The 115,343-nt window shown below is 68.9% G+C and carries 79 protein-coding genes and 9 pseudogenes (2 of these 88 cut by a window edge); 25 read left to right on the forward strand and 63 right to left on the reverse strand.

Annotated elements, in window-relative coordinates:
- Positions 1-4,148: the 5' portion of a ricin-type beta-trefoil lectin domain protein gene (locus G3I71_RS19435; RefSeq protein WP_164316079.1), read on the reverse strand. Its footprint begins 3,922 nt before the window's first position; the window shows 4,148 of its 8,070 coding nt (coding positions 1-4,148); the start codon lies at positions 4,146-4,148; the stop codon falls past the left edge of the window.
- A 634-nt stretch (positions 4,149-4,782) separates the two neighbouring features.
- Between G3I71_RS19435 and G3I71_RS19440 the strand changes: the two genes are divergently transcribed.
- The 3 genes and pseudogenes from G3I71_RS19440 to G3I71_RS51175 all read left to right on the forward strand — a co-directional run bounded on the left by G3I71_RS19440 (position 4,783) and on the right by G3I71_RS51175 (position 10,508).
- Entirely contained in the window at positions 4,783-8,301 is a 3,519-nt protein-coding gene (locus G3I71_RS19440) for an FG-GAP-like repeat-containing protein (protein ID WP_164316080.1), read from the forward strand.
- 434 nt (positions 8,302-8,735) lie between these two features.
- Positions 8,736-10,088: pseudogene (locus tag G3I71_RS19445) on the forward strand (endonuclease/exonuclease/phosphatase family protein); the annotation flags it as partial.
- Between the two features lie 12 nt (positions 10,089-10,100).
- Positions 10,101-10,508 carry an RICIN domain-containing protein gene (locus tag G3I71_RS51175; protein WP_239149233.1) on the forward strand — a complete coding sequence of 136 codons (408 nt, stop codon included), beginning with the start codon at positions 10,101-10,103 and terminating at the stop codon, positions 10,506-10,508.
- 385 nt (positions 10,509-10,893) lie between these two features.
- Here G3I71_RS51175 and G3I71_RS19450 read toward each other — a convergent pair whose 3' ends face one another.
- The 13 genes and pseudogenes from G3I71_RS19450 to G3I71_RS19505 all read right to left on the reverse strand — a co-directional run bounded on the left by G3I71_RS19450 (position 10,894) and on the right by G3I71_RS19505 (position 21,455).
- Positions 10,894-12,402 carry a peptide MFS transporter gene (locus G3I71_RS19450; protein WP_164316082.1) on the reverse strand — a complete coding sequence of 503 codons (1,509 nt, stop codon included), beginning with the start codon at positions 12,400-12,402 and terminating at the stop codon, positions 10,894-10,896.
- A 100-nt stretch (positions 12,403-12,502) separates the two neighbouring features.
- On the reverse strand, positions 12,503-12,811 hold the full coding sequence (locus tag G3I71_RS19455; RefSeq protein WP_164316083.1) for an antibiotic biosynthesis monooxygenase: 309 nt from the start codon (positions 12,809-12,811) through the stop codon (positions 12,503-12,505).
- Positions 12,808-13,131, reverse strand: coding sequence for an antibiotic biosynthesis monooxygenase family protein (locus tag G3I71_RS19460; protein ID WP_343243000.1), 324 nt, complete (start codon positions 13,129-13,131; stop codon positions 12,808-12,810). Before G3I71_RS19460 ends, G3I71_RS19455 begins: the two co-directional genes overlap by 4 nt.
- A 2-nt stretch (positions 13,132-13,133) precedes the next feature.
- Positions 13,134-13,883 carry an SDR family NAD(P)-dependent oxidoreductase gene (locus tag G3I71_RS19465; protein ID WP_164316084.1) on the reverse strand — a complete coding sequence of 250 codons (750 nt, stop codon included), beginning with the start codon at positions 13,881-13,883 and terminating at the stop codon, positions 13,134-13,136.
- Between the two features lie 32 nt (positions 13,884-13,915).
- Positions 13,916-14,653, reverse strand: a complete 738-nt coding sequence (locus G3I71_RS19470) for an SDR family NAD(P)-dependent oxidoreductase (protein WP_239149235.1) — start codon at positions 14,651-14,653, stop codon at positions 13,916-13,918.
- Positions 14,654-14,665: 12 nt separating this feature from the next.
- Positions 14,666-15,124, reverse strand: a pseudogene (locus tag G3I71_RS51180) (SRPBCC family protein); the annotation flags it as partial.
- A gap of 61 nt (positions 15,125-15,185) precedes the next feature.
- Positions 15,186-16,448 carry a ketosynthase chain-length factor gene (locus tag G3I71_RS19475; protein ID WP_164316086.1) on the reverse strand — a complete coding sequence of 421 codons (1,263 nt, stop codon included), beginning with the start codon at positions 16,446-16,448 and terminating at the stop codon, positions 15,186-15,188.
- Positions 16,445-17,725, reverse strand: coding sequence for a beta-ketoacyl synthase (locus G3I71_RS19480; RefSeq protein WP_164316087.1), 1,281 nt, complete (start codon positions 17,723-17,725; stop codon positions 16,445-16,447). Before G3I71_RS19480 ends, G3I71_RS19475 begins: the two co-directional genes overlap by 4 nt.
- The gene (locus G3I71_RS19485) at positions 17,722-18,156 is read right to left on the reverse strand and encodes a cupin domain-containing protein (RefSeq protein ID WP_164316088.1); all 435 of its coding nucleotides are present in this window, start codon (positions 18,154-18,156) and stop codon (positions 17,722-17,724) included. Before G3I71_RS19485 ends, G3I71_RS19480 begins: the two co-directional genes overlap by 4 nt.
- Positions 18,153-18,524, reverse strand: coding sequence for a TcmI family type II polyketide cyclase (locus tag G3I71_RS19490; protein WP_164316089.1), 372 nt, complete (start codon positions 18,522-18,524; stop codon positions 18,153-18,155). The genes G3I71_RS19485 and G3I71_RS19490 overlap by 4 nt, the downstream gene beginning before the upstream one ends.
- A gap of 92 nt (positions 18,525-18,616) precedes the next feature.
- Complete coding sequence (asnB, locus tag G3I71_RS19495; protein WP_164316090.1) at positions 18,617-20,494, reverse strand: asparagine synthase (glutamine-hydrolyzing); 1,878 nt, start codon at positions 20,492-20,494, stop codon at positions 18,617-18,619.
- Complete coding sequence (locus G3I71_RS19500; RefSeq protein WP_164316091.1) at positions 20,491-21,006, reverse strand: hypothetical protein; 516 nt, start codon at positions 21,004-21,006, stop codon at positions 20,491-20,493. The genes asnB and G3I71_RS19500 overlap by 4 nt, the downstream gene beginning before the upstream one ends.
- Positions 21,003-21,455: a DUF1772 domain-containing protein gene (locus G3I71_RS19505; protein ID WP_164316092.1), complete on the reverse strand. Its 453-nt coding sequence runs from the start codon at positions 21,453-21,455 to the stop codon at positions 21,003-21,005. The genes G3I71_RS19500 and G3I71_RS19505 overlap by 4 nt, the downstream gene beginning before the upstream one ends.
- A 232-nt stretch (positions 21,456-21,687) precedes the next feature.
- On the opposite strand from G3I71_RS19505, the gene G3I71_RS19510 reads away from it, so the two are divergent.
- Positions 21,688-23,277 carry an FAD-dependent monooxygenase gene (locus G3I71_RS19510; RefSeq protein ID WP_164316093.1) on the forward strand — a complete coding sequence of 530 codons (1,590 nt, stop codon included), beginning with the start codon at positions 21,688-21,690 and terminating at the stop codon, positions 23,275-23,277.
- Between the two features lie 150 nt (positions 23,278-23,427).
- Here the strand turns inward: G3I71_RS19510 and G3I71_RS19515 are convergent, their stop codons facing one another.
- The 5 genes from G3I71_RS19515 to G3I71_RS19535 form a co-directional block, all read right to left on the reverse strand.
- Positions 23,428-25,032 (reverse strand): FAD-dependent oxidoreductase, encoded by a 1,605-nt coding sequence (locus G3I71_RS19515; RefSeq protein WP_164316094.1) that lies wholly within the window; start codon positions 25,030-25,032, stop codon positions 23,428-23,430.
- Between the two features lie 44 nt (positions 25,033-25,076).
- A complete protein-coding gene (locus tag G3I71_RS19520) occupies positions 25,077-26,108 on the reverse strand; it encodes a methyltransferase (RefSeq protein ID WP_164316095.1) in 1,032 nt (343 codons plus the stop codon).
- Between the two features lie 200 nt (positions 26,109-26,308).
- Positions 26,309-27,895 (reverse strand): MDR family MFS transporter, encoded by a 1,587-nt coding sequence (locus tag G3I71_RS19525; protein ID WP_275409231.1) that lies wholly within the window; start codon positions 27,893-27,895, stop codon positions 26,309-26,311.
- 178 nt (positions 27,896-28,073) lie between these two features.
- The gene (locus G3I71_RS19530; protein WP_164316096.1) at positions 28,074-29,051 is read right to left on the reverse strand and encodes a zinc-binding dehydrogenase; all 978 of its coding nucleotides are present in this window, start codon (positions 29,049-29,051) and stop codon (positions 28,074-28,076) included.
- 159 nt (positions 29,052-29,210) lie between these two features.
- Positions 29,211-30,746: an FAD-dependent monooxygenase gene (locus G3I71_RS19535; RefSeq protein WP_164316097.1), complete on the reverse strand. Its 1,536-nt coding sequence runs from the start codon at positions 30,744-30,746 to the stop codon at positions 29,211-29,213.
- Positions 30,747-30,869: 123 nt separating this feature from the next.
- Between G3I71_RS19535 and G3I71_RS19540 the strand changes: the two genes are divergently transcribed.
- Positions 30,870-31,391, forward strand: a complete 522-nt coding sequence (locus G3I71_RS19540) for a MarR family winged helix-turn-helix transcriptional regulator (protein WP_164316098.1) — start codon at positions 30,870-30,872, stop codon at positions 31,389-31,391.
- Between the two features lie 18 nt (positions 31,392-31,409).
- On the opposite strand, the gene G3I71_RS19545 is transcribed toward G3I71_RS19540, so the two are convergent.
- The 16 genes from G3I71_RS19545 to G3I71_RS19620 form a co-directional block, all read right to left on the reverse strand.
- On the reverse strand, positions 31,410-33,023 hold the full coding sequence (locus G3I71_RS19545; RefSeq protein ID WP_164316099.1) for an FAD-dependent monooxygenase: 1,614 nt from the start codon (positions 33,021-33,023) through the stop codon (positions 31,410-31,412).
- Between the two features lie 82 nt (positions 33,024-33,105).
- Positions 33,106-34,068: a GNAT family N-acetyltransferase gene (locus G3I71_RS19550; protein WP_164316100.1), complete on the reverse strand. Its 963-nt coding sequence runs from the start codon at positions 34,066-34,068 to the stop codon at positions 33,106-33,108.
- Positions 34,069-34,159: 91 nt separating this feature from the next.
- Complete coding sequence (locus G3I71_RS19555; protein ID WP_164316101.1) at positions 34,160-34,363, reverse strand: ferredoxin; 204 nt, start codon at positions 34,361-34,363, stop codon at positions 34,160-34,162.
- A 6-nt stretch (positions 34,364-34,369) separates the two neighbouring features.
- The gene (locus G3I71_RS19560) at positions 34,370-35,620 is read right to left on the reverse strand and encodes a cytochrome P450 (protein WP_164316102.1); all 1,251 of its coding nucleotides are present in this window, start codon (positions 35,618-35,620) and stop codon (positions 34,370-34,372) included.
- A gap of 63 nt (positions 35,621-35,683) precedes the next feature.
- Positions 35,684-36,457, reverse strand: coding sequence for an SDR family NAD(P)-dependent oxidoreductase (locus G3I71_RS19565; RefSeq protein ID WP_164316103.1), 774 nt, complete (start codon positions 36,455-36,457; stop codon positions 35,684-35,686).
- Complete coding sequence (locus tag G3I71_RS19570; protein ID WP_164316104.1) at positions 36,454-37,896, reverse strand: FAD-binding oxidoreductase; 1,443 nt, start codon at positions 37,894-37,896, stop codon at positions 36,454-36,456. The genes G3I71_RS19565 and G3I71_RS19570 overlap by 4 nt, the downstream gene beginning before the upstream one ends.
- A 60-nt stretch (positions 37,897-37,956) precedes the next feature.
- Positions 37,957-38,325 carry a hypothetical protein gene (locus tag G3I71_RS19575; RefSeq protein ID WP_164316105.1) on the reverse strand — a complete coding sequence of 123 codons (369 nt, stop codon included), beginning with the start codon at positions 38,323-38,325 and terminating at the stop codon, positions 37,957-37,959.
- A 117-nt stretch (positions 38,326-38,442) separates the two neighbouring features.
- Positions 38,443-38,640 carry a hypothetical protein gene (locus G3I71_RS19580; protein WP_164316106.1) on the reverse strand — a complete coding sequence of 66 codons (198 nt, stop codon included), beginning with the start codon at positions 38,638-38,640 and terminating at the stop codon, positions 38,443-38,445.
- Between the two features lie 17 nt (positions 38,641-38,657).
- Positions 38,658-40,226: an acyl-CoA carboxylase subunit beta gene (locus G3I71_RS19585; protein WP_203730857.1), complete on the reverse strand. Its 1,569-nt coding sequence runs from the start codon at positions 40,224-40,226 to the stop codon at positions 38,658-38,660.
- Positions 40,223-40,450 (reverse strand): DUF6059 family protein, encoded by a 228-nt coding sequence (locus tag G3I71_RS19590; protein ID WP_343243001.1) that lies wholly within the window; start codon positions 40,448-40,450, stop codon positions 40,223-40,225. The genes G3I71_RS19585 and G3I71_RS19590 overlap by 4 nt, the downstream gene beginning before the upstream one ends.
- A 243-nt stretch (positions 40,451-40,693) precedes the next feature.
- Entirely contained in the window at positions 40,694-40,957 is a 264-nt protein-coding gene (locus G3I71_RS19595) for an acyl carrier protein (RefSeq protein WP_164316108.1), read from the reverse strand.
- 99 nt (positions 40,958-41,056) lie between these two features.
- Positions 41,057-41,839: a thioesterase II family protein gene (locus G3I71_RS19600; protein ID WP_164316109.1), complete on the reverse strand. Its 783-nt coding sequence runs from the start codon at positions 41,837-41,839 to the stop codon at positions 41,057-41,059.
- A 92-nt stretch (positions 41,840-41,931) separates the two neighbouring features.
- A complete protein-coding gene (locus G3I71_RS19605; RefSeq protein ID WP_164316110.1) occupies positions 41,932-42,753 on the reverse strand; it encodes an AfsR/SARP family transcriptional regulator in 822 nt (273 codons plus the stop codon).
- Between the two features lie 229 nt (positions 42,754-42,982).
- Positions 42,983-43,810 carry an AfsR/SARP family transcriptional regulator gene (locus G3I71_RS19610; RefSeq protein ID WP_164316111.1) on the reverse strand — a complete coding sequence of 276 codons (828 nt, stop codon included), beginning with the start codon at positions 43,808-43,810 and terminating at the stop codon, positions 42,983-42,985.
- Positions 43,811-44,875: 1,065 nt separating this feature from the next.
- Positions 44,876-46,141: an IS701 family transposase gene (locus G3I71_RS19615; RefSeq protein WP_203730811.1), complete on the reverse strand. Its 1,266-nt coding sequence runs from the start codon at positions 46,139-46,141 to the stop codon at positions 44,876-44,878.
- A 248-nt stretch (positions 46,142-46,389) separates the two neighbouring features.
- Positions 46,390-46,845: a hypothetical protein gene (locus G3I71_RS19620; protein WP_164316112.1), complete on the reverse strand. Its 456-nt coding sequence runs from the start codon at positions 46,843-46,845 to the stop codon at positions 46,390-46,392.
- A 317-nt stretch (positions 46,846-47,162) separates the two neighbouring features.
- On the opposite strand from G3I71_RS19620, the pseudogene G3I71_RS19625 reads away from it, so the two are divergent.
- The 4 genes and pseudogenes from G3I71_RS19625 to G3I71_RS19640 all read left to right on the forward strand — a co-directional run.
- Positions 47,163-47,369, forward strand: a pseudogene (locus G3I71_RS19625) (IS5/IS1182 family transposase); the annotation flags it as partial.
- Positions 47,370-47,373: 4 nt separating this feature from the next.
- A pseudogene (locus G3I71_RS51185) lies at positions 47,374-47,583 on the forward strand (Scr1 family TA system antitoxin-like transcriptional regulator); the annotation flags it as partial.
- 4 nt (positions 47,584-47,587) lie between these two features.
- Entirely contained in the window at positions 47,588-47,797 is a 210-nt protein-coding gene (locus tag G3I71_RS19635) for a DUF397 domain-containing protein (protein WP_164316113.1), read from the forward strand.
- Between the two features lie 37 nt (positions 47,798-47,834).
- The gene (locus tag G3I71_RS19640; RefSeq protein ID WP_164316114.1) at positions 47,835-48,380 is read left to right on the forward strand and encodes a hypothetical protein; all 546 of its coding nucleotides are present in this window, start codon (positions 47,835-47,837) and stop codon (positions 48,378-48,380) included.
- Positions 48,381-48,602: 222 nt separating this feature from the next.
- On the opposite strand, the gene G3I71_RS19645 is transcribed toward G3I71_RS19640, so the two are convergent.
- The 6 genes from G3I71_RS19645 to G3I71_RS19670 all read right to left on the reverse strand — a co-directional run bounded on the left by G3I71_RS19645 (position 48,603) and on the right by G3I71_RS19670 (position 62,758).
- A complete protein-coding gene (locus G3I71_RS19645; protein ID WP_164316115.1) occupies positions 48,603-49,565 on the reverse strand; it encodes a hypothetical protein in 963 nt (320 codons plus the stop codon).
- Positions 49,550-56,380 carry a polymorphic toxin-type HINT domain-containing protein gene (locus G3I71_RS19650; protein ID WP_164316116.1) on the reverse strand — a complete coding sequence of 2,277 codons (6,831 nt, stop codon included), beginning with the start codon at positions 56,378-56,380 and terminating at the stop codon, positions 49,550-49,552. The genes G3I71_RS19645 and G3I71_RS19650 overlap by 16 nt, the downstream gene beginning before the upstream one ends.
- Before the next feature lie 128 nt (positions 56,381-56,508).
- The gene (locus G3I71_RS19655; protein ID WP_343243002.1) at positions 56,509-60,753 is read right to left on the reverse strand and encodes a LamG-like jellyroll fold domain-containing protein; all 4,245 of its coding nucleotides are present in this window, start codon (positions 60,751-60,753) and stop codon (positions 56,509-56,511) included.
- A gap of 578 nt (positions 60,754-61,331) precedes the next feature.
- Positions 61,332-61,820, reverse strand: a complete 489-nt coding sequence (locus G3I71_RS19660) for a hypothetical protein (protein WP_164316118.1) — start codon at positions 61,818-61,820, stop codon at positions 61,332-61,334.
- A gap of 72 nt (positions 61,821-61,892) precedes the next feature.
- Positions 61,893-62,330 (reverse strand): hypothetical protein, encoded by a 438-nt coding sequence (locus G3I71_RS19665; protein ID WP_164316119.1) that lies wholly within the window; start codon positions 62,328-62,330, stop codon positions 61,893-61,895.
- Complete coding sequence (locus tag G3I71_RS19670; protein WP_164316120.1) at positions 62,327-62,758, reverse strand: HK97 gp10 family phage protein; 432 nt, start codon at positions 62,756-62,758, stop codon at positions 62,327-62,329. Before G3I71_RS19670 ends, G3I71_RS19665 begins: the two co-directional genes overlap by 4 nt.
- A 153-nt stretch (positions 62,759-62,911) precedes the next feature.
- On the opposite strand from G3I71_RS19670, the gene G3I71_RS19675 reads away from it, so the two are divergent.
- Positions 62,912-63,490 carry a hypothetical protein gene (locus G3I71_RS19675; protein WP_164316121.1) on the forward strand — a complete coding sequence of 193 codons (579 nt, stop codon included), beginning with the start codon at positions 62,912-62,914 and terminating at the stop codon, positions 63,488-63,490.
- 516 nt (positions 63,491-64,006) lie between these two features.
- Here the strand turns inward: G3I71_RS19675 and G3I71_RS19680 are convergent.
- The 3 genes from G3I71_RS19680 to G3I71_RS52715 all read right to left on the reverse strand — a co-directional run bounded on the left by G3I71_RS19680 (position 64,007) and on the right by G3I71_RS52715 (position 72,604).
- Positions 64,007-64,144, reverse strand: coding sequence for a hypothetical protein (locus G3I71_RS19680; RefSeq protein WP_164316122.1), 138 nt, complete (start codon positions 64,142-64,144; stop codon positions 64,007-64,009).
- Between the two features lie 106 nt (positions 64,145-64,250).
- Positions 64,251-64,739, reverse strand: coding sequence for a hypothetical protein (locus tag G3I71_RS19685; RefSeq protein WP_164316123.1), 489 nt, complete (start codon positions 64,737-64,739; stop codon positions 64,251-64,253).
- Positions 64,740-64,759: 20 nt separating this feature from the next.
- On the reverse strand, positions 64,760-72,604 hold the full coding sequence (locus tag G3I71_RS52715; RefSeq protein ID WP_164316124.1) for a ricin-type beta-trefoil lectin domain protein: 7,845 nt from the start codon (positions 72,602-72,604) through the stop codon (positions 64,760-64,762).
- 305 nt (positions 72,605-72,909) lie between these two features.
- Between G3I71_RS52715 and G3I71_RS19695 the strand changes: the two genes are divergently transcribed.
- The 4 genes and pseudogenes from G3I71_RS19695 (at position 72,910) to G3I71_RS19710 (ending at position 80,831) form a co-directional block, all read left to right on the forward strand.
- Positions 72,910-77,337 (forward strand): LamG domain-containing protein, encoded by a 4,428-nt coding sequence (locus tag G3I71_RS19695; RefSeq protein ID WP_164316125.1) that lies wholly within the window; start codon positions 72,910-72,912, stop codon positions 77,335-77,337.
- Between the two features lie 197 nt (positions 77,338-77,534).
- Positions 77,535-77,633, forward strand: a pseudogene (locus G3I71_RS19700) (transcriptional regulator); the annotation flags it as partial.
- A 20-nt stretch (positions 77,634-77,653) separates the two neighbouring features.
- A pseudogene (locus tag G3I71_RS51200) lies at positions 77,654-78,052 on the forward strand (DedA family protein); the annotation flags it as partial.
- 1,633 nt (positions 78,053-79,685) lie between these two features.
- Positions 79,686-80,831 carry a PD40 domain-containing protein gene (locus G3I71_RS19710; RefSeq protein ID WP_164316126.1) on the forward strand — a complete coding sequence of 382 codons (1,146 nt, stop codon included), beginning with the start codon at positions 79,686-79,688 and terminating at the stop codon, positions 80,829-80,831.
- Between the two features lie 22 nt (positions 80,832-80,853).
- On the opposite strand, the gene G3I71_RS19715 is transcribed toward G3I71_RS19710, so the two are convergent.
- The 3 genes from G3I71_RS19715 to G3I71_RS19725 form a co-directional block, all read right to left on the reverse strand.
- Positions 80,854-83,724: an AAA family ATPase gene (locus G3I71_RS19715; protein WP_164316127.1), complete on the reverse strand. Its 2,871-nt coding sequence runs from the start codon at positions 83,722-83,724 to the stop codon at positions 80,854-80,856.
- An 898-nt stretch (positions 83,725-84,622) separates the two neighbouring features.
- Positions 84,623-85,273 carry a hypothetical protein gene (locus G3I71_RS19720; RefSeq protein ID WP_164316128.1) on the reverse strand — a complete coding sequence of 217 codons (651 nt, stop codon included), beginning with the start codon at positions 85,271-85,273 and terminating at the stop codon, positions 84,623-84,625.
- Positions 85,270-85,491: a hypothetical protein gene (locus tag G3I71_RS19725; protein ID WP_164316129.1), complete on the reverse strand. Its 222-nt coding sequence runs from the start codon at positions 85,489-85,491 to the stop codon at positions 85,270-85,272. Before G3I71_RS19725 ends, G3I71_RS19720 begins: the two co-directional genes overlap by 4 nt.
- A gap of 318 nt (positions 85,492-85,809) precedes the next feature.
- Between G3I71_RS19725 and G3I71_RS19730 the strand changes: the two genes are divergently transcribed.
- The 3 genes from G3I71_RS19730 (at position 85,810) to G3I71_RS19740 (ending at position 93,225) form a co-directional block, all read left to right on the forward strand.
- On the forward strand, positions 85,810-86,325 hold the full coding sequence (locus G3I71_RS19730) for a hypothetical protein (protein WP_164316130.1): 516 nt from the start codon (positions 85,810-85,812) through the stop codon (positions 86,323-86,325).
- A 151-nt stretch (positions 86,326-86,476) separates the two neighbouring features.
- On the forward strand, positions 86,477-92,695 hold the full coding sequence (locus G3I71_RS19735; RefSeq protein ID WP_164316131.1) for a DNRLRE domain-containing protein: 6,219 nt from the start codon (positions 86,477-86,479) through the stop codon (positions 92,693-92,695).
- Positions 92,692-93,225: a hypothetical protein gene (locus G3I71_RS19740; RefSeq protein ID WP_164316132.1), complete on the forward strand. Its 534-nt coding sequence runs from the start codon at positions 92,692-92,694 to the stop codon at positions 93,223-93,225. The genes G3I71_RS19735 and G3I71_RS19740 overlap by 4 nt, the downstream gene beginning before the upstream one ends.
- 273 nt (positions 93,226-93,498) lie before the next feature.
- On the opposite strand, the pseudogene G3I71_RS19745 reads toward G3I71_RS19740, so the two are convergent.
- The 6 genes and pseudogenes from G3I71_RS19745 to G3I71_RS19770 all read right to left on the reverse strand — a co-directional run.
- A pseudogene (locus tag G3I71_RS19745) lies at positions 93,499-93,909 on the reverse strand (cytochrome P450); the annotation flags it as partial.
- A 22-nt stretch (positions 93,910-93,931) separates the two neighbouring features.
- Positions 93,932-95,101, reverse strand: coding sequence for a hypothetical protein (locus G3I71_RS19750; RefSeq protein ID WP_343243004.1), 1,170 nt, complete (start codon positions 95,099-95,101; stop codon positions 93,932-93,934).
- Between the two features lie 131 nt (positions 95,102-95,232).
- Positions 95,233-95,597: pseudogene (locus tag G3I71_RS19755) on the reverse strand (pyridine nucleotide-disulfide oxidoreductase); the annotation flags it as partial.
- Positions 95,598-95,974: 377 nt separating this feature from the next.
- Positions 95,975-96,760, reverse strand: coding sequence for a sulfite exporter TauE/SafE family protein (locus G3I71_RS19760; protein ID WP_164316133.1), 786 nt, complete (start codon positions 96,758-96,760; stop codon positions 95,975-95,977).
- Positions 96,761-96,836: 76 nt separating this feature from the next.
- A complete protein-coding gene (locus G3I71_RS19765; RefSeq protein ID WP_343243011.1) occupies positions 96,837-97,493 on the reverse strand; it encodes a cation transporter in 657 nt (218 codons plus the stop codon).
- A 56-nt stretch (positions 97,494-97,549) separates the two neighbouring features.
- Positions 97,550-97,885 carry a metalloregulator ArsR/SmtB family transcription factor gene (locus G3I71_RS19770; protein ID WP_164316134.1) on the reverse strand — a complete coding sequence of 112 codons (336 nt, stop codon included), beginning with the start codon at positions 97,883-97,885 and terminating at the stop codon, positions 97,550-97,552.
- A gap of 56 nt (positions 97,886-97,941) precedes the next feature.
- Here G3I71_RS19770 and G3I71_RS19775 point away from each other — a divergent pair, with 56 nt between their 5' ends.
- Positions 97,942-98,607 (forward strand): class I SAM-dependent methyltransferase, encoded by a 666-nt coding sequence (locus tag G3I71_RS19775; RefSeq protein ID WP_164316135.1) that lies wholly within the window; start codon positions 97,942-97,944, stop codon positions 98,605-98,607.
- 11 nt (positions 98,608-98,618) lie between these two features.
- Here G3I71_RS19775 and G3I71_RS19780 read toward each other — a convergent pair.
- From G3I71_RS19780 to G3I71_RS19790, 3 genes and pseudogenes are all read right to left on the reverse strand, one after another.
- A pseudogene (locus G3I71_RS19780) lies at positions 98,619-99,048 on the reverse strand (GNAT family N-acetyltransferase).
- Between the two features lie 54 nt (positions 99,049-99,102).
- On the reverse strand, positions 99,103-99,630 hold the full coding sequence (locus G3I71_RS19785) for an aspartate carbamoyltransferase (RefSeq protein WP_164316136.1): 528 nt from the start codon (positions 99,628-99,630) through the stop codon (positions 99,103-99,105).
- Positions 99,631-99,742: 112 nt separating this feature from the next.
- Positions 99,743-101,140, reverse strand: a complete 1,398-nt coding sequence (locus G3I71_RS19790; protein WP_164316137.1) for an MFS transporter — start codon at positions 101,138-101,140, stop codon at positions 99,743-99,745.
- A gap of 104 nt (positions 101,141-101,244) precedes the next feature.
- On the opposite strand from G3I71_RS19790, the gene G3I71_RS19795 reads away from it, so the two are divergent.
- Complete coding sequence (locus G3I71_RS19795) at positions 101,245-101,859, forward strand: TetR/AcrR family transcriptional regulator (RefSeq protein ID WP_164316138.1); 615 nt, start codon at positions 101,245-101,247, stop codon at positions 101,857-101,859.
- A gap of 190 nt (positions 101,860-102,049) precedes the next feature.
- Entirely contained in the window at positions 102,050-102,244 is a 195-nt protein-coding gene (locus G3I71_RS19800) for a DUF6153 family protein (protein ID WP_164316036.1), read from the forward strand.
- Between the two features lie 43 nt (positions 102,245-102,287).
- On the opposite strand, the gene G3I71_RS19805 is transcribed toward G3I71_RS19800, so the two are convergent.
- Positions 102,288-103,577 (reverse strand): DUF418 domain-containing protein, encoded by a 1,290-nt coding sequence (locus tag G3I71_RS19805; protein WP_164316139.1) that lies wholly within the window; start codon positions 103,575-103,577, stop codon positions 102,288-102,290.
- A gap of 216 nt (positions 103,578-103,793) precedes the next feature.
- Here G3I71_RS19805 and G3I71_RS19810 point away from each other — a divergent pair, with 216 nt between their 5' ends.
- The 3 genes from G3I71_RS19810 (at position 103,794) to G3I71_RS19820 (ending at position 106,308) form a co-directional block, all read left to right on the forward strand.
- On the forward strand, positions 103,794-104,471 hold the full coding sequence (locus tag G3I71_RS19810) for a response regulator transcription factor (RefSeq protein WP_164316140.1): 678 nt from the start codon (positions 103,794-103,796) through the stop codon (positions 104,469-104,471).
- The gene (locus tag G3I71_RS19815; protein WP_164316141.1) at positions 104,468-105,580 is read left to right on the forward strand and encodes a sensor histidine kinase; all 1,113 of its coding nucleotides are present in this window, start codon (positions 104,468-104,470) and stop codon (positions 105,578-105,580) included. The genes G3I71_RS19810 and G3I71_RS19815 overlap by 4 nt, the downstream gene beginning before the upstream one ends.
- Positions 105,581-105,717: 137 nt before the next feature.
- Positions 105,718-106,308 carry a hypothetical protein gene (locus tag G3I71_RS19820; protein WP_164316142.1) on the forward strand — a complete coding sequence of 197 codons (591 nt, stop codon included), beginning with the start codon at positions 105,718-105,720 and terminating at the stop codon, positions 106,306-106,308.
- Here G3I71_RS19820 and G3I71_RS19825 read toward each other — a convergent pair.
- From G3I71_RS19825 to G3I71_RS19835, 3 genes are all read right to left on the reverse strand, one after another.
- Positions 106,305-107,525: an NAD(P)-binding domain-containing protein gene (locus G3I71_RS19825; protein ID WP_164316143.1), complete on the reverse strand. Its 1,221-nt coding sequence runs from the start codon at positions 107,523-107,525 to the stop codon at positions 106,305-106,307. The two genes, G3I71_RS19820 and G3I71_RS19825, sit on opposite strands and share 4 nt — an antisense overlap.
- Positions 107,526-107,648: 123 nt before the next feature.
- Positions 107,649-108,266 carry a hypothetical protein gene (locus G3I71_RS19830; protein WP_164316144.1) on the reverse strand — a complete coding sequence of 206 codons (618 nt, stop codon included), beginning with the start codon at positions 108,264-108,266 and terminating at the stop codon, positions 107,649-107,651.
- 94 nt (positions 108,267-108,360) lie between these two features.
- Positions 108,361-109,026, reverse strand: a complete 666-nt coding sequence (locus tag G3I71_RS19835; protein ID WP_203730813.1) for a methyltransferase domain-containing protein — start codon at positions 109,024-109,026, stop codon at positions 108,361-108,363.
- A gap of 91 nt (positions 109,027-109,117) precedes the next feature.
- Here G3I71_RS19835 and G3I71_RS19840 point away from each other — a divergent pair, with 91 nt between their 5' ends.
- Both G3I71_RS19840 and G3I71_RS19845 read left to right on the forward strand, forming a co-directional pair.
- Entirely contained in the window at positions 109,118-109,723 is a 606-nt protein-coding gene (locus G3I71_RS19840) for a TetR/AcrR family transcriptional regulator (protein WP_203730815.1), read from the forward strand.
- Positions 109,724-111,193: 1,470 nt separating this feature from the next.
- Complete coding sequence (locus G3I71_RS19845) at positions 111,194-113,164, forward strand: potassium transporter Kup (RefSeq protein WP_164316145.1); 1,971 nt, start codon at positions 111,194-111,196, stop codon at positions 113,162-113,164.
- Positions 113,165-113,264: 100 nt separating this feature from the next.
- On the opposite strand, the gene G3I71_RS19850 is transcribed toward G3I71_RS19845, so the two are convergent.
- The 3 genes from G3I71_RS19850 to G3I71_RS19860 form a co-directional block, all read right to left on the reverse strand.
- The gene (locus tag G3I71_RS19850) at positions 113,265-113,978 is read right to left on the reverse strand and encodes a cation transporter (RefSeq protein WP_164316146.1); all 714 of its coding nucleotides are present in this window, start codon (positions 113,976-113,978) and stop codon (positions 113,265-113,267) included.
- Complete coding sequence (locus tag G3I71_RS19855) at positions 113,978-114,313, reverse strand: metalloregulator ArsR/SmtB family transcription factor (RefSeq protein ID WP_164316147.1); 336 nt, start codon at positions 114,311-114,313, stop codon at positions 113,978-113,980. The genes G3I71_RS19850 and G3I71_RS19855 overlap by 1 nt, the downstream gene beginning before the upstream one ends.
- A gap of 67 nt (positions 114,314-114,380) precedes the next feature.
- On the reverse strand, positions 114,381-115,343 hold the 3' portion of the coding sequence (locus G3I71_RS19860) for a magnesium and cobalt transport protein CorA (protein WP_164316148.1). 141 nt of this gene lie beyond the right edge of the window; 963 of the gene's 1,104 nt are visible here — the last part of the coding sequence; its start codon lies off the right edge, out of view; the stop codon is at positions 114,381-114,383.

The following is a 115,343-nucleotide window of genomic DNA, read 5'->3' on the forward strand; positions in this document are numbered from 1 at the left end:
TACGAGTTGTAGACCGGGGTGATGGTGGTGGTGCGGCCCAGTCCGTCGTACGAGTACTGGGTGGCGTTGGGGACGGTCGAGGTGGATTTGGGGGCGAAGACCGAGGTGTCGGGGACGCCGTCGGTGTAGTAGGCGTTGTTGGTGGAGCGGATCTGGCCGTTGGCGTTGTAGAGGGTGTCGGTGATCAGACGGCCCTTGCCGCCCACCGCGCCGGTCTGCTCCTGCCGTACCCGGCCGAGGCCGTCGTAGATGACGGTGGTGTCGGTGTAGGTGCCGTCGTCCTTCAGGCCTGAAGTGACCACCGAGACGGGCTTCTTGGGGTCGGTGTTGTAGACGAAGGTCGCGTTCGGCCTGCCGGTGGACTGTTCGTCCCAGGTCCTCGCGGTCTCGCCGTCGTCGCCGACGGGCAGGTCCTCCTCGCACACCGGCCCGTAGGTGGTGTTCGGGGTGGTGCCGGCCTCCCAGCCTGCGCACACCCGGCCCAGCGGGTCGTAGGCGACGTAGGAGATGTTGTCGTTGGCGTCCTTCTCGGTCAGACCGACCCCGCGGCCCGGGTCCAGGGTGGAGGTCGAGGACTGGGTCTTGGCGTTGGTCGAGGTGACCGAGTACACCTGCCCCTTGGGCGGGGTGAAGGTGATGGTGTCCGGGTTCTCCTGGTAGTCCTTGGAGGACGTCACCCGCCCGTAGTCGTCATAGACCGTGGTGGAGGCCGGGACGCTGTTCCAGGCGGTGCCGGTCGCGGTGGGGTCCCAGACCTTGGTGACCTGGCCCTTGGTCAGGGTCTGGCCGGTCGAGGCCGCGCTCGCCCCGTCATAGGCCATCTTCGAGGCCGAGAGCAAGGTCGACGCGGTCGACGAGGACAGGCTGGTCGCGCAGCTCGTCCCGGTCACCGAGATCGTCGAGGAGACCAGGCCGATCAGGTTCAGCGTGGTGTCGTTGACGTAGGTCGTGTAGGTGCAGGACTCGTCGCCCGTCACCGCGAGATCGCCGTGGGAGACGACCTTGGTGGGCAGACCGTAGGTGGAGTCGTATGCGGTCTGGGTGGAGACCGTCCGCAGTTCGGAGGAGTCGTCGCCCTTGCCCGAGGACCTGGTGACCGTCTTGGTGGTGCCGAGGGTGACCCGCCAGGCGTACAGGTCGGGATCGTCGGTGATCACCCGGCTGGTGTCGGTGTCGGCGACGCCTCGGACACGGGTGGCGAGGACCGTCGGGTCGTCGGGGATGTTGACCGTCCGCGACACCCAGCCCGCGGCGGAGGACCCGTCCGCGTACACGATCGCCTCGGCGACCATGCCCGCGTACGGCTCCTTGTCCGCCTTGATGGTCCCGTCGGCGTCGTACATGGTGATGTCGCGCGTCTTCCACACCGCGCTCGTCCCGCTGCCGGAGACGTACAGGTCGTCGCTCATCCCGCGGAAGTAGCGAGTGGCGGTCTTGGTGGCCTTCGAACCAGTGATGTCCGAGCCGACCGTGACGGTGACCCGGGGGTAGCCGCGCCACTGGTCCCAGGTGCGGGTCTTCTTGCGGCTGCCCTCGGCCCGGTTGTAGGACCACAGCGCCCCGTCGACCGCGTCATCGAAGGTGGTGTAGGCGTAGCTGGTGGTCTTGTCCTCGACGCCGGTCATGTTCGGCATCTCGACGACCATGTCGACCACGTACTTCTGGAACCAGGAGATCTTCTGGTCGGCCAGTTCGGGGTCGGCGTGCCAGTACACCGGATAGCAGAGCAGGTGGTTCTCGTCGGGGTCCGGGAAGCCGGTGCCCGAGTCGCATGCCCCCTCCGGGGTGGAGTAGGTGACCTGGGTCTCGCCGCCGTACTCCGAGATCACCGTGTCGATCCGCAGCCGGGCGAAGGTGGAGCTTTTGTCGGTGGAGCTGGTGGGTATCCGGTTGGGCAGCAATTTGCTGTGGAAGGACACCGGGTTCAGGGTCTCGGTGGACCCGTCGACCCCGTAGCCCGTCCTGGTGACCGACTCCAGCCAGAGGGCCGTGTAGTGCCCGGTCTTGTCCCAGGGGAAGGACTGCTTCAACGCCCACCGGTCCACCTTGGCCAGGGGGGTGCTGGTCTGCCCCGACAGGGCGCAGGCGTGCCGGTCGCCGGTCCCCGCCTTCGAGTCGTACGGGGTCAGAGAGGCCCCCTGAACCCGCTGGGTGCAGGAGGTCACCTGGGTGATCAGCTTGCGGGACCAGAAGGTCGGCGAAGGATTCGTGCAGTCGCCCGAGTCACCGCAGTACAGGTCGGCGGGGGTGTCGTACCAGACGTAGTTCTCCGACCAGTTGCCGGAGGTGAAGTGGTCCGAGGTGCACTTGGCCTCGGACTCCAGGCACCGCTCGTCCGCGGTGAAGGTCATCCGGGCCAGCGGCTCGGCGGTGTAGAGGGTGTCGGAGCGCTGTCCGTAGTCGATGCGCTTGAGGAATCCGCCGCGCTCGTAGGCTACGGGGTTGTCGAAGTCGAAGGCCTTGGCGTAGTGGTTGGTCTCCGACTCCCACCACAGGGACATGGCGTTGCCGTTGACGTCGACGACGTAGTCCAGGTTCCACTTCCAGGCCTGGTCCTGGAAGGAGTTCTTGAACGTGGCGTTGTAGCCGGGCTCTCCGTCGTGGTTGGAGGCGACCGGCACGGTGAACACCGAGTCGGTGGTGCCCTTCCCGGACGCCCAGCCGGGAAGGTGGTTCAGCCCGTAGTAGTACTGGGTGCCCGCGGTGTCGGTGATGCGCCAGTACTCGCCGTCGTCGTCCCCGTTGGCCAGCGCGGTGTTCGTCAGCAGCTCGATCTTGGTGTTGTCACCGTTCGCGGTCCGCCACGCTCCGGACTGGTAGACCAGTTCGGTGGTCGTCCCGTTGAGGGTGAGCGTCGCGTTCTTGGTGCCGTAGCACAGGTCGGCGGACGTCTTGCCCTTGTTGTTGGCTCCCGTGGTCGCGTCCAGCATGCACGAGGTGTACGTCCGGCTGATGCTGCCCGGGTCCCAGGACCAGCCCTCGCCGATCCCGGACGCCTGGTTGTTGGTCGAGGAGGTCTTGCCGTCCACCGACTGGGAGTTGTACGAGAAGGCCACGTTCGGCGTCGGCCCGTTCGGCACCGTCGGACCGGCCAGCGGATACGAGTAGGTGAACGCGCCCGAGGAGGACCCCGCCGACCACGAACCGGACGCGGGCAACGGGGTCGCGGCGAAGTCACCGCCCGCGCCGGCCCCGTCGGAGCTGCCCATCAGCACACCCGAACCAGACGAGCCGCTCGCGATGGTGCGGATGCCGGAGTCGGCGCCGTCGTCCGCGGGGGTGGTGTACACGGCGTTGGACACCGAGCCCGTACCGGTCGCGGCGGCCGTCGTCGCCGTGGACGTGGTGGCGGTCGGGTCGGCCACCAGCGCCTCGACGTCCACCGTGACGTGGACCGTCGGCGCGAGGTCGGTGCCCGCCTTCTCGGTGGTGGTGCTCTCCCCGCTGTCCTCGTCGACGGTCGTGTCGGTGACGGTGGTGGCGACCTCGTCGTACACCACCTCGGTGGGCACGGCGGTCGGCTCCGAACAGCCCTCCACGTCGGGGGTGGTCAGGAAGCAGGACGGGTACATCCAGAAGTCCAGGCGGTCCATCCACTCCGCGCCGTAGTTCTGCGAGAAGTCCGCGGCGTCCAGCGCGATGACGGCCTCGCCCGTCGCGGTGGCCGGCGGCGCGACCTCCAGGACCACACCCTCCACACCGGCGGCGTCCGCCTCAGCGTCCGAGGCCATCGACACCGCCCAGTTGCCCTCAAGGGCTGTCGCCTCCGCGGAGGTCGCGTCCGCCGGCGCGCCGATCTCGACCGGGACCGTGCCGTCCGTGGCGGTGACCTTCACCAGCTCCCCGGCCTCCAGACCGGTCAGGCTGGCCGCGGCCGAACCACCCTCGATGGGTTCGGTGTACAGGGCCTGGAAGTCGTCGACCTCGGTGGAGGTCACCGCCTCCAGAGACTCGAGTGAAGCCGTCTTGGTGCCGTCCTCGGCCAGCGCGTCGGCCTCGGGCAGCTCCACCAGGTCCACGCCGGTACGGGCGTCGTCCTTGGGCGGCAGGGCGTAGGCCACCGGCGAGGCTCCCAGCATCAGCGCCAGGAACAGACCGGTCACCACCGCCAGCCGGGCCCGCGCACGACGCGCCCGCGTCTTTCTCAACGCCCCGCGCCCACACCAGGAAGCACTGCGCACCGCCGACCCCGCCCTCTCGACCCACGCAATCCCGGAATCCCGAAACACCATCGACAGCACGGTGATTGGGCAGGCGGCGTCACAACATGATTGATATGAGCGCGATTTCTACATGCCGCGAGGATCTCCGGTCAATACCGACCGGCATTTATAACGAATAGACAACGGTGCAATTGGTTCGGCGAAGGAAAAAGAACTCAACCATGCACAGCATGGGGTTATTCTCTCGCAAGATCACAACCCAAGAGAAACTATTCATTTGGCATACGAGAGGTAAAACAGGGGTAACTTGACCTGAACATTGACCCGCCTCGTCACGTTACGTCCGATCCTCTCTGCAGCGCGGCATACACCGGTCGGCCACGCAAGGCGTTTATCTCTTCCGATTCCGGAGGCACAGAATCCGCACAGTGTTTGACGCATCCCGGAAAGCCATTCCCGGGAGGGGTGATACTTCCCCAGCGATCCTCTTGCCCGTGGTGTGTCCGAAAACGGCTGGAGAGGAATTCGGGGCGGAGTCAGAGATATGCGCGAGGGGACGGGAAACACCGTGGACGAGGAACCGACCAAGAGAGCCGGCCACCGGCGAACGAAGCCACTCGTGGCACTCGTCGCCGCGGTCGCGGCGACCGCTCTGGGCCTGGCCCTGCTGGAATCCGGCTTCGGCTTCGGCACTCCCGGGTCGGGACCGGAAAAGCCCGCCGCCAAGGTGAGGCCGGTGGACGAGGACACCGCGCAGGACAAGGCCCGTGCCACCGGTACGAAGGTCGAGGTGACCGCGCTGCGCGACGAGTCGTCCACCACCTACGCCAACCCCGACGGAACCTTCACCCTCACCACCCACGCCCAGCCCATACGCGCCAGGAACGCCGACGGGCAGTGGCAGGACATCGACACCAGCCTGGTCGCCACCGAGCAGGGCTGGACCACCACCGCCTCCCCCACCCCTGTCACCTTCTCCTCGGGTGGTCCCGGCAACTCCGGCGACACCGGTGGCGCGGTCAAGTCGGGTCTGCGCCAGGCCGGTTACGCGAGTGCACGGCAGGCGACCTACTCCGGTCCGCAGCAGGCCGCGTACACCGCCGCCGGCGACGACAACGAGTCGGGCACCGGGTCCACCGAGGAGGACCCGGCGACCCCCACCATCCCGAGCACGTGGTCGGACCTGGTCACCCTCACGACCGGCGGACACGACCTGACCGTGTCCTGGCCCGGCGCCCTGCCCGAGCCCGTCATCACCGACGCCCAGGCCCTCTACCGGGACGTCCTTCCCGACGTGGACCTCCTGCTGACCGCCCGCGACACCGGCTTCTCCCACGTACTGATCGTCCACACCCCCGAGGCAGCGGCCGCCGAGGCGCTGACCGAGCTCACCTACCGGCTCACCTCCCCCGACCTCACCTTCCAGATCGACCCGGCCACCGACACCGTCACCGCCCACACCTCCGACGGCACCGAGGTCGCGGTCTCCCCCACCCCCCTGATGTGGGACTCCGCCGGGACCCCCGACGTCACGATCGGCGACGACCCCGAGCCCACGGACGAGAACACCGGGAGCCCCGAGGCCGACCCCAGCGCGTCGGCCTCGGAGGAGTCGGACGAGGAGACCATCACCGAGAGCGAGAACGACGAGGCCGTCACCCCGGAGGAGACCAACCCGGACAACGGATCGACGTCCGCCACCGCTTCCCCCGACACCAGCACGGGCGACGACACCGAGACCGGCAGCGAGACCGCCAGTGCCGAGCCCGCGAGCTTCACCCGCGCGGCCCCGGCCGGTTTGTCCACAACCGACACCCTGGCCCTGCAAGGTCTGGCCGGTCCCGTCCCCGGCACCCACGCCGCCACCGCCCAGGCCCTGTTGACCGACGGCGCCTACCTCACCGTCCGGGCGGACACCAAACTCCTCACCGCCGCCGGCACCACGTACCCGGTCTTCATCGACCCGTCCGTCTCCGGCGTCACCGACGCCTGGACCACCGCCTACAAGAGGTACCCCTCCTCCAGCTTCTTCGACGGCGCGAACTACAACACGGGCACCACCGAGGCCCGCGTCGGCTACGAGTCCGACACGTGGGGCACCGCCCGCTCGTTCTTCCGGCTCAAACTCAACAAGAAGATCAAGGGAGCCACCGTCAGGTCCGCCACCGTCAAGGTCCGGGAGACCCACTCCTGGTCGTGCTCGGCCCGCCAGGTCGAGTTGTGGCACACCGGCGGCATCTCCTCGTCCACCACCTGGAACAACCAGCCCAGTTGGAAGGACCTCATCACCGAGAAGTCCTTCGCACACGGCTGGAAGTCCAGCAGTTGCCCCGACGCCGACGTCGACTTCAACATCAAGTCCCTCGCCCAGTCCGCCGCCGACGGCGGCTGGACCTCCTTCACCATCGGGCTGCGCGCCAACTCCGCCTCCGGCTCCGGTGCCGAGACCGACCCCTACACCTGGAAGAAGTTCAGCGCCGAGGGTGATCACGCCCCCGACCTGTCCATCACCTACCTCCGCGCCCCGAACACCCCCACCAACCTGGCCATCACCGCCGGTACCTGCGACACCTCGGCCAGCCCCTACATCAACATCGGCAAGCAGACCACCATCACCCTGTCCGCCAAGGCCACCGACCCCGACGGCGACCTCGCGTCCCTCTACTTCGAGTACTGGCGGACCGGTTACAGCAGCACCACCAAGGTCACCGCGACGAAGCCCGCCGCCACCGCCACCGGTGCCGCGTCCTGGGCGATCGCCGGCACCAAGTTCACCAACGGCTACGACTACTCCTGGCGTGTACGGGCCGAGGACGACGACGGCACCGACTCCGGCTGGGCCCCCACCACAGGCGACGACGTCTGCCGCTTCACCTACAACACCTCCATCCCCACCACTCCCGGGGCCGTCTCCACCGTCTTCCCCGAGGACCTCAAGCCCGACGGCAGCAGCGGCAACGGCAGCGTCTGGTCGACGGAGACCTTCGGCACCACCGGCGCCTTCACCTTCACCACCACCGACACCGACGTCGTGAAGTACGCGTACTCCTTCAACGCCACCACCTACGCCAACTACGTCTGCGCCTCCTCCTCCGGCACCACCGGCGGCCCCACCGCCTCCTGCTCCACGGTCATCACCTCCAAGACCGTCACCGGCAAGCCCACCCTGGCCGGACCCAACGTCCTGTACATCAAGGCGTACGACGCCGCCGGCAACGCCTCCAACGCCAAGAAGTACGTCTTCTACGTCACCCCCAAGGCCGTACCGGACGGCGCCGCCGACTACACCGGCGACCAGATCCCCGACTTCGCCGCCATCCGCTCCACCGGCAAGCTCTACATCGAGAGCATCAGCAACACCGGTACCTACGTCGCCTCCACCCCGACCACGCACGACGAGGGCACCCTCCTCACCGACGCCACCTCCATCGGCCACTGGTGGAACGGCACCAGCACCTACGCCCTGATCACCCACAACGGCGACTTCGCCCCCGGCGACGGCATCACCGACTTCGTCGTCCGCACCCCGGACGGCGGCCTCTACCTCTACCCCGGCGACGGATACGGCGGCACCGACGTCTCCCAGCGCCAGGAGATCCAGCTCCCCTCGAACGCCCCGGACCCCGCCACGCTCACCGACATCAAGTCGATGGGCGACGCCAACGGCGACGAACAGCCCGAACTCCTCGCCATCTCCGGCGACGCCCTGTGGATCTTCAGTGGTTACAGCGGCGGCAGCTTCGCCACCGCCACCCAGCTCTCCGCGAGCAGCTGGTCGGGCCGCGACCTCGTCACCCTCGCCGACTTCAACTCCGACGACACCATCGACCTGCTCTACCGCACCGCCGCAGGCAACCTCTGGCTCCGCCACTCCGCCGCCTCGACGACCGGCACCGACTGGACCACCCTGGCCAGCTCCGCCGCAAGCCTCGACGGTGACAGTGCCTACGCCACCGGCGGCTTCCTCACCACCACCTACCCCTACCTCTACGGCAGTCCCGGCATGACCAGCACCGACCTCCCCGACATCTGGGCCATCACCCCGGCCGGTCTCCTCTACCGCCTCGACGGCACCGCCACCGGCATCAGTGCCACCACGTACACGGGGAAGACCCTCACCGTCGGAGCCATCGGCTAGAGGATCACCGGGCCTCCTCCAAGTCAGCGGTACCGGCCGCGAGTCGGACGCTCCCGCGCGACGAAGCAGCTCCTGGCGGACATGGGTTCTCGACCGAGACCACCCGTGTCCGCCAGGAGCTGCACCTGTCTGCCCGGCCCCATCCGCCCCTGATCGCGGCCCCGGCGGGGAGCCCGCCCTTGATGCGTTCCGCCGCCGCGAAGGCACGTTCCTGTGAGTCCGAAGACGACCTCCGAAACCGCTTACATCAGAGGGCCGTCGACGCGTACAGTCGCACCGCGCCTGCACTCCCCGACAGGACAGGCGCCCCCCTTACCTCACCAGTTCCCCTGTGGCGCCCCGGCCGCGACCGATGCATGCCCGAAGTGTTCAAATTGGCATGCACTGGACACATATCCGCCCGGCGTCCACCCCGCATCACCAAGGAGACACCGATGCGAAGACTTCTCTCCTGTCTGGCCACAGGCGCCCTCGCGCTCACCGGTCTGGGCGTGACCGTCGCGACGGCGCCGCCCGCCGCGGCGGCCACGGCGGCGGCATCCGGCACCTTCAACGTGCTGTCCTACAACGTCGCCGGGCTCCCGGAGATCCTCTCCAGCGCGTCGACCGACCGCGAGACCTCCACGACGGCGATCGGTCAGCGGATCGCTTCGTACGACGTCGTGCACGTCGAGGAGGACTTCAACTACCACGCCTACCTCTACGCCGGCGACACCAGCCACGCCTACCGCACCCCCACCAGCGGCGGCGCCGGAATCGGCAGCGGCCTCAACACCCTCTCGAAGATCTCCTACGACGAGGACGACTTCGAACGGGTCGGCTGGAACTCCTGCCAGTGGGACTCCGGCGACTGCCTGACGCCCAAGGGCTTCACCTTCATGCGTGAGCGTCTCGCCGAAGGCGTCTACGTCGACTTCTACAACCTGCACACCAACGCCGGCACCAACGACGGCGACCTGGCCTCACGCGCCGACAACCTCAACCAGCTGACAGCGTTCATCCAGTCCCACTCCGCCGGCAACGCGGTCGTGGTGATGGGTGACACCAACACCCGCTACACCCGCTCCGGCGACACCATCGCCGAGTTCGCCGCCACCAACGGCCTCACCGACGCCTGGGTGAAGAACATCCGCGGCGGCGTGGCTCCCGTGAAGGGCAGCGACGCGCTCGTCTGCGACCAGACCGGCGCCACCGTGCCCAACACCTGCGAGGTCGTCGACAAGATCCTCTACCGCGGCAACGGCTTCGTCACCCTCGACTCGACGAGCTACAACAACGAGCACGCCAAGTTCCTCGAGTCCGGCACCGGCCTGATGCTCTCCGACCACGACCCGATCACCGCGTCCTTCACCTGGAAGACCAACCCCGCATTCCAGTTCAGCGACCAGTTCGGCGGCCCGCACGGCGACTACTTCACCGACGCCGCCGGCGTGCCGTGGGGCGCCCAGGCCACCAGGATCTCGCTGCGCGCCGGCGACCGGGTCGACCAGGTCGCGGTGACCCTGAGCAACGGCACGACGCTCACCCACGGCGGCACCGGGGGCACGGCCTCGTCCCTGACCCTGGGCAGCACCGAGTACGTGACCAGCGCGTACCTGTGCCAGGGCAAGTACAACAACACCACGCGGATCTTCTACGCGAAGTTCACCACCAGCCTCGGCCGCACCCTCGTCGGCGGCTCCACCACCTCGGACTGTGTCACCCGCAACGCACCCGCGGGCTGGCAGATCGCCGGGTTCCACGGCCGTACCGGCGACGAGCTCGACAAGGTCGGCCTCATCTACACGCCGAACGACTTCATGCTGGTCAACCGGGCGACCGGCAAGTGCCTCGACGTGAACAACTGGTCGGCCGACGACGGGGCGAACGTCCAGCTCTGGACCTGCGCGGGCGGCGCCAACCAGCGCTGGCGCATCGAACCGCTGGGCGACGGCACCAGCCGGATCGTCAGCACGGTCAGCGACAAGGTGCTCGACGTCAACGACTGCGGCACCTCCGACGGCACCAACATCCAGCAGTGGACGTGGTGGGACAACGCCTGCCAGCGGTGGACGCTCACCGACACCGACAGCGGGTGGCTGCGCCTGACGAACCCCAACAGCGGCAAGGTCGCGGACGTGGCGGACTGTGCCGGCGCCGACGGCACCGACGTCCGCCTCTGGACATGGCTGAACAACTCCTGCCAGCAGTGGCAGGCAGTGGCGTAGCCCCCGCACGCATGACCGATGCGTGAGCGGACGGCGTGGCGGGCGCGGGTACTTCTGTCGCCTTGCCGAGCGCCAGAAGCCCCGCCGCTTCCTTCCGGCGGGGCTTCTCGCTTTCCGTCCCGTGCCCGTCAAGGCCTACGGCGCCGTGAACGGACGGCCCGTTTCACGACGGCATGGAGGGATCTCCGTCGATGGCGACGACCACCGATCCCGGCCCCTCGGCCAGATAGTCGTGTTCCGGACTCCACCGCTGCCGGATCGCACCACCGTCGCGTTGTCGCCGACGTGGGCCACGGTACGGGTCACGGCCCCGTCCATCGAGATGACGCTGCGGTTGTGGACCAGGACCGGCTCGGCGCTCCGCACCCGTACGGCGGGGAGGACGTCAGGCCGGCAGGTTCGGACGCAGACGGCGGGCCATAGCTGCCACAGTGGCACCGATCGTGAGCACAGCAGTGCCCATCAGCAGGAAGTAGGCCGGCAGCGGGAGCACCGCGGTCAGCCGGTAGAGCTGGCCGCCCAGCACCACACCGACTGCGGCGAACATGCCGTTGAGGGCGAGGAAGCGGCTGGTGAAACCGGGAGGGGCGACTGCTGCGGTGAGTGCGAGGCCGGCCGGGGCCAGGACGATCTCGCCGAGGGAGTAGAGCAGATAGACGCCGACCAGCCAGGCCATGGAGACCGGGCGCTCCTGGGCCAGCAGGGCGGCCCCGGCCATGACGACGAAGCTCAGACCGGCCACGCCCAGCGCGCCCGCGACCTTCGTGGTCACCGCACCGCGCAGCCGCGTCACGAAGGGGGCCAGCAGCAGCACGAACAGGGGGTGCACCGACTGCATCCAGCTCGCCGGCACCTCGACGCCGAGGACAACGCGGTCGGTGTGGCGCTCCGCGAAGAGGGAGAGTACGGAACCGCTCTGGGCAAAGATCATCCAGAAGGCCGCCGACGCACCCATTACAGCGGTGAACGCGGAAAGCCGCTTGCCGTCGATGGATGTACGGCGGCTCAGCGTCCGCAGATAAAGGAACGGCAGAGCCACGGTTGCCAGCCCCAACAGCGCCAGCACCGCGGTGAGCGGCAGCGCGCCGAGCGAGAGCGCGGTGCCGGCGGCTGTGGCGACCGCGAGGATGATGCCTGCTCGCCGGGCCGCCGTACGGGCCTCTTCACCCGAGATCGGACGCGTCGGGCCTCGGCCGACCCGTTCCAAGGCGCGAATCCCGATGCTGAACTGGGCCAGGCCGGCTGTCATGCCGAAGGCGGCTGCGGCGAAGCCGAGGTGCCAGGAGACCTTCTCTGCCAGCAGTCCGGTGACGACGGGGGCAAGGAGCGCGGAGACCTGGATGCACATGTAGAAGCGGGAGAACGCCTCTTCCCGCTTCTCGGTATCACTGACGGCGGCGACCATCGCGGCCAGTGAAGGCTTGGACAGACCGGTGCCGGCGACGATGAGTGAGAGTCCGGCATACAGCGCGGGAGCGGAGGTGAGGGAGAGGACGGCGTGTCCGGTGGCGATGAGTCCACCGCCGAGAAGCACGGCCCGGCGCGCGCCGAGTACCCGGTCGGCGAGCCAGCCACCGGGTAGTCCGGCCATGAAGTTCAACGACATGTATGTGGCGAACACAGCGGTGGCGGTCTGCGAGGCCATGCCCATGCCGCCGTCGGCGGGGGCCGCGGTGAGGTAGAGGACCAGGATCGCGGCCATCCCGAAGAAGCTGAACCGTTCCCAGAGATCCACGCCGAGCAGCGTGATGAACGCGCGTCGGGCCTCGGGAACAGGGACAGCGCCGCTGTGGACCGGGGACTCGTGCCCGCCTGTGCCGGACGGCCGGCTCTCCTCACCCGGGGGCAGAGGTGCGCCCGCGCTGTGGTCGTGCGTCCGGCTCGGGCTCTCCACGCTCTCTCCTTCGTGCGACGCCGGAGCTCCGGACCGCGGTGTCGAGGACTCCGCGGGAGACGTTCGGCGTCTCCCGCAGAGTCCTCGACACGGGTCGGTCTCAGTAGTTGGCGAGGACCTTGTAGATCTCGAAGGGACGGGCCCGCTCGGTGTCGCGGAACTCCCGCAGCGGTGCCGTCTGGCCCTTGTGCTCCGGGCCGCTCTCCCACTTCTCGAAGGACTCCCATGCGTCCCAGTGGCTGACCACGACATAGCTGTCGGGGCGGCCCAGCTCGTTCATCAGCTGGTTGCCCAACAGACCAGGAGTGCCGGCCATGCGACGGCTGGTCTCGTGGTAGGCCGCCAGAACGTCCTCTCCTCTGGGGGACAGGTGGTACAGCACCACTTCGACGGCAGGAGCGACCGTCATGCGGCCGTCCTCGAAAGCATGGCGACGATGTTCATCGTCGCCATGGAGCCACCGCTGCGGTACGGGTGCAGCCTGGTGCGGTGCTGCAGGTGGGTGTCGCTGGTCTCGAACTGGCGGAACTGCGGTTCGTCGACCCAGTCGCTGATGATGTAGTAGATGTCGTCCTCGTCGACGGTCGTGCTTCTGGACAGCCACTGGCCGCGGTTGGCCGGGTGGCTGGTGACCGAGCCCCCGACCTCCTTCCACATCCGCTCGAAGTCGGCTTCCATGCCGGGCTTGATCTGCATGCGGAGCATGACCCGGAAAGTTGCGTCGGACACGGTCAGATTCCTCCGTCGACGTTCAGGGTTTCACCCGTGACATATGACGACAGATCGCTGAGCAGGAACAGGACCGGGGCGGCGAGCTCGTCGACCCGGCCCAGCCGCGCCAGGGCCGTCTTCTGCGCGTACGTCGCGCGCATACCCTCGGCACGCTCGGCGGGCATGGCGTCGAAAGCCTCGGTCTCGATGACACCGGGGGCGACCACGTTGACCCGGATCCCTCTGCCGCCCAGCTCCTTGGCGAGCGAGCGGGTGAGGCCGATCATCGCCGCCTTGGCCGCGGTGTAGTGGGCACGCAGCGGAATGCCCGCGGCGGCACCGCGTGAACCGATGTTGATGACCGACGCGCCGGCTCCCAGTAGCGGCAGCGACTGCTGAATCACGCGGTAGGCAGCCGTCAGGTTGGTGTCCAGGACACGCGACCACTCGTCCGAGGGAAGCTCGGCAAAGGGTATGTGGCTGATGACACCGGCATTGTTGACGATGCCATCGAGCTTTCCGTACTTCTCCTTGGACCTCGCCACCAGGGCATCGACCTGTTCCAGGTCCCCGACGTCCGCGCGTACGACCTCATGGTTGCCGCCGGTCCCCTTCAGCTCCCGGCGCAGACTCTCGACGTACTCGCTGTCATTCACGTAGCAGGTCAGTACATTGGCGCCGGCGCGGGCCGCGGCCAGCACGATGCCGCGCCCGATGCCCCTGGAGCCGCCGGTGACCAGAAGGTTCTTGCCCCGAAGTCCGAGTTCCACGTGATCTGTCCTTTCAGTGGTGCGACGGTGACTTACACACAGCCGTCGACGTGGATGTTCTGTCCGGTGATGTAGGAGGCCTGGTCGCTGATCAGGAACAGCACGACATCGGCTGTCTCCTGCGGGGTGCCGAGGCGGCCGAGGGCGGCGAACTTCGAGAAGGCCGCACGCTGCTGGGCGGCCACCTGGGGCGGCAGCTCGTCGAGCGCCTCGGTGGCGATCCGGCCGGGTGAGACCGTGTTGACCCGGATGCCCTGCGGGCCGAGTTCACGGGCCAGGGAACGGGTCAGGCCGACCAGGGCTTGCTTGACCGCGGTGTAGTGGACGCCGCCGGCCATGCCGATACGAGCCACCGTGGAGCCGAGGTTGACGATCGAGGCGCCCTTGCCGAGCAGCGGTAGCACGGCCTGTGTCACCTGGTGGGTGCCGGTGAGGTTCGACTGCAGCGCCGTGGCCCACGCCGCGTCGGTCAGCTCCGCGTAAGGCGCCGGCGCGAAGTCGCCGGCGTTGTTCACGACCGCGTCGAGGCCGCCGAGCAGCTTGCCGGCCTGCTCCGCCAGCAGTCGGGCGCCGGACGCCTCGCTCGCGTCCGCCCGCAGTACGTGCTGGGTGCCGGGGAGCGGAGCGAGCTCCTTGGTCAGCGACGTGACGTGGTCGTTCTCCCGGCGGTAGCAGGTGACCACGTCGGCACCGGCGCGAGCGGCGGCGAGCACGATGCCACGCCCGATGCCACGGGAGCCGCCGGTGACCAGAATCCGCTTACCCGCCAGGTCCGCGAACGGTGTGCGCCGCGCACGGGCGGCGGCCTCGATCCCGGACTTGATGACCTCCATCTGGACCAGGCTGTTGCGGTTGATCCGGTCGGTCATGCCCTCGTCGTCGAGCGGGGCCCCGTCCTTCATGTGGAAGTCCTGGGTCCACTGCATCCGAACGCCCTCGTCGGTCTGGGTGTACTCCCAGTGGATGTTCATGTACTCGAAGGGGCCGGTCTCGACACGGTGGGCACGGACGGTGCGGGTCGCCGCGTCGGTGGTGCGCTGAGAGACCCAGCTCCACACCTTGCCGTTCTCGTCCGGGTGCAGAGCGAGCCGGAAGGTGACGGTGGGGCCGTCCTGCTCCAGGATCTCGGCGACGGAGTACTCGCTGAACAGCTCGGTCCAGGACGCCACGTCGTTCGTGCGCTCCCAGACGAGGTCCATCGGGGCGTCGATGACGACGGAGTTGCGGGTGTGGCCTGCCATCAGAGTCGGGCCTCCTCGGTACGTTCGCTCATGACTTCCTGCCTTCTCGTGTTCGGGCGGGTCACTTGGTGTGGTCGGTGCGGTTGCCCGCGTCCACGACCAGGGCGGAGGTGAATCCGCCGTGGCCGCGGGCGAGAACCACGGCGGTGCGGGCAGCGGTCTGCCGCGGGCTGCCGACGACCAGGTCGAGCCCCAGGCCGGGGGCGGGGCGGTCGATGCCGGGGGTGTGCGGGATCACGCCGGCGCTCAGACTGAGCAGGGCAGTCGCCACGTCCAGGGGTGCCCCGCCCGCGTACAGCCGGCCTGTGAGGGTTTTGGGCGCGGTCACGGGCACCTGTCCGGCGCCGAACACCTCGTTGATCGCGGCGGCTTCGGCGTGGTCCAGGTCCGGTGTGCCCGCGGCGTCGGCGAAGACGGCGTCGACGGAGTCCGCGGTGATCCCGGCGTCTTCGACGGCCCGGCGGATGACGGAGGCCAGGACGGGCGGGCGTCCGGTGCCGGGCAGCGGGTCGAACCCGGCGGCGTAGCCGAGGATCCGGCCGTAGTGCGGGACACCTCGCTCACGGGCGCCCTGCTCCGTCTCGACGAGCAGCATGGCTCCGCCCTCGCCGGGTGCGTAGCCGCCGGCGGCCTCGTCGAACGGCAGGTAGGCGCGCGCCGGGTCGTCCGAGGTGGACAGGGCGCCGGTGGACAGCTGGGCCGTAAGACCGTAGGGGCACAGTGAGGCGTCAGTGCCGCCGCTCAGGACCAGCCGGGAGCCGGTGTCCAGCAGCCGCCGGGACTGGCCCAGCGCGTCCAGGCCGCCGGCTTGTTCGGCGCAGACGACTCCGCAGGGTCCGCGCATGCCGTGACGGATGGAGACCTGGCCGGTGGTGGCGGCGTAGAACCAGGCTATGGACTGGTAGGCGCCGACCCAGGCCGGGCCCTGCTGGTAGAGCTGCTCCATCTCGTGCTGGCCGAACTCTGTGCCGCCGGAGGAGCTCGCGGTGACCACGGCCATTTCGTACTCGGGCAGCTGCTGCGGGTCGGCGTCCGCGTCGGCGAGGGCCGCCTCGGCCGCGGCCAGGGCGAAGTGGGTGAACCGGTCGGTCCGGTCGATCAGGCCCCTGGGTACCTGCTCGTCGACCGCGAAGCCGGGCACTTCCCCGGCCACCTTGACCGGATAGTCGGCCGGGTCGAAGCGGGTGATGCGGCCGAGGCCGCTCTTGCCGGCCAGCACGGACTCCCAGTGCCGGCGGACCCCGATTCCGGTGGGGGCGACCACTCCGAGTCCGGTGACGACCGCCGGGCGCCGACGGCCTTCGGGTATGCCGAGCGCGCTCATGCCGCTGCCTGCTTCCGGCTTTCCGGGCGGCTGAGGATCATGGCGCTCTGGAAGCCGCCGAATCCGCTGCCGACGCTCAGTACGTGGTCCATGCGGTGCTCCCGTGCGGCGACCGGCACGTAGTCGAGATCGCACTGGGGGTCGGGGACCGTGAGGTTCGCCGTCGGGGGCACCACTTGGTGACGCAGGGCCAGTGCGCAGGCGGCCACCTCCAGGGCGCCGATCGCCCCCAGCGAGTGCCCGATCATCGACTTGATGGAGCTGACCGGGATCTCATGAGCGCGTTGTCCCAGGCTCCGTTTGAAGGCGGCCGTCTCGTGCCGGTCGTTCTGCTTGGTGCCGGAACCGTGCGCGTTGATGTGGTCGATGTCCTGCGGATCGAGCTTGGCGCGGCGCAGGGCGATCCTGATGGCTTCGGCCATCTCACGGCCGTCGGGCTTGAGTCCGGTCATGTGGAAGGCGTTGGAGCGGTTGGCGAAGCCGACCACCTCGGCGTAGACGGTGGCGCCGCGCCGACGGGCCGACTCGGCGTCCTCGATCACCATGACGGCGGAGCCCTCGCCCAGGACGAAGCCGTCGCGGCGGCCGTCGAAGGGGCGGGACGCGGTGGCGGGGTCGTGGTCGGTGTTCGGTGTCGTGGCCTTGATCGCGTCGAAGCAGGCGGAGGTGATGGGTGACAGCGGGGCATCGGTGGCGCCCGCGATGACGATGTCCGCGGCGCCTTCCTCAATGAGCTGGACGCCGTGGGCGATTGCGTCGAGGCCGGAGGTGCAGCCGGTCGAGATCAGTGCGACGGGGCCTTCCGCCCGGGCCCGCCAGGCGACTTCGGCCGCCAGTGTGCTGGGGACCATGTAGCCGTACAGGTGCGGGACGCCGTAGGTGTGGTCGACGAGCCAGTTCCTGCCGCCGTCCGACAGGACCGCGTATTCGTCTTCCAGACCGGTGGTGCAGCCGACGGCACTGCCGATGCTGACAGCGGTCCGGCTGGGGTCGCCGGCCGCGATGTCGATGCCGCTGTCCTCGATCGCCTCCTGGGCCGCGACGACGGCGAACTGGGCGGCTCTGTCCATCCGGCGTATTTCCTGGGGGCTCAGGCCTGCGGCCACCGGGTCGAAGTCGCACTCGGCGGCGACCTGGGAGCGGAACCTCGACGCGTCGAACAGGGTGATCTGCCGGGTGGCTGTGCGACCGTGCGTGAGCAGCTCCCAGTAGGCGTCCCGGCCGATGCCGCCGGGAGCGACGGCGCCGACCCCGGTGATGACGGCGCGACGGCTCATCGAGGTCCTCCGACGTCCGGGTCGGTGCCGTTCTCGACGAGCGGGGCTTCGGTGTCGACGTGGCCGAGTTCCGGGCGGGGCGCGAGCGGTGACAGGTGGAAGACCACCTGGGCCGGCTCCGGACCGGCGTTGACCAGACGGTGGCGCATGTTGATCGGGACCAGCAGCGAGTCGCCGGGGCCGATGACGACGGGCTCACCGTTGAGGGTGATCTCCAGCTCGCCGGTGACGACGTGCAGGAACTCCTCCGAATACGGGTGGAGGTGCTCGGTGACGTACTCGCCCGGGGCCAGCCGCAGCGTGCCACCGAAGCCGGAGGTGCAGCCGACCGTGCGCGGGCTGAGGGTGATCCGGATGTCGCCGCCGCGCTTGCGGTTGGGGACGACCTCTTCCAGGTTGACCTTGGCGGGAGTGGTCGCTGCGGTCGTCATCGGCCACCGCCCAGGTTCGGGGTGGACGGCTGGGTGACGAGGGGGCCGCTGTCGGGCGTCCACGAGTAGAACGGAACGGCCATCGCGTCGCGCGGCTCGCGCCAGTTCGGGTCGTAGGGGGAGATGAATTCCTGCAGCCGGGTGTTGACGTCGTTGTAGAGCGGGTGGCTGCGCGCCTTGTAGAGGTTCGGGCCGATGTCCTGCTCCGCCTCGACGAGGTGGAAGTACAGGTCGTGGAAGGCGAACAGGGTTCGCCTGGAGACGCCCACGATGTGCGGCAGGTCGGTGCTGTCCGAGTCTGCGAAGACCTGGCCGACACCTTCGGCGTCGGCCAGGTTCATCCTGGCCACGATCAGTGTGCGGTGCACGTTGCCCTCCTGGCTTCTTCGATCGTTGCTCCACCCTCGTGGGTGGTTCTCAAAGCTGTCTTGAAGCGGCCTGGACCGGCGGCCCGGCGACGTCAGAGCCGCAGGTCGATCCGGTACTCGGTCAGCCAGGTCTCGAGCTGCAGCACCATTTCCATGCCGGCCCGCTCGACCCAGGCGAAAGCGCCCTGCGGGGAGCCGCCCGCGGTCAGCGCCGCGGCGGAGGTGGTGGCGTCGAGCAGCCCGGCGACGGCTGCGGCGGGGTTGTTGGCCAGGTCGGTGAAACGGCGGCGCACGAAGTCTCCGTAGGCGGCTTCCTGGGTGGTGGGGTAGGCGCTCTTCCTGCGGTGCAGAACGGCGTCGGGCAGCAGGTCGGCAACCGCGGAGCGCAGCAGGCTCTTCTCGACGCCGCCGACCCGCTTCATGGCAGCCGGCACGTTGTAGACGTACTCGACGAGCGCCCGGTCACAGAAGGGCGGTCGTAGCTGCACGCCGTGAGCCATGCTCATGCGGTCGGCGCGGTCGAGGTGGGTGGGCGCCCATCGGGTCAGGGCGAGGTAGGTGACCTCGCGGGCCCGGCGTTCGGCGGGGGTGTCCCCGTCGATGTGCGGGACCTCGGTGAGGGCGTCGCGGTAGTGCTGGTCCGCGTAACCGAGGAAGTCCAGTTCCTTGCGCAGCTGTCGGTCGATCATGGCGGTGCCCAGTCCGCCGGCTGCGGCGTCGTGACCTCGTTCGAAGGAGACCCAGGGGAAGGTCTGCGAGTTGCTGTGCTTGGGGTCGTACGCCCAGAAGTAGCCGTTGAAGACCTCGTCCGCGGTCTCGCCGGAGAGTACGGCGGTGAATCCTGCCTTGCGGAGCCGGGCGAAGAACTGGATGAGGGAGACGTCCATGTCACCGAGCGGCGAGGGGGCGTCCTGGCTGCGCAGGGCGGCGGCGTGCACCTCGGGGTCGGTGAGGGCGGCCGTGTCGAGCAGGATCTCGGAATGTCGGGAGCCGATGTGCTGCGAGGCGAGTGCCGCGAACGGCGCGTCGGGCGTGGAGCGCATCGTCGGGTGAGGCTCGAAGTTCTCGGTGTAGCCGGTGAAGTTGACCGAGAAGCTGCGCAGCGGGCCGGCGCCGCCGGCGGCGAGGCCCCGGTGGGCCAGGGCGGTCAGGGCGCTGGAGTCGATGCCGCCGGAGAGCATGGCGCCCACGGGGACGTCGGCGCGCAGGTGGGAGGCGACAGCGTCGGCGAGCAGACGGCGGACGGTGGTGATGGTGTCCTCGAGGCTGTCGGTGTGCTGCCGGGCGGGCAGCGACCAGTACCGCTGCTCCTGGCTGCCGGGGCGGCGGACGACGAGCGCCTGGCCGGGGACGATCTCGCGCATGCCGCGGAAGACGGCGGTGCCGGGCTTACGGCTGTGTGCGAACAGCTCGCGCAGACCGTCGGCGTCGACGACCGGACTGACGTCGGGGTGGGTGAGGATCGCCTTGGGTTCGGAACCGAACAGGACTCCGTCAGGAGTCGGGTAGTAGCTGAGCGGCTTGACACCGAGGCGGTCGCGGGCCAGCAGCAGTTCCTGTTTGCGTACGTCCCACACGGCGATCGCGAAGTGGCCCTCGAGCCTGGTGAGGAAACCGGCTCCCCACTCCAGGTAGGCGTGCAGGGCGGTCTCGCCATCGCCGCTGCCGGTGAACCGGTGGCCCTTCGTGGCCAGTTCGCGTCGCAGCTCGATGTGGTTGGTGAGGGCTCCGTCGAGGGTGAGGACGGCGACCACGGCGCCGCCTTCGGTGGTGTGGACGGCCGGCTGCGCGCCGGTCTTCGTCACGTCGAGCAGAGCCAGTCGCCGGTGGGCGAGCGCGGCGTGGCCCTCGGCCCAGATGCCGCGGCCGTCGGGGCCGCGGTGGGCGAGGGCAGCCGCCATGGTCTCGACGGTCTCGGCCTCCTCGGACAGGTCCCGCTCGAAGTCGACCCAGCCGGCGATCGCGCTCATCGGGAGGTCCTCTCGTTCATGACGGATTCGGTGGTGGTGGTCACGGCCACCAGGGCGAGCGGGATGCCGGTGACAGCGGCCCGGAAGTCGGCCAGGGTGGGCGCGGCGGCGTCGGCGACGATGCCCAGGCGCCGCTGGGCGGCCTCGGCGCCGTAGCGTTCGTACAGGTCGTGGTAGCCGCGGGCGGTCTGCTCGAGGTCGGTGACCAGTGCGAAGTGGGCAGGGGTACGGCGGCCACGCCAGGTGATCTCTCCGGATGCCCCGTCGGTGAAGTTGTGGCGCCAGGCGCTGCCGGTGGCGATGAACAGGGCGCCACCGATGCGGTGCACACCCGCGGGCACGGTGTGCGCCTGACCACTGCGCCGGCCCGTGAAGTGCAGCAGGGCGAGGTGTTCGGCGACCGGGCCCGGGTCGGGCCCGGTGAGGACCGCGATCATGCGGGCGTTCGCGGCGGCCCTTTCCTCGGCGCCGGGCAGGACCCGGGAGATGCCCGCTTCGGTACCGGCGTTCATGAGAGCACCACCGCGGCGGCGGTCAGGGAGCAGCCGGTGATGGCGAAGCAGGTGCGCAGCAGGTGCCAGTCACGCCACTGGATACGTGGGTCCTCCCAGTCGGGTCCGAGGTCTTCGGGCCGCGTCTTCTTGACCCGGTTGTTGATGGGTACGTTGCGGGTCTGTGAGACGACGGCGACGCCGGCCATGGCCAGGGCGCCGGCGATGAACAGCACGCGCGGCCCGGTCTCGGCGGCGCCGACGGCGAAGGCCGCGTCGATGACGACGGAGCCGCTCACGATGAACGGCATGATGCGGTCGTACCGCCTGCCGAGCAGCTTGTGGGTGTCGACGTAGCGGTCGGGCGGCATCGCTATCAGGGCGGGCATGACGCTGACCGCCACGGCGAACAGCACTCCCGCCACCAAGCCGGTGCCCAGTAGCACCAGCACACTCAGGGTTTCCACCACGTCCCTGGTCCTCCCGTCCAGCAGGGTTCAGCAGCGCCATGAAGGTTTCATCCGTGCCTCGCGTGCCGCTCGAAGCGGTCTGGACGGACCGGGCTGTTCGAAGGCCGCGGAAAGGGCGCCGGACGGGCGCGTTCACAGCCCGAGTGGTCCTCTAGCCGAGCGGTGTTCGCTGGCCGGGAGTGTCCAAAACCGCATCGAGACGGAACGGCATCGAGACAAGGGAGCACATCCGGTGGCGGAGCGAACCGACGTACTGATCGTGGGCGGCAGCATGGTGGGCCTGGCCCAGGCTCTGTTCCTCGCCCAGCAGGGCATCCGGTCGATCCTGGTGGAACGCCATGCGCACATCTCGGCGCATCCGCGGGCGCAGGCGGCCAGCCCTCGCACAATGGAGCTGATGCGTGCGCTGGGCTTGGAGCAGAAGGTGCGCGCGCAGGAGAACCCGTATGCCCAGTACGGCGACATCCTGCAGGTGGAGTCGCTCACGGGCAGCGAGCTGGGCCGTTTCGACGGGCCGTTCCGGCACGACCCGAACGAGGTCAGCACGACCGGCTGGACCTTGATAGGCCAGGACCGGTTCGAGCCCCTGTTGCGCGCCAAGGCCGAGGAGCTGGGGGCGGACATCCGCTTCGCCACGGAGATGGTGCGCTTCGAGCAGGACGCCGACGGGGTCACCGCGGTGCTGCGGGATGTGCGGAGTGACGAGGAGACCGCTGTCCGCGCCGAGTACATGGTCGCGGCGGACGGCTTTCGCAGCCCCGTCCGCGAGGAGTTGGGGATCGGCACGCACGGTCAGGGTGTCTTCGGTCGCCAGATGAACGTCATCTTCCACGCCGCGCTCGACGAGTACGTGGCGGACCGCCGGTTCTTCCTCTGCTTCGTCAGCAACGACCACGTCAAGGGCGTGCTCGGCCGGCTCGACAACGCGGACCGCTGGGTGCTGGCGCCGAGCCTGCCTCCGCAGGAGACGCACGCCGAGTACTCCGAGGAGGACTGCGTCGAGATGGTGCGCGCCGCGGTCGGCGTGCCGGATCTGGAGGTGTCGGTGGAGTCGAGCACCAGTTGGGAGGTCGCCGCACTCATCGCCGACCGGTTCCGCTCCGGGCGGGTGTTCCTGGCTGGTGACTCGGCCCACATGATGCCGCCCACCGGTGGGTTCGGCGGCAACATGGGGGTGCAGGACGCGCACAATCTGGCGTGGAAGCTGGCGTCGGTGCTGCGTGGACAGGCCGGTCCCGAACTGTTGGACACCTACGCGCAGGAGCGTGTCCCGGTCGCGGAGTTCACCGTGGAGCAGGGCGTGATTCGCTACCTGCAGCGCAGTGGTCTGGACGCGGAGGTCGCGGCCCGGCACCGGCCGGAGACCACTGTGCTGTTCGGTCATGTCTACCGTTCGGGCGCGGTGCTGCCGGAGTCCGGCGCGGACGGCGTCCCCCTGGTGGAGGACCCGACCCAGCCGTCGGGCCGTCCCGGCACCCGGGCACCGCACTTCGAGCTGCGCATCGGCGGCGCCGACGCCCCGCTGCACGACCTGTTCAAGGGCGGCTGGTGGCTGCTGGCCGGTCCTGATGCCGGGTTGTGGGAGCGGGCTGCGGGCCAGGTGTCCCGGCTCACCGGCCTCGCCGTCGACTTCCATGGGGTGGGCGGTGAGGAGCCGGTCGAGGTGGCTGAGAACTTCCTGAAGAAGTACGGGATCACGACCGGCGGCGCCGTGCTCGTCCGCCCGGACGGGTTCGTGGCCTGGCGTGCGGTGGAACAGCCCGCGGACCCGGCGGTCGAGCTGTCGGCGGTCGTCCACCGGTTGCTCGCGCGCTCCGCCTGAGTTCCCGGCCGTGACGGGGTACCGGCCGGCTCGCTCTTCGCGGGCCGGCCGCGGCGGCCCCGGGGTCCGTCGTCCGGCAGGACGACCGAAGACCGGCGCGCCTCCCGGAGTCCGGGGGGCGCGCCGGTCCTGCGTGGTGGCTGCCGACGGTCAGGAGAGCGAGAGTATCTGCCGCAGCAGGCTGGTCACGGTCCGGGAGACGTCGCCCTGGGGACTGCTTTCGGCGCGCCAGGCGACAATTCCGTCGGGGCGGACCAGGACCGCGCCGCCGTCGCCGAGGCCGTAGCGCTCCTTGAAGGTGCCCTCGGTGTCGGAGTAGTCGCCGTTCGGACCGATGCCGCGGACGGTGAGGACCAGACCGAGTTCGTGGCCGGCGGCGGCCGCCGCGGCCCATGGGGAGGCTGGACCCGCGGTGAGCAGGGTGAAGCCGACCGGGAAGAGATCGACTGTGGAGAACGGGCCGTGGGCGCCCTCGATGACCACGTGCGGGGCGCGGGCGCCGGGCCGGCCGCTGGGCTTGTCCGGGTTCTCGGTGATGCTCCGGCCCTCGGCGTCGTCGCCGGCGAACGCGCCGGCCGGGTAGACATATCCGAAGGTCATCGTGGTCTCGTCGACCAGGTCCTTGGCGACGTCCTGGAACTGCTTGCCCTCGCGGACGGCGAAGCGCAGCATCGCCTGACGGACCGTCTCCTGGGCGACCGGACGGCGTTCGGCGTCGTACGAGGCGAGCAGCCCCGGCCCGGCTTTGCCCGAGAGTACGAGGGCCAGCTTCCAGGCCAGGTTGTAGGCGTCCTGGATGCCGGTGCTGGCGCCGAAGGCGCCGGTGGGCGGCATGACGTGCGCGGCGTCGCCCGCGATGAGGTGGCGGCCTCGGGTGAAGGTGTCCGCGACACGCGCCGAGATGTCCCACGCGGGCATGTCGACCGACTCGATGGTCAGCGGCAGGTCCGGGATGCCGACGGCGGCGCGGACCAGTTCGACGCAACGCTCCTGTGTGAAGTCCTCGGCGCTCTGGCCCTTGTCGGGGAAGAACGAGACGTTGATGACCCACTTGCGGTCGTTGTCGATCGGGATGATCGTGCCGCGTACCTCGGGGTTGTTGACGTAGGCGGCGATGATTTTCCGGCCGCGCAGCGGCTCCTCGAGGTCGGCGTCGAAGAAGAAGCTGACCAGATTGGTGAGGGTGCCGCGGCCGTGGGAACCGATGCCGAGGAGTTCGCGGACCGGGCTGCGGCTGCCGTCCGCGGCGATCACGTACTCGGTGCGCAGTTCGGTGCTTTCGCCGGTGCCGACGTCGGTGAGGGTCGCGGTCACGCCGTCGGCGCCCTCGGTGACGGCGTCCAGACGGGTGTGGAAGCGCAGGTCGACGCCGACCTCCTCGGCCCGCTTGCGCAGGATGGGCTCGAGCTGGTTCTGGTCGATCAGGGTCCACCGGGCGGGGCTGATGCGGCTGATGTCCTCGATGGAGGCGTTGGGCATGCGGACCCGCTCGTTGCCGGCGAGGGTCTCGACGTGCACCAGGTCGGTGTTGCCGGAGATCGGCGAACGGCCGTCCTGCACGCGCTCCTCCATGCCCACCGCGCGGTAGAGCTCCATGGTGCGCGGGTTGATGGCCCGGGCCTTGGGGTGGGTGGAGGTGCCGGGGTGACGTTCGACAAGCGTGGACCTCACCCCGTGGTGGGCGAGGAACACGGCGGCGGACAGGCCTGTGAGGCCACCGCCGACGATGAGGACGGGAACCTTTTCCTGGCTCATGCTGCTTCCTTGGGTGGTCGGGGCGGGCTGCCGGGTCCGAGCGGTCATCGGGTGGCGGTGACCAGCGTGTGCGTGCCCAGCAGTGGCTCCGCGGTGCTGCTGGTGAAGCCGGCCTCGGTGAGCCAGGTGCGGACGTCGTCGATGCGGTACTCGGAGCCGTCCTGGCTGACCAGGCGCATGTGCAGGCTGGAGAGCAGGCGTTCGGCGTCGCGGCGCTGGTCGTCGATCATCCGGTCGTAGATGAGGACCTGGCCGCCGGGGTTGGTCGCGGAGAAGACGCGGCGCAGCAGCTCCTGGCGCCGGTCGGTGTCGAAGCCGTGCAGGATGTGGCCGAGCACGATGACGTCGGCCTTCGGAACGTCGTCCGTGAAGAAGTCGCCGCCGCTGAACTCGATGCGGTCGTTCAGGCCCAGGCGGGTGGTGTGCTCGGTGAAGAGCGGGCGGGTGCGCTCCAGGTCGAAAACCCCGGCCCTGAGGTGCGGGTGTTCCTTGATGAGGACGGAGGCGAGGTTTCCGCGCGCGCCGCCGAGATCGACGAAGGAGGTGTGGCGGCTCCAGTCGATCGCGCCGGCGATCTCGATGCCCATGCGGTCGCTGTAGGCGTCGAGGCCCGCGAAGAAGCGCTTCATCTTCCCCGGGTCCTGGTGCTTGTCTCCGACGAAGCCGCCCTTGTCGGGGTCGAGGTGCTGCGGGGCTCCGGTGGTGAGCGCCTCGGTGAGCCGTCCCCAGGTGCCGTACAGGGTCTCGTTGGTCAGCTCGACGAAGCCGCCGAGGTAGGTGGCGGTGCCCGGGACGAGGTACGCCTGGGCCAGCGGGCCGTTGCCGTACCGGTCCCCGGTGCGCTCCAGCAGGCCCAGGCCGACCAGCGCGTCGAGGAAGTCGGCGGCCATGCGGTTGTGCAGGCCGGTTGCGGCGACGACGTGGTCCGCACCGGCGGGGCCTTCGGCGAGGGCACCGAACACGCCGAGTGTCACCGCGCTGTGCAGCACCTTGGCTCCGCAGTCCGCGATGGTCAGCTTGATCAGCGGACCGGGGTCGACCGCCGCGGCCGTCGTACGGTCATCGGTCGTTGTCACGCGAGCCTCCTAGCGAGCCATGAGGGACCGCTTCGGTCCTTCTCCCGACGATGGCCGATTCGCGTGGAGTCCCGCTCGAAGCGCTCTGAAGCCTGTGCGTGGGGTGCCTGCCCCGGGCATGGTGAAGTGCCGCCCTCCCGCCGCGGGTCGCGGAAGGGGGCGGCACTTCGGCCATGAGTCACATACGGGGGTTGATGTGATCAGGCCGTTTCGGGGGTGCTGTCGGCGGAGGCCAGGTCCGGGCCCTCGGCCTGCGGATCGCCGCCGTGGTGGCGGGAGCGGAGCGTGAGGTTCTTCATGAGCAGGGTGAGGACGAGGCCCAGCGCGAGGATCGGCACCGCAGCGGTGAAGACCGGGGTGAGCGAGGCGGCGTACGACTGCTCGATGGCGCTGCGCACCGGGGTGGCGAGCGTGTCGAGGACCGTGTCCGAGGAGAGCGAGTTGCGGTCGATGCCGTCGAGGGCACCGGCAGGCAGGCGGGTGTCGAGCTCGTCGGTGAGGCGGCCGTAGAAGATGGCGGCGAAGAGCGAGATGCCGATCGAGGTGCCGAAGGAGCGGCCGAAGGTCACGGTGCCGGAGACGGCTCCCATGTCCTGCGGGGGCGCGGTGTTCTGGGCGGCCTGTGTGAAGACCTGGGCGGAGAGACCCGAGGCGAAGCCGAAGACGGCCATGTAGAGGATGGCGAGGGCGCGCGGGGTCTCGCTGTCCATGGTGGACAGCAGGAGAGCGCCGACGATGCCGAGGGCCATGCTCAGGATGGGGAAGATCCTGTACTTGCCGGTCTTGCCGATGATCTTGCTGGAGCCGATGGAAGCGAGCACGACGCCCATCATCATCGGCAGCAGGACGAAGCCTGAGGCGGTGGGGCTGGCACCGGTGACGACCTGTACGTACAGGGCGAGGAACTGGACGACGCCGACGAAGACGATGCCGCAGACGATGGTGCCGAGCAGCGAGATGGTGAAGGTGGAGTCCTTGAAGAGGCGCAGCGGGACGACCGGCTCCGCGGCAGTGGACTCGGCCTTGATGAACAGGCCGAGGAACAGCAGGGTGCCGATGCCGAGGCCGATGATCTGCGGGGAGGTCCAGGCGTACTCGACACCGCCCCATGAGGTGAACAGGGTGAGGGCGACGATGGCACCGGAGAGGGTGACGATGCCGGCGTAGTCGAGCTTGGACTCACGGACCGTACGGGGCAGGTGCAGGTACTTGACCAGCAGGATGACGATCACGGCGCCGACGGGCAGGTTGACCAGGAAGACCCAGTGCCAGCTGAGCGCGTCGGTGAGCACGCCGCCGACGGCGGGGCCGGCGAGGGAGGCGCCGGCGAAGACCATGCCGAACATGCCGTAGTACTTGGCGCCTTCACGCGGGGTGAACAGTTCGCCGATGATGGCGAGGACGGAGACGAACAGGCCTCCGGCACCCAGACCCTGCACGACGCGGAAGACGATGAGCTGCTCCATGGAGCCGGCCGCGCCCGCGAGGGCGGAGCCCAGCAGAAACAGGCCCATCGCCGAGAGGTAGGTGACCTTGCGGCCGAAGAGGTCGCCGAGCTTGCCGTAGATCGGCGTGGTGACGCTGGATGCGATGACGTAGGCGATGGTCACCCACGCGAAGAGGTCGATACCGCCGAGGTCGCCCGCGATGCGGGGCAGGGCGGTGGCGACGATCTGCAGGTCGAGGATGGCCACGAAGGCGGAGAGCATGCAGGCGACCATGACCGGGGTGGTCCTGGTGCCGGAGGGGTGGAGCCCTCCGGGTGCCTGGGGGATGGGAGCGGACAAGGTGGTGCCGCCTTTCGGATCGGTGTGTGCTCCCCGTCGCACCGGCCGCTCGAAGCGGTCGGCGTCACCTGGCTCTCGGCCCCGAACAGGGCTTGGGGAAGGTCTCGGTGTCTGCTGTGAGATGAGGGGGCGGCCGGCCCGTCGCAGGTGACTGGCAGGCCGCCTGTTCAGCGGCGTCTCAGGGAACGAGAACGATCTTGCCGAGCTGTGCGCGTGCCTCCATGAGCTCGTGGGCCTTGACAGCCTCGTCGAGCGGAAGACGATCGTGCACGACCGGCTTGACCTGGCCGGAAGCGATGAGTTCGAACAGGTGGCGCTGGCCTTCGGCCACGGCGTCCTGCTTGTTGTAGAGCATGGCGTAGAGGCTGAAGCCTGCGACGTTCTTCATACGGGACAGGGCCAGGGTCGGCAGGTCCGGGATGTCGCCGGAGGCCGAGCCGTAGAAGACGAGGGTGCCGAACTGGGCGGTGATGCCCAGGGATTTCAGCAGGACGTCGCCGCCGACGGTCTCGAGGACGATGTCGGCGCCGCGGCCGTCGGTGGCGGCGAGGACCTGGTCGGTCCAGTCCTTGTCGCTGTAGTTGATGGTGACGTCGGCGCCGAGCTCGCGCGCGAAGTCGAGCTTGGCCTGGGTACTGGCGGTGGCGATGACCTTGCCGGCACCGAGGGCCTTGGCGATCTGGACGGCCAGGTGGCCGACGCCGCCGGCGGCAGCGTCGATCACGATGGTCTGGCCGGGCTGGAGGCGGCCGGACTCCCTGATCGCGTGATACGCGGTCTGGGCCGGGCTGGGCAGGAGGGTCGCCTCGGCGGCGTCGAGGTCCTGCGGGATCTTGATGAGCCAGTCGGTGCCGGAGACGACGTAGTCGGCGTAGGCGTTCTGGTCGATGTCACCGACGACGCGGTCGCCGACGGCGAAGCCGGTGACGCCGTCACCGACGGCCTCGATCGTGCCGGCGACGTCGCCGCCGGGGGCGCCGGGGAGACCGGCGTGGCCGCCGATCGGAATGCCCTGACGGCGCTGGACCTCGGCGAAGGTGACGCCGATGGCCTCGGCGCGGATCAGGACCTGACCCGTACCGGGCTGCGGCTTCTCCACCTCTTCGAGACGCAGTACGGACGGCGCGCCATGCTCGTAGTGGCGGATGATTCGCATGATTTCTCCAAATGGGTTTTTCGTCGGGCCGTCGCGGATCGCCGCGGCTCGACCCGGGGTGCGATACATATGCATGTTGTCACGCATTTGATTGCCAGTCCACATGTGCCGAGTGATGCGGACATTCTTTGCCAGTCCCTTACGGAGCCGGCGGGCGGGTCAGCTGAAGACCGCGCGGGTGGGGTCGGTGACTCCGGCCCAGGTCTCGATGGCCGTACGCAGACCCCCGGCGATCTCGGCAGGCGAGGCGCTGCGGTCCGCGGCCCAGACGACGTAACCGTCGGGGCGGATGAGCACACCGGCCAGCTCCGGCTCGTCCTCGCATTCGGCGACGACATGGCGGACGCGGCCGGCCCAGTCGAGCGGCGCGGCCCACTTCTCGTACTCCTCGGCGATCTCCGGCCGGCCGGCCAGGTCGAGCAGGACGAAGTTGGCGCGGCGCAGAAACTTCGGGAGGGTCTCGGTTCCGTCCTCGGTCCTGAGCGTCAGGTCGCGGGCGAAGTCGCCGAGCAGGCGGTGCTCGGGGCCCGGCAGGTCGTAGCGGACCCGTACACCGCTGAGCATCTCGGCGATATGGCGGTTGACCTGGTCCTTCTGCATGAGGTCCTGGAAGAGCCCGCGCAGTTGGGTGACGTAGGGGTCGGGGTTCATCAGCGCGATCTGGGCGCGGGTGTTGGCCAGCACCTGGCGGGCCGGCTCCTGGCGCTCCTCGTCGTACGTGTCGAGCAGCCCTTTGCTGCCCCAGCCGTTGATGTCGGCGCACAGCTTCCAGCCGAGGTTGAGCGCGTCCTGGAGGCCCAGGTTGACGCCCTGGCCGCCGACCGGGAAGTGGGTGTGGGCGGCATCGCCGGCGAGCAGGACGCGACCCCTGCGGTAGCTCTCGGCCTGGCAGGCGGAGTCGGTGAACCAGGAGAGCCAGCGCGGCTCGGAGGCGCCCAGGTCGTCGCCCCAGATCTCGCGGACGCTGTCCTTGAACTCCTCGAAGGTGAGCTCGGAGTCCGGTTCCTTGCCCTTCTCGAAGTCGAAGGTGGCGACGCGGTGGTACTTCTCGTCGAGCGGGACACAGAAGAGCAGACCGCGCTCGGTGCGCTCCATGCCCATCGGGGCGTTCTCGCGGTCGGCGAGGACGACGTCGGCCAGGCGCGCGGTGACGCGGCCGCCGGTGCCGGGGAAGTCGATCCCCGCGGACCTGCGCACCAGGCTGCGACCGCCGTCCGTTCCGACGACGTACCGCGCGCGCAGGGTGTACGGGCCCTCGGGGCCGATGACGTCGGCCTCGGCGCCGTCATCGTCCTGGCGGACAGCCGTCACCTCGTGGCCGCGGCGGATCTTGCAGCCGAACTCCTCGGCCCGCTCCTCCAGCAGGCGCTCGGTCCGGGTCTGCTCGGAAAGCAGGGCGTAGTTGTGAGCGCTGTCCAGGAGCGAGAAGTCGACCCAGACGTCGAGGCCCGCGAAGTGGCCGTTGTTCCATGAGTGGGCACCCTCGCGGAAGCGGTCGGCGAGCCCGCGGCGGTCGAGCGACTCCAGCGAGCGCGCGTGCAGCCCGAAGGCCTTGGAGTGGGGGGTGCGCTCGGCGAGTTTCTCCAGTACGACGGCCTTGGCGCGGCCGATACGGAGCTCGGAGGCGAGCAGCATGCCTACCGGGCCGCCGCCGACGATGATCACGTCGAAATCGAAGTCCCTGCTGTCCGGCATTGCGATCCTTTCAGGTGATGGAGGTGGTTCTGCAAGGGGAAATTTATATGTCTAACTTCATGCAATAGCATGTGAGCATACACATGCTCACTGTCCTCGATCGCCGCGCCTAGGATGTTTGCCATGGAGACTCCAGCCACCAGGCAGAAGACCACTCAGCTCCCGTCCACCCAGGGCCCACTGGCCGCGGTGGACCCGCTCGACGCGGTCGGCCCGGCCTTCTCACGGCTGCGCCGTGCTTCTGCGCTGAACGTGGAGAGCCCGGTGGCCCGGAAGGACATGACGCGGACGCTGGTGCTCAACATCGTGGAAGAGGGATCCGAGTACGACGGGCAGGAGATCACCGTGGGCGTCGTCGCCGAGCGGCTGGTCGTGGACCCCTCCGTGGCCAGCCGCATGGTCACCGACTGCATCTCCGCCGGATACCTGATCCGCGCTGCCTCACAGCAGGACGGACGCCGAACGATCCTGCAGATGACGGACGAGGGACTGACGATGCTGGCGGCCTTCCGCCGGCATCAGCGGGCGGCCTTCGAGTTCATCACCCAGAGCTGGCCCGATGACGAACGCCTGCAGTTCGCCCGGCTGCTGATCAAGTACGTCGACTCGGTCGCGCAGGCACGGGGCGCCTCCACCAACGGCTGACCGCCGGTCCCCCACCGCTCATCGCGCCAGAACGGTGCGCAGCACCGCCTCGAGCGCCGTGCCCTGCTCAGCGACGGGGACGCCCTCGCTCGTGCGCCAGGCGACGATCCCGTCGGGGCGGACCAGTACGGCGCCCGCCGCGCCCACTCCGTACGCCTCGGCCCAACGGCTCCGCACGTCGGTCAGCGCACCGCCCTCGGCGGCCGGGGCGACGCGGTGGAAGGTGAGGTCCACGCCGAGCGCCGCTGCGGCCGTCCCGGCCGCCTCCGCCCAGGATGCGCCCTCGGCCCCGGCCAGCAGCACGAAGCCGTCGCCGAAAAGGTCGAGCGTGGTCACCGGCGCGTCGTCGCGCTCCAGCACCACGTAGGGGGCGCGGGTGCCCGGCTCGCCGCGCAGGGCGCGCGGATCGGAGGTCAGCGGGAGCTGCTCCGCACCCTCCTCGGCGACAAACGCGCCGGACGGATAGGCCTGACCCATGGTGACGCGCATCGCGTCGTGGGTGGCGGCCTGCTGCTCCTCGGTCGCGGACCGGGACCGTACGGCGAGCTGAAGCGATCCCTGCTGCGCGGTGTACGTGCCGACCGGCCGGCGCTCGTCCTGGTACGTGTCCAGCAGAGCTCGGCCCGCGACTCCCTTGAGTACCAGGGCCAGCTTCCAGCTCACGTTGAAGGCGTCGGCGATGCCGGTGTTGGCGCCGTACCCGCCGGTGGGCGGGATCTGGTGGGCGGCGTCGCCCGCGATGAGTACGCGGCCCTGCACGAAGTCATCGGTGACCAGCTCGGCCATGTCCCACGGGAAGCGGGAGCGGATGGTGACTTCGACCTCGTCCGAGCCGATGGCCGCGGAGACCAGTTCGGCGCAGCGGGCGTCGGTGAAGTCGTCCAGGCCCTCGCCCTTCTCCGGGTCGTAGCCGACGATCAGGGTGCCCTCGGTGAGGGTGTCGTCGTGCACGAGGATGCCCGTGACCTTGTCGTTCTTGACGTGGACCACGCTGTAGCGGCGCTCACCGAGCACCGCGCCGAAGTCCGCGCCGAAGGCGATGCTCACATGCCGGGAGAGCACGCCGCGGCCTTCCCGCCTGGCCCCGAGGGACTCGCGCACGGAGCTGCGCGGCCCGTCCGCAGCCACCAGGTAGTCGGCCGTCACCGTGGTCTCGCTGCCGTCGGCAGCCCGAACGACGGCGCTGACCCCGTCGTCGTCCTGGGCGAAGGAGCGGAGCTCGGTGCCGAATCGCAGGTCGGCACCGAGCTCCTCGGCACGGGCGCGCAGGATCGGCTCCAGGCGGTCCTGAGGCAGTAGCAGCAGTGTGGAGGGGGTCAGGTCCGCGAGCTCGTTCCCGCCCTCCAGCTCCTCCTTGGCGAAGAGGACCTTGCCCGCGAGGGACTCCACGCCCGCGCGGGTCCTGTGTTTCTCGAAGCCGGCGGCGGCGGCCTTGGCGGCCTTCTCGACGCCGACCGTGGCCAGCAGCTCGGCGGTGCGCGGGTAGTAGCCGACCGCGCGGGGGTGGATGGAGGTGCTGGGGTGCCGTTCGACCAAGGTGACCGGCACCTTGTGATGGGCGAGGAAAACGGCGGTGGACAGGCCGACGAGGCTGCCACCGACAATCAGTACGCGTGTGCCGCTGCTACTCACGAAAACCCCTCTCGCGGTTTATCCGGTCTATGCGGATCGTGGCAGCGGCCGGTGGACCAGAACTCGAACTTCCCTCGGGTACTCAGCTCTTGACGGAGTACGTCGACCAGGAGCTGTCCGCGACGAAGCCGAGGCGGCGGTTGAGGGCGAGGACGGCGTCGTTACGTACGTCGTTCCAGGCTTGGACCAGGGCGAGATGGGGGTTCTCGACGGCGGCCCGGGCGATCAGGCCTGCCTTGATCCACGTGCCCAGGCCCTGGCGGCGCCGGTCGGCGAGGACCAGGGTCTCCCCCGCGTCGGCCATCGGGCTGTCGCGGACGAAGAGGGTGGCGTACCCGGCGACCTCGCCGGTGGCCGTGTCGACGGCAGCGGTCACGTACTGACGGTGTCCGGCGCGCTCCGCCTCGGCCTCACGGGCGCGGACGTCGGCGGCGGTGGGGGCACGGACCTCCGCCTGACCGTTGACGGGCGCGTCCAGGGCGCCCCATGCGCGGGCGTAGAGGTCGACCAGTTCCTCGGGGCAGCGGTCGCTCCAGTGGACGAGCCGGTGGCCCGGCACCACACGGTCGGCCGGCCCGTCGAGGCCGGCACGGGCAGGACCCCTGAGGAAGAGCCGGTTGCGCAGGTTGGTGCCGTGCAGCTCGGCGCCGCGGACGGCGGCGAAAGCCTCCGCGGTGGGGGTGTGGGGGGCGTCGACCATCAGGCGGTCCCGGCCGCGGGCACGCAGTTCGGCACGAGCGGCATCGACGAGGGCTGTGCCCGCGCCTCGGCGGCGGAAGGACGGGAACACCCACAGCGAGCCGTGGCCGGGTCCGTTCGGGTCACCGAGGTCGAGGCCGAGCTTGGTGCAGCCGGCCGGCCGGTCACCGTCGAAGGCCACCAGGACGATCCGGTCGGCGCCGTGTCTGCGTTGCAGCAGCCGGGCCAGCAAGGCATGCGACACCGGCGGGTCGCCGGGCAGTTCGAGGCTCATCGTCTCCTGGAAACCCGGCAGGAGGAGGGCAATCGTGGCGGGGTCGTCGCCGTCTAGGCTGCGAATGTCCATGGACTCATCGTTGCCCGGGGCACTTGAGGTTCCGTCAAGAACGGCTCGGGGCACGGACACCGCACCGTCCGTGCCCCGAGCCGACGCGTGGTCACACTTCCTCTGTCTCCTTGATGGTGATGGCTCGCACCGGGCATGCCCGGACAGCCTCGCGCACCATTGGCTCGCCGCCGCCGTCCTCACGGCCGGGGATGACGGTGGAGAGTCCGTCCTCGTCCTGTTCGAAGACGGAGGGCACGGTGACGGCACACTGGGCGGAGCCGATGCACCGGTCGGAGTCGACTGATATGTGCACGGCGGCCTACCAGGTCACGGGGAGTTCGGAGACTCCCTGGAGTACGAAAGGCGCGTTGACCGGCACCTGGTCGGCGGGGATCGCCAGTTTCAGCGTCGGCACCCGGCGGAACAGGGTCGCCAGGGCGATCTCCATCTCGGCACGGGCCAGGTTCTGGCCGATGCACTGGTGGATGCCGTAGCCGAACGCGACGTGGCGGCCGGAGGGCCGGAAGACGTCCAGGTCGTCGGCGCGCTCGAAAGAGCCGTGATCACGGTTCATCAGCATCGTCGACAGGATCACCCCGTCGCCGGCCTTGATGAGGTGGCCCTCGATCTCGATGTCCTCCTTGGCCACGCGCATCAGCATGTCTCCGATGGAGGAGAACCGCATCAGCTCGTCCACGGCCTGTGGCATCCGCGACTCGTCGGCCCGCAGCGCAGCCATCTGCTCCGGGTGGGCCAGCAGCGCCATCGTGGAGAGGGCGATCATGTTGGAGGTCGTCTCGTGGCCGGAGACCAGCAGGACGGTGGCGGTCATCGCGAGTTCCTGGCGGTCGACCTCGCCCTCCTCCAGCTGGCGGGCGATCAGCTCGTCGAGCAGGGTGTCGCCGGGTTCGGCCTGCTTGCGGCTGATCAGGTCGTCGAGGTACGCGAGGATCTCGGTGAAGGCCGTCTGCGCCTGCGCCGCCTGCTCCTCGCCGGAGGAGGAAAGCACGTGCCGCGAGCGCTCGTCGAAGTAGTGGTGGTCTTCGTACGGGACGCCCAGCAGCATGCAGATGACGGCGGACGGCATCGGCAACGCGTACTCGGCGAGCAGGTCGACGGTGACACCCGGGCCCTTGGCCAGCATCTTGTCGAGCAGGTCGTCGGCGTACTGCTGGATCGCCGGACGCAGTGCGTTGACCTGGCGGACACCGAAGCTGGGCAGCACCATACGGCGCTGACGGGCGTGCACCGGGTCGTCGACGCCGACGAGCGGGGGTGCGGCGGCCTGCTGGCGCTGGGCCTCGATACGGGGAGCGAGCAGCGGGAAGTTCGGGTCGAGGACGTCGGAGGAGAGCCGGGCGTCCGGGAACAGCCTGCGGCCGAGCTCGTTGCCGGTGATCAGCCAGGCGATGCGTCCGTTCCAGAGCGTGACCCGGGAGATCGGGCCCATCTCACGGAGCTGCTCGTAGCCGGGCGGCATCTGGTAGGGGCAGGTGCGCTGGATGGGATAGGCGGGAGCGTTCTCAGGTCCGTCCGCCAGCGTCTTCGGCTCGTCGAGTGTGTCGGTCATGGGGACTCCTGAGTCTGCGGCCGGTGGGCCATGCGGTGTGGTCGGGGAGGATCGGGGCGGGGTTCACAGGCCGCCGGTGACGCGTAGGGCCTCGCCGTGGACGTTTCCGTTGGCGGCGGAGCCGAGGAAGACGACAGTGCGCGCGACGTCCTCGGGAGTGTTCATCCGGCCCGAGGGAAGGGATCCGGCCTTGTTCTCCAGGAAGGCGGGCGAGGCGTGCGTGAGCACGTTCTCGGTGAGGGTCTGGCCGGGCACGACCTCGTTCACCAGGATTCCGGCGGGACCGAGCTCCCAGGCGAGGCTGCGCACCAACCCGTGCAGGGCGGCCTTGGCGGCTCCGTATGCGCCCGCGCCCGTCATACCCGTGTCCGCGAGGCCGGCGCCGATCAGCACGATGCGGCCCCAGTCCCGGCCGCGCATGAGGGGCAGCACGGCTTGGACGGTGTGAAAGACGGCGTCCACGGAGGTTCGCAGGACCCGCTGCCACTGCTCGGGTGGGACATCCTCGAAGGCGGGCATCTGCCGGCCGGGCCGCGGGATCGCGTCGCCCCACTCGACCGCGCCGGCGACGAGAACGTCGATCCCGCCCCACTCGGCACCCACCGCGGCGACGGCGGCCCGTATGGAGTCCTCATCGCCGAGGTCGTAGCGAACCACGTACGGGGTGCCGCCCGCAGCGGCGACCTGATCGGCTGTCTCCTTCGCCCCCGCCTCGTCGCAGTGGTAGGTGATCGCGACCCGCGCGCCCTCCGCCGCGTAGGCGAGGGCCGTAGCCCGGCCGATGCCGCGGGAAGCACCGGTGACGAGCACCGCCTTGTCCGTCAGATCCGTCTTCATCGTCCTGCTTTCGTCGTCTGCCGACCGCGCTCCCGGCCGGAGTCGATGCTCTGGCCGTGCCGGAAGAAGCCGTCGGGGTCGTAGGCCTGCTTGATCTCGCGCAGTCGGGCGGCGTTCTCCGCGTAGTGGTCGGTCTCCCAGTCGGCCTGCGTCCGCGAGCTGGGGAAGTTGATGTAGGAGCCGGTGGCCAGCGGGGCGAGGGCCGCGCCGCACCGGTCGGCCCACGCGTCGAGTTCGGCCGGGCCCCGCGCGGCCGACGCCGCGTCACGGGTGGCCATCTGGAAGCCCGTCAGGAACTGGGCGTCACGGTGCGCATAGGCGGTCTCCGCGCGGCCGACGCGGTTGGCGGCTCCGCCGAGCGCGATGCACAGCAGGTAGCGCTCGTTGTCCAGGCCGGGGTCCCACGCGTGCAGCAGGGCGTCTGCCTCGCCGCGCGTGACCGCCCTGTCGGAGAGGCGGTAGGCCTGCCGGGTGTAGGGGTGACGGTGGCCGACCGCGTCCGGGTGAGTGCCGGTGCGGTGGCACTGCTGGACGGTCTTGGAGCCGCACAGCGCCTCGTGCATGACGTCGGCGTACACCCCGGACGCCGAGACCTCGCGGTGTACGGGCCTCGTGCCGGTGCGTTCGGTGAGAGCGTCGAGGGCGCGTTCGAGTCCGTCGGACGGACCGTGGTGCACGCCCCAGGCCTTGACGATCGGCTTGCCGCCGGGCCCGAACATGCCGGGCAGCACGACCAGGGAGGTGCCCAGGTCGTCCGACTCCTCGACGGCCCAGGACTGCCAGGCGGCCAGCACGTCGGCGGCGTCCTCGTAGGACCACAGCGTCTCGAAGCCGGTCAGACGCGGGGCGTCGACGGGGCGCAGCTCGAATTCGGTGACAATGCCGAAGTTCCCGCCGCCACCGCCCCGCAGGGCCCAGTACAGGTCCGGGTGCTCGTCCGCCGACGCGAGCACGGCCCTGCCGTCGGCGAGGACGACCCGCGCCGAGACGACGTGGTCGCTCGCGATGCCGAACTTGCGGGTCTGCCAGCCCAGCCCGCCGCCGCTGAGGAAGCCGCCCTGGCTGACGGTGGGAAACGTGCCCGTGATGATCTGGCGCCCGTGCGGTTCAAGGGCGTCGAGCGCGTCGAGCGACTGTATGCCGGCCCCGATGCGCACGGTGGGGCCGTCGACGGTGGCGTGGTTCATCCGGGACAGGTCGATGACCAGGCCGGTGCCGGTGGACCAGCCGTTGAAGCTGTGGCCTGCCCCCCGGACGTGCGCCGCGACACCGGTCTCCCGCGCGTGGCGTACACAGGCGAGGACGTCCTGGGGGGATTCGCAGTAGGCGATGCCGTAGGGCGTGACCGAGTCGTACTCGGTGTTCTGCAGTTGCCTGGCCAGCTGGTACCCCGGATCGGACGGGAGAACAAGCTCGCCCTTGAGTTCATCGCGCAACATGGGAGTCTTTCCTCCGTGGGTCACCGGTCCGGGGTAACGGGCCTTGTCCGACTGCCGTGCCTACTTGTCGACGCCGAACTTGCGGGCGGTGACCTTGGAGCCCTCGTGGCCGCGCAGGAGGTCGCCGGAGGGCGAGTAGAAGTTGGCTCCGCCGGCGCCCTCCCAGTGATCGTCGGAGACGAACTCGCCGGTGACGAAGACGTGGGCCTCGCCTACGTGCTCGCCCTGCGGATTCACGGCGAGGATGTGGAAGTTGTAGTGGAAGGAGTCCTTCCCGGTGGACTCCCAGTTGCCCAGGCCGATGTTCTTGGCGTTGACCTGGTAGCAGGTGACGCCGCCGTCACCCGTGAAGGACGCCAGTCCGAACACGGATTTGCCGTCGTCTTCCAGCTCGGTGGTCCAGGTTCCGACAAGCCTGGCGTCGGTCATGGTGGATCTCTCCTGACGTGGGTCCGGTTCGCGTGGTGTGGGTGTGCCATAGCTACGGTTCCGTCTCGGACTGGAGGGACACTTGAACGGCCCTGCAGCCGGGCGTGGAACCGGAGGTCATCTGCCGCGCCACATGCCGGCGCACGAGTGCCGGTCGCGGTGCGGTCGGTGCCGGCCGGCCCCGGTCTTCTTCGGCTTCGTGGCCGCGGCCCGCCCGGCGGCGGCCACGCGCCTCAGGACGGTCGGCAAAACCGCCGCGAGGGCGGCTGTCTCCTCCGCGGTGGGCATGCCTTTGGTGATCCGCCAAGTCGTCATGGTCTTCGCCCCGCCCGTCACACCGGCGGGTTGCCGTGCTTGCGGGAGGGGATGTCCGCGTACTTGGACCGCAGCATGGCGAGCGCGCCGATGATCGTGGAGCGGGTCGCTGCCGGGTCGATGACGTCGTCCACCAGGCCGCGTTCAGCGGCGTAGTAAGGGTGCATCAGCTCGGTCTGGTACTGCTTGATCTTCTGGGCCCGTACGGCGTCCGGATCGTCCGCCGCGGTGATCTCCCGCCGGAAGATCACGTTGGCGGCCCCCTCGGCGCCCATGACCGCGATCTCGTTCGTCGGCCACGCCAGCGAGATGTCGGCGCCGATGGAGCGCGAGTCCATGACGATGTACGCGCCGCCGTACGCCTTGCGCATGATCAGCTGCACCCGTGGGACGGTGGCGTTGCAGTACGCGTAGAGCAGCTTCGCGCCGTGACGGATGACGCCGCCGTGTTCCTGGTCCACACCCGGCAGAAAGCCGGGGACGTCGACGAGGGTCACCAGGGGGATGGAGAAGGCGTCGCAGAACTGCACGAAACGGGCTGCCTTCTCGCTGGCGTGGATGTCGAGCACACCGGCGAAGGCGGCGGGCTGGTTGGCGACGACGCCTGTCACATGGCCGTCGAGGCGGGTCAGTGCGCAGACGATGTTGGTCGCCCAGTCGGTTTGGATCTCGAAGTACTCGCCGTCGTCGACGATCTCCTCGATGACCGCCCGTACGTCGTACGCCTGGTTGGGGCTGGCGGGGACGATCTCCTGAAGTGCCTCGGTGAGCCGGTCTGCCGGGTCGTCCGAGGGCTGGTGGGGTGCCGTCTCACGGTTGTTGGACGGCAGCAGGGAGAGCAGGAACCGTACGTCTTCCAGGCAGGCGGCCTCGTCGTCGTGGGCGAAGGCCGCGACGCCGGACACAGCCGCGTGGACATCGGCTCCGCCCAGCCCGTTCTGGGTGATCTCTTCGCCGGTGACGGCTCTGACGACGTCCGGTCCGGTGATGAACATCTGCGAGGTCTCGCGCACCATGAACACGAAGTCGGTGAGCGCGGGCGAGTAGGCGGCGCCGCCGGCGCACGGGCCGAGCATCACGGAGATCTGCGGAATCACGCCGGAGGCGAGGGTGTTGCGCCGGAAGATGCCGCCGTAGCCAGCGAGTGCGGTGACGCCCTCCTGGATGCGGGCGCCGGCGCCGTCGTTCAGCGACACCAGCGGCGCACCCGCCGCGAGAGCCATGTCCATGATCTTGTGGATCTTGGTGGCGTGCGCTTCGCCGAGGGCACCGCCGAAGATCCGGAAGTCATGGGCGTAGACGAAGACGGTCCTCCCGTGGACAGTTCCCCAGCCGGTCACGACGCCGTCGGTGTACGGGCGCTTGTTCTCCAGGCCGAAGCCGCTCGCGCGATGCCTGCGCAGGGCCTCGATCTCGTGGAACGAACTCTCGTCGAGGAGCAGGCCGATCCGTTCCCGGGCAGTCAGTTTTCCTTTCGCGTGCTGCCGGGCCGTGGCCTGCTCGTCGGGGCCGACGGCGGCCTTCTCCTTGAGCTGGGCGAGTTCGGCGGACCGGTCGGATGCGGCGGCAGCGGTGTCGGTGATCACGCGATCTCCTTCGGGTTCAGCAGCCGGCGTGCCAGATCCCGTTCTTCCGCGCTGAGCGGGATGTCGGGGCGCAGCTGTTCGGGATGGCCGGGCGGGGGCTGGGGCAGCACCCATTGCCTGGCCGGATCACCGAGCGGGGGAACGTAGACCCATATGGCGCCGGCAGCGATCAGTGCCCGGCCGACCATCCACAGGAACGCGGCGGCCTTGGACCGATAACCCACTTGCCCTCCGTAACCGAGGACCTGGTCGTCCGTACGGGCACGAGCGGTCCTCCTCGACGTGATGTCGGACGGCTCACGGTCACATGGTGGGCTCAAGACCCCTTGGAGGTGGGCTCAAGAACGGTCCGAAGACCGCTCGGGACCGCTGATTCATGTCGGGGGCAACGCCGGGGGCCGAAACCCGGTGTCAGGCGACCGGAACGTACCGCGGCCCGCTCGGCGTTCCCCTGCCGACCGCGTGGATCAGGCCGTGGTCTGCGAGGACAGCGCCCGGTTGACAGCCTCGATGTACTGCCGCGGAGTCTCGGCCTCGTCCAGTGCCTCCCCGTCGAGCGCGACAGCGGAATCGCGCTCGACGATGCCGGTGACCTGGAGAAGCGCCAGGGAGTCGTAGCCGAGCTCGGCGAACCCGATGTCCAGTACGTCACCGTTCAGGTCATGGGTCTCGCTGTCGCCTCCACTGCTGCGCAGGAGGCCGATCAGGGTGGTGATGTCGAGCTGCTGCATGATGGTGCCTCTCTCTTCTCGTGTTGAGCACGGTCCGGGGAATCGGTCGGCCTACGGATCGGCGTGCCGGATCGGCGGCTCGCCGGCGGTCGGCACGTCTCAGGGCTGGGCGACGGGGGCCAGGAATGACGTGCGCCCGGCCACGGCCTCGAGTCGCCTCACGACGCGGCAGGCGCGACCCGTCAGACGAGGCAGCGCGTCGCCGCGTACGAAGAAGTGGTCGCCGTTCACGGTGCGGGTCGCCACCGGCCCGGCACTCCAGCGGCGCCAGCCGCCGGCTGTCGCGGGTGACACCAGCGGGTCACGGTTCCCGGACACCGCGAGCAGCGGCACCGGCAATGGTCCGTGCGAGGCTGCCGCTGTACGGGCGGCGACGCGCAGTGCACCGGCCAGGCGTAGATCGTCGCGGAGTACGGGGAGCGAGGCCCGGCGCCAGTACCGCCTCGCTTCGGCGCCCTCGGGCAGTGCTCCCAGCGTGCGGAGCAACTCCATCAGGTCCTCGTCGGAGCTGTCGCAGGCGTCGGCGAGCCTGCTGGTCTCGTCAGGGGGCGGGCAGGCGCCCACGGCGAGGAGTGCGGGCAGCGGCAGTCCTTCTTCGTGAAGAGCCTGGACGAGGGTGTGGGCCACCATCGCACCGAGGCTGTGTCCGTAGATCGCGTAGGGCTGTCCGGACGTGACGTGGATGCGGTCCATCAGGTCGGCGACCAGCGAGTCGCGATCGGTCAGGCGTGGTTCCCGGCGTCGGCGCTCACGGCCCGGCAGCAGCACGGGCACGGGTTCGACGCCCGGACCGATGCTGCGTGCCCAGCTGTGGAAGGCCGATACTCCCGCCCCTGCGTGCGCGAAGCAGTACAGCCGCACGGGCAATTCTGTGTCCGGCATCTCCGCCCTCCTCGTCCTGTGGGTGTCGCGCGGGCCTGTTCAGGCTCGCGGACAGCCCTAGAGGCGGGCTTGAAGCACAGCGGGCCGGCGCGTCAGGCGGCGTAGAGATCGAAGGTCGAGCTACGCCGGGGCGCGGTGGCCAGGTCGAGGGCGGGGTCCACGGCGAGCATCGCCTGGTGCAGACGCTGCATCTGCCGCGACGGTTCGACGCCCAGCTCCTCGATGAGTCTCATGCGCAGCTTTCGGTAGAGGTCGAGAGCCGCGGCCTGCCGGCCCGATCGGTACAGAGCCACCATGGCCTGCGAGTGAAGTCCTTCGTGCTGCTGGTGGCGTGCCGTCAGGTCCCGGAGCTCGGCAACGATCTCGTAGTGCCGTCCCAGCCGGAGATCCGCGTCTATCCGGCGCTCCACGGTGACCAGCTTGCTCTCCTCCAGCCGGAGCACCTCTATGGCCAGTACGGGACCGACACGCACGTCGACCAGGGCGGGGCCCTGCCACAGGGTCAGCGCCTGACGCAGGGTGTCCGCGGCACGTTCGTCGTCACCGGCTTCGAAGGCCGCCTGCCCTGCCGACACCCGTCGCTCGTATTCGTGCACGTCCGCGCTGTCCGACGGGATCTGCAGTACATATCCGCCGTGCCGGGTGGCGAGTACGTCTTTGGCGGTGTGCGGCGTGTTGGGTCCCATGGCTGTACCGAGCCGACGCCGCAGCTGCAGTATGTAGGTCTGCAGCGTGGTCAGCGCGCTGACCGGCGGGTTGGCGCCCCAGATCTCCTCCATCAGCGTCGGCACAGGCACGATCCGTCCCGGATACAGCGCGAGAAGTGACAGAATCTGACGTGGTTTTCCCGCTGTGGGGACAATGGATACACCATTGACCTCAGCTGTCAACGGCCCCAGAACCTGGATCTTCATAGCTGTTCCCCCATCACTCGTGAAGAACTTCCCGATTCATTCTCCGACACGGGCATACGAACCCCTTTGTCCGCATCCGCATCTACGGCTTCAAGCACCGTAGTGACTAAAAGCAGGGTGCTCCGGGTTTCTTGAGTCTTCGTCAAGCGGATCTCTGCTCTGCCGCGTGCTGCCGCAGAGCACTCCCCCTCTCCGCTTGCGTACACCGCTCGAGCGTGCCTGTGAGGGATCAGCCGGCGCGGGTCACGTGGGAGGCGAGCTCAGCGGCTGTTGCCGCCCCGTCACTGTGGGCCAGCAGGATCGAGCGCTGCAGTTGGCGCAGCGCGACCGAGGGTTCCAGGCTCAGCTCGCGCATGAGAGTCCCGCGCAGCTTCCGGTAGACGTCCAGCGCTTCGCTCCTGCGGCCCGAACGCTGCAGGGCGATCATGAACTGCCGGCACAGGTTCTCATGGGTGCGGTACCGACTGACCAGAAGGGTCAGCTCGGCGAGCAGTTCCCGATGCCGTCCCAGTTCCAGGTCAGCCTCGATACACCGGTCGAGCGCGCACAGCCGGCTCTCCTCCAGGCGCGCGGCCTCCATCTCCAACTGCTTGCCCAGCTGGACGTCGGCGAAGGGCGCCCCACGCCATATCGCGAGGGACTCACGCAGCAGCCGGGCACCGCCCGCGTGGTCTCCGTCACCGACGGCACGGTAGCCGCGTCCTGCGAGCCGCTCGAACTCCCGTACATCGCTGGCTCCGCCTCCGGTCTTGAGGAGGTAGCCACCCGGGCACGTCACGAGGACGTCCTTGGCGGACACGGTTTCCTTGTCGGGTCCTTGCGCCGACAGCGCGGCGGTGATGAGTTCGCGCAGCTGGAGCACGTACGTCTGGAGGGCGGTACGGGCGCTGCGCGGCGGCCGGCCGGCCCACAGCTCCTCGGTCAATGCGGACACGGGCACGACATGGTCTGCGAAGAATGCCAGGAGAGCGAGCACCTGTCGCACTTTGGGCATGGTGGGTGTGACGGAGATCCCGCCCTCCGTCACGACCAAAGCTCCCAGAATTTCGATATCCACGCCGCTCCCCCTGGAGTTCATCAGATTCTTCGTCCCCGCGGTCGATATGGGCTGGAAGACCCGAGCGACGAAAAGGCCTGGTCAGGTAATTCTGGCTTTTTCGCGGACGCGCACCCACGACCACACCAGGAAGATGCCTACCAAGCCAAGAGCGCCACAAAACCTCACCTCACTGCTGATTCCGGAGAGGGTTCGATAGTTCAGCCATCAATCTTTGGGGTCATGGCCGAAAAAGACTCTCGCTCTGGCAAAATCCTTACCGCATACGGCGTTCCAATTCGCTTGGAATCATTCCCTTAAACCCTGATTTCACACTTTGATATCATTTCATCCTCGCCTCTGCGCGGCGTCACCCGCACACGAAGACACCCCCCATCGCTGCAGTCCACGGGCCCATCACAGGAAGATTGATTACGCAATCAACTCTCTTGCCGAGACCGCCTCGACCGTCAGGATGTCCCGCTGCCGTAGCCGGCCGCGGTGCAGGTCGGAGGAGTGCGGGCCGACCCGGAGCTGATCCGGATCATGGCGCGGACCAGTGAGGGCGCCGCCGTCGCGTGTCCGGATTGTGGCCGTTCCTGGGAACGGCCACAATCCGGTATGTGTGGTGTGTCACTGACGAGGCGGTCGGTGGCCGCCCGATAGTGATCGAGTTATCGGTGCGCCGCCTGTAGTGCGAGCACCCCGAATGTTCGAAGACAACCTTCGTGGAACAGGTCGACGGACCGACCGTGCGGTCCAAAGACGCACACCCGCACTGCAGCAGTTGCTGAGGGCGGTCGCGGCGGCGCTTGCCGACAAGACCGCCGCCCGGCTGCTGCGTCATCCGCATCGACTGGTACTACAGCCTCAGGTCTTGAGGTTGTGATCGGTTCTGCCCGGGTTGTCGCCAGGGTCGTAGGCGGATGGGTAGGGGGTCGCCGCGCCGGTTGTAGTGGCTGACGGTGGCCCGGGTCTGGTGCAGGGCTCGCCAGTGGTGCTGCTGGAGGTGGTAGGCGTCGCTGTGGTGGGTGGTCAGGACGGTGGCCGCGAGGAGACAGGCGAGGGCCGGGACGGTCAGCCGGATCAGCGGAAGGCGCCGCTTCCCGCCGTCTCCTGGGCTTTTCCCTCGCCTGCCGGGTCCAGGCCGACGGCGCGCTGCCGGGGGAGATCGGGTTCTGGTTCTGGGTCGGGGTGGCGGGCGCGTTGGACGGTCAGGAAGGCCAGGGCGAGCATCGCGCAGGTGACGTGCCGGTGCCAGGAGGTCCAGCGGCGGACCTGGTACTGGCCCAGACCGGTGGTCTGCTTGGCGAGTTCGTTGTTCTCCTCGATCTTCCAGCGGACCCCGGCTCTCACGATCGCCTCGGTGACCGGGTCGGCGGCGGGGGCGTGGATGAGGAAGTACGCGTACTTGTAGTCGACGCGGCCGCCCGCCAGTTGCTTCTTCCCGGTGCTGCGGCGTATCAGCAGCCGATGGGCGAACCCGTCGGCCGGCATCTGTCCGGGCAGGGTGACCTCGAACCAGGTCCAGTCGTAGGCTCGCTGCCCCTTGGAGCCCTCGCCCTGGCTGCGGCGTTCCCACTGCTCGCGCACGATGGCGTAGTGCAGCAGGTCACCGGCCGCTGCGACCTTCGGCAGGTACGGCTTGCCCAGCGGACCCTGAACCGGCAGCGTGACGGGCACCGCGAGCACGTAGCGGATCTTCCGCTCCTGCAGCCAGGACCTGAGAGCGGGGTCCCTGCCGTAGTCCGCGTCGGCGGCCACCCAGGAGAACGGCAGCCCACCGGCCACCGCGCTCTGAAGCATGGCGATGCCCAGCTGCGGCTTGGTGGCGAAAGCGACCTCGTCGGGGACTCCGGCCGCCCGGCACCACTCACGATCGCCCGTCCAGGACCGCGGCAGGTACAGACGCCGGTCGCAGAAGGTGCGACCGCGCGCGGCGGCGTAGGTGAGCATCACCATGACCTGGCAGTTGCGGACGTCACCGGTCGTCCCGCAGTGCTGGTGGGCGACCCCGACGGGCCTGTCGCCCTTCTTGATCACCTGCGTGTCGTCCAGCACCAGCGTCGCACCCGGATCCCCCAACTCCCGTGCCACGTACGCCTGCACCTCGGCCAGCAGTCCCTCCGCGCTCCAGGACGCCTCGCCAAGGAACTTCTGGATCCGGTGCGGCGTGGCATGCCCGGCCCTCCCTGCCATCGTCCAGCCGTTCTTCCGGCTCAGGTCCGACAGCAACCCCTCGACGAGATCGGCGAACACCTCCCGCGGCTCCGGCCGGGCGAACAGATGCCCCAACCCGCCCGTCAGGGCAGCCAGTTCCTCCGCCCACCCCTCAACGTGCTCCGTACTCACATCCATCAGCATGACCGGACAACGATCAGCACCGATCACCAGTCACATGATCTGAGGCTGTAGTACGAGCGCCCGAGAGGGGCTCACTCCGCCAGCATTGCAATGCTAAGCGCTACCGCTCTACCTAACTTTTCGCCGGTCAATGCGATTTACATTCCGCTGGCGTCAGAGGCTCAGACAACGGCCTGAAGCTCCGCCGAAAAGGGTCTTCGGCGGAGCTTCTATTCACAAGCCGACGCGGCCGACACTCACTCCCATGCGGCCACTAGGTCCGCAGCCACGATGGCAACCGAACCGCACGTGAAGGCGATTTCGTGACTGAAACCGGACGGATGTGGAAGCACCTCATCCAATTGCAGGCTGCCCAAACGAGCCAGCATGCCGTCGGATTCTTTCGTGGACACATCGAGAGCCCGGACGTCCGAATACCGAATACGTAGACCGCCTACATGCTTCCATTCATTGGGCTCCAAGAACACTTCAAGAGCGATCAGGCCCTCACCATCAGTAAGGGTCATCTTGTTCAGCGTCAGATCCTTGACACAACGTGCACTTCGAAAATCATAGTGCCCGGGATCTGCCACAAATTCTGCTACACCGTCGGGAAGACTACCCGAGATATCGGGCAGTACATCCAGGTAGCCCTGGGGATCCAGGTAGTATCCGTACCGATCCGGAAGTGGTTCCACTCGCACATACTTCATCAGCAGCCGCCTGTGACGCGAGAACGTTTCCAGTTGTCACCCTTGATGTTCTCGGTACCCTTGGGACCGATCCGTCCCGCCGCTCGCATTTCACCCACAGCCAGTCCCTTCAGATTGTTGTAGACATCTCGCGGGACAGTGAGTCTTTCCTGGTAAGCGTCCGTCGCTCGCTGTGATCGCGAAGCTGACGCTGTGGCCCGTGCGGTCCCCAAGTCAGGGCAGGCGTAAGGCCCCTGGTAAGAACGATCTTGCGACGGATTGTTCTGACCGAGGGGCCTCACGTGTCGATCAGTGTCACATACACAGCCGTGCTCGATGTGAAGCGGTCCACCGCCGAGCACCTGGCCCGGCTGCTGCGCGATCACCGCATCGTGGCCGGAACCCGCAAGGGCAGACGTGTGCTGGGCTGCTTCCCACAGGCGGTGTTCATCCTGCGCTGGTTCCTCGACGGCACCCGGCTTTCCCAACTCGCCTGCGACAACGGCCTGTCGGCCTCCACCGCCTACCGCTACCTCCACGAGGGGCGACTTCGGCGGGGCCGGAAGCACGATGGTGTACGCGGGCGGACCTGTCCCCAAGCTGGACACCGTGGTACGCGACGGACCCAACGGCCCCGTGTTCATCGACGCCGAGGCTCAACTCAGCCGCTACCGAACACTCTTCCGTAGGGTAGAGACGGTGTCACTCGAACCCGAGCGTTCGCGTGACTTCATCCACAGGCTGGCCAAGGAGCTGTAGGAACATGACCACCCCTGACATCTGGCAGAAGTCGTCCTACTCCGGTGGCGGCCAGGGCGACGCCTGCGTCGAGATTGCGCACCGGCGCGCTCACATAGCCGTTCGCGACTCCAAGAGCCCGGCCCGAGCGACCCTCACCTTCCCGACCGGCGCCTTCGCCCCCTTCATCGAGTCCGTCAAGTCGCCCACCCGCAAAGCCACTTCCGCGCCCTGAGCCCGTCCGTCCCTCATGGACACCTACACTCTCGCCCATGATCTCCCTGGACGATCCGCGCTGGCCCGAACTCGATCACCGAGGTTGGTCAAAGAGGAAGGGAGCACAGGACGCCCTCTTCGTCCCCGACGAGTTGCGGTACATCGCAGCTCATCCGGCCACCTCCGGTGAGCGGTTCAACGACCTGTGGCCGTACCTGTGTTCCGAGGGCACCGCCTGGCCGGCGGCCTATGCCTCGGTGCCGTATCTCGTCGCCATCGCGCGCGGGCTTCCCGCCGCCGAGCGCGATGACTACCTCTACGTCGTCGGCCTCGTGGCCATCTGCTCCGGTGAACTCGGAGAGGTCCCGGACGATCTGCCCGACGACATCGCGGGCGCCTACCGCAACGCCCTCCCCGAGGCCCTGACCCTCCTGGCGGAGACGCTGACCACGGCGGAGCACGACCAGACCGCGACCCGCTACCTGCTCGCCGCCATGGCGGCGCTCAAAGGGCACCCCGAATACGCCGAGATACTCAACGACCTCGACGTCTACGCCGAATGCCAGTCCTGCGGCGAACACATGCTCGAACTCCCCGAGTAGCCGTGCCCGACGGCGGAGCCGCCCGCCGACGGCGCGATCGAACAGCGATGAACCGTCACCCTGCGCAGCCCGCGTCCGCTGACGTCGCCACTGGCGTCACCACCACGCAGAAGCCCCGCCGATCCCGGCGGGGCTTCACGTATGCCGTCACTTGCTCGATTGTGATCGAGACCGAACTGATTCAGCTCTGGCCGCTGCTCCCAGAGGCCCCATCAGCCAGCTTCATCGAAGGGGTTGGCTTCCATCGCCCTGTACTACCGCCTGGATGGAGATCGAATCTTCGGCTGGCCAAAGGAAGAATCCGACATCATTGCCGGGAGGCACCTCTGCGTCGGTCGGCAGATCATCGCCTTCCTTGAGTACGAGGATTTCAGGCGCGACTCCGCCCGTCGATCGCGAGAAGATCACGACCGGCGTTGCTTCGGCCTCCATGGCCGAAGCAGTTGCAGGCACGATATTTCGCCGGGAGGCCCACCGGACATCTGCGTCAAGATATGCCGTGACCAGGGAGTGTGGTCGAACGGATCCGGCAATCGCCGAGGTGTCCCCGTCGAAAACCAGATGCCATCGGTAGCCACAGTTTCCTTCCGCCCAGCGCTCCAGGATTGCAGTTGCGTCTCGTGATGGCCTGATGTTCTGTGCCAACTGCTCCCAGAATTTCTCATCTGCCGGACGGGAGACTGCCATTTTTGCGTCGTCTTCTTCTTCGCCGCAATTCACAGAAACCAAATGCAACCCTAGACGTTTCACCTCCTCCAGGCAGTGCACCGCATCCGGTTGGATCTCTACCGAGATGTAGAAGTCAGTCTCGACCGCCACTCGCAGGGCGTGTCCACTTTCCAGAGTGCAAGAGATCAAGCCATGTCGGAGCATCCGCCTGAGCAGTCTGAGGGCGGTGTGTCGCTCAACGGAGCGGCCGTCGTAAGCGGCACCGAGCCAGGGCGGCGGAGGCTCGTTGAGAACTAGGTTTCTCAACGTAAATCTGTCCGCCTGCATCGCGTCGGCCAGAGATTCCACGGCGGAGATGTACAAATCCTCCACTCGCTGATACTCGGCAGCTGTCAGTACCTCGCCGTTGAAAGACTTGCCGACATCTCCGAAGGAAGTCCAGTCGGCAATGACACCGCTACGCATGGACTCGTCATATTTGGAGACGAGGAAACAAAGGCTCATGGGCGAATCCATTTCAGTCCACCGAACTCGTCCAGCTCGTAGGAACCGCTCCGGAGCGTACTCCTGGTTGTTTGGAGCGACTCAACGGTAGGCCCGGCCTTGAAAAGTCCGCCCCCGTGTCCAGTCATATCTTGAGTCACAAACCTCTCCGACGCCGGCGCCTTCTTGTTCTGCCAAATTTTCGCCGCCCCTCGACCTGCCGAATTGTTATTGGTCACCTTGTAACCGAGGCGCTCAATGACCTGGTTGGACTGAGCCTTGGTGAGAATCGGCCCTTCGCAGGAACTGTTGTGAACGAGTACCGGCGTCTGACCCGCCAGAACATAGTACGTGTGGAGATCGGCGACGGTGAGGTTGTACATGTCTGCCGTGCCCGGGCGGGACACCACGCGGGTCAGGGTCACCTGGCTGTTGTCGGCGCCCTTGAGGGTGTGGCCCGGTGTGAGCCGGCCGGCCTCGACCCAGGTGAGGGTCGTGGCGTCCCAGAAGGGGTGCAGGGAGGTGGTGTGGACGCTGACTGTCTTGCCGTCCGGACCGCGGATCTCGAGGTCGACGAGGTCGTCGTCGCGGTGGAGAAGTTCGGCCGTCACCGCACGCGGACCGCGCTTGCCGGTCTTGGGGTCCTTGGCGATGACCTTGTCGCCGATCCTCACATCTGCGATGGGCTTGGTGGTGCCGTCGGCCATGAGGACCTCGGTGCGGGGGTCGAAGCTGTTCCGGCAGCCACGCGCCGTCTTCCCCTCGGCTCCCATGGCACCGCCGAGATAACCCAGGAACATCGTATTGACGGCGTCCTCAATGACGTTGCCGCGTGCCACGGCTGCTGCCTTCTCGTCGCACTCCTCGGCGTGGGATACGCAGTAGTTGGCCGCGATTTCCTTGGCCGTCTCGACGTCCGCGTCGTCACCCTTGTGCAGCATGTAGAGATTGGCCTGACGGCATCCCTCGCGCCCGTAGCAGGCGTCGCCCCGCAGGCCCTTCTGGGAATTCTCGTAGATGGGGTTGTACCAGAAGTCGTTGGTGAACTCCCCGTCCATCGCGCTGGCCCAGTAGTCCTGCAGCTTGTACGTGTCGTTCGTGACCGGGGTGTACGCCGCCACCCAGATCTTCTTCGCCTGGGCCCGCTTGTAGATGTTGCCGCGGTGGTAGTCGGACGTGCCGGTGGCGGCGTCGTAGCCGACTTCCTTCTGCTGGTGCTTGCTGCAGAACTTGACGTCGTACTGGCAGGAGTTGGGCTTGGAGCCGATCTCTGTTCCCGCCGGGTCGGAGTAGGTGAGGGGGTTGTTGTTGGCGTAGGTGTAGCCGTTCATCTGCTGCGGGTCGCCGGCCGTGAAGACCGGGTCGACCGACAGGAATCGGCCCGTGGCGGAGTCGTACTCGCGCGCACCGAGGTGGGTGAGACCCGTGGCGGTGTCGGTGGTGCCGCCGACGAAACCTCTGGTGCCGGTCCACGTGGTCGGCACGGTGCCACGCAGCCCGCCGAACGGCAGCGTGCGGCGCTGGGTCAGCGCCTGGGTGGTGGCGTTGACAGACAGTTGGGCGGTGCCGTGGTGGTCGGCCAGGGTGAAGGAGATGGTGCCGTCGTTGGCCTGGACGGCCTGGTGGCCGCCGCCGAGGTCGAAGTAGCGGGTGCCCTTGGCGGCCGTGGCGCCCTTGGCCAGGGTGATCTCAGTGGCGCCCAGGTAGAGCGTGGTCTCCGTCGGGGTCCGGCCGATCAGACGGTTGCCCTCCGCGTCGTACAGGTAGTCGGTGACCTTGTCGCTGCTGCCCTCCACCGGCTGGGTGACCTTGGTGAGGTGGCCCTCGGCGTCCCAGTCCAGGGTCTGGGAGGTGCCGTTGCCCAGCAGACGAGTGCGGGTGTTGCCCGCGACGTCATAAGTGAAGCTGTCGGTGGACTTCACCGTGCCGACGGTGGTATCCACCGAGCCCAGGGTGTGCGGCCGGACCGCACCCGGATCCGGGTAGTGGTAGGTCCGGTTGGTGTCCGAGGCACCCGCCGTGGCGCCGTGCTGGGTCTCGGTGAGCCGGTTGCCGACCTTGTCGTAGGTGTAGGAGGTCCAGTACGGGGCCGGACCGCCCAGCACACCGGTGGTGGGTGCGGTGGCACAGCCGGTGGTCGACTGGGCCCAGGCCTCCTTCACCCGGCCGAGGTAGTCGTAGCCGAAGCACTGGTTGTCGGTGCCGGAGCGTGAGGTGTCCCTGACGGACAGGACGTTGCCCGCCTCGTCGTAGGAGTAGGTGTTGTACTGGTCGACGCCGGTGACGTCCTGACGGTCCACCCGTGAGGTGTCCAGCCGCTGGGTGCCCCACTGATAGGTGTTGGTCTCGTACGTCGTCTTGCCGCCGTTCGCGGCCAGCGAGTACTGCAGCGGCTTGCCGGTGAGGCTGTAGCTGGTGCTCGCGGTCAGGTTCAGCGGGCCGCTGACCCCGATGGGCCGCAGGGTGCCGTCCTCGTAGGTGTAGGCGACGGTGTTGGCGGCCAGGTCACCGGCCTTGGGATAGCCGACGCCCTGCACCGTGCCCGACGCGTTGTAGGTGGTCGTCGACAGATAGGTGCCTGCCAGCGCTCCCTCGGCCGACGGGATGGTCACCGAGGAGCGCAGCGGCCGGTACAGACGGTCGTACGCGACGACGCTCGTCTTGTACTCCTGGCCACCGCTGTAACGGGAGCTGGACGTGAGCTGGCCCTTGGCGCCGCTGATCGTGTCGTAGACCCACTTGGCCCGCAGCGTGCCGGTCGAGGAGGTGTCCCGCAGCTCGGTCTGGCGGCCCAGACCGTCGTAGAGGGCGGCCAGGACGGTGCCGCGGGCATCCTTGGTGCTGGTCGCCTGGGAGCGGTCGTCGTAGTCGGTGTGGCTGGCGCCCTTGTCGGGGTCGGTCGTGTCGGTGAGCCGGCCCATCAGGTCGTACGTCCACGTCCAGGCGTTGCCCGCCGGGTCGGTGACCCTGATCGGCTCGCCGCGCGGCGAGTAGCCGTACGACGTGGCGTCGTAGGCGGCGTCGGCGTCACGGGAGTGCAGGAGGCGCACTTCGGTCGTGAGGCCGCGGGCGTCGGTGACGGTGGTCTGTGCGGTGCCACCGACCGGCGGGATGACCGTGGTCCGATCGCCGCCGTAGATCGTCTTCGTGACGTTGAGGACGGCTCCGCCGTCGCCGTTGCCGGCGATCTGCCGTATCTCGGTCGCCCGGCCCAGGCCATCGTAGGCGTAACGGTTCTGGGTCTCCACGCTCAGCGCGTTCTCAGGCTTGAACAGGGTCGTGGAGGGGGCGGTGGTGTCGGTGTAGTAAGTGGCGAACTCCTTGGCTGTCAGGCCGCGTTCGTCGTAGAAGGTGTCCGCCAGCAGTGTTCCGCCGGTCGGACCCGGGGCCTGCGTCTGCCGGGCTCGCAGGAAGCCGTCGTAGAAGGCGTACGAGGTGTCCTGCGCACCCGAGTTGCCGATGGTTTTGGTGGACACCACGACCGGCTTGCCGTCGGTGATGGTGTAGCCGAACTCGAAGCTGGGAGTCTGGCTCGTGGTCCGGTCCGCCTGCCACACCTTGGTGGTGCGGCCCAACGCGTCGTAGGCGTAGGTGATGACCTTCCCGTTGGTGTCGGTCTCCGTGAGCGGCTGCCCGCGCAGCGTGTCGAAGGCTGTGCTCGATGTCTGCGTGGTCGTGCTGTCCCCGGGCGTGGCGGGCGGGGTGGTCACCGTGCTGCTCGTCAAGAACCCCGTGGTCGGGACATACGCGGTGGTGGTGGTCCGGCCGTCGGTGCGGGCAGTCCTGGTGAGCGCACCCGCGGAGGTGACCGTGACGTCGGCGGTCAGGTCGGTGGTGGTCAGCGCCCGTCCGTAGCCGTCGTAGGTGGAGGTGGACTCCAGGTAGACCGCGCTGGAACCGCTGTATGTCTTGAGTTTCGCGGTCCTGGTGACGTCACCCTTGGTCGGTGCCGCACCGTACGCCCCGCCGTCGTAGGCGCTGCGGACGTCGGACATGACGTCGGCCGGGCGGCTGGTGGTCGCGTCGCACGCCTTGGCGACCGTCTCGACCCGCACCGGGGCGTCCGCGGGGATACCGCCGGAGACGTAGGTGGTGCGGGTGCACTGGTCGTCGGTTGCGGTCGTCGTGTCGCCGAGGTCCTCGCTCTGGGTGACAAGGCCGGTGGTGGTGTCGTGGGTGTCGGACCCTGAGGTCATCTGCCACTTGGCGCCCGCGCCGTCATCCAGCGAGGTCCACGACCTGGAGGACGCGGTCCCGGTGAAGTTGGCGGTGACGGTGCCCCAGGTCCGGACCTTCTTCGCGGTCTGCTGGTACCAGGGCCGAGTCACCGACTTGGAGAGCACCTTGCCGCCGGGGGCGGAGTAGCCGACGGTCTTGTACGCGAAGCCGGCCTGCGACTCGTGGTCGGTGATCGGGTCGCCCTCACCCGAGTCGAGGGTGACCGAGACGCTCTTGGTGCCGCCGGAGGAACTCTGACGGTCGCCGTCCATACCGCGCAGGAAGTACGTGTCCGCCTGCGACTTCATCGCCGAGGCGCCGCCCTGGCCACCGGTGCGTACCCGTACGTGGCCGTAACCGCGCCACTGCGACCAGGTCTTGGACTTCTCCTTGGTCATCCCGTCGTCATCGTCGTAGTGCCAGGCCGCACCGTCCAGGTAGTCGTACATGGTGACCTGGTCGGGCGAGCCGCCGGTACGGTCCGTCGAGGTGACCGTGCTCACGACGTACTTGTTGAACCACTGGCGGTCCGGGTCGTCGGTGGAGCTGCCGCCGATGTACTGGGGGAAGCAGCGGGTGGTGTTGGTCTCCGGGATGGGCAGGGCCGCTGCGTCACAGACCGGGGCCGAGTAGCCGACGTCGATCTGGCCGCCGGACTCGTCCGCGACGGTGGACAGCCGGGACTTGATGTAGGGGGCGTAGCCGTCGCCGGTCGAGTCGAGACGGTTGGCGAGCTGGGTGTAGGCGAGGGTGACCTTCGGCAGGGTGATCGAGGCCGTGCCGTCGTAGCCTGTGCGCTCGATGGAGTCCAGCAGCAGCTGGTAGTCGGTGTCGGCCATGCCCCACCGGTGGGTGAGCTTCCAGCCGTCGACGTTGCTGTAGGCGCCGGACACCAGCACCTGGGTGGTGACGCCGGTCAGCCGCTTGCGGGTGAAGAACGCCGGGGAGGACCGGCCGTTGTCGCAGTCGGTGCCCGCCTCGCAGTTCAGGTCCCACGGCGTGTCGTACCAGTACTGCGAGCCCGTGGAGATGGACGAGCAGGTGGTCGAGCTGTCGGGGATGCACCGCTCGCTGTTGGTGAAGTTGACCTTGGCCAGTGCCTTCGCCGAGTACATGGCGGTGGCCTTCAGCCCGTACTCGATCCGGTCCAGCGTCCCGCCACGTACGTACGGGGTGTCGTCGGCGGCCTTGAGGTTGCGGCCGTAGGAGTTGGTCTCCTTGTCGTAGTAGTACGCGGCCGCGTTGCCGTGCCGGTCCACGACGTAGTCGAGGTTCCAGCGCCAGCCCTGCTGGCACCAGGACGCCGCGAACGTGGAGGCGTTGCACGGCTCACCGGAGTTGTTGCCGAAGACCGGCACCGTCCACGTCGAGTCGGTGGTCTCGTTGCCGCTCGCCCAGCCCGGCAGCCTGTTGTAGCCGAAGAAGTACTGCGTACCGTCGGGGGTCGTCACCCGCCAGTACTCGTCGTTGCGCGCCCCGTTGGACCGCACGTCGGACGTGGAGCCGTAGATCCGGTCGATCTTCGTGCCGTCGTCGTTCTGCAGCTTCCAGGAGTTGGTGCCGTTGGGCACCAACTCTCCGCCGGAGCCGTTCAGCGACAGCGTGGCGTTGTCGTACGCCCAGCACTGATCGCCCGGCTTGTTCCCGTCGGCGTTGGTCGCCCCGTCGTCCGTGCACCCCTTGTAGCTGCGCTCGATGAAACCGGGCGCCAGGTCGAAGCCGTCACCGACCCACGACGCCTGGTTGTTGGTGTTCCCCGTCCGGCCGTCGACACCGCCGGAGGAGTACGACAGCCCGACCTGCGGAGTCAGGCCACCGGGCACCTGCGGCACCGCCATGTCGTACGACCACGCGAAGGAACCGCTGCTCTGGTCCGTGGACCAGGTCGACGAGGCGGCCAGGGACGTGGCCTTGTAGTCACCCTTGTCACTGCTCGCCGAAGCGGTCGCCGCCAGCACGGTCGCGGTGCTAGCGCTGAGGGCGACCGCCTGCGTGGTCAGCGTCTGCTTCTCGGTGTCGTTGACGGTCTGGACCGGCTGGGTGGTACGGCACTGCGGTTTCTGCGGTGTCGTCAACGCACACGCGGGCAGTTGGACGAGGGTCAGCCTGGACGCGTATCCGCCGCCGTACAGGCCCGCGAACGAGGAGTAGTCCAGCCCGGCGCGCACCTTGCCGCCGCGTTGGGCACCGCCCTGACGGGGAGTCAGGGTGAAGACGGGTCCGTCGACGCCCGTCTTCCGTGCCGCCGCGCGGGACAGCGCGCCTACGGTGTAGGTGCCGGTGGCCGCGTCAGCGGACCGCTCGACGCGCGTGTCCAGGGTGAGCGGCAGCCCCTTGACCCGGGTCGCCCCCTGCCTCAGCGTCACCGCCGCGGCGGTCGCCTTCGGCCAGCTGGTGGCCGGCACCTCGGCGGGCGTACGGGGCCCCTTCGTCACCTTACGGGGCACCGCCTTGCCCGCCGGGCCACCGGCGACCGGCGACTCGGCCTGCGGCAACGCCGGCTTCGCCCAGCCCTGCGCGACGGCGGGCACGCCCGACGCCTGGAGCAGGGTCGCGGTCAGCACGGCGGCCGTGGCTATCGCCACCCGGCGCCAAGGCCTGCCTGTTCTTGCTCGTGATCCGGTCTGCATGAGGTCTGTCTTTCTCCCGTTGAGTGCTCCGCGGGCAGCGTGGTACCGCGCACGGCGGAGCGAAGCAGGTGGCCGGGAACGGGCCGGCCGCACGTGGCGGCCGGCCCGTTCCCGGTGGCTGGCCAGAGTCAGTCGCCGCTGGGGACAGCGGTCTCCACGCCCGGCATGCCGACGGCGAGGTGATCGATCTGCGTCTCGGTCAGCGCTCCCTGGAAGACCCAGACATCGGAGAGCGAACCGGGGAAGTACTGGCTGGATGTGGTCCCGGTCGTGTCACGGCCGAGCTGCAGGGTCTTCGCGGCCTTGTACGTCAGTACGTCGTCGGCCCACGAGACGGTGTCGGTGCAGCTCGCGTCGTCCTGCACCCCGTCGTCGTCGGCGTCGGCGCAGGCGGTCTCCTGGAGCTCGCCGTTGACGTAGAGACGGATCTCCTTGGCGAAACCGTCGTAGACCAGTGCCACGTTGTTCCAGTCGGTGGGGCTGTAGAACATGCCGTTGCCGATGTCGGAGGTGGCGGCGGAGTCGCTGTCGGAGTCGGGCGTGACGATCCGCCAGCGGCCCGGATCGGTGGCCGGGGTGGTACTGGGTTCGTAGCGCACCGCGAACGCACTCTTCTTGGCCCCGGGCGCGCTCATCACGGTCACCGGGCTCGTCGGGACGGCGGCGGTCTGGACGAAGGCGCTGACGGTGAAGCTGGCACTGGTGTCGACCGGCACCACAGAGGCCGCGGCGTAATCGTTCGTGCCGTCGAGGGCGACTGCGCCGTCGACCCAACCCGAGCCGATCTGCGCACCGTTGTAGAGGGTCATGGCGTTGCCGGCCGACGACGCGTCGGGCGAGGTCACCGGGGTGCCGGTCGCCGACTCGAACTTCCAGCGGCCCTTGACCACCGCGCGCTGCTTGAACAGTTGCTGCACCTCACCGGCGGACACCGGCCGGTCGAAGAGGCGTACGTCGTCGATCTGGCCGGGGAAGAACAAGGTGGGCACCCCCTGGAACGCGCCGGCGCCGATCTGGAACGCGCCCCCGGCGGACCAGGTCGAGAGCAGGGTGGTGGTGCCGGCCAGGGTGCCGTTGACGTAAAGGGACAGCTTGTCGGCGACGGTGTCCTGCACGCCGACCAGGTGTGTCCATTCACCGCCGCGCGCGGTGGTGCCCTCGGGCTGCAGGGCCCGCACCACGGTGGAGTCGGCGGTGTCGGCGCTGTTCTGGTTGAACACCCAACGGTCGTAGGAACTGGAGTAGTACAGCGCCGGTCCTGTCACCACGTTGCCGATCTGCGAGGCGACGACCGCCGCGCCCGTGGGCTTGGTCTTCGGCAGCTTCACCCAGGCCGCGACAGCGAAGCTGTACGTGGTGTTGACCTGCGGGCTGCCCGTGGTGGCATAGTCGTCGGTCCCGTCCAGGGTCAGCGCGTTGCCGTCCACCCCGGCCGAGCCCGTCGCGGCGCCACCCTTGAGGACCGCGGGGCTCACGTCGGCCCGCGCGCTGAGCTCGGTCGCGTCGGCGGGGTCGTCCAGGTGGAAGACCATCCGGGCCGGACGGCCGCCGCTCGTGTTCGAGGTGTAGAGGCTCGACACCTCAGCCGCCGTCAAGGGCTTCTCGAAGGTCTTCACCTCGTCGATGGCCCCGGGGAAGAACGACGCGGGCGTGCCGCCCGGGGTGCTGGCGCCGATGAGCATGCCGCGCCGGCCGTTCCACGGCGTGGTGTAGGCCGTGCTCCCGACCAGCGTCCCGTTGACGTAGAGCTTCAGCAGCTTCTCGCCCAAGGAGTAGACGCCGACCAGATGCGTCCACTCGTTGACCTTGACCCCGCCCGCGGCGGTCGCCATGGCTCGCACCGGAGTCCCGGAAGCGGTGTCGGAGCTGTACTGGTTGAACACCCAACGGTCATAGCCCTTGGAGTAGTAAAGCTCGAAGCCCGGCTGGTTGTTGCCTCGCTGCGAAGCCACGATCGCCGCCGCCGCTGGCATCGCCGACGGCTTCACCCACGCCGACACCGAGAAGCTGACGTCGGTGTTGACGGTTGCCAGGTCGGTGTCGGCGTAGTCGTCGACGCCGTCGAACTGCACCGCCTTACCGAATTTGCCCTCCACGTTCGGCGTCGGACCGCCGTGCATGACCGCGGGCTCCTCGGGCGCACTGCCCACCGCCTGAGTGGCTCCGGCTGCCTCGTCCATCGACCAGTTGGCGCGTTCGAGCTGCCCCGACTTGACCCGGAACTGGTAGGTGCGGATCTCGGAGCCGTTACCGGCCGCGTCGAAGGACCGCGCCGTGAAGGTGTTGAGACCCGGTTTGAGAGGCAGCACGGGCACGGTCTTCGCCGCTCCGGCCGAGGTGGTGACCGCGTTGGCGGAGACCGGGTCGCCGTTGACTCCGTACCAGTACTTCGTCACGTCGGTGACGGCACCGGTGATCACGAAGTAGCCGTACTGGCCCACTCCGTCGTACCAGGGGTCGTCGGGGTCCTCGGGGTTCGAGGCCGGGTAGAGGACGGAGGAGACGGTCGGGGCCTTCGGCACGCTGGTGTCGTAAACGAAGTAGCAGCCGGTCGGGTCGCCCGCGGACGACCACGGCGACCACTGTCCGCCGTCGTAGGAGCGGACCATCCAGTTCACCGTCTTGTTGGCGGGGATGGACGACGGCAGCGTGATCGCGAAGTCCGAGCCGGACTTCTTCGCCGTCGTCCGACCTGACTTCCAGCGGGTGACCACGCCCTTGCCGTCACCAGTGTCCCAACCAGCCCAGAACTCGACGGAGACCGAGTCGCCGTCGGGGTCGGCGACGTTGTTGGCGTAGATCTTGCCCAGGGTGCGTACCCTCGCGGCACTGGCGGGCTTCTTGCAGGTTCCGCCGTACTCCATGGTCAGTTGGGACATCTTGAGCTGGGGTGGCGGGCGGTTGTACTGCACCCGCAGATAGGCGTCGTCGGAGAACCGCTTCCAGGCGTACTCGTCGGTCTCGCTCGCCGCCTTCAGGCCGAAGGTCATCGTCGACCACTTCTTGTCCGCCGCCAGTTGCACCGCGGACTTCACGTCGAACTCCGCGTCCTTCGCGGCGCAGCCGGTGAATCCGTAGGCGAAGGACGCCGTCTTGAGGCGATCGATCCAGAAGCCGTCCGCGTTCTGCGAGTTCCAGGTCGTCGACGAGGAGATGTCCTTAGTACGCCACAGCTCCACGCTCCGGTCCGAGCAGGAAGCCGACCAGGTGTTGCGGACCACGAACTCCGCCTGCAGCACGGTCCGGCCGGCGAACTTCGAGGTCGGGATGCGGTAGAAGAGCCGCTTGGTGTCGTACGGCGCGCAGTACGACCAGCCGCAGTAGCCCATGCCCGCGTCCGAGTCGCCGTTGAACTTCCACTGCGGCGACGACGCCCAGTACTTGGAGGCCATCGTCCACGCCGAGGCCTTCGGGGAGTACCACTGCGGGTCGATGAACACGGGGTACACCGTGTCCTCGCCGGTGAGCACGCCGCTGTCCGGTGTCAGCACCAGCGCGTCCTGCGCGGCGGGGACGTCCACGCCGACCGGCGCGACGTTTCCGGACTCGGCGGCGGTGGCTTCGGGGGCATCCGACCCGCCCTCGTCGGCGGCAGCGGTTTCTGCGGTGCTTTCTGTAGCGGCAGCGTTGGCGGTGATTTTGGTTGTGGTTGTGGTTGTGGCGGTGGACTTCGCCGTGGTGTCGGGTGCCTGGGTGCTGGAGTCCCACATCACGGGGCGGGGCGCCTCGAACACCGCGCTTCCGGCGCCCTCGTCGATCGCCGCCAGACCGCCATCCGCGGTCTCCTTCACCTGCATGCCGTCGGCGTCCAACTTCAGCCGCAGCCGGCTCAGTTCATCGCTCGCCGCGGCCTCGGCCGACTTGACGACCAGGAGTTGGGTGAAGCCGTCCTGCTGCGCCGTCATCCGCAGATCGACGCCAGGCAGCACGTCCGGGTAGGTGACGGTGCTCCCGTTCAGCTCCGGGGCGGGCAGATCCTCGGGCCAGGACAGCGCCAGTTCACGGCCGTTCTTCAGCATCCGCACCAGCGGTGCCGAACCTCCGCCGGAGAACGTCAGACCGACGGTCGTGACCTTGGGCACCACCGCTCCGTCCGCGCCGCGGGTCAAGGTGGTGTCGATGTCCCGCCACTCGCCGTCCACCCGGGTCCGCACCGGACGCAGATGCTCCCGTGCCTCCAGGTGCCCCTCCGGGGTGGCGAACACCTCGCTGCTCTCACCGCGCAACGACGTGATCTCCACCAACTTGCCGGTGCGCGCGGCCTGGGCCAGCGCCTTGGCGTCTTCACCCGTTCCGTCGTCTGCGACGGCTGTGTCCGCCTTGTCGGTTCCGGCGGCCCCGGAGGCCAAGGTGTCGGCTCTCTCGTCGGCCACCGCCATGGCGCCGTTGGATACACCCGCCGCAAGCACTATGGCTGCGGAGAACACAACGCCGGCTGTGCGCAGCCGACGTCTCCCCCCGTACTTATTCATATGAACTGCTCCCCGCCAGGCCGCTTTGGGCTTCGCCTGGATGTCTTCGATCAAAAGTTCAGGCTGCAACATAAGGGGAGCGCCAGCCCGTTTACCAGAGACTCACAAGCGGACAAAGCCCGCAAGATCCACTAACCAGGGAAAAGCCAGGCGTGAATTACTTCACGTTTCCTCTACGAATTTTCCACGGTTGAGCACTCGCACCCCTTTTGCCACGCACTCGACGCGTCAACCCCTGAAGAGCGAGCAAACGTCCCCGACTTGCCATGATGTCCTCGCGAGGAGAGGGCAAACTCCAGCGCAGGTGAGACGGTCGTGGAGTGCGTTGCTGCGGTAATGAGTACGCGCAGGCCCTATTTGACAGCAGCAACGAGGTTACGGGAATCGACGAATGCCCGGCGTTGCCCGCATTGCCACCGATGACCGCGCACGCCCGCCCGTCAGGCGGAAGTACGGCAACACGGCCAGCGCGTTCGTACTCAGGTTGAACTCGCAGCGTCGCCCTCAGATCGGAACGACAGCAAGGTCTCCGCGTTGAACGCCGCCCCGTCGGCTGCCTGTTGGTCGGTCGGCGGATGGGCGTGGATGAGCTCCTCGAGAACCGGTCGCGGCGGTGCGCGAAAGCGCAGAGAGATGGAGGCCGTGTCGAAGGCTTTGCGTGCGGCCTCGTACCGCTCGGCGGCCGCAGTCGCCCGGGCGGCAAGCGGCGCATTGTCCGGATCGCTGCCGGCGAGAAGCTCAGCACGAGCGGCGGAGCGCTTGGCTTCGTCGTACTCTGTGCGCCGCGCTGTGTCGTCGCAGATCTGCAGAACGCGCTCTGGCAGGGAGCGACGGCGCATCGCCTCGGTCAGGTCGGTCGAGTTCGGGGCGGAGATCTCCGCCCGGGTGGGGATCCTGGTCGCGGCGGCGATGTTCTTCAACCAGAGAATCTTGGTGATGCCGCGCCGCATGAAGCGCTGCTGAGCCACGGGCACTCCGAAGGAGAGAACCGCGCCGGGCTCATCGGCCGGGCGTCCGCGTGGCTCCGCGGTGAGAGGAATTCAGGCAGGCGTCACGGTGATCGTGAACCGCTGCACGTAGGAAACGATATCGCCCTGCGAACCGTCAACCGGATCTCCACCGGCGTCAACGATCAACTCCCTGTCGATCACCCGCATTCCGGGCACCTCGACCTCCGTACGCCAGCCACTCGCCGTGCGGTCGAAGAGCACCGTACGGACCCTGTCGGCGAGCCACTGCACCTGATCGGCCCGCTCCCCCACGCTGGTCACCTGGTACGTCCAGGCGGCGTCCGCGTGCCAGTCGGCGAACGACGGGCCGGAGAACTCCCCCGGCAGGCTGTCAAGGATCAGATAGGGAAAGGCCGCAGGTTCCCCGTCCACCGCCCGTGGCAGCACCCCGAGCCCACACGGCCGTCCAGTTCCCTCGGCGAGCGCTGCCAGGAGCGCGCGGGTCAGCGGCAGCCGAGGGATCGTCATCGCGGCAACGCCCCTGTGCGCAGTGCCTCCAGAAAGCCGGGCTGGGTCCGCTGGAACGCCGGCTCGATGTGCGGATACGGCGGCTGCTGATACTGCCGCCCCAACCGGTCCACGCCCACGAACCCGTACTCCAGCCGCCGTTGCTGCGGTGCATCGGTGAACACCACCGCCGTCACCCGGCCTCCGGCGACGGTCACCTTCACATCCCACGACACCCGGTACTGACCGGTGATCACATTCGGTCCCGGCCGCCCCGAAGCGTTCTTCTGGATGCAGACCCGCAGCAACATGGCGTGGTGCCGCGTGATCGCCCGCGTCCGGGACCGTACTGCCGGCCCCATCCGCGCGAGAGCTGCGGCCAGTTCGATCGGATCCCGGAACGCGGCTGCGTCCGGGTGGGCGTTCGGGTGCGGTTTGGCGACGGGCATGGCGGAGCCTACCGTTCAGTTCAGGTGTCTACTTCGAACCCTCCACTGGCTGATGAACCACCAGTAGCGACGGACTCACTACAAGATCAGTCAGAAATGTTCTGGATGCGTGCATCCGGCTTGTCGGATGCGACTCCTATCTAGCTTGAGTGGATGCCCAAGGCGTTCCTCATCAACGTGCTCCCGGTCGTCATCGCCGTGGTCGCCATCGCTGTTTCCACCAGGATCGGTGTCCGCCAGACGCGGATCAGCCAGCACGTGAACAACATTCAGGCGATGATCAATCTGCTCGACGAGTTCCGGTCAGCCGCGTTTCACGACCAGCACGACTACGTGTGCAACCGTCTTCAGCAGGAACACGACCCGAGCGAGGGAGTGCGCGGGCTTCCCAGCGAGGCGAAGGCGGCCTTCTGCAATGTCGTGTACTACTACCATTCCTTCGCCACCCTGACCATCTTCCAGCTCGTGGACGAGGACTTGTTTCTTCCGCTCCTGCGTCACCGGCTCAGTACCGTCTGGAGGGCCACCCAGCCGTTCGTGGAACGAGAGCGCGAGTTGCGAGGAAGCGACAGTTCATATCTCTCAGCGTTCGAGGAGCTCGCCCGTCGGGCGGCCGAACTGCCCAGCACGTATCTCCACGACCGCATTCTCGACACCCGGCGCAACCGGCGAAGGTGGCTCCCTCTCTGGGCAAGCCGCCGATCCCGACGTGCCGCACCGGACGGCATGTGATCCGGGGCCGGCACAGCTACGGCAATCCGGTGATGAGCGCGAGATGCCCGACCACAGGTCTCGGTAGAGCAACCAAAGCCCCTGACACGCGATCGCCTGGCACGCCTGCGCCGAGTCCTCGTCATCGGTGTCGACAAGGCGGCCGAGCAGGTCCAGGCAGATGAACCTGGCCCCGTTGGAAAGGTCACCCGCGAGCGCCGCCATGAGCACGGAGGTGACGGGCACCGCCGACTCCTGCGGGAACGACTGGATCAGCGCGTGGTCGTCGATGCGGAGAGCACCTGCCTCCTCCCGGGACTGTGCCTCGGCCAGCAGCCTCAGATCGTCGGCCAGGTGCGCGGCCGACTTCCCGCATCCACACTCGAACGCTGACCAGTCGTAGCGGCCGACCTCCACATCGACCAGCCGCATACCCCACCGTTTCACCGGCCCAGTAGCGCTCGAGCCTCACCGGGTCCCACTCCACGTCAACCTCGCCTACGACGAGGGCCGGCAGCATCCAGAGATCTCCTGCCCCTATGCTGCCGCCATGCCGTCCGCAAGATGCCTCATGACGACCGCGCAGACCGCGGGCGCCGGGGGCATCAGGACGAACTGGCCGAGCACGTGATCGTCCAGGCCTCGAACGGCGCCGAGGGCAAGGATGATCTCCAAGGTACAGACCAGATGCCGAGCGGAGCGACCGCAGCCGCACGAGGTCGCGTCCCCGTTGTGCGTGTCCACATCCGTTCGAGCGAGACCCATCGACGTGTTGAAAGTTTCAGTCGGCCAGATGGTCGGGCAGTCGGATCCGGCCCGAATCCCGATAGGTGCGCAGCCGTTCCTCGTCAGTCTCGATCACCCTGAGGACGAGGTAGGCGTAGACCACCAGGTCGGGGTGGGTGTTGAACCACAGGTCCCGATACAGCCCCCAGAGCCCCTGCCGTGCGATGGACTGGCACGTCTCCGCCGAGTCCTCGTCGTCGGTATCGACGAGCCGGAGGAGCAGATCCAGACACACGACCCGCGCGCCGACAGCCAGGTCACCTGACAGTGCTGCCATCAGGACGGCGGCGACGGGCACCGCCGACTCCTGCGGGAACGACTGGATCAGCGCGTGGTCGTCGATGCGGAGAGCACCTGCCTCCTCCCGGGACTGCGCCTCGGCGAGCAGTCTCAGGTCATCGGCGAGATGCGCAGCCGTTTTCCCGCATCCGCACTCGAACGTCGACCAGTCGTACCTGTCGATCTCCACATCGATCAATCGCATGCGCGCTTCCACTTCGATCGTCATCCGTACAACCTGTCCCAGTCGCCGCCGGGTTCATGTGTGATACCCGACACGAAGGAATCGCGGGTGGGGAAATCGCTCTGGCACCTCGTGCACACGGGCTTCAACCTGGTCGAGAAGGCGCCGTCCTTGACCACCACCTCGTACGCGTGTGTGAGCCGCACCAGTCCCGGATCGCCACCGAGAGCCCGCACCACATTACCTTCGGCGCAGAAGCCGCACGTCGGGCCGATACCGCCGGGGGCGCCACCGCCTCCGGATGAGGCGAGTGCGATTTCCCCGGTCTCGATGTTGGTGCCACCGACGTAAGCCCGGTTCATCGGCTGGTTGCCTTTCGCATGCTTGACGGCGAAGTCGGGCACCATGTTTCCGGCCGCCTCAAGCTGCCCCTCAGGTGTCCAGCCGTCCCCTGCGGAAATGTGCTTGACGGCCGGCGGTCGCTTGGCGCTTCCGGCCCCGCGCGGCGTGACCCGGGCAGGCCGGGTAGCGGGTGCTCCCGTGGCAGGGCTGCTCGGTGTGGCGGAGGCGGCGTCCGCCTGCTCCGCCCTGGCCTGGGCGTTCGCCCTCTTCATCGCGGCAAGGTCCGCGGCGTCGGCGGCCGCTTCGTTGACGCCCTTCGCGGCCGCTCCGGCCGCGGCCGCCGCGTCGGCGTCGGCTCCGCCCCTCGCCGTGCTGACGAGCGCGCTCTCCCCCTCGCCCACGGCACCGCGTTCGAGAGCGCCGATACCGCTGCCTTCCATGCCTCCGCCGGAGACGACGCCGCCGGCTATCTCGCAGGCCTGGTCGTGGTCCGGTCCGCTTCCCGTGAGCCAGAACTCGCAGACGGACAGGGAGCGGACCGCCAGGCCGACGGCCACGAAGCTGCCGTAAAGGAGGTCGGGACCGGCGTTCGGGTCGGGCGGCGTAGCCGGAGGGGTGACTCCGGGAGACGGCTGCTGAGTGGAGCTGCCGGTGTCGCCGCTGGAGGTGCTGGTGGGCGCGGGCGCGGGTGACGGGGAAGGCGTCGGACCGCAGTCGATGACGCACTTGTTCATCGACGGGTCGTTGTACCAGTCGTCGTATCCCGTCGGGTCGGAGCTGCTCGCCGGGTTGTCGGCTGCGTACGTGTAGCCGCCCATCTGGTTGGGGTCGCCGGCCTGGAAGATCGGGTCGGGTGTGAGGAAGCGGCCCAGCACCGGGTCGTAGTCGCGCGCTCCCAGCAGGTCCAGGCCTGTGACCGAGTCGGCCGGTTGGCCCAGGAAGCCGTGATTCTCGTCCGCCGCCACCCACGTCGACGGTTTCGTGCCGCGTGGGTTGCCGTACGGGTCGTAGGAGCGGCGGGTGACGGCGAGGGTGGAGGCGTCGACGGCGGTCGTCGCGGTGCCCTGGGATGTGGCCACCTGGTAGGTGACGGACCCGGAGCTGGAGCGGGTGACGCTCGTCCCGTCCGGCCCCGTGTAGTACCGCAGCGCCGTGCACGTCTTCGCCGTCACGTCCAGCGTCAGCTGTTCCGCGCCGCCGAAGAGGTACAGGACCCGCGCCTTGTCGGTGCCGCCGACGGACGCGGTCTGTTCGAGCAGGTCCCCGTCGGCGTCGTACACATAGGAGCTTGTGCGGGTCGTCGTGCCCGACGGCGTCGACACCGTCGCGGTACGGCCTTCCGCGTCGTAGGTGAACGTCTGCGTCTGGCCCGCCGGGAGCGCGCCCGTGGTGACGGTCGACCAGATCTGGCCCTTGCCGCCGCAGGTGGCGGCGGTGAGCTGGGTGCCCTTTGTCGCGCTGGCGCTCGGGTCGGTCAGACACAGGGTGCTCTTGGCCGCGTTGACCAGGGTGCCGGTCGACGTCACCCGCCACTTCTGGGTGGCGTCGGTCGAGCAGGTGTCGATGACGACCCCGGCGCCGGACGTGGTCGAGTTGCCCGCCGTGTCCAGGCAGAGCCCGGCCGCCTTCACCGTGCCGTCCGACCCGATGGTCCACTTCTGGGCCGTCGACGACGCACTACAGGCGTTCACCTCGACCTTCGCGCCCGAGCCGGTCTCCTCCACACACAGCTTTCCGCCGCCGGTGAGCGTGAAGCCGGTCGTGACGGGGCCCGTCGTCCTTGTAGCGCGGCTGACCGTGTTGCCGGCGTTCTTGCCGGTTGCCGCGTCCGTGTACGACGGGGTCTGTGTGACCGTACCCGTGCCCGGGTTGGTGGTCGTGGTCGCGCCCGCCTGGTCGGGGCGGGTGGCGGCGGCAGTACCGTCGACGCCGGGGTAGGTGGTCGCCTGGGTGGTGTCCGCCAGCGCGTTGCCGGTGGTGTCATGGTCGATCGTGCCGGTGCGGTCGCCCAGCAGGTCGTAGGTGTACGTCTGCCAGTAGGGCGCCGGGCCTCCGACTGTCTTCGTCTTCACCGGTGCCGCGCTGGTCTGCACGGACGCCGTGGCGCAGCCGCCGACCGCGCCGACCGGAGCGGTGCCCGAGCCGGTGATGCCGGCGGTGTCCGTCCAGGCGGCGTTCAGCCGCTGGAAGGAGTCGTAGGCGAAGCACTGTGTGTCGTGGGTGGTGTTGTCCTGGAGGTCGTCCGTGGCGGTGAGCTGACCGGTCCGGTCGTAGCGGTAGTTGACGACGTCCAGGGCCGTGGTGGACGTCTGCAGCATGCTGGACGTCTGAGTGACCCGGCCGGTCGTCGCGTCGTACTGGGCGAAGGTCGCGAGTTCCTTGCCCGTGGGGCCGTAGTTGGTCTGCAGGACGCGGCCGAAGGGGTCGTGGACCGTGCCGTCCAGGTAGGAGGGGGTGTTGGCGGCGTTGATGTAGCCGCCGAAGCCGTCCAGCGCGCCCTGCTGGGTGTAGCCGTAACCGATGCGCTCGGCGGGCAGTCCGCCGTCCGCCTGGTACTGGGTGGTCGCGAGCAGGCCCGTGGTGGGTGTGTAGGTCGAGGCCAGGCTGTACGTGATCGTGCCGCTGTCCTTGCCCGCGGCGCCCGGGAAGCCGTCCGCCGACGGGATCGTGAGGGTCGAACCCAGCGGCTGGTAAGCGGTGTTGTAGCCGGTGACGGCCTCGGTGTATGCGCTGCCGTTCACGCCGCCCAGGTAGCGGGTCGAGGACGTCGGGTAGCCCTTCAGGAGGGTGTCGTAGAGCCGGGAGGTCTGCTGCTTGGCGGGGTCGGGCGTGGCCGACCAGGGGGACGCGTACGTCGCCGTGAGCCGGTTGTCCCAGTCGTAGGCGTACGACAGCACCTGGCCGCGCGCGTCGGTGGACTGGAGCAGGTTGCCGAGCACGTCGTACTTGTCGAAGCTCGTGGTCCCGGTGTTGGGGTCGGTCTGGGAGGTCCTCTGGCCGAGCGGGTCGTAGGTGTACGACCAGGTGTTGCCCGCGCTGTCCTTGACCGTGTCGATCTGTCCGGCGGGGGTGTAGGTGTAACGGGTGGTGGCGTCGGCGACGGGAACCGCGCCTGCGGTGCCCTGCTTCCAGAGCACGGCGGTGCCGGCGCTCGCGACGACCGCGAGGGTGGAGTCGGCCCGGACCTGGAGGGTGGCGCCGGTGGTCGCGGTCAGGCCGGTCGTCCACTTGGAGGTGCCGGCGGTGGTGTAGACGGCGAGGTTGCCGTCGGCGCCGAACTGGGCGTAGGCGCCCGGGTTTCCGCCGGTACCGGAGGACCAGACGGTCTTGCCCGTCGACAGCGCGCCGAGGACCAGGTTGCCGTCGGCCTGCATGGTCAGACGGACGCTGCCCGAGGTCAGCGAGGTGCCGGACGGGATGATGCTGCCGCCCTTGAGCGTGACCGTCGCGCTGGTGTTGCGCACCACCGACTTCGCCGTCTGGCCGAGGGCGTCGGTGTACACGGCGGTCGCCATCCCGCCGGCCGGCGGGATGGAGTCGGTCTCGTCGGCGCCGGGGTAAGTGGTGGAGGTGCTCCACTGTTTGACGGCCTGGTGCCACAGGGTGCCGGTGGTGGCTCGGCCCTGGCCGTCGTAACTCGTGGTGGTCTCGGCGGGGATCTCGTTCTCGTTGGCCGCGTACAGGGTGGCGGACGGGGTGTGGTCCGGCTCCGAGTAGGGGGAGTACGAGGCGCTAGGCCAGCCGTGGGAGTCGTAGAAGGTGTCGGAGACGATCCGGCCGGAGTCGGAGTCGCCTTCGGCTGTCGTCTGGACCTGGCGGGGCTGGAGCATCCCGTCGTAGATGCCGATGGACGTCGCGTACGTGCCGTCCTCGCGCAGGGTGCGCGTGGTGACGGAGGTCGGGTCGCCGGGCTGTGTGATGGTGCCGCCGGGGGCGGGGACCGCGCCTGGGTTGATCGAGTACGCGAACGTCATGTCCGCGCTCTGGGTCGCCTTGTCGCGGCCGGGCAGCCAGACGGCGGTGCGGCGGCCGAGGGCGTCGTAGGTGATGTCGGTGACGCGATCGTTGGTGTCGACGTTGCGCAGAGGCACGCCGCGCAGCGGGTCGAGGGTGGAAGTGACCTTCCACTGTTTCTGGTTGGTGGAGACGATGCTGGTGGGGTTGGTGTTGCCGCCCGCGTTGTTCCACTTGGGCAGGTAGTCGGTGTGCGTGCCCTTGCCGGTGGCGTCGAGGGCATCGGTGACGCGGCCCGCCCCGTCGTAGGCGATACCGCTGGTGGTGCGCCAGTTCTCGGTGCCGTCGGTGGCGAAGCCGGTGGCGACCTGGGTGCCCGTGAGGTGCGGCTGGGTGACCGTGCCGTAGGCGCCGAGGGCGGTAATGGAGCCGTCGCCGTCGTAGTAGATCTTCTTGTCGGACAGCAGCGTGTCGGCGCCGGCCACGGTGCCGCACGGTCCGGAGACCGCGGTGATGCGGTCCGGGTAGGCGAGCAGCATCGTGTTGCCGGCCAAGGAGGACGGCGTCGCGTAATGCGTGGTGCTGCACTTCTCCTGCGCGGCCACGGAGACGTCGCCGTGCGCGTCGACCGTCTGGACGCGGCCCTGGTCGTCGTAGGCCGTGTCGGTGCGGGTGTGCCGCCAGGTGCCGTCGGCGAGCAGGGCGTAACCGTGCGTCTGGGCGGACTTGACCCGGCGGGCGGTGAGGTCGGGCAGGGTGGCCTTGTCCGGCTCGGTCTCGCCCGGGTGGTCCTCCTGGGTCCAGGCCGTCCACGAGGTGCGGTCGGCGTGCGCCGTGGTGGTGAAGGCGAACGGGCCGTTGACGGTGGAGGCGTTCACGGTGCCGCCGGAGGCGGTGTAGGTGTCCGACTGCAGTGCGGTGCCGGCGAACTGGTCGGCGTCGGTGACGGTCTCGACGGTCTTGCCGCCGACCGTGGCGTCCACGCCGACGGAGCGGCGGCTGCCGTCGGCCTTGTAGTCGCCGTCCATGCCCTGGAGGTAGGTGGTGGTCAGCTGGGTGACCGGCTCGGGCGCCTTTCCGGTGCGCACGGTGACCGTGCGGAAGCCGCGGAACTGGTCCCAGGTGCGGTACTGGTCATCCGTGAGGTCGGAGTCGTCGCGGTGCCAGGCGGCACCCGAGTAGGCGTAGGTGTAGACGTGTGCCTCGGAGCCCGCCGGGATCTTGGAGGCGTCCGGGTTGTACTGGGCGGCGATCGTCAGGTCGGCGGCGGTGACGCTGTGGACGGTGACCTTGTTGAACCAGTCGGCGATCGGCTTGGAGGCGCCGGGGACCGTCCAGTACACGGGGTAGCAGGAGTTGGTGTTGGAGTCTGCCGACCCGAAGTCGAGTGCCTTGCCCGCGCACGGGGTCGAGTTGTACTCGACGGTGATCGACTCGCCGGTCTCCGTCTGGATGTTGGAGATCCGCGGCCGGTACAGCGGCGGGGCTGACGGGGAGTCGTCGTCCACCCGGTTGTCGATCTCGGTGCCGGTGAAGGAGACCTGGTTCAGGGTGATGTCGCTGTTGGCGTTGCCGTAGGTGCCCTTCCCGGTGTGCTTGATGGACTGCAGCCACATCACGGCCTGGAGGGAGCCTGCGTCCTTGGGGTCGACGGTGGTTCCGGTGACCGGGTCGACGGTGCCGCCCGCGTCGGAGTACACCTGCCCGAGGGCGTAGGAGTCGACCGGGACCAGCTTGTCGGTGTCGCCGTCCTTGACGCGCACCTTGGTGGTGATGGTGTCCAGCCGGGTCGTGGACCAGAAGGTCGGCGACGACACGACGCACACGTCGGTGGGCACCTTGGTGGCGTCGTCCGGCAGCTTGGTCTTGTCGGTCGCGTCGCAGTGCAGGTCGAACGGCACGTCCGGCCAGTGCGGGGCCGTGTTGTCGTCCAGGTTCCCGGCCGAGCAGTCGGTGAAGGTGGAGGTGGTCCGGCAGCGCTGCTCGGAGGCGAACACGACCTGCGAGGACGGCGTGCGGCCCGCCTGCTCGTCGTCCAGCGTGTAGCCGTACGAGATGGAGGTGAGCGTGCCGGCCCGGGTGTACGAGGTGAGGGTGCCGGTGTCGTCGCGGTCGTCGGTCGCCGCCGCCTGGCCACCGCCGAGGTCGTAGTAGCCGGTCTCGGTGGAGTAGTCGTAGCGCTGCACGAAGCCGTTCGGCGAGACGACGAAGTCCAGGTTCCAGCGCCAGCCCTCGGGCTTGTCGCAGCGAGACTTCCTGCCGTCGGAGTCGCTGTGGCAGGGGTCGGCGGAGCGTGGGTGCAGCACGGGTACGCCCCAGGCCGCGTGCGTGGAGTCGTCGCCGGAGTCCGAGGAGGCCAGGCCCTTGGTGCCGGGGCCGGTCGGTGAGTGGTCGGCACCGAAGTAGGCGGCGGTGCCGTCGGCGGTCAGGACCCGGAAGTAGGTGCCGTCGTACAGGCCGTTGGCGGCGCCGGACAGCTCCTGCACGACGGTGCCGTCGTCGCCCTGGAGCCGGAACTCCCTTGTTTCGCCCGGTACTCCGGAGGTGGTGGTGGGGACGAGAATGCCGGAGTGGGAGCCGAAGGAGACGGTGGCGTTGCCGCCGCCCCAGCACTGGTCACCCGAACCCTTGAGGATCTTCTTGCCGTCGGAGTCGAGCAGCGAGCCGCAGGAACGATAGGTCCGCTGAACGAAGCCCGGCTGGTAGCCCCAGCCGTCGCCGATCCAGGACGCCTGCGAGTTGCGGGCCGAGGTCTCTCCGTCCACGGCCTGCGAGTCGTACGACAGGGCCACCCGTGGACCGGTGTCCCCGAGTCCCGCCGGTACCTGGACGGGATACGAGTAGGTGTAGGCACCGGTGCCGCTGGTCTGCCACGTTCCTTCGGGGGTCAGCGAGGTCGCCGAGTAGTCGCCCTGCGAGCCCCGGCTGCCGGAGGTGACGGCGATCGCCGAGTCGGCGGTGGTGGTCGCGGTGAGCTGGTTGGCGGTGGCCCGGTTGACGGCCTTCAGTGGTGTGGCGGTACGGCACTCCGCGCGCTGAGGGGTCGTCAGGGCACAGGCCGGGAGCCGGGTCAGGGTGAGCCGGGAGCCATAGCCGCCGCCGTAGGCCTTGGCGACGGCGGAGTAGTCGATGACGACACTCACTTTGTCGGTACGGGACTTGGTGGCGTCCAGTCCGACGAGGAGACCGGAGTCGGCGCCGGCGCGCAGTGCCTGGGCGCGGGAGGCGAGTCGGACGCCGACCTGGGGAGCGCTCTGCTGCTTGCCCGCCGATGCCACCCACACCGGCAGCGAACCCGCCTTGCTGGGCTCGCGCTTGAGGGCGACCGTGCGCGAACCGGCCTTGGGCCAGGCGGACTTGCCGACAGCCGTGTATTCGGTCAGCGGGCGGTAGCCCTTGGGGTGGACGACCTTCGGACGGATCAACTCGTGGTCGCCGACGGCCGGCGTCTCCGGCAGCGGCTTCGGTTTCCAGAAGTCACCGTGGAAGACGTACGGTCCGATGCCGTCCTGCGCCACCGCCCCGGTCACCAGCAGCACCATCGCGGTGAACAGGGCAGAGACGAGCGTCAGCGTTCTTCGCACACGCACCGTGTGAAGTCCCCCCGTAGGAAACGGACATGTACGTCCGCTGTCTGAACGGTCACGTGGTCGGCGTGATCCAGGACGGGAGATTAGGAAGTGAATTGACCGGACCTCAATACTTTTTGCCAAGACCATGACAAATGCGTGTTCGATTTTGGCTTTTGCTGTGTACGTTCTGTGCCGGGGGAGCGAACATCACCGCCGCACGCCCGCAGCCGACGTCCTGACCATCGTCCGGCCGCGGGCAGCTTCGGGCGCGGATGGTCGCAGATCTCGCATCTGCTCTGTCCGCTGTGCGAAGGGGTTGTTCCGTGCTGTCGTCATCCGTCCGCAGACTGGCGCTGCTTCCCGTGGCCGGTGTGCTGCTCGGCGCGCTCACCGTCCCGGCCGGTGCGGTCGCCGTCGACGACCCGGCCGGCCCGACCGACCCACTGCTCGTCGCCCAGGCGAAGGCGGTCGCCGACGGCACGGCCGTCCCGGTCGACGCGCTCACCAGCGAGACCGACACCGTGACCGCCCAGCCGGACGGCACTTTCACCACGACGTCGACCGTCCTGCCGGTGCGGGTGCACAGGGACGGCGGCTGGGTGCCGGTTGACGCCACTCTCGTCGCCGGTGCCGATGGCACCTACTCCCCCAAGGCCACGCCCAGCGGCGTACGCCTCTCCGGTGGAGGCAGTGGGCCGCTGGCCACGCTGACCGATCCGGCCGGGCACAGCATGAGCCTGACCATGCCCTTCACTCTGCCCGCCCCTCGGGTGGACGGCGACACGGCGCTGTACGCTTCCGTGCTGCCCGGCGTCGACCTGTCGGTCTCGGTGACGGACCAGGGCGGTTTCAGCGACGTACTGATCGTTCACGACGCACAGGCCGCCGCCGATCCACGCGTCCGCAGGCTCACGATAGCCACGGACACGGACGGCCTCGGCCTGGCGGCAACTCCTGCGGGCGGCATGACGGCCGGCGCGGCCGACGGCACGGTGTCGTACACCAGTCCACCCCCGTTGATGTGGGACTCCGGCACGTCGACCGCGTCGGATGCGACCGCGGGCGTCAGGCCCGCGTCCTTCGTACGGGCCGCCGCCGGCACCCCTGCGGCCCCCTCGGACGTCTCCTCCCCCACCGGCCCCGGCATGGGCGCCCAGATCGGCCAGGTCCCCATGACCACCGCCGCCGACGCCATCACCCTGGCCCCCGACACGTCACTGCTCGACGACCCCGCCACGCACTACCCCGTGTACATCGACCCGTTCGAGAACCCGGTCACCAGCAAGTCCGGCGCCTTCGACGAGGTGTACTCCAGCTCCGCCTGCTCCGACGCCCCGCAGTACAACAAACCCCAGACCAACGGTGAGGGCGTCGGCTACCAGCGCTGGGGCGGCCCCTGCGGGGTCGGGCTCGAACGGTCGTACTACGCGGTCGACACCAGCGGCCTCGACCCGTCGATGGTGGTGATCAAGGCCGAGGTCAAGGTCAGCACCACCTACGCGGCCAGCTTCGACTGCTCGCACGACCAGCCGATCACTTTGCACACCACGGGCGGCATCAACGCGAACACCGACTGGGATCACCAGCCCGACACCCTCGACGACAACGGTTACCCGGCGGTGAGGACCACCGTCCCGAGCGGGGCCAACGGCAACAGCAGCTGCTCCAACAGCACGGCGTCCTTCCGCGTGGACGACCAGATCCAGAAGATCGCCGACGGCAACAAGAGCACCTGGACCATCGGCCTCTTCGGCAACGAGTCGAAGACCAGCTCCAACGACGACTACCTGCGCATGTCGCAGGTCCTCGCCCTCACCACCGTCTTCGACATCCCGCCGGACGTCCCCACCAAGCCGCGCACCACGCCCAAGCCGCTGGGCGCGGACGGCGACTGTGTCACAGGTGCCGACGCGATCGGCTGGATCGGCGCCACGACCTACAGCGACGCGGGCAGCAACATCCAGCTGCACTCCACCGTCACCACGCACATCTCCGGCGAGCACGCCGAGGCGCACTACCACGTCTGGGACCGCACCGACCTCGACGCCGACGGCAACGCCGTGGACAAGGGCACCCCCGACAGCGGCATGGTGGCCTCCGGCCAGGACGCCGACGCACCCATCGGCTTCACCCTCAAGGACGGCCACGAGTACGGCTGGGACGTCTACGCCCAGGACAACTCCTCCCTCAAGCTGAAGTCCGCGATCAGCGACCACTGCTGGTTCGACACCGACCTGACCCCGCCGCAGACGCCGACGATCGCCGACAACCCGCACTTCCCGCCAGTGGGCAGCGGCGCCGGCGACACCTACGCGGGCACCGACGTCAAGGCCGCCTTCGCGGTCTCCGCCGCCGACAACGCCCCGGCCGACACCTGCGACCCGGCCGGGTGCAAGGCCAGCGGCGTCGACCACTTCCTGTGGCAGCTCGACGGCCAGCCCACCGCCACCACCGGCCAGCCCGCCAAGGTGACCTCGACAAGCGGCACCACCGCCTCCGGTACCGTCACCACCCCTGTCAGCAACTGGGGCGTGCACACCCTGTACGTCGCCGCGGTCGACCGGGCCGGGAACATCTCCCAGAACCCGGTCGGCTACACCTTCACGGCACCCTGGGACCCGAAGACCAAGATCGCGCCCGGGGACGTCACGGGCGACGGCAGCCCCGACCTGCTCGCCACCACCAGCACCGGCGACCTCGAACTCATCCCCGGCGACAGCGACCCCGCCCAGTCACCCGTCCCGGCTCAGGACGGTCCGGTCACCGTCACCCCACCCGCGGTCACCGGCCCGGTCATCGTCTCGACCGCCGCGGGCGCACCCACCGGCACCTGGAGCGACTACCTGATCGCTCATCGCGGCAACCTGCACGGTGACACCCACGACGACCTGCTCGCGTACAACAAGAAGACACAGGCTCTGTACGTCGTGAAGAACGACCTCGACCCCAAGGACGACGGCTCCTTCCCGCACAAGCCGTACTCCACCTTCCCCGGTTTCGTCGGCCGCCGCTACGACGTGGTGACCAAGGACGACTGCGAGGCCACCGACACCGTCCCCGCCGACCGGTGCACCGAAGCGGGCTACGACCCGGCCAAGCCCTGGAGTCTCTCCCAACTGGTGGTCGACGGGGACGTGTACGGCAACGCCGACCACCCCGCCGTGATCACGGTCGAGAACAAGAAGCTGTGGCTGTACCAGTCCTACGGCATCAACCACCTCGGCCACCCGCTCCTGCTCGGCGACGGCGACTGGTCGGGCCTGACCCTGATCGCGCCCGGCCGGGTCGGCGGCGCCTTCTCCATCGACGACGACGGCAACGGCAACAGCAACGGCAAGCTCACCGGCGGCACGCCCACCCTGTGGGCTCGCGACGACTCCACGGGCACCGTCTACACCTTCCCGATCGACGTCGACGGCTCCGCCCTGCTGCCCCAGCTGCTGCACGCCCCCGTCCGCACGGCGCTCGTCGCAGGCGTGAAGACGTCCTCCGGCGGCACGCTCTGCCTGGACGACGCGAGCGCCCACACCGCCGACCACACCAGGATTCAGGTCTACACCTGCAACAACTCGCCGTCCCAGCAGTGGATCCTGCACAACGACGGCTCTCTGCGCGTCCTCGGCAAGTGCCTCGACGTCACCGACGGCGACACGGACGACGGCACCCTTCTTCAGCTCTACAAGTGCAACGGCAGCGGCTCCCAGAAGTGGACCACCGGCGCCTCGGGCAGCCTGGTCAACCCGCAGTCCGGCAAATGTCTGGACGACCCCCAGCAGAGCACCGCAAACGGCACCCAGGTACAGATCCACACATGCAACGGCACGGCCGCGCAGAACTGGACCAGCGGCACAGCGGCGGGCTGGAACGCTCACCCCGCCACGGGCCTGGGCCCCGTCCTGCCCCTCAAGCAGTACCCCACCGTCGCCTCACCCGGCGACGTCAACAGCGCCACCGGCGGTCCCGACGGCAAACCCGACCTGTACGCCACCGACGCGGCGGGCCAGCTCACGGAGTACCCGGGCGCCGCACCCACCGGCACCACGGCCACCTTCTCGTCCCCCGTCTCCCTGGGCACGGTCACCGACACAGCCACCCACCGCTGGCCCCTCACGGACAGCAGCGGCACAAACGCCTCCGACTCCGTCGGCGGCCTCCCGGCGACACTGCACGGCGCGGCCTCCTGGACGACCGACGCGACGCGCGGCCCGGCCCTGAACCTCACCGGCACCACGGGCTACGCCGACACGACGGGCCCCGGCGTGGACACCTCCCACGGTTTCACCGTCTCGGCATGGGTGAAGCTCAACTCCCTCGACGGAGGCAACTCCACCTTCGTCTCCCAGTCCGACGACCCGACCGTGCACACGGCCACGGGTTTCCAGCTCTACTACTCCTCCGGCGGCGGCGTCTGGGCCTTCGGCCGACGTACCGCAGACACGGCCACCGGCACCTGGACCGCCGTTTACGGTACGAAAGCTGTCGCAGGCAAATGGACCCGCCTGGTCGGCGTCTACGACCCGGACAGCGACCGCCTGCTCCTTTACGTCAACGGCGCCCTCACCTCCACGAAGCCCTTCACCTCTGCCTGGAACGCCGTCGGCCCCGTCCAATTGGGCCGCCGCCTCTCTTCGGACACCTATGGCGAGTACGCCAACGCCGCGCTCAGCGATGTCCGTATCTACCCCACGGCCCTGCCCCCCGCGGACGCGGCGGCACCAGGAGGTAGCTCAAAGCTGACACAGCTCGGCTGACTCCAAGGTGGGCCAGGTCCCCGAGGCTGCGGAAACGCACGCGGACGCCGGAGCCGGGCCGGAATCCGGCCCGCCCTCCCGAACGGAGCCAGGGGGCGGAATGGAGCCGCTGTACCGGAGTGAGCGGTGGTGCTGCTCCGAGGGTGTGGGGCTGGCTGCAAGCACTCGCCGAAGTGGACGATGACCCGGTCGGCCGGGGCCGCTCCATCGTCTATGCCCTCTACGACAACCACGTCGCCGGGCTCTTGGAACAGGCCCTCTTCCGCGTCGAACACCTGCGACTGGGCCTGCGCGACAGCAACGGTCCGCGTTCGGCGTGCTGGGCGCGGGTGTGGTGCTGTTCGCCTAGGCCGGGCTGCTGATCGGTTTCTTCCTCCCTGGCGACTCGTTGCTGTTCACGGCCGGGCCGCTGTGCACCGGCGCCGCCGACCGCGGTCTGAAGCTGTCGCTCGTCCCGCTCCTGGTCGCCGCGGCGGTGGGGGCGCTGGCGGGCTCGCAGTGCGGATATCTCCTGGGCCGAAGAGCGGGCGGCGCCCTGCTCGCCCGCAGCCGATCGGCCCGAGGGCGGGAGGGCGGGAGGGCGCGAGGGCGATCGTGCTGGCCCACTTCGTTTCCGGTGGTGCGCACGGTCCTGGACCCGATGGCGGGCGCTCTGGGAGTGCCGGTGCGGACGTTCACCCTCTGGCAGGCGACCGGCGGACTGGTGTGGAGCCTTTCGTTTCCCGGGTGCATTCGGCAGGCCGCTCGCTCCCAAGTCACCGTCCGTCCCGGCGTTCGGCCGGTAAGGGCTCACAGATCACTGCTGGCGACGACACCCGACGTTGAACAGCATGAGACAGACCTTCAGCGACCCGTTCCCGCCAGGCCGCCGGTCGCTGGCGTGCCTCCCAGCACAGGTGACCGGTGTGGTGAGAGACCGAGTGCCATGTCCGAGCCGCAGCTGGCATCCGCGTTGGGTGACAAGGATCCAAGACGGAGTGAGACCTGTCAGGACCGGACAGTCCCGACGCCGCCCATCGCCCCGTCGGAGACCGGTCCACTTCATCCGTCGCCCCATGGACAGCGACAGACCCCTGATGGAGTGTCAAGCACGTCTGTCCACCGGTAGTCCACCGGGGCCCTTCGCACAAGCCCACCCCACTCGCCCCGAACAAGCAAAAGGGCAGGTCAGAAGCTTAGATCGCCTACGCCAACACAGAAACCACACCTCTGACCTACGCATTACGATGCGCAGACCACACAGCCCGATTGGCCCGGATTCCAAGGTCAACAGAAACAAGAAACCCCAGGTCACGGCGAGTGAGTCCTGGGGCTTCCACAGAGCCGCCTTCGGGATTCGAACCCGAGACCTACGCATTACGAGACCGTGAGGGATCGTGTTGTCTGGTGCCACGCCCTGCTGCTGAGTGACGTTCAGCCTGATCAGAGCATGTACAGCCAGTTGTCCCGTGCCGCCTGGTGTGGCGTCGTCCAAAGGCGTCCGGCCACCGAGCGGCCACCATGAGCGCCACGGCCGCGAGCGCTGCCGTCTCAGGTGGCCGCCACACTGATTGTGGCAACCCCACAAGCTCCAGAGGAATTGCGCTGCGGCGCTGGGTCTACGAAACCTGCCGGGAGCGGCATCGGCAGTGACAGCAGCAGTCCACTCTCGCTTCCTCCTGCCAGGGAGTACTCCCGTGACCCTGCGACGGCGTAGCGGGCGCGGGTGCATCAGGATCGGTGAGTGCGGCACGAGGCGAAGGATCTCCGGCTCGTCCGGGGCGCGCCGCATCAGCGCGTCGAGGACGACGGTCGCCCTCGTGCAGGTGCGCACGGCGTGCCACAGGTCCTGGTCGTCGGCCGTCTCGACGGTGCGCACCATGCCGGGGGGATGCCCTGAGCCCAGGGGGACTGCGCCAGCAGGTCGGCACCGGCGAGGTTCGGCCCGCCGGTGTGCCTCACGAATGTGTTCGATCGCCTCGGTGTGGTCCGGCATGGCCCGTTCCAAATGCGTCCCGGACAGCCGTCTGTCGCGCGTCACGCTGAAATGCGCCGTGCAAGGTCCACACGCGCGGCGCGCAGAGCGCGAAGCCGAAGGTGTAGGGGGTTCCCTCATGCTTCGGCCGGTCCGACACGGAACGCTGATCCGGGCAACCGGCTGCCGTGGCGGCGAACCGAACAGAAGGACACCCATGAGACGTCTCTCCATAATCCGCAACGCAGGGCGTGCAGTGCTCGCGTCAGTCATCGTCGCGGCGCCGTTGTCAGGCGGCGTCGCGCATGCCACGAATGCCGAACCGGGGCCGGCAGGCACGGCACCGATCAGCAACTCCGCCAGCGGGCCGTCGATCTCCACCGACGGCCGCTACGTGGCTTTCGCTTCGCCGGCAAGGGATCTGGTGGCAGGCGACACCAACGGAGCGGACGACGTCTTCGTGCGCGACCGGCAGACCGGCGTCATCACCAGGGTCAGCGTCGACTCCGCGGGCAACCAGGTCAACAACGTGAGCCGGAATCCGTCGATCTCCGCCGACGGCCGCTACGTCGCGTTCGAATCCACCGCGTCGAACCTGGTGGCCGGTGACACCAACCGCTACCGCGACGTGTTCGTGCACGACCTGCAGACCGGTGAGACGACCAGGGTCAGCGTCGGCAGAAGCGGCGAGCAGAGCGACAGTGAGAGTTTCCATCCGTCGGTCTCCGCCGACGGCCGATTCGTCGCGTTCGACTCTCCCGCGTCGAACCTGGTGTTCGGCGACACCAACAACATCCACGACGTCTTCGTACGGGACCGGCAGACCGGTGAGACCAGCAGGGTCAGCGTCGACTCCAACGGTCGCCAGGGCGACGGCATCAGCCAACTGCCGTCGATCTCGGCGGACGGGCGTCAGGTCGCCTTCTCCTCCGGGGCGAAGACACTGTCCTTGTTCCCCGACAACAACCGCGCGGACGACGTGTTCGTGCACGATCGACTGACCGGGTACACCGACCGGATCAGCGTCGGTCCCGGCGGCGACGAAGGCGACTCCGCCAGTCGCACGGCGAGCATCTCGGCCGACGGCCAGTACGTCGCGTTCGAATCCACCGCGTCGAATCTGGTGGCCGGCGACACTGGCGGTCCGACCGACACCGACATCTTCCTGTACGACCGGGTCACCCGGACGACGACGCAGGTGAACCTTGGCCCCGATGGCCTGGGCGACAGCAGGACCCCCGGCCAGGAGCGGACGACGCTCTCCGCCGACGGCCGCTACATCGCCTTCGTGTCCGGCGAGGACAAGCTGGTGACCGGCGACACCAACTCGCGCTGGGACGTGTTCGTGCGGGACCGGGTGACCGCCACCACGACCAGGGTCAGCGTCGCCGATGACGGCTCGCAGAGCGATGGCTACAGCTACAGCCCCTCGATCTCGGCCGACGGCCACCACGTGGCTTTCACGACCAGCGCGACGAACCTGGGCGGTGACGGCACCAGCCGGAGGTTCAACCTGTACGTACGCGACCTCGGCAACTGAGTCGTCGGCCGCCGTGGAGGCCTCAATCACGCGCCGCGGCGGCCCACACGCCGGCCAGAGCGGTACGACCGGAGACGCCGACCTTTGTGTAGACCCGGCCCAGATGGACTTCGACGGTCTTGGGACTCAGGTTCAGCCGGAGGCCGATGTCCCGGTTGGTCAGGCCGTCCGAGGCCAGGTTGGCCATCTCGACCTCACGGGCGGTCAGATCGAATCGCTCGACGCCGCTCTCGGGCCGGGGGCCGCGCGCATTCAGGCGCCGCTCCTCGCGCGCGACCTGCGGCAGGAACAGTCGCGCGTCACACCGGGTGAACAACGCGCGGGCGGACATGAGGTGTGCACGGGCCTGGTCGATCGCCCCGCTGCCGCCGAACGCCGTCGCGGCGAGCAAGTGCGCCCGCCCGGCCTCCACGGCCACCCCGATCCGACCGAACGTGCCCGCGGCGGCGACAGCGAGCGGTGCGGCCGCCGCCGGATCCGTCGGCAGCGTGGCGATCGCGCGGGCCTGCTGTGCCATGGCGGTACGCAGCGGAAGATCGAGCCGGCCGGCCGCGACCTCCGCCCGGTCCGCCCATGCCGTGGCCGCGGCGATCCGACCGGCCGCGACCTCCGCCTCCGTGAGCATCAGGTACACCAATGGCCTGGTACGGACACCCACCGCGGGCAGCTCGGCCCCACCGCCATGGGTGAGCAGCAGGTCTATGCAGGCGTGCGGATCACCCGAGTGCAGCATCGCCTGCGCCAGCATCGCCTCGGCCTGGCCACTGCGCCAGGAACTCATGGCCGTCGCCTGGTCGTCGGCGACGATAGCCTCCTTGCCCAGGCGGATCGCCTCGGCAAGGTCGCCGCGCCAGGTGGTGATCCAGCACCCGAAGGTCAACGCCATGACGCGCAGTTCCTCGCTGCCGGTGAGTTCCGCCGACTCCAGGCTGTCGTCGAAGCAGGTCGTCGCCGCCGCCAGCTCACCGAGGTAGGCATGCACCATGCCGCGGATCGCGGTCAGCAGTGCGATCTTGTGGGACTGTCTGCTCTCGCGGGCCAGTCGCAGGCCACGGCTCACGTGCCGGCTCGCCGCCGTGAGCCGGTCGGCGGAGATCTCCGACCAGCTGAGCCAGAACGCCGCGTCGATGTCACAGACCAGGTCGCTGTCGGGCAGCGCGTCCAGGAGTGCGGCCGCCTCGTCCAGCCGGTCCGCCTGCCGGTCGATGAGCGTCGCGGCCGACAACGCCGTCGCCAGCAGCATCGGATCCCCGACTTCCCGCGCGGCGGCGATCGCCTCGGCCACCCGGTCCTGTCCGTGCTCGCGCTCGACACTCTCACCGGCGACGAGCGCGACGAGCAGGACGGCCGCCGAGCGGGCGTCCACGCCTTCGACGCGTTTCCACTCGCTGTGCAGCATCGCCCTGGCCTCGGTGTAGTGCCCGAGAATCTGCTCCACCGTCGCACAGGCCCGCGCTGTCTGTGCCCGGATCTGGGTGAGTTCGGCGGGCAGGAGCCGCAGCACCTCGTACATGGTCTCCCTGGCCTGCCGCAGGTCGCCCGTGGCGCCGAGTGCCTGTGCCAGCCGGCCGAGCAGGATCAGGCGCTGTGGCGTGGCCGTCTCCGAGTCGGGAAGCAGCCGGATGGCCGCCCGCAGGAAGTGCCCGGCGGTCATCGGCGTGGTGTGCATCGTCGCCTCGGCCGCCTCGGTGAGCGCCGCGACCGCGTCGAGGTCACCGCGGACGGCGGATCGCTCCACGTGCCGGGCGAACTCGGCCGGCGGCGCGCCCCGGCTCCGGAGTGCCGACGCGGCCCGGCCGTGTGCCTGAAGCCGCCAGCCGGGACCGGCGTCCTGGTAGGCGATGCTGCGCACCAGCGGATGCCGGTACCGGAACCGGCCGGTCGCGCCGTCGAGCCGCACCAGGTCACGCTCGGCGAGCCGGTCGAGCACGGCGAGCACGGAACCTGGGTCCATTGCGGCCGTTTCAGCGAGCGAATCGGCCTCGAAGTCGTCGCCCACGACCGCGGCGGCGTGCGCGACGACTCGCTCCTGCGGGGTCAACGCGGCCAGCTCGGCGGCGAGCACCGCGCGGACCGCCACCGGGATCGCCCCGTCGGGGTGGAGCGCCGCGTCACCGACGGGTATCCCCCGCTCACCGGCCCGCACCAGGGCTTCCAGGTAGAACGGGTTTCCGCCACTGGCCTGGTAAAGCTCTTCCCGCCGGGAACGGCCCAGCCTTTCCGGCATGAGGCGGCCGGCATCGGCCTGGCTCAGCGGCGCGAGTTCCAGCAGCTCGGCCACCCCGTCGGTCGCGGCGCGGGACAACGCGTGCCACAGCCGCAGCGACGTCTGCCGGGGCCTGCTCGCCAGTGCCAGGACCAGCCGCGCCTGGGGCGGGTGGCGCAGAAGGTGGTCGAGCAACTCGACCGAACCCTCGTCCGCCCAGTGCAGATCGTCGAAGACGAGCACCAGCCCGGACGGCTCGGCGAGCAGCTCCAGCAACGCCCGCACCGCCCGGTGCAGCCGGTACCGCTCCGCGTCGACCAGGTCGGTGGGACCGGAGGCGGGAAGCGCCGGAAACATGGTCGCGAGAAGTGCGAGCTGCTGTTGCCCGAGGGCGGCCAGACGCTCCGGGCCCAGCTCGGCGAGCTGGTCGTCGAGCGCGTTGACGAACACACCGAACGGGATGCGGGACTCGAACTCCGCCGCGCGCCCGCTGCGGACCGTCCATCCTGCTGTGTCCGCGAGCTTCCCGAGCTCCGTCAGCAGCCGGCTCTTGCCGATCCCCGGTTCGCCGGTGACCGCGACGCACCAGGTGTCACTCTCGCCCGCCAGCACCGCGCGCAGGATCGCGACTTCTCGCGCCCGGCCGGGTAATCCGCCGACGGGCTTCCCTCTCGCTTCGTCAGTCATGCTGGCGTCGACTCTTTCCGTCCGCGACCAGTCGATCGTATCGACGCTCACGCGCCTTCGGCAGGCGGCCGAGCCGATCACCTCGGTCCACGCATAGCCTCAAGAAGCCCTCAGCACACACATTCCAAGGTCAAGAAAACAAAGAAACCCCAGGTCACGGCGAGTGAGTCCTGGGGTTTCTCAGAGCCGCCTTCGGGATTCGAACCCGAGACCTACGCATTACGAGCTCGCCAGACCGTGCCCCTGGGCTGCCCCGGCCATCCCTCATTTCACCGTTCTAGCAGGTCAAGCCGGGTGACGTTGGCTGGGGATCGCGGATCATTCACGGGGTTTACCGGTCCTTCCGTTCCCACCACGTTCCCAACGGCAGGCCACTGGCGGCATCCTGACGCGGAAGCAGAGGATGCTGCAGGCCACGCCGTCGCGCGATTGCCGCTCCGACGCATCACCCTTGCGACGCGAAGAGGCCCTACCCCGCTGCTGGGGGGTAGGGCCTCCGGCCGTCTGCGCGCCCCTGTCCAGGCCGCTGCCCACAGGTTAGCGGCTCGGGCTTATCTGCGGGGCCAGTCCGTACAGGATGCTCGGGCGGATCTCGGGCTGGCCGACATAGCCACCCTCGTACGGCCAGCGGGCGTGTTCACGAATGCTTCTGGCGTGCGGTGCCACGGCCTCCTGAAGATCACTTCCCGACTCGCTGGAGATCATTTCCCGGAATCGCTGGCGGTTGTACGGTCCGACAGCTCCGGCCCCGATGTTGTCGGACCGAACGCCTACGGAGACGTTCTATGCCGCAGGCGCCCATGGTTCTGGCCTACTGACCTCCCGGAAGGAGACCTGCGAGCGACGGTAGGGAGGTGTGCCGTCGTCCGGCCTGGCCGCCCAGTCGTAGTCGGCAACGTCAGGGCATGGGTAAGGGTGTCACTTGGCGTGGTGGCCTTTGTTCCAGCAGAAGAGGCTCGACTCCCTGGTCCGGCAGGTACACCGAGCGTTCCTGAGGGGTGAGATCGCGGTTGACGGCCCGCGGTATCCGGCGGATCGCCTCAGCGGGGGTGGGCAGGGTGGCGTTCCAGGTGCGTACGGTGCCGTTGCGGCTCGCGGTGGCGAGGGTGCGGCTGTCGGGGCTGAAGGCCAGCACGGTGATGGCGTCGGTGCCGCCGGTGTTCTCGCCGTCGACGGTGGCCTCGATGTCACCGGTCGACATGTTCCAGAGCTGTACGGAGCCGTCGTTGAGTCCTGCCGCGAGGGTGCGGCCGTCCGGGGCCATCGCCACGCCTTGGATGCCCCGCGCGGTTCCGGTGATGCGGATGGCTGCCATGACCCGACCCGAGGTGGTGTCCCGCACATTTATGCCGTCCAGGTGGTGCACGGCCAGGTATCGGCCGTCCGGACTGAATACGAGGGAGTTGGCGGAACGCTCGTCGAAGGTGGTGGTGATCTCGCCGGTGGACAGGTCCCAGAGCCGCACCTCGCTCGTGCTGCGCCAGTCGCCTCCGTGTGAGGTGACGGTGGCGAGAGAGGAGCCGTCCGGGCTGAACCGCACTCGTGTCACGGTTCCTTGGTGGGTGGTGAGAGCAGACCGGGTCCGACCGGTTGCCACGTCCTGGAGACGAACGGTACCGTCGCTGCCGCCGAGCGCGAGCATGCCTCCACGCCCGACTTCCAGGTCCGCTCCGCCCGCGCCATCCGCCGCCACCAGACTCTGGTCAACTGCGCCTTCTTCTTCTGCTGGGACCAGTGGTTCGCCCCGCCCGGACCGCTGGATGCCACAGCGCCGGGCCCCTGCCCCAACGAAGGGCCAGAGAGGGGGGCCGGCCCCGTCCCACCGGCCCCAACCGCCTTGCTGTCCCAGGGCCTTACGAGCCATCCGTTCCTGGCTCACCCCCGCCGTCACCCTCAACCGATGGTGGCGAGCCTGGACGGACACGGACCCACCCCCCGACCTGCAGGCCCTGATCGACGCGGTCACCACCGGACACGGCATTGACCTCTACCGCCGGATTTAACGAACTACCGGTAGACGGATCGTCACCCGAAGCTCCGGCGACCCGGTAGATCGGGCGCCCATCTCGGCGATACCCGACCGGTGTGAGCGGTGCGGAAATCGAATGGCGCGTCATGCGTGAACCACCCAGTGGTCTTCAACGCCCCCGCGCCGAATATCAGTCGGCCGAGACACACCAGCAACGTGCACAACAGCCCATCGGCGGTGCCGTCCAGCAGAGCCCTCGCCACGGCCAGTCCGTCAACCACCGTCCGTTCACGATCCGGAACGTTGCCGACGCCGTTGCACGAGACTTCGCTTTCATTCGGCTCGACGTCAGGAACGATGGCCCACCACCCGGGCCGATCGGGCTCCTCCACTCCTTGGTGACGTCAGGAGAGGGGCGCAGCAAGAATAGTTTCACGCCAACAGCCGTAAATTTCTTACCCTTTGAGGTGATTTTCCGTAAAGCATTAACCAAGATCGCACACGCAATGACGCTGAGAGCGGGCTCCGATCGCACGAAGGAGAGGGGATTTTTTACCCATTTGCAGCATTTACGAAAATGCCACTTGGGGATTGCCTCAAAGGTTCTTGCAGGCATCTTTGCTCTGCCTTGACAGGTGAACGGCCGCCCGAACTGCGGCTTGTGGGGGTGATGTAAAGATCCACTGGCGGTGTCGCCACATGCTTCACCATCAGGAAGATCACGGGGGAATGTTCGTGCGCAGTAGATCGCGGTTTGGCAGATCTGGTTCTCGTTGGCCAGCGGTGGGCCTCATAGCCGCCGCCGTCCTGGTCGCTGAGGCGGCACTTACCGTCGCCGGTACCGGGTCCGTCTTCGCCCTGTCGGACAGCGGGACAGGAGAGTCCTCTGCCACGTCGGTCTCCACGGCCGCGCAGTACGGGGCCGCCGAGGCCCAGAACGTGACGTCCGCGCTTCTCATGGCGCGGCTGCAGAACCGGAGGATCGAGGTCCTGTCAGAGCGGACGACGGACTCAACGACGTACGCGCTGGCGGACGGAAGCATGCAGACCGAGGCGTACGCCGGTCCCGTCCGGGTGCGGCAGGACGGGGCCTGGCACGACATCGACACCAGCCTCACCGACGCCGGTGAGAACTTGGAACCGAAGGCCGCCGCGGCGGACATCGCGGTGTCCGACGGCGGTGACACCGACCTCGCCTCGGTGACCAAGAGCGGCAAGTCCTTCGGCCTCGGCTGGGAGGACAGACTGCCCACACCGACCGTGCGCGACGCGACCGCCTCCTACGCCCTGGGCGACGGCCAGACCCTCACCGCGACCGCACTTGCGCAGGGCTTCTCCGAGAACATCACCCTCGCCGCGCAGCCGACCGACCAGTCCCTGACGTACCGGATCCCGCTGAACCTGAAAGGCCTGGCCCTCTCCCAGGCCGACTCCGGGCACCTACTGCTGAAGGACTCCGACGGCAAGCTGGTCGCCGAGGCGCCCGCGCCGATGATGTGGGACGCCAGCAAGGACCCCGCCTCCGGCGAGTCCGCGCACCAGGAGCAGGTCACCGCCAAGGTCGAGACCGCAGCCGACGGCGCGCAGACCCTCGTACTCACCCCCGACCAGGCCTTCCTGGCCACCGCTACCTATCCGGTGACGGTCGACCCGACCACCACCCTCGCGGTCCTGACCGACACCTGGATCCAGACCCCGGACTACACCGATTCCCAGGTCTCCTCGCAGGAGCTGAAGTCGGGCACCTACGACGCCGGCGCGGACCTGGCTCGTTCGTACCTGAAGTTCGACGTGTCGAAGTTCGCCGGCAAGCACATCACCGACACCAACTTCGCCCTGTACAACTACTACTCCTCGACCTGCGCCACCGACGGAGCGGGCACCACGGTCCGTCGGATCACCTCCGACTGGTCCTCGACCTCGCTGACCTGGGCCACCCGGCCCTCATCCTCCGGAACCGGAGCGGTGAACAACCTGGTGCCGCACGGCTACTCCTCGGCCTGCCCGGCCGCCTGGTCCAACTGGGACATCGACGCCATCGTGCAAGCCTGGGCCGACGGCAGCCCCAACTACGGCCTCATGGTCTACGGCACCAGCGAAACCGACTCCACCACCTGGCGCCGCTTCCGCTCCGCCAACTACACCACCACCGGCTACGCCCCGAAGCTGACGGTCACCTACAACTCCTACCCAGCCACGCCGACTTCGGCAGCGGTGTCACCGTCCGCGGTCAACACCTACAACGGCAAGCGGTACGTGACCACGTACACCCCGACGCTGTCCGCGAAGGTCTCCGACCCGGACGGCTCAACGGTCAAGGCCCAGTTCGAGATCACCAACGACCCGGCCTACACCGGCGAGACCTCGTACTCCTACACCGCCACCTCCTCCTCCGTCTCCTCGGGCTCCACCGCGACGTTGACCATCCCGGCTGCGAGCCAGCTCGCGGCCTCGCATCTGCGGCTGCGTGTTCGGGGCTACGACGGCACGGACTACGGCGCCTGGTCGTCCTACATCTACTTCGTGCCGAACGTCGCCAAGCCCTCCGCGCCCACCGTCTCCTGCGACGCGTATCCCTCCGGTGTCTGGACGGACAAGTCCAGCAGCGGTGCGACGTGCACGCTCGACACCTCCGCGAGTGACGGGCAGGGCTACGAATGGGGCCTGGACAACTCGGCCGTCCCCAACAAGGTGGTTGACACGGCTGACGGAAACGGCGGGGACCCGCTGACCGTCCACATCAACCCGGCCAATGGCTGGCACACCTTCTCCGCAAAGACCATCGACTCCGGCGGCAACCTCTCCACCGCCACCACCTCCTACTCCTTCGGCGTGGGCAAGGCGAGCCTGAACTCGCCGACGACCGGCGACACCACCGATGACGACGTGACGCTGTCGGCAACGCAGTCCGGAGCGTTCACGGGGGTGACATACCAGTTCGAGATCGGGTCCGCCGACCCCAACGGCTGGCAGCCGATCCCCCTGACCTACGTCACCAAGGCCTCCGACGGTACGGCGGTATCGTCCTGGCCCCTCGCCTTCTCCGCCTCCGCCCAGCCCGTCGACCTGGACTGGGCCGCCACCGGCCAGCTGAACGACGACGGCCCGGTACAGGTTCGGGCGCTGTTCACCGACGGCACGAACACCTACGCCACCAGCCCGGCCACCGTCACCATCAACCGCAAGGCCGACAACGCACCGACCAGCGACATCGGTCCAGGAGCGGTCAACCTGCTGACCGGTGACTACGACCTGGACGCTACGGACGCTTCCGCGTTCGGGGCGGCGGTGACCCGTACATTCTCCTCCCGCGACCCGCTGGGAGCGTCCGGGCAGGACGGCCAGGTCGCGATCTTCGGCCCGAACTGGATCTCCGGCATCACCGCCACCAAGGCCGACTGGGGATACATCAAACAGACATCGCCCAGCTCCGTCGCCGTGATGGACTCCACCGGCGCCTCGACCGGCTTCACCCTCCTAAACGCCACGGCGGGCACCTGGACCCCGCAGCCAGGCTCGGAGAGTCTGACCCTGACCGGCACTTTGTCCGGAGCCTCCTTCACGCTGAAGGACACCGACGGCACCACCGCCACCTTCACCAAGCCCAAGGACACCTCGACGACCTGGCAGCTCGACACGTCCTACACGATCACCAGCGACTCGGCGACCACCACCACGGTGCGCTCCCACGCGGTTCCGGTGTCCGGTGGCAGCGGGTACCTGGCCGAGCCCCAGTACGTCATCGCCCCCACCAGCGCCGTCTCCGCAGACATCTGCGCGGGCAACCCGTCCACGAAGGGCTGCCGGGTCCTCGAGTTCGTCTACGCGCCCTCCACCACCGCGACCTCCTCGGCCCCCGGCAACTACGCGGGCCAGGTACAGCAGATCAACCTGTGGGCCACCGCCCCAGGAGCCTCGGCCTCCACCTCCACCCCGATCTCCGCGTACGACTACACCAGCAGCGGCCGGCTCGCCGATACCTGGGACCCGCGGCTGTCCGCCCCGCTCAAGACCAGCTACACCTACGACAGCGCCGGCCGGGTCACCACCCTGACCCCGCCCGGCCAGCTGCCATGGACTTTCACCTACGACCACGTCGGCAGCAACGGCGACGCCGGGGACGGCATGCTGGTGTCCGCCTCGCGCCAAACCTTGCAGGCCGGCACCACAGCCACCACCGACGGCGGCACAGCCACCACCAGCGTCGTCTACGACGTCCCCGTCTCCGGTACAGCCGCCCCCTACGACCTGTCCTCCACCAAGACCGGGACGTGGGCCCAGACCGACAACCCCACCCTCGGCACCGCCGTCTTCCCGCCCACCTCCGTCCCGTCGAGCCACGACGGCACCGCCCTCGGCTCCGGTGCCTATGCCAAGGCCACCATCACCTACATGGACGAGCGCGGCCTGGACGTGAACACAGCCAGCCCGGGCGGCCACATCACCACCACCGAGTACGACACCCTGGGCAACACCACGCGCCAGCTGACCGCCGCCAACCGCGAACTGGCCCTCGGCACCACGACCAGCACCGACCCCCGGCTGGCCGGCGCGATCGCCAACGCCGGCTCCCCCGCAGAGGCCGCCGGCCTGCTGTCGACCACCACGAACTTCACGACAGCCTCCGACGGCTCCTCGCTGGTGTCGGATGTTTCCGGGCCACTGCACACCATCACCCTCCGGCACACCCTGGCCGGTGGGGCCAGCACGGCGGACCTCTTGGCCGGATCGGAAACACTCGCCCGCTCCCACACGTCCATTGCCTACGACGAAAACCGCCCCAGCAGCGCCCACGTCTCCGACCTGCTGACGTCTGTCACCAGCGGCGCCGCGGTCCCCCTCTATCCGTCCGACGGCGACAAGCAGACGACGGCCACCACCTACGACTGGACCACCGGCCTGCCCCTGACCACCGTCACTGACCCCTCGGGCCTGGCCATCACCACCACCTACAGCTACGACAGCGACGGCAACCAGACCAAGAAAGTCCAGCCGACCTCCTCCGGCACCGACGCCGAAACGACGCTGACCACCTACTACACCGCCACCGGCACCGGCACCTGCGCCGACCACGCCGACTGGGCCGACCTGGTATGCACCCAGGCCCCCGCAAGCACGATCACCGGAGGCGGCAGCAACCCGGACCAACTGCCTACCCGCACCTACACATACGACAACTACGGCCAGGTCAAGACCCTGACCGAGACCGCGAACGGCACCACCCGCACCACCACCACGACATACGACAACATCGAGAGGGCCCAGACCGTCACGACCACAGGTGGCACGGGCACGACCACGCCCTCCACTACCTACACCTACGACACCACCACCGGCGCCCCATCCACGGTGGCCTCCAACAGCCAGACCATCACCGCGACCTACGACAAACTCGGCCGCCAGGTGACCTACAACGACGGCACCGGCAACTCCACCGCTATGTCGTACGACAGCTCAGACCGCCCGGTCAGCCGCACCGACTCGGCACCCTCCACCACCACCTACACCTACGACACCACCACAGGCCTGCCCGCCACTCTCACCGATTCCACCGCCGGTACCTTCACCGCCACCAGCTACGACGCCGACGGCAACCTCACCGGCGAAACCCTCCCCGGCAGCTACACCCTTGCCCAGACCTACGACACCACCGGCGCGCAGACCGCCCGCGCATACGCCGACTCCAGCAAGACGCCCGTCCTGACCGACACCGCCGACTACACTGCCGCCGGCCAGCAGGCCGGCCACATCGAGAACAACGGCGTCACCACCACCAGCACCTACACCTACGACGCTGCCAACCGCCTCACCCGGTCCAGCGACGACACCGGCTCCGCCTGCACCACCCGCAGCTACGGCTTCGCCAGCAACACAAGCTACAACCGGACCTCACTGACCACCGCCGCGAGCACCACCGACTGCGCCGACACCACCACGGCCACGACCACCACCACGGCGGCCACCCACACGTACGACAGCGCCGACCGGATCACCGACACCGGCTACACCTACGACGCCTTCGGCCGCACCACCGCACTCCCCGACGGCACTACCCTCGCCTACTACACGGGTGACCTCGTCCGGCAGGAAGCCACCAGCACCACCAAGCAGACCTGGACCCTCGACGCCGACCACCGCCTCTCCGCCTGGACCACCCAGACCAGCACCGACGAAGGCAGCACCTGGGCCGCCACCGCAACCCGGGCCAGCCACTACGACGATGGCACCGACAGCCCGGCCTGGATCACCGAGGACACCTCCGGCGCCATCACCCGCAACGTCAGCGACCTCGCAAACGGCCTTGCGGCCACCACCTCGACGACCGGCGGCACCACGCTGCAGTTCGCCAACCTCCACGGAGACATAGCAGTCCAACTCGCCATGAGCACGACCGCCACCGCAGCACTCAGCTACGACGAATTCGGAAACACCACGAGCTCGACTCGCTATGGTTGGCTCGGCGAGGCACAACGCAATTCAGATGCCCAGTCCGGAATCATGCTCATGGGAGTTCGTCTCTACAACTCGGGCACTGGAAGATTCCTTTCTGTGGACCCTATTCTCGGAGGTAGCGCGAACGCGTACGACTACACCAACCAAGACCCCGTGAACCAGGTGGACCTCGCTGGTACCAAGGCAGCCCACCGGACCTGCGGAATTATCACGTGCACCATCTATATTTCGCGAAAAGCAACGGAACAGCTCTACACCTACTTCGTCCGGCACGGCTGGACCTTCGCGGCTGGAGCCGGAGTTCTCGGCGGTATTGTCGGGGGCTTGGCGTGCCACGGTAACTACTGGTGCATGGGCGCAATCGAGGCTTGGTTCCTCTTCTGGGGGGCAGACATCATCGATGTCACGGATGATGCTCACATAGATCACAAATGTGTCGCCATCAAGATGACATCACCAGCAGTCGGGTATTTTTCCGGCCATAGATTTCTAGGGTATCTACCACTTTATCCTGAAGAAGTAGGGGGAAAGAATTGCCGAAAGAAGTGAGTACACGTGACGCGCATCCGCTCGTGATCGCTGCGCGGATGCTGCTCGCCCAGGCAGTTGTATGTTACCTGGCATTCCTGCTACTGCTCTTCGCTGAAGGTATGCTCCATTTTGGGGTGCGCGTGGCGTTGCGGCATGCGCTCGAGCGAGCTTCGATAGCGGGCGTGGTGCTCGCCACGGTAGTCACCCTCTCGCAGCTCAAGAAAGCGAAAAGCGGGTCAGGTATCTCCGCGCGCTCAATGCTTGGCATCGAGCACTTCGATATCCCTCTCACGATGACCGGATCCGCTTCCCGCGGTATCCAGGAGACACTGCAGTCGGTACCAGGAGTCGGCAACGTCATAGTTCTGGGCGACCAGAGCTGGGACGTAGTCCTAAAAGGTCCCAATCGATGGTTCGCCAGAGTCCACGTGACCGTGAGTGACGATCGACTGGTCGTGGAAACGGCGCCACGTCACCCCTTCCTCTTCCCCGGCTGGAACGGAAGGCGAACCGCGAACGCCTTGGCCGAGAAGCTGCACCGACGGTGACGCATCGGGATTCACGAGAGGAGCAATGTCGTCATCGTGGCCAGGCACTTCCGAGCCGCCAGCCCGGAGCGTGCCGCGTCCGGACCAGCTAGCAGCGACAATCCGGCCTGACCGGCTGTCGGTATCACGTCACCGGGGCTCGCACGCAGGCTGGTGCGAGCCCCGGTGACGTGGGGCCTACGAGAGCACCCGCGCACCCGCAACGTAGGTGACGAACTCGGACCATCCGGAAGATACCGAAGCGAGAGGAGGCGAGGGCCAGGCCGCCCACCATCAGTAACGTATGGGAAGGTAGAGCAGGCCGCGAGACCTCATCGATGGCCGCCAGCGCAGTTCGCACAGTTGGGCATCAAGAGCCAGGCGGGGGAAGCGGCGGAGAAGTGTGGTCAGGGCGATCTCGGCCTCCAGGCGGGCCAGGCGTGCGCCGAGGCAGTAATGGATGCCGTGGCCGAGGGCGAGGTGACCGGTCGCGTCGCGGCCGATGTCGAGCCGGTCGGGGTCGGTGAAACGGTGCGGGTCGCGGTGGGCGGCGGCCAGGGACAGCAGAACGGTCTCGCCGGCCGGAATGGTGACCCCGCCGATGGTGACGTCCTCGGTGGGGAAGCGGCGGATGGCCAGGGGTACGGGGCCGTCGTAGCGGGCCAACTCCTCGACCGCGGCGCCCAGTCGACTGGGATCGGCGCGGCTTGGGTTCTAGGGATCGTCGCTACGACGTCGGCTTCTTGTGGCGGTCGAGCAGCTCGGCGAAGAAGTCGGCGAGGACCTGCGGGCTGTCTGACCGGGTGAGTTCCCAGCCGCCGAAGCGGTAGATCTCGTAGCCGGCCAGCCGCAGGCGGCGATCCTCGGCGACCATCTCCGAATACAGCCTGGGCGAGGCGGTGTAGGTGACGCGGCCGTTGTCGTCGGCCGGGTTCTTGGTGCCGTAGTGGTGGGCGCCGTCGACCTCGATGACGATGCGGGAGCGGTCGGGGGCCAGCAGGAGGAAGTCCATGCGCTGCCGGTACAGGGCACCGGTGTGCTCGCGGCTTTTGCGGGTGTAGGGGTCGTAGTGCAAGTAGACCTGAGGGATCAGGGCGGGCAGGTCGAACCCGCCGGGTTCGGCGTAGCGGGCGCAGTAGGTACGCAGAAGCGTCTGCTCGGGCAGCGAGTCCAGGGAGCGGTACAGCCGTCGGTACAGGGCATCAGCAGCGGCGGGTTCATCGGCGGACGGCAGGTGGTTCGCCACCCACCAGGTGACCATCTGCCGCCAGGTCAGGCCGTGCGCCGGCAACGGGTCGCTGCACACGAGGCAGTTCTCTGCGTTCTGGACGATCTCCACGTCGTTGTTCACGGCATCCCGGAGCACGATCTTCGGCTTCGGGCCGACCGCCGCGAAGATCAGGTTCTTGAAGGTTCCCCGGGGACCGTTCTTGAAGCGCCTCTCGTATTCGATCTCCTGCAGTTCCTCCAGGGCCTCGCGAGTCGGGCCGAGAAGGTCTTCGATGCACTCGCGGCGCGCCTGCCATCCACCCCCGCCGGACATGTCGTTCTTGCGCCAGTAGTCGTAGAACCCGCTGTGGTGCCGGAACGGCAACTGCGGAGGCTCCAGTCCCAGGCGGCTGAGGAGCGCCCGGTGCGCCTTGATGGCGAGGACGACTTCCTCGTCGTTCATGCGCTCGTCGTGGCTGGTGCCTCTGGCGACGAAGTCTTCGTGCAACAGCCGGGTCAGGGCCACGGCCACATCCAGGTCCGGCTCGGCGGGCAGCGGACCGAACCGCAGCAACTCCATCAGTTCGGCATCGAGCCCCCAGAGCTGACACATCCACTCGCCGGGCCGGTGCTCCGTCCAGTTCACCGTGTCGTCGGGCTTGGTGCGAAAGAAATCATCGGTGTGCACGCCTGCGCCTCCCCATACCGCCAGCGATGTGATTGTCTCCGCCCCCACTGACAATGCGAGGCCGTTCTCGCCGATGGGTCCGATGGGACGGCGGTTCGTTGCCGCTCCGCTGATCCTCGTGCGACCGGGTCCTACACGAGCAGGCCGGCGATCTCACGGGCGGCCTCACGGGCGGGACGCCCGACGCCGATGAGGGTGGCGGAGGCGGGGCCGGTCCAGTCGCCGTAGCCGAGCAGGTGCACGCGTGGCTCGTCCACTACCTGGGTTCCCTCGGTGGCGATATAGCCGCGCTGGCCTCGGAGTTGGAGCGGAGCGAGGTGGGACAGAGCGGGCCGGAAGCCTGTGCACCAAATGATCGCGTCGGCCTCGGAACGGTTCCGCCGGCCCACTCGACGCCGTTAGGCATGAGTCGCGTGAACATCGGACTTGCCTTGAGCAGACCGCGGTCTCGGGCCTTGCGAACAGGCGGGACAGCAACGATGTCCCCGAGGGAAGCGCGCAGGTTCTCAGATTCCCGGACCACCATGCACACGAACCCGTCCGTTGTTCGGTTCATTCTGCTCGGCCGGGCCACGAGTTCGCGCGGGCGTGGCCGTCAGGGGCGTGAGGAACGGCGGATGGTCGTCACGCCTCGGAGTCAACCCCGTTGCGTCCGTTCGGCGCCGCTCAGCGCGCGGACTGCGAGGAGGCCGCGGCACTGACCCCTCCGATCGAGCCGATGCTCGCCGAGGCATGGCGGGCTCTGCCTCCGGACGGGGCGCTGCCCGGCGGTTTGATCGCGGAGCAGAGGTTATGGACAGGGTTTGCGGCTGTCCATGTCCGATGTCGAACGCCCGTTGCGAGTCCTCGTCGTACATCCCCAACCGGCCGGGCTCAGGTCAGGGTCTGGGCTGCGTAGAGGGCGCCGAAGACTGTGGCGAGAACGCCGAGCGTGAGACGCAGGGTCCGTTCGGGCAGGCGTGGTTGGAGGCGTGCGCCGAGGTAGCCGCCGATCAGTCCGCCGGTGCCGCAGGCGAGTCCGAGCCACCAGTCGGGGGCGACCTCTCCGGAGCTCACCAGAGACAGCAGCGCGTAGGCGGCTGCGCCGACGAGAGAGGTGGCGAAGGTGGCGGCGAGCGCGGCCGGGGCGACGCGTGCGACGGGCAGCCCGCGTCCCGCGAGGATCGGGCCGAGGAGGGAGCCGCCACCGATGCCGTAAATGCCGCCGACCACTCCGACCGCCAGGGCGAGGCCGGTGAGCGTGCGTGGGGGCAACTCGCCTGCGGGCGGCTCTTGGTGGTGTGCCGTGGTGAGGGTGCGCAGGCACAGCCACAGGCCGAGCGGGAGCAGCAGGGCGGCGATCAGGAGCCGGAAGACACCTGGGCCGGGGAGGGCGAAGACGCGGATGGCGGCGCCGATGACGACGCCGGGCAGCGTGCCCAGCACCAGGCGCCGGGCGAGGTCACCGTGCAGGGCGCCGTCGCGACGGTAGCGCCACAGCGCGCCGGGTCCGGCGACGACGTTGAACAGCAGGTTGGTCGGGGTGACCGCCGGGCTGGGCACGCCGAAGACGCTCAGCTGGATAGGAAGGAGGAAGACGGCTCCGGACACGCCGACCGGGGCGGTCACGGTCGCGATCAGCAGGCCGGCGACCAGCCCTCCCGCCCATGTCCAGTCCACCCTCGCCCCCGCTTGTCGATCGCCCGGCCAGTATCAGCGCCCGGAGCGGTGGTGAGGGCGGCCTGCAACGAGATGTTCATGAGCAGCAGGCGCAGCCGGGCCAGCAGCCGCACGAGTCCGCGTCGTCCTTCAACGGGGTGGCCGTGGGGGCGGTTGTCGGGGCGCAGCAGCCCTTGCCCTGCCAGGCGTCGCGTCCTTCCTTGACGGCGATGGCGGCGATGACCAGGGCGGCGATGGGGTCGGCCCAGGACCAGCCGAGGGTGGCGTTGAGGATCAGGCCGGCCAGGAGTACGGCCGAGAGGTAGGTGCACAGCAGGGTCTGTTTGGAGTCGGCGACCGCGGATGCGGAGCCGAGTTCGCGTCCGGCGCGCCGCTGCGCGGCGGACAGGAAAGGCATCACCGCCAGGGAGAGGGCGGCGAGAACGATGCCCGGCAGGGAGCGGTCTGCCTCGCCGACGCTGGCCAGTGCGCGGACGGCGTCGATGGTCACGTATGCGGCGAGCGCGAAGAACGAGACCGAGATGATCCGCAGCGTCTTGTGCTCGCGTGCCTGGCGTGCGGTGTGGTCGCGGGCGGAGAACTGCCAGGCGACCGCAGTGGCGGAGGAGACCTCGATGACGGAGTCCAGACCGAAGCCGATCAGCGCGGTGGACGAGGCGATCGTGCCTGCGGTCAGGGCCGCGATGGCCTCGATGACGTTGTAAATGATCGTCGCGGAGACCAGCAGCCGTATCCGGCGAGCGAGGGCCTCATGGCGGGCCGGGGATGGGCCGAGTCATATCGCGGTCATCAGCAGCAGCCCTTCGACGCCGCGTCCGGGCAGGTCTTGTCCGCCTCCACCGCGACCACCGCGGCGCGCAGGTCGTCGAGGGCGTGGCCGAGGCGTTCGTCGGCGAGTTCGTAGCGGGTGCGGCGGCCGTCGGGCGCGGTGACGACCAGGCCGCAGTCGCGCAGGCAGGCCAGGTGGTTGGAGAGCCGGGTGCGGGAGATGCCGAGCTGGTCGGCGAGGTCGGCCGGGTAGGCGGGGGCCTGGCGCAGGGCGAGCAGGATCCGGCAGCGGATCGGGTCGGCGAGCGCGCGGCCGAAGCGGGCCAGCACGTCGATGTCGGAGGCAACGGTCAGCACACCACGACAGTACAGCGAATCCTGAATTCAGGAAACAGTGGACTATGCTGGCGTTCATGACGGACGACGGGCAGGACCTGGCCGACGCGCAGCAGACGCACTGGCAGGAGACGTACACCGCGCACCCCGGCATGTACGGGGAGGAGCCCTCCGCGGCAGCCGTTCACGCCGCCGGTGTCTTCCGTACGGCAGGGGCCCGTGACGTTGTCGAGCTCGGGGCCGGCCACGGCCGTGACGCTTTGCACTTCGCCCGCGAGGGCTTCAGCGTCCAGGCCACCGACTTTTCCGCCACCGGCCTCGACCAACTGCGCACTGCCGCCCGGCAGCAGGGGGTGGCCGACCGTGTGACCGCCGCCGTGCACGACGTCCGCGACCCGCTGCCGCTGCCGGACGCCTCGGTGGACGCGGTGTTCGCGCACATGCTGCTGTGCATGGCCCTGTCGACGAAGGAGATCCGCGCTCTTGTCGGCGAGGTCGGCCGGGTACTGCGGCCCGGCGGCGCCTTCGTCTACACCGTCCGTCACACCGGCGACGCCCACCACGGCACCGGTACCGCCCACGGTGACCACATCTACGAGCACGGCGGCTTCGCCGTGCACTTCTTCGACCGCGCCCTCGTCGACGCTCTCGCCGACGGCTGGACCCTCAACGAGGTCCACGCCTTCGAGGAAGGCGATCTTCCGCGCCGGCTGTGGCACATCACCCAGACCCTGCCCCGCTGAAAGGCCCGGGATCAGGCACCCATCACGCGGTACATGCCGATCGAGTGGTGCGTGGCGGTGTCGGCGAAGCCGAACTTCTCGTAGAGGACGCGTGCGGGGCCGTCGGCGATCAGTGAGACGTAGGCGGTGGCGGGGGGCCCGGCGTTCCAGTTCCTCGGTGAGCGCGGCCATGATGCGTTTGCCGAGGCCGCGGCCCTGGTGTGCGGGGTGTACGCAGATGTCGACGATCTGGAACGCGGTACCGCCGTCGCCGATGATGCGGCCCATGCCGATGGGCTCTCCCTCGTGGTGGAGGACCACGCCGTGCCAGGTGTTGGGCAGGGCGAGCGCCACCGCTTCTGGGGCCTTGTCCGAGAGGCCGGCATCGGTGCGCAGGCGGCGGAAGACTGCCACGGAAGGCACGCCCTCGCTCAACTCGTACGGGTCGTTCAAGCTGTCCACTTCCGATCGTGCGATGTGCGCGGTGATGGGCCCGGCTGGTTCTCGGCTCGTTGGTCAGTGGCCGGTCTCGGCGTGGTCGCCGTGGTCGCTGAGCTGTGCTTCGAACCAGTCGTGCAGGGCGTCCACCAGCGCGGGCTCTTCGGTGGTGTAGGTGAGGGAGGCCCCGTCGGACCGTTCCCGGTAGCGGACTTCGATGCGTTTGTAGCCCTCTTCCAGTTCTGCAAGGCCCGGCATGCTGTCGCCGTGGATCTGTGCGGGATCGCCGAAGTCGCCCTTGCCGAACGCCTTGGCCTCCTGCTGGAGGTGGGTGCGTATGAGGTCGATCTGTTTGGCGTCGTCGGGCTGGTCGGCGACGACGTCCTGGATGCCGCCCGCCTTGGTGGGGGTGAAGTGGTGGGTGGTCGCTTCGAGGTCGAAGGGCATCACGGTCCGGCCGCGTTCGGCGACCGCCTCCTGCCGGCCGGTCCGTCCCTCGTCACTGTCCTGCCAGGGGCCGCCGATCAGGAGTGCTGTACCCAGTGCCGCGCCAACACCTGCCGCGGTGATGCCGGCTGTCAGCAGCCGACGCTTGCGGTGATTCATCCGGTGCCTCCGTGAGCCTGTCGAGGGCGTGCAGTACGCCGGCTCCGTTGTGGGTGGGATCGCTGTGATGCGGTGACCGACAGGGCGCATCGGGCTGGTCATCGGCTCGGGCTTACTGGTGCTTGGCGGGGATCAGCCACAGCGCGATGACGGCGGAGACCGCGGCCAGTCCCGTGGCGACGAGGAACGCGTCGTCGAAGCCGGAGCCGGTCCGGGCACCGGTGTGGGCGGCGATGCTCGTGGCGGCGGCGCTGGAAACGGCCGCGGCGCCGGCCGAGGCGCCGAACTCGTGGAACGTGCTGACGATGCCCGACGTCACACCGGCCTCGTGAGGGGCCACGGTGGCCAGCGCGGTGGCGGAGGCGACGACGAACAAGGCGCCCAGGCCCGCCGCGGCGACGCTCACGCCGGTGACCATCGCGGCGGTTCCGGACCAGAGCACCGGGACGAGGAACCCGGCGGCAGCGACAGACAGGGCGACCACAGCCAGCAGCCGTGCCCCCAGACGACCGATCACACGGCCGGCTGCTGCTGCGGCGGCCATGGTCAGGAGCGCCACCGGCAGGAACAGCACGCCGGTCATCAGGGCGCCGTGGCCCTGCTGGTTCTGGAGGTAGAAGGAGCCGAGGAAGAAGGCCCCCACCATCAGCGCCGTGGTGACGGCGATCACGAAGGTGCCCGCCACCACCGGGCGCCGGCCCAGCAGACGCAGGTCCATCAGCGGTGCCACGGCCCGACGTTGCCAGAGGGCGAAGGCCGCGTAGCCGGCTGCCGAAGCGGCGATCAGGGCGACGGTGACGATGTCGAGCCAGCCGTGGTCGCCGGCCCGGATCAGGGCGTAGATGAGGGCGCCGGTCGCGGCGGCGACCAGGGCGGCGCCGGGTATGTCGAGGGAGCCGGTGCCCGCGTGGGGCAGGCGGGGCAGGATCCGGGCGAGCGAGACGAGGACGACCAGGCCGACGGGGACGTTGACGAAGAAGACCCAGGCCCAGCCCGGACCTGCCGTGATCAGTCCGCCCAGCAGCACGCCGAGCGCGGCGCCTCCGCCGCCGAGCGCCGACCAGATGCCCAGCGCACGGTTGCGCTCGTCGCCGTCGAACAGCCGCACCACCACGGACAGAGCGGCGGGCGAGAGCATCGCGGCGCCTACCCCCTGGGCGATTCGGGCAGCGAGCAGCAGCGGGGCGCCGGTGGCGAGTCCGGCGGCCAGCGACGCGGCGGTGAACACCGCGAGCCCGGTCAGGACGACCCGCTTGGGACCGAACAGGTCCGCGGCCCGGCCACCGAGCAGCATCAGACTCCCGAACGTGAGGGCGTATCCGCTGACCACCCAGGTCAGTGCCGCGCGGCCCAGGTCCAGTTCCACGCCCATGTCGGGAAGTGCGATCGCGACCACGGTGATGTCGAGGATCAGCATCAGCTGGGCCAGCCCCAGCAGCCCCAGAACTGTCCAGCGCAGCGGATGCGGTGCATCCGGCGCGCGTGTGGTGGTGGTTTCCGTATCGCTCATGACGCTCACCCCTCGCCGTTAAGTCGTACAGGCGTGTTCACGTTATACGCCCGGGGGGTATAAGCCAAACAGTGCTGTACGACTTACTGGGGTACCGTGGGCGCATGGGCAGCAAGAACTCCACAGTCACCAAGCGCGCCGACGCCCTGCGCAGCATCGAGGCGATCGTGCGGGCCGCCGCCGAATGCCTCGGACGCAACCCCGAGGCGAGCATGAGCGAGATCGCCCGGGCCGCGGGCGTGGGCCGGGTGACGCTGTACGCGCACTTCACCTCCCGCGCGGAGGTCGTCGACGCGGCGATGAGCCGCGCCATCGACCGGGGCAACGAGGTACTGGACACGGTCGACCTGACCAGTGACCCGCTGGGCGCCCTCGCGCGTTACGTCGAGGCCGGCTGGCATCTGGTGGACCAGGCGCGGGCACTGCTCGTCGCCGCCCAGAAGGAACTCTCCGCCGGACGCATCCGCGAACTGCATGCCGGGCCCGCCGCCCGGGTCGAGACGCTGGTCGCCCGAGGCCGGGCCGAGGGCGTCTTCCGCACGGACCTGCCGATCGCCTGGATGGTCAATGTCCTGCACACGGTCATGCACAGCGCCGCGGAGGAGATCCGCGCCGGCCGCCTCACCTCCGACCGCGCCGCCCACCACATCACCGCCACGGTCCTCGCCGCCTTCACGCCCCCGGGCAAGCTGGTACCCGAAACCGGCGGCGGGGCGTAACACCGACAGCCCACGCCGAAGAGCTTGGCGCAGGAGCAACCGCAGGCGGTCGAGGCAGGGCGGCACGGGCAACCGGGCCTGTCAGCATGGGGATGCCTCGCGTGATGAGTCCGCGCCCGCCAGCAGGCCAGGCCCTCGCGCGCACCCCTCAACATCACGCCGTTGCAGCTGTATCCGTACGACGGCGGGCATGACCAGCAGCCCCCGATCGAGCCGCCCCGCCGGGCCGCTGTTCGCGCTGCTGGTGCTGACGGTGCTGGCCGGGATCCTGGGCATGCACTCACTGGCTCCGAGCGGAGCGCCGGCACCCGAACACTCCATGACCGTGGCCCCTGCTTCTGCCACGGAGCAGGCCAGCGCGGCATGGTTCCCGGCCGACTCTTGACGTCACCGTGCCCATCTTCTCGGGGCTGCGACCGCATTTCCTGTCACTTGATGTGGCCAGCAGAGCGTGTGGCGAGGTAGAGCAGGTACTCCAGCGGGCCGCGCCGGAAGTGCCGGGTCCAGACGGTGGCCAGGAGCATGGCGGCGGCGATGGCGCAGGTCAGGGCCAGCAGGGCCGGTCCCGTCGCCTCTTCCATGCCGACGACGGAGATGGCGAGGACGTGCAGGACGTAGGCCGTCAGTGCAATCATGCCGACCACGCTGACAGGGGCGGTCAGGCGGGTGAAGCGCGGGAGGCGTTCGGTGGCGGCGACGCAGGCGGCCACGACGGCGAGCGCGACGCCTAGGCAGCCGAGGACGGAGAACGTCGTCTGGCTGTGCGGGACGCCCACCAGGAGCCAGGTCGCCGGGGTCCCGTCGGTGGGATAGCCGACGGTGTCGGACCACCAGGCGGTTGCCCCGGAGTCCCCGTCGGTGGCGGCGGCGATGGTGGCGTACGCGTTGGGGACGAGGTGCAGCGCCAGCCAGGAGCCGCCGTAGCCGAGGACGGCCAAGGCGGCGCCGGTGAGGGCCAGCCGGGCGCGGATGCGTGTCTGGGTGAGGTCGAGGCGGGCCACCGCCATGCCGGCGATCAGGAACGGGGCCCAGGTGAGTACGGGGTACTCGCCCGTGAACAGCAGCTCGGTCAGTCCGTCCGTGCCGCTGAGCCGGGCGACCGGGTCGTAGGCGATGACGGTGTCCGCCCACGCGCCGTTGTCGATCGACCGGCGTATCACGTACAGGACTTGGGGCATGATCAGCGCGCCTGCGGCGGCGATGACGGCGAGGGTGCGGGCCCGGAGCCGGTACAGCGGGAGGACCGCGAGGAAGAGCAGGCCGTAGAAGGAGAGGATGACCTCGATGTCGGTGCCGAGCGCGGTCAGGGCGTAGCCCAGCGGGATCAGGACCAGGGAGCGGATGACGATCCGGCCCACCGCCTGCCGGCCCGCGCGCCCGGTGCGCGGCTGGGGGCGGCCGGTGATCAGTACGAGGCTGAAGCCGGCGAGGAGGGCGAAGAGCGTGGCGGAGCGGCCACGGGCCAGCTCCATGACGAAGCCCAGCGGTCCGCCGATGGTGGGGTCGGGGCCGAAGTGGGCGGCGTACATGCCGAGGACCGCCATCCCGCGGGCCAGGTCGATGCCGACCAGGCGCGCTGTCGACGGTGGACCGGGGGCGGTCGTCGGGGAGACGGCGTTGGAGTGGCTCAAATCCGGGGCGGGTAGCAAGGGTTTGGCCGAGGTGTTCGTCTCCTTGGCGGGTGCCGGGAGGTCGGTCGAGGTTGCTTCCTGTGTCATGGCTCCAGGCTCGGGGCCCTCGCCCCTGCGGGCCCATCCGGCGGGCGGCCGGAGTCACCCCCCGCCGACTGGCCGGAGCCCGGCCGCCGACCGGCTGGAACCTCGTTCGCTGGGTTGCGCGGCCCGGAGTGCGGAGGAACCTTGGGACCTCCCCCGACGTCGTAGCAGTCCAGTCGTAGCAGTCCAGCGGAGGCCCTGACGGCGATCGGAGCACAGGTGATCCGGGTAGTGGTGGTCGACGACGAGGCCCTGATCCGTACGGGCTTCACCTACATTCTCAACACCGCGGACGACATCGAGGTCGTGGCAGCGGTCACCGGAGGCCAAGCCGTCCACACTGTAAGGGAGTTACGCCCCGAGGTCGTGCTGCTCGACATCCGGATGCCGGACGTCGACGGGCTGACGGTCCTCGCTGAGCTGCGCCGGATTCCTGACCCGCCCGTGGTGGCCATGCTCACCACCTTCAACATGGACGAGTATGTGGCGACCGCCCTGCACTCGGGAGCCGCCGGCTTCCTCCTCAAGGACACCGACCCCGAGCAACTGCCCCATCTCGTACGGGCCTTGACCGACGGTGGCATCGTGCTGTCGTCGAAGGTCACCCGCACGGTCGTGGACGGCTACCTGGCGGGCGGGCGACGGGACGCGGCGGCCCGGATCGTGGAACAGCTGACCGAACGTGAACGCCGTGTCCTCGTCCTCATCGCCGAGGGCCTGTCCAACACCGACATCGGCAGCCGCATGCACCTGAGCACCGGCACCGTGAAGGACCACGTCAGCGCCCTCCTCGCCAAACTCGAAGTGAGCACTCGCGTCCAGGCAGCCCTGCTCGCCGAACGCGCGGGCCTGCTCTGCCCGCCGCAGGAGCAGGAACAGAGGGAGTACGGCGTATGAGGACACGGGCCCTGCTGCTGGACGCCTCGCTCGTCGTGGTCTCCCTGCTGGACATCTGGGTCCACGTCGACACCGACGAAGGGCTGCGCATGGCCTGCGCCCTGCTCGCCGCCGCCTCCCTCGCACTGCGCCGCCCGCTGCCGTGGCTCACCTTCCTGCTCACCCTGCCGACCACCCTGTTCACCGACGCATCCTTCGCCACCCTGGTCGCGCTGTACACGCTGGCATCGCTCACCCGCCGTCGCGGGGCGCTGGCGTGCTGCGCCCTGGCGGTCGCGGCGGCCGACCTCACCTGGTGGTCGTGGCCGGCACCGGAGTTCGCCGACGTCACGGATCAGTACGACCTGATCATCGTCACCTACAGCCTGGCAACAGCAGCCGCACCGGTCTTCCTGGGACAGCTCGTCCAGGCCCGGCGCGAACTGTCGCTGCGGCTCACCGAGATAACCAAGACCCGAGAGAACGAACGCGCGCTGCTGGCCCAGCAAGCGGTCGCGCGCGAACGTGCCGAGCTGGCCCGGGAGATGCACGACGTCGTCTCCCACCAGGTCAGCCTGATCGCCGTACGCGCGGGAATGCTTCAGGTCGGCAACCGGGATCCGGAGACGAAAGAGGCCGCCGCCACGATCCGGCGCCTGAGCGTGCAGACCCTGGACGAACTGCGGCACATGGTCGGCGTGCTGCGCGCCGGCGCCAGCCGTCCCACGGAACTCACCCCCCAGCCCTCACTCACCGACCTCCCGCGCCTGGTCAACGCCAGCGGCATCAAGGCCGAGCTGCACACCGACCTTCCCGAGGACCTGCCGCCGCCCGTGCAGCGGGCCGTCTACCGGACCGTCCAGGAAGCCCTGACCAACGTACGCAAGCACGCGCCCGGCACCACCGCCACCATCCGCCTCCGGCACGCGAACGGCACGGTCCGGGCGACCGTCACCAATACGCCGCCCGACCGCCCCGCCCTCCCCCTGCCCGGTGCACACCACGGCCTCATCGGCCTGGGCCAACGAGCGGAGCTCCTCGACGGCACCGTCACCGCCGGTCCCACGGCCGAGGGCGGCTACGAACTCCGGCTGGAACTCCCCGCCGCCGAGACAGCCCTCGATACGTGAACCAGCGAGACCGCCGGCCCGGCCTAGCTCCTCTCCCCACACTCCGGCCCACGCACCCCCTGTGTCCCGGGTAAAACCGTCCGCGCCGGGTACCCAGACACAGGGCCCAGCCCGGAGGTACCGGAGGTGAAGGTCCAATGCCCGCTACGACACGACGTGCGGCCCTTGCGGTGGTCGCCGCCGTCGTTCTGGTCCTCGCGAGTTCCTGCGACGGCGGCGACAAGAGCGCCCCGGAGACGAGCCGCCTGCCTGCCGCCTCCTCCTCCGGAACGGCTCCGGCCGACACGTCACCGTCCCCGACGGTCTCGGAGCCCTCGTCCCCCGTCCCGACCGGTACGGCACGGGAGGACCCGGCGCAGTCCGAGGAGGAGATCAGGGAAGCCTGGCAGACCCTCTTCGAGCCGGCATCCTCCTCCGGAGACAGGAGCGAGGTCGTCGAGAGCGGTGATCAGAACGAGCTGATGATCATCAACCTCTTCGACGACCCGCTCGGCGGCAAACTGCGCGCGGAGGTGACCTCGGTGTCGTACACCTCGGACCTGAACGCCGACGTCGCCTACACGCTCACACGTGAGGGCCGACAGCTCGACACCCGGGGCCCGGGGGCGTCCGTCCTCCAGGACGGCACCTGGAAAGTCGCGCTGCGTACGGTCTGCGACCTGACGCGGCACGCGAAGGACGCTCCCAAGGCCCCGGCCTGCGACGAGCCGGCCCTTCTGGCTCCCTAGTCCTTTGACGCGCAGTGTGCCGCCACTGCCGAGGCCAGCCGTGGCGAGGCGAACCGTGTCCCGCACACGAACCGCAGCACCGGCCCGAACGACCCGGCGGCCAGCAACCCGGTGAAGTACAGCCCCGGCACCGATGACCCCAACTGCGCGTACAGGCGCGGAAATCCGCCCGTGCGCATCAGGTCGGCACGTAGTTCGGGCGAGAGGAGGCCGAGGGCTTCCAGGTGTACGCGGTAGCCGGTGCCCGCCATGACGTGGTCGGCCTCGATGCGGTGCACGACGCCGTTGCCGGTGACCGTGGAGATCATCACCCCGCCGTCTCCGAGGGTGGTCCCGGTGATGCGCTGCCCCGCCAGTACTGGGAACCGGTGCTCGACGCGGGACCGCAGCCACCAGGCCCCGCACGGCCCGAGCACCTTCTTGACCAGCCGCAGCCGGGCGGCGGCGGGCAGGTGGCGGAAGGCGGCGGCGTGGTTGACGAAGCCGTACAGCGCCCAGGAGCGGCCGACCGGGGTGTCCGGCTGCCAGTGCGGGCCGGTTGTGGGCGCGGCCCCGAACTTCAGCCCGCCGCTCCCCCGGACCAGGATCCGTACCTGGGCGCCTGCCTCGTGCAGCAGTGCGGCGCTCTCCTGCGCCGACTGTCCGGCGCCGACGACGAGCACCCGCCGCCCCGCGAAGCCGGTGAGGTCGGTGAGGTGCGAGGTGTGGGAGACCGGGCCGAGGGCGGAGGGGCCGTCGGGCACGGCGTCCGCCAACGCCCGTGGCACATGGGCGAATCCGGTCAGGCCGCTGGCCATGACGACGGCTGACGCGGTCAGTTCCTCACCGGAGGAGAGCTTGAGCCGGAAGCTCCCGTCAGGCTGACGGTCCAGGGTCCGTACCCGGACGTCCTCGACGTCGGGCACCAACTGGCCCATGAACCACAGGCCGTAGCGGATGAAGAGCTCGACGGGTACCTGGTCGTGCTCGCCGAGCACGGACTCGCCCGCTGCCCGGCAGTAGGCGTCGAGCGTGAACCCCGGCTGCGGGGCGGACAGGGACGAGGCGCTCGGCGGGGACTTGAGCAGCATGCCCGCCGGCATGCTCTCGCTCCAGCTCGCCATGGGCGAGCCGAAGACCTTCACGGATAGACCGCGCGCCCGTAGATGTGCGGCGGTGGACAGGCCGTACGGGCCCGCCCCGATGACGACGACTGGTGCGGTGGTGGTTCGAGACACGTGAATTTCCCCCCTGACGCGGTGCTCGGCACTCTCGCGTGAGCCCGCGTCCCGGCATGACTGGGCGGTGCAGGGCAGTGAGGCAAGTGGTGCATACCGGAAGACCGCTCGGCGGCCGGTCGTTCAGACCGCGAGCAGGAGGGAGGAGAAGGGCGGGCCGCGCCTGACGACGGCGTCCGCCAGGAAGACCGCGGCCGGTGAGGGGCGGTCGTCACTGTGGCGCACGCTCGACGCGTTGTCGTCCACGGCCGGTTCGAGGGGCGCTCGGACCGGCGCGAACAGCCGGCGCAGCAGTTCCCGTCCGGCCGCCCAGAGCACCCGTCGACGGCAGGTGTCCATGCCGTGCAGCAGTACGGCGCACAGCACTGTCAGCAGCACATGGCCGACCACGACCGGCCATCCGGCGTGCACGCAGGACGGCCACATCGTGTGGCCCGGAGCCTGGCCCGGGACCTGGATCGCGTCGTCGGCCCGTACGAACCAGAAACCGACGACCACCTGCGAGACGGCCGCGAGCAGCAACTGCCGTACCAGCGGCTTGTCGTGCCCCGCACCCGGCACCGCGACCCAGAACAGCAGAACGGCGGCGAAGGCCCGCGCACCCCACGAGGGGCTGGAGTCGAAGGCCAGATGATGGACCGTGCCCGCAACCGCCGTACCCAGCACGGAGAACAGCCCGGCGCGGACAGCCACCACCGGCACCAGACGCGGCACCCAGCCGCGGTGGCGCACACGGGACACATGCACCGATCCCCCCATGACCCGCCCATCATGGAACGAAGGACGCGCCCCTGTCACCACCGCGTCCATCACCACCCGGTCACGACTTCTCCGTTCACGACTTCTGCGGCCGCACCCCCTGCACGTACCGCAGCCAGGGCCGTACGTCCCCGCGCCCCCGCACCTCGAAGCCCGCGTCCACGATGAGCCCGTCAAGCAGGTCCACCCGATAGTCAGCCATGACGTGCCCGGTCGTCGCGGCAATGAGATGCCGCACGGGCCGGGTGCGCGGCGCCCGGAAGTCGGCGACGAGCAGCCGTCCGCCGGGGCGCAGCACCCGGCACATCTCGCGCAGCGCGACGGGCCTCAGATCCTCGGGCAGATGGTGCACGGCCAGACTGGTGACCACGACATCGAAGGAGGCGTCGGGCGCGGTGAGCGCCTCGGCGACACCGGTCTCGTAGGAGCAGTACGTCTCGCGCGTCTTGCCCCGGGCGTACTCGACGACCTCGATGGCCGGGTCGATGCCGAGCACCGTCCCCGTGGGGCCGACGGTTTTGGCCATGCGCCGGGTCAGGTAGCCGGTACCGGAGCCGACGTCCAGGACCCGGTCGCCGGGACGGGCGCCGCTGAGCCGGGCCAGTCGGCCGTAGGCCCACGGGCGCAGGCCGCCGAAGCAGACGGCGCCACAGAGTTCGTAGCCACGGGCGTTGGCGATGGTGCTGCCCTCGGTGTCGGGATGGGGTTGTCCGTGCTGGAGCAGCTGTCCGAGATTCTTCACGACGGGACTCCTTACTTAGCCATGACTAAGTACAACGCTTCGAGCTTAGCCACGACTAAGTAAGGGCGGCAAGAGGCCGTACGATGCCGATGTGAGCGAGTCGACGAAGCGAGTGCGGATGACCCCGACCCAGCGACGGGAGTCGATCCTGACCGCCGCCACGGAGGCCTTCGCCGAGACCGGCTACCAGCGCACCAAGGTCTCCGTCATCGCGGCCCGCGTCGGCGTGAGCGAACCGGTGGTCTTCCAGAACTTCGGCACCAAGGCCGCCCTGTACCAGGCAGTCCTGGACGGAGCGGTCTCCCACGTCTGCGCGATGCTCACCGAGGCGGTGGAGGCCGGCCAGTCCGTCACCGGTCTACTGAGCGGCTTCCTGGAGCCGGACCACATGACCCGCTTCCACTCCCGCGGCTCACTGGGCTTCCTCTTCGCGGACGCCTTCGCCCTCACCGGCGAGCCGGGACTGCAGGAGGCTGTCCGGGCGGCGCACCAGCGGTTCGCCGACACCTTCGCCGAGTTGGTGCGTGCGGGGCAGCAGGAGGGCACCCTCCGCGCAGACCTCGATCCGCGTGCGACGGCCTGGTGGCTGCTGTCGCTGCTGCACGCGCGTACGTTCCGGGCGGCTTTCATGCCCGAACAGGCAGGGCTGGAGGGCCAGCTGGTGGCGATGACGCTGGACACGCTGACCGGTCGGTGACGCGTCCGGGGTTCGGCGATCAGGAATTCGGCAGATACGCCGTGTCGACGAACAGCACGGCTGGTGCCAGCGCCACCACCCAGAGCACCCGCATGACGTCGGCTTCCAGATCACCGAACGGCCGCATGGTCCTCACCCTCACCTTCCTCGTCGCCTGCCGGTTCCTGCGCCCGCGAAGGTGTAGGCGAGGGCCTTGAGTTCGGTCACGGTTCACCCGCAAGTTCACGGCGAGCACCGGGCCGTGTGTCCCTGATGTGGCCGGGTCTGCCATGCGATGGATCAGCCGACCTTCAACTGTTGCTGCACGGCCCGCCGACGTTGACCCGGCCGCCCCGGCGCAACGCCTTGTGCACGTACGCGGAGCCGCCGCAACACCATCGAGCGGGCCATCAACAAAGTGAAGGACTGGCGAGGAATCGCCCACCTGCTACGCCGAAACATCCGCGAGCTACCTCGCCGGACTCCGCCTCCCGCGAACGGCTCTCTGGGGCAGCAGCCTCCGGCAGGCCCGCTGATCACGACCGCGGGCAGGCCCCCGAAGAACCGTCCTTTTCGGTCCAGTACAGCTGCCGCGCCCCACAAGGCGTCCAAGCACACCCGTGTGCCCCCTCGGGCCGTTTCCTGTACGGGCCGTTTCTCCCATACCGCGGTCGGGCGGCAGCCCCGTGACCCAAGGGCCGCGCAGCACCCTGTTCACCTGCCGCCATCGCAGGGCACGCGTGCCCACTTTTCCTGAATTCCATGGTCACCCGAAAGAGGAAACCCCAGTCCGCAGGCCTGACCCGGGATTCACCTTGGAGACGCGTTCGGGTTTCGAACTAGAGACCTACGCATTACGAGACCGTGAGGGATCGTGTTGCGTGGTGTTCCGTCGTGCCGCCTGGTGACGTTTGTGCTGATCAGAGCACTTGCAGCAAGTTGACCGGTGCTCCTGTGTGATGCCCCGTCCAAAGGCGTCTGTCCACCGGCTGCCCACCGACGCACCTCAGCGCTCGCCAGGTAGTGACCACCTACCGGCTCGCTGGCACCACGGAAGGTCGTCCGGTCAACCAGACTCCCGCGCTTGTTGGGACTCGACAATCGCACAATCCGTAGGCGCTCCACCACAGGGGAGGCGACCACCCTGGCTGCATTGCCCAGTGCCCAAGGCGTAAACGGTGAGTGGGCGGGGCGAGGTCGCGAAGTAAGGGGCGGGCATTCCCGTACGCCTGCCCTGGAAGGGAGCAGGTCCCCCTCAGTCGGCGCGAAGATCGCATGGGGTGTGCGGGGCTCTTCGCCGACCATGGACGGCGAAGAGCCCGAGAGGCTGACGACCCGAGTACGGGTGCCGGATTCACGACGCCCCTGTCCGGGCAGACGCCGTTCGAGACGAAGCGGCGTCCCTGCCGACGGTCACGCCTGTGGGTCGGTATCCTCCGCCCCGTTGCCGCGGATCCGCGGCTCAGCGGGACGGCACAGAGGAGGAGCACCATGGCTGATCGCCGGCAGGCAACCGCGTCGGATGACGGATCCGCGGCGCGGGCACCGGAGGCCGGTCGGGCGAGCGCGCACGACACGGTGCGCCTCGCGGTGGTGATCGGTGCTCTCGGCGTGGTCTTCGGCGACATCGGAACCAGCCCGATCTACACCCTCCAGACGGTGTTCAACCCGAGCGACCCGCACCCCGTCCCGGTCACCACGGACAACGTGTACGGGGTGGTGTCGTTGGTGTTCTGGTCGGTGATGATCATCGTCACGGTCACCTACGTGCTGCTGGCGATGCGCGCCGACAACGACGGTGAGGGCGGCATCATGGCGCTGATCACCCTGCTACGGCGGTGGAGTTCACAGCGTGGACGTCGGGCCGCCGTCGTGCTGGCCGCGCTCGGCATCTTCGGGGCGTCGCTGTTCTTCGGTGACAGCATGATCACCCCGGCGATCTCGGTGCTGTCCGCGGTGGAAGGAGTCAAGGTCGTCGAGCCGTCGCTGGACAGCGCGGTCGTGCCGATCACCGCGGTGATCATCGTGGGGCTGTTCCTGGTGCAGCGCCGGGGAACCGCCGCGGTGGGCCGGGTGTTCGGACCGGTCATGATCGTCTGGTTCCTGACCATCGGCGCGTGCGGCGTCGCCGGCGTCGCCGACCACCCGGACATCCTCAGGGCACTGTCACCGACGTACGCGCTGGGCTTCCTGTCCGGCCATTGGGGCACGGCCTTCTTCGCCCTGGCCGCGATCGTGCTCGCGGTCACCGGCGCCGAGGCGCTCTACGCCGACATGGGGCACTTCGGCCGCCGGGCGATCACCCGGGGCTGGCTGTTCCTCGTACTGCCCGCCTGCGTCCTGAGCTACCTGGGCCAGGGCGCGCTGATCCTCGACGATCCGGCCAACATCAGCAGCCCGTTCTTCCTGCTCGTGCCCGACTGGGGACGCTGGCCGATGGTGCTGCTGGCGACGGCGGCGACCGTGATCGCCTCCCAGGCGGTGATCACCGGCGCGTACTCGGTCGCCTCCCAGGCCGCCCAGCTCGGCTACCTGCCGAGGCTGCGCATCGCGCACACCTCCGAATCCACCATCGGCCAGATCTACGTCCCCTGGATCAACTGGCTGCTGATGGTCTCGGTCCTCACCCTGGTCTTCGCCTTCCGCAGCTCCGCGGCGCTGGCCTACGCGTTCGGCATGGCGGTCACCGGCACCATCACCATCACCACCCTGCTCTTCTTCTACGTCGCCCGCGCGAAATGGGGCACGCCCCGGTGGCTGCTCGCCATCGGCGCGGGCCTGCTCCTCTTCGTGGACCTGCTGTTCGTGGCGGCCAACCTGACCAAACTCGCCCACGGTGCGTGGCTGCCGCTGCTGATCGGTCTCACCGCGTTCACCGTCATGACGACCTGGCAGCGCGGCCGCGAACTCGTCACCGCGCAGCGAGCACGCCAGGAAGGCCCGCTGCGCGAGTTCATCGACCACCTCCACACCGGGCAGGAGCCAACTCTCCGGGCGCCCGGTACGGCCGTCTTCCTCAACCGGGACAAGGAGACCGCGCCCCTGGCCATGCGGGCCAACGTCGAGCACAACCACGTCCGGCACGACCAGGTCGTGATCCTGACCATCAAGACCGAGCCCGTCCCCCGCGTACCGGCCGAGGAGCGGACCGTCGTCGACGACCTCGGGTACGGCGACGACGGGATCATCCACGTCACCGCCCGGTTCGGCTACATGGAGACCCCGGACGTGCCCGCCACACTGGCCATGCTCGACCCCGCCGAAACCGAAGGACCGCTCCAACTCGACCAGGCGTCCTACTTCCTGTCGAAGATCGAGCTGCGTCGCGGGAAGGCACGGACGATGGCCCCCTGGCGCAAACGGCTGTTCATCGCCACCTCCTACATCACCTCCGACGCCGCCGAGCACTTCAGCCTGCCCCGCGACCGCACGGTCATCATGGGCTCGCACATCGAGGTGTAGGCGCACCGGACACCGCGAGACAGGTACGGGTACGGGGTGGACGGCGACCGCACCCGTAAGCGCCTCGGTCGGCAGCGGGCCCGTCGGTGTGCGTGGACGGTCAGTCGCGGCAGGCTCGGCCGGGACCGCAGCCGCACGCGTCGCCGACCTCGGGGTTGGCGGTCGGCACCGCAGCGGTCACGGGCGCGCAGCAGCCCTTGCCCTGCCAGGCGTCGCGGCCTTCCCTGACGGCGACGGCGGCGATGACGAGGGCGGCGATCGGGTCGGCCCAGGACCAGCCGAGGATGGCGTTGAGGACCAGGCCGATCAGCAGCACGGCGGAGAGGTACGTGCACAGCAGGGTCTGCTTGGAGTCGGCTACCACGCTGGCGGAGCCGAGTTCGCGGCCCGCGCGGCGCTGGGCGGCGGACAGGAACGGCATGACGGCGAGGGAGAGGGCGGCGAGCACGATGCCGGGGAGGGAGCGTTCGGCCTCGCCGGTGCCGGTCAGGGCGCGTACGGCGTCAACGGTGACGTAGGCGGCGAGCACGAAGAACGACAGCGCGATGATCCGCAGGGTGGTCTTCTCCCGGGCTTCGCGTACGGCGTGCTCGCGGGCGGAGAACTGCCAGGCGACCGCTGCGGCCGAGGAGATCTCGATGATCGAGTCCAGGCCGAATCCGATCAGGGCGGTGGAGGAGGCGATCGTGCCGGCGGTGAGGGCGCCGATCGCCTCGATGACGTTGTAGGTGATGGTCGTGGCGACCAGCAGGCGTATCCGGCGGGCGATCGCGTCGCGGCGGGCCGGGGACGGGCCGAGGGATATCGCGGCCATCAGCAGCACCCCTGCTCGTCGGCGTCCGCGCAGGTGCGGTCGGTGGCGACAGCCACCACGGCGGCGCGCAGGTCGTCCAGGGCGTGGGCCAGGCGCGGGTCGGCGAGTTCGTAGCGGGTGCGGCGGCCGTCGGGCGCGGTGATGACCAAGCCGCAGTCGCGCAGGCAGGTCAGGTGGTTGGACAGCCGGGTGCGGGAGATGCCGAGCGCGTCGGCGAGGTCGGCCGGGTAGGCGGGGGCCTGGCGCAGGGCGAGCAGGATGCGGCAGCGGATCGGGTCGGCGAGCGCGCGACCGAACCGGGCCAGGACGTCGATGTCGGAGGCAGCAGTCAGCACACCCACGACAGTACATGGATTCCTGAATTCAGGAAATCATGGATTGTGGCGACGGTGAGGCGAGGAGTTACAGCCAGCCGTTGCGCTTGAAGTTGCGGTGGAGGACGAGGCAGACGGTCGCGATGACGGTGAGGACGAGGGGGTAGCCGAAGGTCCAGCGCAGTTCGGGCATGTGGTCGAAGTTCATGCCGTAGACCCCGCAGACCATGGTGGGTACGGCGATGATCGCGGCCCAGGCGGTGATCTTGCGCATGTCCTCGTTCTGGGCGACGGTCACCTGCGCGAGGTGGGCCTGGAGGATGGAGTCGAGCAGGGCGTCGAAGGCGTTGATCTGCTCGGTGACGCGGGTGAGGTGGTCGGCGACGTCCCGGAAGTACGCCTGTATCTCCTTGTCGACGCAGGCGCGGGGCTCGGTGGCGATCCGGTCGAGGGGGCGCGCGAGTGGGACCACGGCCCGCTTCAGCTCCAGGAGTTCGCGCTTGAGCTGGTAGGTGCGGCCGGCGTCCGCGCTCCGGGGGCTGTGCGGGGAGAAGACGTCGGTCTCGACCTGGTCGATGTCGTTCTGGACGGCGTCGGTGACGGTGACGTAGTCGTCGACGACGTGGTCGGCGATGGCGTGCAGGACGGCGGAAGGGCCCTTGGCCAGCAGGTCCGGGTGGGCTTCGAGGTTCTCGCGCAGGGGGCCGAGGGAGCCGTGGCGGCCGTGTCGGACGGTGACGACGAAGTCGGGGCCGGTGAAGACCATGATCTCGCCGGTGTCGACGACCTCGCTGGTCGCGGTCAGTTCGGTGTGTTCGACGTAGGTGACGGTCTTGAAGACGGCGAACAGGACCTCGCCGTACTGCTCGATCTTGGGGCGCTGGTGGGCGTGGACGGCGTCCTCGACGGCGAGCGGGTGCAGCCCGAACAGGTCGGCGACCCCGGCGAACTCCTCCTCGCCGGGTTCGTGCAGGCCCAGCCAGACGAAGCCGCCCCGGTGCTTGCGGGCGTGCCGGACGGCTTCCTGCACCGAGCCGCCCGTCGACGGTGT

Origin of the sequence: Streptomyces sp. SID12501 (genome assembly GCF_010550245.1) — a bacterium.
Classification (GTDB): Bacteria; Actinomycetota; Actinomycetes; order Streptomycetales; family Streptomycetaceae; genus Streptomyces.

Bases quoted from the DNA above. Each gene is read 5' to 3' on its own strand.
- G3I71_RS19845 (WP_164316145.1), top strand. From the start codon at position 111,194: ATGGCTGATCGCCGGCAGGCAACCGCGTCGGATGACGGATCCGCGGCG.
- G3I71_RS19635 (WP_164316113.1), top strand. From the start codon at position 47,588: ATGACCACCCCTGACATCTGGCAGAAGTCGTCCTACTCCGGTGGCGGC.
- G3I71_RS19570 (WP_164316104.1), bottom strand. From the start codon at position 37,896: ATGTTGCGCGATGAACTCAAGGGCGAGCTTGTTCTCCCGTCCGATCCG.
- G3I71_RS19595 (WP_164316108.1), bottom strand. From the start codon at position 40,957: ATGCAGCAGCTCGACATCACCACCCTGATCGGCCTCCTGCGCAGCAGT.
- G3I71_RS19640 (WP_164316114.1), top strand. From the start codon at position 47,835: ATGATCTCCCTGGACGATCCGCGCTGGCCCGAACTCGATCACCGAGGT.
- G3I71_RS19565 (WP_164316103.1), bottom strand. From the start codon at position 36,457: ATGAAGACGGATCTGACGGACAAGGCGGTGCTCGTCACCGGTGCTTCC.
- G3I71_RS19805 (WP_164316139.1), bottom strand. From the start codon at position 103,577: ATGACACAGGAAGCAACCTCGACCGACCTCCCGGCACCCGCCAAGGAG.
- G3I71_RS51175 (WP_239149233.1), top strand. From the start codon at position 10,101: ATGCTGGTCAACCGGGCGACCGGCAAGTGCCTCGACGTGAACAACTGG.
- G3I71_RS19480 (WP_164316087.1), bottom strand. From the start codon at position 17,725: ATGAGCCGTCGCGCCGTCATCACCGGGGTCGGCGCCGTCGCTCCCGGC.
- G3I71_RS19850 (WP_164316146.1), bottom strand. From the start codon at position 113,978: ATGGCCGCGATATCCCTCGGCCCGTCCCCGGCCCGCCGCGACGCGATC.
- G3I71_RS19645 (WP_164316115.1), bottom strand. From the start codon at position 49,565: ATGGATTCGCCCATGAGCCTTTGTTTCCTCGTCTCCAAATATGACGAG.
- G3I71_RS19540 (WP_164316098.1), top strand. From the start codon at position 30,870: ATGGAGACTCCAGCCACCAGGCAGAAGACCACTCAGCTCCCGTCCACC.
- G3I71_RS19620 (WP_164316112.1), bottom strand. From the start codon at position 46,845: ATGAAGTATGTGCGAGTGGAACCACTTCCGGATCGGTACGGATACTAC.
- G3I71_RS19795 (WP_164316138.1), top strand. From the start codon at position 101,245: ATGGGCAGCAAGAACTCCACAGTCACCAAGCGCGCCGACGCCCTGCGC.
- G3I71_RS19650 (WP_164316116.1), bottom strand. From the start codon at position 56,380: ATGCAGACCGGATCACGAGCAAGAACAGGCAGGCCTTGGCGCCGGGTG.
- G3I71_RS19560 (WP_164316102.1), bottom strand. From the start codon at position 35,620: ATGACCGACACACTCGACGAGCCGAAGACGCTGGCGGACGGACCTGAG.
- G3I71_RS19785 (WP_164316136.1), bottom strand. From the start codon at position 99,630: ATGAATCACCGCAAGCGTCGGCTGCTGACAGCCGGCATCACCGCGGCA.
- G3I71_RS19550 (WP_164316100.1), bottom strand. From the start codon at position 34,068: ATGGACATTCGCAGCCTAGACGGCGACGACCCCGCCACGATTGCCCTC.
- G3I71_RS19600 (WP_164316109.1), bottom strand. From the start codon at position 41,839: ATGCCGGACACAGAATTGCCCGTGCGGCTGTACTGCTTCGCGCACGCA.
- G3I71_RS19790 (WP_164316137.1), bottom strand. From the start codon at position 101,140: ATGAGCGATACGGAAACCACCACCACACGCGCGCCGGATGCACCGCAT.
- G3I71_RS19685 (WP_164316123.1), bottom strand. From the start codon at position 64,739: ATGCGATTGATCGATGTGGAGATCGACAGGTACGACTGGTCGACGTTC.
- G3I71_RS19475 (WP_164316086.1), bottom strand. From the start codon at position 16,448: ATGAGCGCGCTCGGCATACCCGAAGGCCGTCGGCGCCCGGCGGTCGTC.
- G3I71_RS19500 (WP_164316091.1), bottom strand. From the start codon at position 21,006: ATGAACGCCGGTACCGAAGCGGGCATCTCCCGGGTCCTGCCCGGCGCC.
- G3I71_RS19605 (WP_164316110.1), bottom strand. From the start codon at position 42,753: ATGAAGATCCAGGTTCTGGGGCCGTTGACAGCTGAGGTCAATGGTGTA.
- G3I71_RS19800 (WP_164316036.1), top strand. From the start codon at position 102,050: ATGACCAGCAGCCCCCGATCGAGCCGCCCCGCCGGGCCGCTGTTCGCG.
- G3I71_RS19675 (WP_164316121.1), top strand. From the start codon at position 62,912: ATGCCCAAGGCGTTCCTCATCAACGTGCTCCCGGTCGTCATCGCCGTG.
- G3I71_RS19670 (WP_164316120.1), bottom strand. From the start codon at position 62,758: ATGCCCGTCGCCAAACCGCACCCGAACGCCCACCCGGACGCAGCCGCG.
- G3I71_RS19665 (WP_164316119.1), bottom strand. From the start codon at position 62,330: ATGACGATCCCTCGGCTGCCGCTGACCCGCGCGCTCCTGGCAGCGCTC.
- G3I71_RS19515 (WP_164316094.1), bottom strand. From the start codon at position 25,032: ATGAGCCAGGAAAAGGTTCCCGTCCTCATCGTCGGCGGTGGCCTCACA.
- G3I71_RS19815 (WP_164316141.1), top strand. From the start codon at position 104,468: ATGAGGACACGGGCCCTGCTGCTGGACGCCTCGCTCGTCGTGGTCTCC.
- G3I71_RS19580 (WP_164316106.1), bottom strand. From the start codon at position 38,640: ATGACGACTTGGCGGATCACCAAAGGCATGCCCACCGCGGAGGAGACA.
- G3I71_RS19715 (WP_164316127.1), bottom strand. From the start codon at position 83,724: ATGACTGACGAAGCGAGAGGGAAGCCCGTCGGCGGATTACCCGGCCGG.
- asnB (WP_164316090.1), bottom strand. From the start codon at position 20,494: ATGAGCGCGATCGCCGGCTGGGTCGACTTCGAGCGGGACCTGTCCGAG.
- G3I71_RS19775 (WP_164316135.1), top strand. From the start codon at position 97,942: ATGACGGACGACGGGCAGGACCTGGCCGACGCGCAGCAGACGCACTGG.
- G3I71_RS19820 (WP_164316142.1), top strand. From the start codon at position 105,718: ATGCCCGCTACGACACGACGTGCGGCCCTTGCGGTGGTCGCCGCCGTC.
- G3I71_RS19530 (WP_164316096.1), bottom strand. From the start codon at position 29,051: ATGCGAATCATCCGCCACTACGAGCATGGCGCGCCGTCCGTACTGCGT.
- G3I71_RS19455 (WP_164316083.1), bottom strand. From the start codon at position 12,811: ATGACGGTCGCTCCTGCCGTCGAAGTGGTGCTGTACCACCTGTCCCCC.
- G3I71_RS19535 (WP_164316097.1), bottom strand. From the start codon at position 30,746: ATGCCGGACAGCAGGGACTTCGATTTCGACGTGATCATCGTCGGCGGC.
- G3I71_RS19485 (WP_164316088.1), bottom strand. From the start codon at position 18,156: ATGACGACCGCAGCGACCACTCCCGCCAAGGTCAACCTGGAAGAGGTC.
- G3I71_RS19575 (WP_164316105.1), bottom strand. From the start codon at position 38,325: ATGACCGACGCCAGGCTTGTCGGAACCTGGACCACCGAGCTGGAAGAC.